This is a genomic window from Aeribacillus sp. FSL M8-0254, from assembly GCF_038008845.1.
Classification (GTDB): Bacteria; Bacillota; Bacilli; order Bacillales; family Aeribacillaceae; genus Aeribacillus; species Aeribacillus composti.
The window spans coordinates 2,835,661-2,951,003 of the sequence record NZ_JBBOZY010000001.1 but is presented as its reverse complement, the minus strand read 5'-3'; the positions used below and the strand labels follow the sequence as shown (position 1 = coordinate 2,951,003).

General features: G+C 39.1%; 101 protein-coding genes, 2 pseudogenes and 2 other annotated features (2 of these 105 only partly in view). Of the genes and pseudogenes, 82 read left to right on the top strand and 21 right to left on the bottom strand.

Going from position 1 to position 115,343, the window contains the following annotated elements:
• The 5 genes from serC to NSQ44_RS14255 form a co-directional block, all read right to left on the bottom strand.
• A protein-coding gene (gene serC, locus NSQ44_RS14275) for a 3-phosphoserine/phosphohydroxythreonine transaminase (protein WP_340788203.1) crosses the window boundary here: on the bottom strand, positions 1–349 show its start. Its footprint begins 731 nt before the window's first position; only the first 349 of its 1,080 coding nucleotides appear in the window; the start codon lies at positions 347–349; its stop codon lies beyond the left edge, outside the window.
• 130 nt (positions 350–479) lie between these two features.
• Positions 480–902 carry an HIT family protein gene (locus tag NSQ44_RS14270; RefSeq protein WP_063387316.1) on the bottom strand — a complete coding sequence of 141 codons (423 nt, stop codon included), beginning with the start codon at positions 900–902 and terminating at the stop codon, positions 480–482.
• Positions 903–1,561: 659 nt separating this feature from the next.
• On the bottom strand, positions 1,562–2,773 hold the full coding sequence (locus tag NSQ44_RS14265; RefSeq protein WP_340857387.1) for an ABC transporter permease: 1,212 nt from the start codon (positions 2,771–2,773) through the stop codon (positions 1,562–1,564).
• Entirely contained in the window at positions 2,757–3,506 is a 750-nt protein-coding gene (locus NSQ44_RS14260; RefSeq protein ID WP_063387318.1) for an ABC transporter ATP-binding protein, read from the bottom strand. Before NSQ44_RS14260 ends, NSQ44_RS14265 begins: the two co-directional genes overlap by 17 nt.
• Positions 3,507–3,616: 110 nt before the next feature.
• Positions 3,617–4,123 (bottom strand): antibiotic biosynthesis monooxygenase family protein, encoded by a 507-nt coding sequence (locus NSQ44_RS14255; RefSeq protein WP_063387319.1) that lies wholly within the window; start codon positions 4,121–4,123, stop codon positions 3,617–3,619.
• Between the two features lie 133 nt (positions 4,124–4,256).
• Here NSQ44_RS14255 and NSQ44_RS14250 point away from each other — a divergent pair, with 133 nt between their 5' ends.
• The 7 genes and pseudogenes from NSQ44_RS14250 to NSQ44_RS14220 all read left to right on the top strand — a co-directional run bounded on the left by NSQ44_RS14250 (position 4,257) and on the right by NSQ44_RS14220 (position 12,807).
• Complete coding sequence (locus NSQ44_RS14250; RefSeq protein ID WP_340858275.1) at positions 4,257–6,368, top strand: transglycosylase domain-containing protein; 2,112 nt, start codon at positions 4,257–4,259, stop codon at positions 6,366–6,368.
• A 127-nt stretch (positions 6,369–6,495) separates the two neighbouring features.
• Positions 6,496–7,536, top strand: coding sequence for a uroporphyrinogen decarboxylase (gene hemE, locus NSQ44_RS14245; RefSeq protein WP_340857386.1), 1,041 nt, complete (start codon positions 6,496–6,498; stop codon positions 7,534–7,536).
• Positions 7,537–7,577: 41 nt separating this feature from the next.
• Entirely contained in the window at positions 7,578–8,516 is a 939-nt protein-coding gene (gene hemH, locus NSQ44_RS14240; RefSeq protein ID WP_340857385.1) for a ferrochelatase, read from the top strand.
• Positions 8,517–8,528: 12 nt separating this feature from the next.
• Entirely contained in the window at positions 8,529–9,947 is a 1,419-nt protein-coding gene (gene hemY / locus NSQ44_RS14235) for a protoporphyrinogen oxidase (protein WP_340857384.1), read from the top strand.
• Positions 9,948–10,225: 278 nt separating this feature from the next.
• Positions 10,226–10,543, top strand: a pseudogene (locus NSQ44_RS14230) (LacI family DNA-binding transcriptional regulator); the annotation flags it as partial.
• Between the two features lie 245 nt (positions 10,544–10,788).
• Entirely contained in the window at positions 10,789–12,009 is a 1,221-nt protein-coding gene (locus tag NSQ44_RS14225; RefSeq protein ID WP_044899176.1) for an IS110 family transposase, read from the top strand.
• A 75-nt stretch (positions 12,010–12,084) separates the two neighbouring features.
• Complete coding sequence (locus NSQ44_RS14220) at positions 12,085–12,807, top strand: substrate-binding domain-containing protein (RefSeq protein ID WP_340857382.1); 723 nt, start codon at positions 12,085–12,087, stop codon at positions 12,805–12,807.
• A 61-nt stretch (positions 12,808–12,868) separates the two neighbouring features.
• Here NSQ44_RS14220 and yhfH read toward each other — a convergent pair whose 3' ends face one another.
• Positions 12,869–13,000, bottom strand: coding sequence for a protein YhfH (gene yhfH, locus NSQ44_RS14215; RefSeq protein ID WP_065095529.1), 132 nt, complete (start codon positions 12,998–13,000; stop codon positions 12,869–12,871).
• A gap of 103 nt (positions 13,001–13,103) precedes the next feature.
• Between yhfH and NSQ44_RS14210 the strand changes: the two genes are divergently transcribed.
• The 10 genes from NSQ44_RS14210 to murC all read left to right on the top strand — a co-directional run bounded on the left by NSQ44_RS14210 (position 13,104) and on the right by murC (position 24,040).
• Positions 13,104–13,841 (top strand): MBL fold metallo-hydrolase, encoded by a 738-nt coding sequence (locus tag NSQ44_RS14210; RefSeq protein WP_340857381.1) that lies wholly within the window; start codon positions 13,104–13,106, stop codon positions 13,839–13,841.
• Positions 13,842–14,105: 264 nt separating this feature from the next.
• Positions 14,106–15,068, top strand: a complete 963-nt coding sequence (locus tag NSQ44_RS14205; RefSeq protein WP_340858273.1) for an ABC transporter substrate-binding protein — start codon at positions 14,106–14,108, stop codon at positions 15,066–15,068.
• 17 nt (positions 15,069–15,085) lie between these two features.
• On the top strand, positions 15,086–16,054 hold the full coding sequence (locus NSQ44_RS14200; RefSeq protein WP_340857380.1) for an ABC transporter permease: 969 nt from the start codon (positions 15,086–15,088) through the stop codon (positions 16,052–16,054).
• A complete protein-coding gene (locus NSQ44_RS14195; RefSeq protein ID WP_094244635.1) occupies positions 16,029–16,817 on the top strand; it encodes an ABC transporter ATP-binding protein in 789 nt (262 codons plus the stop codon). Before NSQ44_RS14200 ends, NSQ44_RS14195 begins: the two co-directional genes overlap by 26 nt.
• A 105-nt stretch (positions 16,818–16,922) precedes the next feature.
• Positions 16,923–17,480: a helix-turn-helix domain-containing protein gene (locus tag NSQ44_RS14190; RefSeq protein ID WP_327863980.1), complete on the top strand. Its 558-nt coding sequence runs from the start codon at positions 16,923–16,925 to the stop codon at positions 17,478–17,480.
• An 18-nt stretch (positions 17,481–17,498) separates the two neighbouring features.
• Complete coding sequence (locus NSQ44_RS14185) at positions 17,499–18,218, top strand: AzlC family ABC transporter permease (RefSeq protein WP_094244637.1); 720 nt, start codon at positions 17,499–17,501, stop codon at positions 18,216–18,218.
• The gene (locus NSQ44_RS14180) at positions 18,211–18,516 is read left to right on the top strand and encodes an AzlD domain-containing protein (RefSeq protein ID WP_066248892.1); all 306 of its coding nucleotides are present in this window, start codon (positions 18,211–18,213) and stop codon (positions 18,514–18,516) included. The genes NSQ44_RS14185 and NSQ44_RS14180 overlap by 8 nt, the downstream gene beginning before the upstream one ends.
• Before the next feature lie 83 nt (positions 18,517–18,599).
• On the top strand, positions 18,600–19,859 hold the full coding sequence (locus NSQ44_RS14175) for a M48 family metallopeptidase (RefSeq protein WP_340788185.1): 1,260 nt from the start codon (positions 18,600–18,602) through the stop codon (positions 19,857–19,859).
• A gap of 153 nt (positions 19,860–20,012) precedes the next feature.
• Entirely contained in the window at positions 20,013–22,538 is a 2,526-nt protein-coding gene (locus tag NSQ44_RS14170; protein ID WP_340857378.1) for a DNA translocase FtsK, read from the top strand.
• Between the two features lie 203 nt (positions 22,539–22,741).
• Positions 22,742–24,040 carry a UDP-N-acetylmuramate--L-alanine ligase gene (gene murC / locus NSQ44_RS14165; protein WP_063387332.1) on the top strand — a complete coding sequence of 433 codons (1,299 nt, stop codon included), beginning with the start codon at positions 22,742–22,744 and terminating at the stop codon, positions 24,038–24,040.
• A gap of 59 nt (positions 24,041–24,099) precedes the next feature.
• Here the strand turns inward: murC and NSQ44_RS14160 are convergent, their stop codons facing one another.
• The gene (locus NSQ44_RS14160) at positions 24,100–25,215 is read right to left on the bottom strand and encodes an aminopeptidase (protein ID WP_340857377.1); all 1,116 of its coding nucleotides are present in this window, start codon (positions 25,213–25,215) and stop codon (positions 24,100–24,102) included.
• A gap of 196 nt (positions 25,216–25,411) precedes the next feature.
• Between NSQ44_RS14160 and NSQ44_RS14155 the strand changes: the two genes are divergently transcribed.
• Positions 25,412–25,843: a DUF948 domain-containing protein gene (locus tag NSQ44_RS14155; protein WP_340857376.1), complete on the top strand. Its 432-nt coding sequence runs from the start codon at positions 25,412–25,414 to the stop codon at positions 25,841–25,843.
• A 126-nt stretch (positions 25,844–25,969) separates the two neighbouring features.
• On the opposite strand, the gene NSQ44_RS14150 is transcribed toward NSQ44_RS14155, so the two are convergent.
• Positions 25,970–27,214 carry an IS110 family transposase gene (locus NSQ44_RS14150; RefSeq protein ID WP_445659536.1) on the bottom strand — a complete coding sequence of 415 codons (1,245 nt, stop codon included), beginning with the start codon at positions 27,212–27,214 and terminating at the stop codon, positions 25,970–25,972.
• A gap of 304 nt (positions 27,215–27,518) precedes the next feature.
• Between NSQ44_RS14150 and NSQ44_RS14145 the strand changes: the two genes are divergently transcribed.
• The 3 genes from NSQ44_RS14145 (at position 27,519) to ccpA (ending at position 30,762) form a co-directional block, all read left to right on the top strand.
• Complete coding sequence (locus NSQ44_RS14145; RefSeq protein ID WP_063387335.1) at positions 27,519–27,962, top strand: YtxH domain-containing protein; 444 nt, start codon at positions 27,519–27,521, stop codon at positions 27,960–27,962.
• 478 nt (positions 27,963–28,440) lie between these two features.
• Entirely contained in the window at positions 28,441–29,517 is a 1,077-nt protein-coding gene (locus NSQ44_RS14140) for a bifunctional 3-deoxy-7-phosphoheptulonate synthase/chorismate mutase (protein WP_063387336.1), read from the top strand.
• 240 nt (positions 29,518–29,757) lie between these two features.
• The gene (gene ccpA / locus NSQ44_RS14135; protein ID WP_066248881.1) at positions 29,758–30,762 is read left to right on the top strand and encodes a catabolite control protein A; all 1,005 of its coding nucleotides are present in this window, start codon (positions 29,758–29,760) and stop codon (positions 30,760–30,762) included.
• Between the two features lie 36 nt (positions 30,763–30,798).
• Here the strand turns inward: ccpA and NSQ44_RS14130 are convergent, their stop codons facing one another.
• Genes NSQ44_RS14130 through NSQ44_RS14120 form a run of 3 tightly spaced genes read right to left on the bottom strand, consistent with a single transcriptional unit; the run spans position 30,799 to position 33,305 of the window.
• Positions 30,799–31,995, bottom strand: coding sequence for an acetoin utilization protein AcuC (locus tag NSQ44_RS14130; protein WP_340857372.1), 1,197 nt, complete (start codon positions 31,993–31,995; stop codon positions 30,799–30,801).
• A 1-nt stretch (position 31,996) separates the two neighbouring features.
• Positions 31,997–32,638 carry an acetoin utilization AcuB family protein gene (locus NSQ44_RS14125; protein ID WP_094244646.1) on the bottom strand — a complete coding sequence of 214 codons (642 nt, stop codon included), beginning with the start codon at positions 32,636–32,638 and terminating at the stop codon, positions 31,997–31,999.
• Between the two features lie 34 nt (positions 32,639–32,672).
• Positions 32,673–33,305: a GNAT family N-acetyltransferase gene (locus tag NSQ44_RS14120; RefSeq protein WP_340857371.1), complete on the bottom strand. Its 633-nt coding sequence runs from the start codon at positions 33,303–33,305 to the stop codon at positions 32,673–32,675.
• 159 nt (positions 33,306–33,464) lie between these two features.
• Here NSQ44_RS14120 and acsA point away from each other — a divergent pair, with 159 nt between their 5' ends.
• Together acsA and NSQ44_RS14110 are read left to right on the top strand one after the other, a co-directional pair.
• On the top strand, positions 33,465–35,180 hold the full coding sequence (gene acsA, locus NSQ44_RS14115) for an acetate--CoA ligase (RefSeq protein WP_340857370.1): 1,716 nt from the start codon (positions 33,465–33,467) through the stop codon (positions 35,178–35,180).
• A 756-nt stretch (positions 35,181–35,936) separates the two neighbouring features.
• On the top strand, positions 35,937–36,383 hold the full coding sequence (locus tag NSQ44_RS14110; protein WP_340857368.1) for a GNAT family N-acetyltransferase: 447 nt from the start codon (positions 35,937–35,939) through the stop codon (positions 36,381–36,383).
• Between the two features lie 128 nt (positions 36,384–36,511).
• Here NSQ44_RS14110 and NSQ44_RS14105 read toward each other — a convergent pair whose 3' ends face one another.
• On the bottom strand, positions 36,512–39,301 hold the full coding sequence (locus NSQ44_RS14105) for a transglycosylase domain-containing protein (protein WP_340857367.1): 2,790 nt from the start codon (positions 39,299–39,301) through the stop codon (positions 36,512–36,514).
• A gap of 184 nt (positions 39,302–39,485) precedes the next feature.
• On the opposite strand from NSQ44_RS14105, the gene NSQ44_RS14100 reads away from it, so the two are divergent.
• The 6 genes and pseudogenes from NSQ44_RS14100 (at position 39,486) to NSQ44_RS14080 (ending at position 44,616) form a co-directional block, all read left to right on the top strand.
• Positions 39,486–40,844: a transposase family protein gene (locus tag NSQ44_RS14100; protein WP_094245205.1), complete on the top strand. Its 1,359-nt coding sequence runs from the start codon at positions 39,486–39,488 to the stop codon at positions 40,842–40,844.
• A gap of 282 nt (positions 40,845–41,126) precedes the next feature.
• Positions 41,127–41,342: a binding site (T-box leader), on the top strand.
• Positions 41,343–41,390: 48 nt separating this feature from the next.
• Entirely contained in the window at positions 41,391–42,653 is a 1,263-nt protein-coding gene (tyrS, locus tag NSQ44_RS14095) for a tyrosine--tRNA ligase (protein WP_066248876.1), read from the top strand.
• Between the two features lie 327 nt (positions 42,654–42,980).
• The gene (locus NSQ44_RS14090) at positions 42,981–43,490 is read left to right on the top strand and encodes a hypothetical protein (protein ID WP_340857365.1); all 510 of its coding nucleotides are present in this window, start codon (positions 42,981–42,983) and stop codon (positions 43,488–43,490) included.
• A gap of 235 nt (positions 43,491–43,725) precedes the next feature.
• Positions 43,726–43,815, top strand: a pseudogene (locus NSQ44_RS19065) (hypothetical protein); the annotation flags it as partial.
• 335 nt (positions 43,816–44,150) lie between these two features.
• On the top strand, positions 44,151–44,321 hold the full coding sequence (locus NSQ44_RS14085) for a hypothetical protein (RefSeq protein WP_340857363.1): 171 nt from the start codon (positions 44,151–44,153) through the stop codon (positions 44,319–44,321).
• Positions 44,293–44,616: a hypothetical protein gene (locus tag NSQ44_RS14080; protein ID WP_340857361.1), complete on the top strand. Its 324-nt coding sequence runs from the start codon at positions 44,293–44,295 to the stop codon at positions 44,614–44,616. Before NSQ44_RS14085 ends, NSQ44_RS14080 begins: the two co-directional genes overlap by 29 nt.
• A gap of 1,422 nt (positions 44,617–46,038) precedes the next feature.
• On the opposite strand, the gene rpsD is transcribed toward NSQ44_RS14080, so the two are convergent.
• Positions 46,039–46,641: a 30S ribosomal protein S4 gene (gene rpsD / locus NSQ44_RS14075; RefSeq protein ID WP_063387361.1), complete on the bottom strand. Its 603-nt coding sequence runs from the start codon at positions 46,639–46,641 to the stop codon at positions 46,039–46,041.
• Between the two features lie 385 nt (positions 46,642–47,026).
• Here rpsD and NSQ44_RS14070 point away from each other — a divergent pair, with 385 nt between their 5' ends.
• Entirely contained in the window at positions 47,027–48,832 is a 1,806-nt protein-coding gene (locus NSQ44_RS14070) for a sensor domain-containing diguanylate cyclase (protein WP_340857360.1), read from the top strand.
• A gap of 146 nt (positions 48,833–48,978) precedes the next feature.
• Here NSQ44_RS14070 and NSQ44_RS14065 read toward each other — a convergent pair whose 3' ends face one another.
• Positions 48,979–49,458 (bottom strand): GAF domain-containing protein, encoded by a 480-nt coding sequence (locus NSQ44_RS14065; RefSeq protein WP_144597835.1) that lies wholly within the window; start codon positions 49,456–49,458, stop codon positions 48,979–48,981.
• A gap of 124 nt (positions 49,459–49,582) precedes the next feature.
• Between NSQ44_RS14065 and refZ the strand changes: the two genes are divergently transcribed.
• Positions 49,583–50,218 (top strand): forespore capture DNA-binding protein RefZ, encoded by a 636-nt coding sequence (gene refZ / locus NSQ44_RS14060; RefSeq protein WP_340857358.1) that lies wholly within the window; start codon positions 49,583–49,585, stop codon positions 50,216–50,218.
• On the opposite strand, the gene hisJ is transcribed toward refZ, so the two are convergent.
• A complete protein-coding gene (gene hisJ / locus NSQ44_RS14055; RefSeq protein WP_340805715.1) occupies positions 50,215–51,012 on the bottom strand; it encodes a histidinol-phosphatase HisJ in 798 nt (265 codons plus the stop codon). The genes refZ and hisJ overlap by 4 nt on opposite strands.
• 184 nt (positions 51,013–51,196) lie before the next feature.
• On the opposite strand from hisJ, the gene ezrA reads away from it, so the two are divergent.
• The 9 genes from ezrA (at position 51,197) to NSQ44_RS14010 (ending at position 63,343) form a co-directional block, all read left to right on the top strand.
• Complete coding sequence (ezrA, locus tag NSQ44_RS14050) at positions 51,197–52,897, top strand: septation ring formation regulator EzrA (protein ID WP_340857356.1); 1,701 nt, start codon at positions 51,197–51,199, stop codon at positions 52,895–52,897.
• Between the two features lie 493 nt (positions 52,898–53,390).
• A complete protein-coding gene (locus NSQ44_RS14045) occupies positions 53,391–54,290 on the top strand; it encodes an aldo/keto reductase (protein WP_340858272.1) in 900 nt (299 codons plus the stop codon).
• A 210-nt stretch (positions 54,291–54,500) separates the two neighbouring features.
• Positions 54,501–55,178, top strand: a complete 678-nt coding sequence (locus tag NSQ44_RS14040; RefSeq protein ID WP_340857353.1) for a LexA family protein — start codon at positions 54,501–54,503, stop codon at positions 55,176–55,178.
• Positions 55,179–55,472: 294 nt separating this feature from the next.
• A complete protein-coding gene (locus tag NSQ44_RS14035; protein ID WP_340857350.1) occupies positions 55,473–57,545 on the top strand; it encodes an efflux RND transporter permease subunit in 2,073 nt (690 codons plus the stop codon).
• 29 nt (positions 57,546–57,574) lie between these two features.
• Entirely contained in the window at positions 57,575–59,080 is a 1,506-nt protein-coding gene (locus NSQ44_RS14030) for a hypothetical protein (protein WP_340857348.1), read from the top strand.
• Positions 59,081–59,128: 48 nt separating this feature from the next.
• Positions 59,129–59,902, top strand: a complete 774-nt coding sequence (locus NSQ44_RS14025) for a patatin-like phospholipase family protein (RefSeq protein ID WP_340857346.1) — start codon at positions 59,129–59,131, stop codon at positions 59,900–59,902.
• Positions 59,903–60,663: 761 nt separating this feature from the next.
• Positions 60,664–61,812 carry a cysteine desulfurase family protein gene (locus tag NSQ44_RS14020; protein ID WP_117017221.1) on the top strand — a complete coding sequence of 383 codons (1,149 nt, stop codon included), beginning with the start codon at positions 60,664–60,666 and terminating at the stop codon, positions 61,810–61,812.
• A 2-nt stretch (positions 61,813–61,814) separates the two neighbouring features.
• The gene (thiI, locus tag NSQ44_RS14015) at positions 61,815–63,032 is read left to right on the top strand and encodes a tRNA uracil 4-sulfurtransferase ThiI (RefSeq protein ID WP_340857344.1); all 1,218 of its coding nucleotides are present in this window, start codon (positions 61,815–61,817) and stop codon (positions 63,030–63,032) included.
• Positions 63,033–63,124: 92 nt separating this feature from the next.
• Positions 63,125–63,343 (top strand): alpha/beta-type small acid-soluble spore protein, encoded by a 219-nt coding sequence (locus tag NSQ44_RS14010; RefSeq protein ID WP_063387370.1) that lies wholly within the window; start codon positions 63,125–63,127, stop codon positions 63,341–63,343.
• Between the two features lie 53 nt (positions 63,344–63,396).
• Here NSQ44_RS14010 and NSQ44_RS14005 read toward each other — a convergent pair whose 3' ends face one another.
• A complete protein-coding gene (locus NSQ44_RS14005) occupies positions 63,397–64,197 on the bottom strand; it encodes an NAD kinase (protein WP_340857343.1) in 801 nt (266 codons plus the stop codon).
• Between the two features lie 136 nt (positions 64,198–64,333).
• Here NSQ44_RS14005 and sppA point away from each other — a divergent pair, with 136 nt between their 5' ends.
• The 9 genes from sppA to NSQ44_RS13960 all read left to right on the top strand — a co-directional run bounded on the left by sppA (position 64,334) and on the right by NSQ44_RS13960 (position 72,983).
• Positions 64,334–65,335 (top strand): signal peptide peptidase SppA, encoded by a 1,002-nt coding sequence (sppA, locus tag NSQ44_RS14000; protein ID WP_063387372.1) that lies wholly within the window; start codon positions 64,334–64,336, stop codon positions 65,333–65,335.
• An 11-nt stretch (positions 65,336–65,346) separates the two neighbouring features.
• Positions 65,347–65,832, top strand: a complete 486-nt coding sequence (locus NSQ44_RS13995) for an RDD family protein (RefSeq protein WP_340857341.1) — start codon at positions 65,347–65,349, stop codon at positions 65,830–65,832.
• Positions 65,833–65,900: 68 nt separating this feature from the next.
• The gene (locus tag NSQ44_RS13990; protein WP_340857340.1) at positions 65,901–66,605 is read left to right on the top strand and encodes a DUF2953 domain-containing protein; all 705 of its coding nucleotides are present in this window, start codon (positions 65,901–65,903) and stop codon (positions 66,603–66,605) included.
• A complete protein-coding gene (gene ytfJ / locus NSQ44_RS13985) occupies positions 66,602–67,069 on the top strand; it encodes a GerW family sporulation protein (RefSeq protein ID WP_327856525.1) in 468 nt (155 codons plus the stop codon). Before NSQ44_RS13990 ends, ytfJ begins: the two co-directional genes overlap by 4 nt.
• 101 nt (positions 67,070–67,170) lie before the next feature.
• Positions 67,171–67,671, top strand: coding sequence for a thiol peroxidase (gene tpx / locus NSQ44_RS13980; protein ID WP_063387376.1), 501 nt, complete (start codon positions 67,171–67,173; stop codon positions 67,669–67,671).
• 90 nt (positions 67,672–67,761) lie between these two features.
• The gene (locus NSQ44_RS13975; protein WP_063387377.1) at positions 67,762–68,751 is read left to right on the top strand and encodes a class I SAM-dependent methyltransferase; all 990 of its coding nucleotides are present in this window, start codon (positions 67,762–67,764) and stop codon (positions 68,749–68,751) included.
• A gap of 363 nt (positions 68,752–69,114) precedes the next feature.
• On the top strand, positions 69,115–70,305 hold the full coding sequence (locus NSQ44_RS13970; protein ID WP_066247835.1) for an acetate kinase: 1,191 nt from the start codon (positions 69,115–69,117) through the stop codon (positions 70,303–70,305).
• A gap of 326 nt (positions 70,306–70,631) precedes the next feature.
• A complete protein-coding gene (locus NSQ44_RS13965; protein WP_340857338.1) occupies positions 70,632–72,086 on the top strand; it encodes an alkaline phosphatase family protein in 1,455 nt (484 codons plus the stop codon).
• Positions 72,087–72,161: 75 nt separating this feature from the next.
• Entirely contained in the window at positions 72,162–72,983 is an 822-nt protein-coding gene (locus tag NSQ44_RS13960; RefSeq protein ID WP_340857337.1) for an EcsC family protein, read from the top strand.
• Between the two features lie 12 nt (positions 72,984–72,995).
• Here NSQ44_RS13960 and NSQ44_RS13955 read toward each other — a convergent pair whose 3' ends face one another.
• Positions 72,996–73,298, bottom strand: coding sequence for a hypothetical protein (locus NSQ44_RS13955; protein ID WP_066247832.1), 303 nt, complete (start codon positions 73,296–73,298; stop codon positions 72,996–72,998).
• A 166-nt stretch (positions 73,299–73,464) separates the two neighbouring features.
• Between NSQ44_RS13955 and NSQ44_RS13950 the strand changes: the two genes are divergently transcribed.
• From NSQ44_RS13950 to NSQ44_RS13930, 5 genes are all read left to right on the top strand, one after another.
• Complete coding sequence (locus tag NSQ44_RS13950) at positions 73,465–74,670, top strand: argininosuccinate synthase (RefSeq protein WP_063387384.1); 1,206 nt, start codon at positions 73,465–73,467, stop codon at positions 74,668–74,670.
• On the top strand, positions 74,667–76,037 hold the full coding sequence (gene argH / locus NSQ44_RS13945; protein ID WP_063387385.1) for an argininosuccinate lyase: 1,371 nt from the start codon (positions 74,667–74,669) through the stop codon (positions 76,035–76,037). The genes NSQ44_RS13950 and argH overlap by 4 nt, the downstream gene beginning before the upstream one ends.
• 229 nt (positions 76,038–76,266) lie before the next feature.
• Entirely contained in the window at positions 76,267–77,028 is a 762-nt protein-coding gene (locus tag NSQ44_RS13940) for an SDR family oxidoreductase (RefSeq protein ID WP_063387386.1), read from the top strand.
• A 69-nt stretch (positions 77,029–77,097) separates the two neighbouring features.
• Positions 77,098–77,778 carry a metal-dependent hydrolase gene (locus NSQ44_RS13935; protein WP_063387387.1) on the top strand — a complete coding sequence of 227 codons (681 nt, stop codon included), beginning with the start codon at positions 77,098–77,100 and terminating at the stop codon, positions 77,776–77,778.
• Positions 77,779–77,920: 142 nt separating this feature from the next.
• Positions 77,921–79,240: a CBS domain-containing protein gene (locus NSQ44_RS13930; protein WP_063387388.1), complete on the top strand. Its 1,320-nt coding sequence runs from the start codon at positions 77,921–77,923 to the stop codon at positions 79,238–79,240.
• A gap of 47 nt (positions 79,241–79,287) precedes the next feature.
• Here the strand turns inward: NSQ44_RS13930 and NSQ44_RS13925 are convergent, their stop codons facing one another.
• On the bottom strand, positions 79,288–79,587 hold the full coding sequence (locus NSQ44_RS13925) for a YtpI family protein (protein ID WP_063387389.1): 300 nt from the start codon (positions 79,585–79,587) through the stop codon (positions 79,288–79,290).
• 88 nt (positions 79,588–79,675) lie between these two features.
• On the opposite strand from NSQ44_RS13925, the gene NSQ44_RS13920 reads away from it, so the two are divergent.
• Positions 79,676–80,614, top strand: coding sequence for a DHH family phosphoesterase (locus NSQ44_RS13920; protein ID WP_340857335.1), 939 nt, complete (start codon positions 79,676–79,678; stop codon positions 80,612–80,614).
• Between the two features lie 46 nt (positions 80,615–80,660).
• On the opposite strand, the gene ytrI is transcribed toward NSQ44_RS13920, so the two are convergent.
• Both ytrI and NSQ44_RS13910 read right to left on the bottom strand, forming a co-directional pair.
• Positions 80,661–81,164 (bottom strand): sporulation membrane protein YtrI, encoded by a 504-nt coding sequence (gene ytrI, locus NSQ44_RS13915; RefSeq protein WP_066247820.1) that lies wholly within the window; start codon positions 81,162–81,164, stop codon positions 80,661–80,663.
• Complete coding sequence (locus tag NSQ44_RS13910; protein WP_063387392.1) at positions 81,161–81,499, bottom strand: YtrH family sporulation protein; 339 nt, start codon at positions 81,497–81,499, stop codon at positions 81,161–81,163. Before NSQ44_RS13910 ends, ytrI begins: the two co-directional genes overlap by 4 nt.
• Before the next feature lie 213 nt (positions 81,500–81,712).
• On the opposite strand from NSQ44_RS13910, the gene dnaE reads away from it, so the two are divergent.
• The 26 genes from dnaE (at position 81,713) to coaW (ending at position 114,677) form a co-directional block, all read left to right on the top strand.
• Positions 81,713–85,051, top strand: coding sequence for a DNA polymerase III subunit alpha (gene dnaE / locus NSQ44_RS13905; protein WP_340857334.1), 3,339 nt, complete (start codon positions 81,713–81,715; stop codon positions 85,049–85,051).
• 107 nt (positions 85,052–85,158) lie between these two features.
• On the top strand, positions 85,159–86,391 hold the full coding sequence (locus NSQ44_RS13900; RefSeq protein WP_340857331.1) for an NAD(P)-dependent malic enzyme: 1,233 nt from the start codon (positions 85,159–85,161) through the stop codon (positions 86,389–86,391).
• Positions 86,392–86,583: 192 nt separating this feature from the next.
• Positions 86,584–87,447 (top strand): acetyl-CoA carboxylase, carboxyltransferase subunit beta, encoded by an 864-nt coding sequence (accD, locus tag NSQ44_RS13895; RefSeq protein WP_063387395.1) that lies wholly within the window; start codon positions 86,584–86,586, stop codon positions 87,445–87,447.
• Positions 87,441–88,415 (top strand): acetyl-CoA carboxylase carboxyl transferase subunit alpha, encoded by a 975-nt coding sequence (gene accA / locus NSQ44_RS13890; protein ID WP_063387396.1) that lies wholly within the window; start codon positions 87,441–87,443, stop codon positions 88,413–88,415. Before accD ends, accA begins: the two co-directional genes overlap by 7 nt.
• 179 nt (positions 88,416–88,594) lie before the next feature.
• Positions 88,595–89,554 carry a 6-phosphofructokinase gene (gene pfkA / locus NSQ44_RS13885; protein WP_063387397.1) on the top strand — a complete coding sequence of 320 codons (960 nt, stop codon included), beginning with the start codon at positions 88,595–88,597 and terminating at the stop codon, positions 89,552–89,554.
• A 49-nt stretch (positions 89,555–89,603) separates the two neighbouring features.
• Positions 89,604–91,364 (top strand): pyruvate kinase, encoded by a 1,761-nt coding sequence (pyk, locus tag NSQ44_RS13880; protein WP_340857330.1) that lies wholly within the window; start codon positions 89,604–89,606, stop codon positions 91,362–91,364.
• Between the two features lie 136 nt (positions 91,365–91,500).
• A complete protein-coding gene (locus NSQ44_RS13875) occupies positions 91,501–91,890 on the top strand; it encodes an FxsA family protein (RefSeq protein WP_340788129.1) in 390 nt (129 codons plus the stop codon).
• Positions 91,891–92,192: 302 nt separating this feature from the next.
• Positions 92,193–93,311 carry a citrate synthase gene (gene citZ, locus NSQ44_RS13870; protein ID WP_340857329.1) on the top strand — a complete coding sequence of 373 codons (1,119 nt, stop codon included), beginning with the start codon at positions 92,193–92,195 and terminating at the stop codon, positions 93,309–93,311.
• A 96-nt stretch (positions 93,312–93,407) separates the two neighbouring features.
• Complete coding sequence (gene icd, locus NSQ44_RS13865; RefSeq protein ID WP_066247811.1) at positions 93,408–94,679, top strand: NADP-dependent isocitrate dehydrogenase; 1,272 nt, start codon at positions 93,408–93,410, stop codon at positions 94,677–94,679.
• Positions 94,680–94,774: 95 nt separating this feature from the next.
• Positions 94,775–95,713: a malate dehydrogenase gene (gene mdh, locus NSQ44_RS13860; RefSeq protein ID WP_094246539.1), complete on the top strand. Its 939-nt coding sequence runs from the start codon at positions 94,775–94,777 to the stop codon at positions 95,711–95,713.
• 243 nt (positions 95,714–95,956) lie between these two features.
• On the top strand, positions 95,957–96,679 hold the full coding sequence (locus NSQ44_RS13855) for a response regulator transcription factor (RefSeq protein ID WP_063387489.1): 723 nt from the start codon (positions 95,957–95,959) through the stop codon (positions 96,677–96,679).
• Positions 96,672–98,432: a two-component system histidine kinase PnpS gene (pnpS, locus tag NSQ44_RS13850; RefSeq protein ID WP_340857328.1), complete on the top strand. Its 1,761-nt coding sequence runs from the start codon at positions 96,672–96,674 to the stop codon at positions 98,430–98,432. The genes NSQ44_RS13855 and pnpS overlap by 8 nt, the downstream gene beginning before the upstream one ends.
• Positions 98,433–98,636: 204 nt before the next feature.
• A complete protein-coding gene (gene hflK, locus NSQ44_RS13845; protein WP_340857327.1) occupies positions 98,637–99,647 on the top strand; it encodes an FtsH protease activity modulator HflK in 1,011 nt (336 codons plus the stop codon).
• Positions 99,634–100,548: a protease modulator HflC gene (gene hflC, locus NSQ44_RS13840; RefSeq protein WP_063387405.1), complete on the top strand. Its 915-nt coding sequence runs from the start codon at positions 99,634–99,636 to the stop codon at positions 100,546–100,548. Before hflK ends, hflC begins: the two co-directional genes overlap by 14 nt.
• Before the next feature lie 89 nt (positions 100,549–100,637).
• Entirely contained in the window at positions 100,638–103,268 is a 2,631-nt protein-coding gene (polA, locus tag NSQ44_RS13835; protein WP_340857325.1) for a DNA polymerase I, read from the top strand.
• A 63-nt stretch (positions 103,269–103,331) separates the two neighbouring features.
• Positions 103,332–104,156 carry a DNA-formamidopyrimidine glycosylase gene (mutM, locus tag NSQ44_RS13830; RefSeq protein WP_340857323.1) on the top strand — a complete coding sequence of 275 codons (825 nt, stop codon included), beginning with the start codon at positions 103,332–103,334 and terminating at the stop codon, positions 104,154–104,156.
• Positions 104,113–104,895, top strand: a complete 783-nt coding sequence (gene ytaF, locus NSQ44_RS13825; protein ID WP_340857322.1) for a sporulation membrane protein YtaF — start codon at positions 104,113–104,115, stop codon at positions 104,893–104,895. Before mutM ends, ytaF begins: the two co-directional genes overlap by 44 nt.
• 20 nt (positions 104,896–104,915) lie before the next feature.
• Entirely contained in the window at positions 104,916–105,515 is a 600-nt protein-coding gene (gene coaE / locus NSQ44_RS13820; protein WP_063387409.1) for a dephospho-CoA kinase, read from the top strand.
• A gap of 152 nt (positions 105,516–105,667) precedes the next feature.
• Positions 105,668–106,693: a glyceraldehyde-3-phosphate dehydrogenase gene (locus NSQ44_RS13815; protein ID WP_063387490.1), complete on the top strand. Its 1,026-nt coding sequence runs from the start codon at positions 105,668–105,670 to the stop codon at positions 106,691–106,693.
• A gap of 261 nt (positions 106,694–106,954) precedes the next feature.
• Positions 106,955–107,335: an adenosylmethionine decarboxylase gene (gene speD / locus NSQ44_RS13810; protein WP_063387410.1), complete on the top strand. Its 381-nt coding sequence runs from the start codon at positions 106,955–106,957 to the stop codon at positions 107,333–107,335.
• Positions 107,336–107,765: 430 nt separating this feature from the next.
• Complete coding sequence (gene nrdR, locus NSQ44_RS13805; protein ID WP_340857320.1) at positions 107,766–108,227, top strand: transcriptional regulator NrdR; 462 nt, start codon at positions 107,766–107,768, stop codon at positions 108,225–108,227.
• Positions 108,228–108,272: 45 nt separating this feature from the next.
• Positions 108,273–109,667 carry a replication initiation and membrane attachment family protein gene (locus tag NSQ44_RS13800; protein WP_340857318.1) on the top strand — a complete coding sequence of 465 codons (1,395 nt, stop codon included), beginning with the start codon at positions 108,273–108,275 and terminating at the stop codon, positions 109,665–109,667.
• 18 nt (positions 109,668–109,685) lie between these two features.
• Positions 109,686–110,621 carry a primosomal protein DnaI gene (gene dnaI / locus NSQ44_RS13795; RefSeq protein WP_063387413.1) on the top strand — a complete coding sequence of 312 codons (936 nt, stop codon included), beginning with the start codon at positions 109,686–109,688 and terminating at the stop codon, positions 110,619–110,621.
• A gap of 86 nt (positions 110,622–110,707) precedes the next feature.
• A complete protein-coding gene (gene ytxC / locus NSQ44_RS13790) occupies positions 110,708–111,535 on the top strand; it encodes a putative sporulation protein YtxC (protein ID WP_063387414.1) in 828 nt (275 codons plus the stop codon).
• Between the two features lie 351 nt (positions 111,536–111,886).
• A complete protein-coding gene (thrS, locus tag NSQ44_RS13785; protein WP_340857316.1) occupies positions 111,887–113,818 on the top strand; it encodes a threonine--tRNA ligase in 1,932 nt (643 codons plus the stop codon).
• A gap of 55 nt (positions 113,819–113,873) precedes the next feature.
• Complete coding sequence (gene coaW / locus NSQ44_RS13780; RefSeq protein WP_144597650.1) at positions 113,874–114,677, top strand: type II pantothenate kinase; 804 nt, start codon at positions 113,874–113,876, stop codon at positions 114,675–114,677.
• A 20-nt stretch (positions 114,678–114,697) separates the two neighbouring features.
• On the opposite strand, the gene NSQ44_RS13775 is transcribed toward coaW, so the two are convergent.
• The gene (locus tag NSQ44_RS13775; RefSeq protein ID WP_094246321.1) at positions 114,698–114,877 is read right to left on the bottom strand and encodes an H-type small acid-soluble spore protein; all 180 of its coding nucleotides are present in this window, start codon (positions 114,875–114,877) and stop codon (positions 114,698–114,700) included.
• Between the two features lie 175 nt (positions 114,878–115,052).
• Positions 115,053–115,183 (top strand) — a sequence feature (ribosomal protein L20 leader region).
• A gap of 68 nt (positions 115,184–115,251) precedes the next feature.
• Here NSQ44_RS13775 and infC point away from each other — a divergent pair.
• On the top strand, positions 115,252–115,343 hold the 5' end (the start) of the coding sequence (gene infC / locus NSQ44_RS13770; RefSeq protein ID WP_222422773.1) for a translation initiation factor IF-3. The gene runs 430 nt beyond the window's last position; the window shows 92 of its 522 coding nt (coding positions 1–92); its start codon is at positions 115,252–115,254; the stop codon falls past the right edge of the window.

Sequence of the window (115,343 nt, the reverse complement as noted above, 5' to 3'; positions counted from 1 at the left end):
TTGTTTCACCAAATTTTTTTGCTTCGCTTAACGCTTTTTCAGACCATGCTCCGCTTAAAATATAATAGGCGATATTTTCATTATTCAAAAAATTCATCGGGATCATGGCAAATTGCAGACTTGCCCCGCCTTGTAAAAATAACACATCATACGAATCAGGGATATTAAGCAATTCTTTCAATAAGCTTTTGGCATTATTGTGAACCTCATCATACGCCTGGCTCCGATGGCTCAGCTCCATGACGGACATGCCTGTATGATTGAAATTCAACAGCTCGCCTTGAGCTTTTTGTAATACTTCGACTGGTATAGCTGCTGGTCCTGCATTAAAATTGTATACTCGATCCACGATTCGTCCTCCTTTTAACACATTTATAAAAACATCCTATCATGAAAAAAGGAGAGGGGAAATAAAAAATTTTGTGTCGGTTAGAAAACAGTAAGGATCCTGTTGTTAGGATCCTTTAGCCGTTTATTTTTTATTGCAATCCGCCTTTTATTGTTTCAGCAAGCTGTGCAAGGTCTTCTGGAGTATAATCATTTTGATGGGATTTCCATACTATGCCTAAACCATCTTCTTTTCCGTGTCGAGGAATTATGTGCATATGGTAATGAAACACTGTTTGGCCGGCTTCTTCGCCATTGTTATTGATTAAATTTAATCCTTTTGGATTCAATTGTTTTTTTACTGCCTTTGCGACCTTCGTAACAGCTTCAAAAAAGTTTCTTGAGATGTCAGGTGTAAGCTCGAAAACGTTTTCTTTATGTACTTTTGGGATGACGAGTGTATGTCCTTTCGTTACCTGCATAATATCCATAAAAGCTAAAACGTGTTCATCCTCGTATACTTTTGCACAAGGAATTTCTCCGTTAATAATTTTACAAAAAATGCAATCGCTCATAATGACACTCCCCGCAATTTTTTTCTTTATTTTACCACGCGTTGAAAATGAAAGAAAACATAAAAAGGAACGAACATAAGTCCGTTCCTTTGAAGAGGGGTTTCAATGCACATGTTAAAAAAGCGATTTAAAAGTGTCTTTCGTCAACACCCCATTTTCAAATAATGAATGGTATTCCTTTTTGACACTTTAAACTTTTGTTAGAACACGACATGAAAAAATTTTAATGACAAACATCTGTTTAAGTGTGTTGTCACCCTCTTCAGTCAATAGCATACCCACTAATTTATTTTTTATGTTGTGTAAAATAAAAAAATTGAGCGTTTTTTAATGATAAATATGAAAAGGCGTTTAACGCCTCGGGAAAAAAATTGGCGACATAAGCAAAAAGCGTTAAGTCAAAAAAACCGCTCGCTCTAAAAAAAACAATCCGGCGCCGTAAGAGAAAATTGGCTTTGTGAAATGTTTTTAGCATTCGCAGCCATCTGCCAAAACAGGTTGCTTGGAAAATGAACGCTTTTCCTCACGGTCCAAATGAAAAAGAGCTTCCTGTTGAAAATAAATTAGGACGCTTCCTTAAATGCCATAAAGTTTATTCAAACCGTCCATGAAAAACGATAAAAAACAGATGTCCAAGAAGATTCTTCCGTTCCATTCCTTTATCGTGCCAACAACTTTCCCGAAAAGTACATATAAACAAAAATATATGCAAATAACGCATTGATTGCCAGCTGGACGCCGACAAATAAAATATTCGTTTGCGTTAATAAAACAATGGTAAGAATGGCTAGCTCAATGAAAAGAATGGTAAAAAGAAGGCGTAAAAAGCTTTTTTTCTTTACATTTTGTGGAACTGGATATAAGTCAGCGATAAAAAGAGCATCATAATGCTTGTATAAGCTCGTTAATTGAATTCCGGTTAGGAATAGAACAGCTGCCGGCAAAATGATGCAAGATACAAGTGACAAAGGCAAAAAGATGCTGACAATAACGCCGATCATCAATAAGCGGATAAACAATCCGAAATAATCTCCTGAACGAATGAAGGATCTGGAAAACATATATAAAAATACATTTGATTGCTTGTAAGGGATGAAAGACAAAATCCAGTCCATCCATTTCCGTCTTTTTGCTTCAGCCTTTAGTTTCGGCACATCAGTAAACATATTGGCCAATCTATAAAATGATTGCAATTTGCGATTTTCCTGCAAAATTAAAAATTCCCACTGCAGCGTTTTGTTCCTCGTTATCTTGAAGAAATAAATGGTTACCAATGCCATCATGCCGTAAATAAACAGGGACAGCATGCTTTCCTTAACAGCCAAATAAATTACCGTGAAATTGACAGCATATCGGACAAACTTATCCATTATCTGGGATAACCGCTCCGGAAAATGCGTCATTTTCCATTGAATCCACAAATTCCAATATTTAATAACCGTAAGCTGGAAGATAAGGAATAAATAGTTGATGCCTTCACCTTCACCGCTTTGAAAATATAAAGGTGCAAGAATGATTAGGCATACGATCATTTGGACAGTCTGAAGGATATAGCTGTATATAAAAGCACGCTGAAAATAATGGTTTAATCCTTTTTCCATAGGCAGTAAAAAGATGATGTCAGGTTCTTTTAACAACGTGCGTACTTGCGAAAAAGTTACCGTTAATGCTAACAAGAGTGCCATTAAGAATGCTGATGGAAAATGAGGTGGGAGTTGATCAAGCCATTGCTGATACGCATAGGCTCCTCCGCCTAATAAAAACATAATCACTAAAAGCAGATGATCGTTCAGCATATAACGCAAGTATGTTTGTGTTTCTTTTATATGTGCTGCCAAACGGGCAGGCCAAATATCATTGATTGATCTCATCGTCTTGCTCCTTTGTCAGCCGAATATAAAGATCGTCCAATGTTGCACCAGGCATATTGAATTGCTCCTGCAGCTCAAGTTTAGTTCCTTGAGCCCGGACGGTTCCGTTGTGCAAAATCACAAAAGTGTCACAAAACCGTTCTGCATTTGCTAAAATGTGGGTTGACATTAAAATGCCAGCACCTTGTTTTTTCGCCTGATTCATGAGATCAAGCAGGGCGTGAATGGCTAACGGATCCAGCCCGACAAACGGTTCATCAATTATGTAAAGGGATGGCTGAACTAAAAAAGCGCACATAATCATGACCTTTTGTTTCATCCCTTTAGAAAAATGTGCCGGAAACCATTTCAACTGCTTTTCCATTCGAAATGTTTTTAAAAGAGGATCGAGCCGCTCGTTAAATGTCTCTTCACTGATCCCGTGCGCCATAGCCATCAATTGCAAATGCTCAAATAACGTCATTTCTTCGTATAAAATAGGGGTTTCAGGAACAAAACTAAATTGCTTTCGATATTGCACCGGATCTTCCTGAAATGTTTTGCCGTTAATTTTAATAGTCCCGTCACTTGGCTCCATCAAACCGATGATATGTTTGATCGTTGTGCTTTTCCCCGCACCGTTTAATCCAATTAAACCGACCATTTCATTTTCGTTTACAGTGAATGAAACATTTTTTAAAACAGGCTTATTTGTGTACCCGCCGGTAATCTGATCTACTGATAATAAAGTCATATTTCCGCCTCTCCCCTTTATTTTTTTAAAATTAAATGAGGCTTGATGTATTTAGCCGTTTCAACGATTTTTGCATGTTTTGATCCATTCTTCTCTCTTTCCATTTTAAATCATTCCTTCTCATCTTTTACAATATAATATTTCTTTACTCGGGGTGGAGAAGGAAAAATGAGTTTATCGCTCATCCCTAAAGCTTTTTTAAAGTGGTTAGCAAAAGCTTCGTTTTGATCCCATTTGTTAAAATCTTGTTCTGTCTCCCATAAAGTGAAAATGATATAAGTGTTTTTGAAAAGAGGGCGGAGAACTCTTAAGGCAACAAAGCCCGAATGGCTTTCAATGAATCGAGATAGCTCTTTAAATTGCTGTTCAAATAGAGGTTTTCCTTCATCTGTAACAGATATATAGGTAAACACGGCAAACCCTCCATCGCTGCAGATACTTCCTCTTTTATCAATAATTTCATATTTTTTGGGTTCTTTAAAAATTGTTGTTCCTTTTGTTTCATGCATAAGGACGGCGCTTTCACCGTCATGCATGAATAACATGCATTCTGCTAGATTATTTTTTTTGATTTTGCTTAAATATTCAATAGTGCCGAAAGCTATATAAACATTCATAACAGTCACCTCGCACGAAAATCACTTGACAATTTGCGAAAAAAGTTAAACATGTTACATACTGTATCCAAAATTATACAATACTAATTATGGGAGTTAAACAGAGGTGAAAACATTGTTGAAAAAAATAAAGATGATCTCGGGAATCGTTTTATCTGCTGCTGTGTTAAGTATTATCACATACTTTGCCATGATTTGGATAGGCGCTATCGTTGTGGATGAAAAAAAGCTTGTTTTGCATTCTGCGACCTCTTTGATCGATCAAGAAGGACGCCCCATTACGAAATTATATTTAGAAAACAGAGAGATCATCGATATTGATAAAGTTCCGAAGCATGTACAAAATGCTTTCATCGCTGTTGAAGATAAAAGGTTTTATGAGCATCACGGCATTGATTTTCGGGCAATTTCAAGGGCGCTGTTCAAGGACATTGCTGCTTTCAAAAAAGTAGAGGGCGGCAGTACAATCACCCAACAGCTCGCCAAAAATGTTTTTTTAACAAACGATAAAACGTTTTTGAGAAAAATGACAGAAGCTATCATTGCCATTTATCTTGAACAGAAATATAGCAAAAGAAAAATTTTAGAGATGTATTTGAATCAAATCTATTTTGGACATGGCGTATACGGCATCCAGTCTGCATCAAAATTTTTTTTCAATAAAGATGCCTCTGAACTGACTATTGAAGAAGGGGCGCTGCTAGCCGGCCTGCCGAAGGCTCCAGCAGCCTATTCTCCGATTTTGCACCCAGAAAAAAGCTTAGAAAGAAGAAATGCGATATTAACCTTAATGGAGCGCGAAAACTATATTTCTCCGGAGCAAGCTGTCAGAAGCCAGGGGAAAACATTAGGTCTGAATATTCATAAAACGGAAGATAAGCCTTGGCTGTCCGCCTATATTGACATGGTATTTGAGGAAGCGGAAAATAAGTATCATCTTTCAAATGAAGAACTCCTAAAAGGCGGATATAAAATTACCGTTCCGATCAATATCGATGTTCAGGAAAAAGCATTCAAAGTTTTTAAAGAAAAGGCTTATTTTCAAGGTACGAAAGATGATGCTCAAGGCGCTTTTATTTTATTAGATAATAAAACAGGCGGTGTGCTTGCTGCGATCGGCGGGCGAAATTATGTTTCCAAAGGATTTAATCGATTGACAGCGAAGCGCCAGCCGGGGTCAACGTTTAAGCCGATTGCTGTATATGCTCCGGCAATGGAGGAAGGACTTTTTCAGCCTTATTCTCTTCTAAAAGATGAGAAATTGGATTATAAAGGATACTCTCCAAGCAATTACGATGGACGTTATGATGGACATGTAACCATGTTTGATGCGCTCATTCATTCAAAAAATGCTCCTTCTGTATGGGTGCTCGATAAGCTTGGAATCGATAAAAGCAAAGAGTATTTAGAGAAAAACGGGATTTATATTGAGGATAAAGGACTGGCGATTGCTTTAGGAGGACTAAAGTACGGCGTGTCGCCGTTTGATTTGGCAAATGCATACAGAACTTTTGCCAATAATGGTCAATACAGCAAGCCGTATTTCATACAAAAAATTGTGAATGCCAACGGCGATGTAGTGGCAGAAGTAAAAAAACAAAAATATCAAGTTTTTTCTCCGCAAACCTCGTGGAATATGACGAGGATGCTGGAGCAGGTTGTTAAAGAAGGAACTGCCAAAGCGGGACAATATGAAGGAGCTTTAGCTGGAAAAACGGGTACGACATCATTTCCTGGAAAAAAGGGCGCCGTGATGGACGCATGGTTTGTCGGATATACTCCTGACGTGACGGGGGCAGTGTGGATCGGATATGACCGGACAGATGAAGAACATTTTTTAAAGGGTGGGAGCGATTATCCAACGAAAATGTTTAAAAATATTTTAAGCGGTTTGAAATTTGAGGAAAAAACATCCTTTACGATTCCGAAAAAAGTGAAAGATTTAGAAAAACCAATCAGGCTTTCACGAATCCCTTCGCTTTCCGCCACATATCAATTTCACGCACTTCAATTATTTAAAGTGACATTAAAATGGCCTGCTCAAGATGATGACCGGGTCGTATACCGAATTTATGAGCGAAGCGGAGAAAGCAAGAAATTGGTCGGATCTGTAAAGGGAAAAGGAGAATATGAAATACCGTATATTAACATTTTTTCAGAGCATTTTTATCAAGTTGTCCCTTATAATCCGCAAACCCATCAGGAAGGGGAAGGTACTGATTTTGTCAGCCCGCGCTGGGAATAACAAAATGCTGGAAAGATCTTTCGTCGATTTTATGACATTTCCCTTATATTCCTATACAATCGGGCAAGGGAAGAGGTATAGTTTAAAAAGAGTATTAGAAAGGAATCGTTTTTAAAGGGGGATTTACATGGATAGGAAGAAAAGCTTTAATGATACTTTTTTAAAAGCGTGCAGAGGCATAGCGGCGGACTATGTTCCTGTTTGGTATATGAGGCAAGCCGGGAGATCCCAGCCTGAATACCGGGCGTTAAAAGAAAAATATAGCTTATTTGAAATTACTCATCAACCAGAGCTTTGTGCATATGTCACTAGACTTCCTGTCGAACAGTACGGGGTTGATGCCGCAATTTTATATAAAGATATTATGACGCCGCTGCCTGCCCTTGGAGTTCAAGTTGAAATTAAAGCGGGAACAGGGCCTGTTATTGAAAATCCGATCAGGTCGCTGGAGGATGTAAAAAAACTTGGTGAAATTCATCCTGAGGAAGATGTTCCATATGTTTTAGATACGATTAAGCTTTTAGTCAATGAGCAGCTGAATGTTCCGTTGATTGGATTTGCCGGAGCACCATTTACTCTTGCCAGCTACATGATTGAGGGAGGCCCTTCCAAAAATTATAACAAAACAAAGGCATTCATGTATGCTGAACCAGAAGCTTGGTTTCTTTTAATGGAAAAGCTTGCCGATATGACCATTACATACGTGAAAGCGCAAATTGACGCAGGGGTTAAAGCGGTGCAAATTTTTGATTCATGGGTCGGAGCATTAAATGCTTCTGATTATCGATATTATATTAAGCCGGTGATGAACCGCATTTTTTCGGAATTAAAGGAAAAAGAGGCGCCGCTTATTATGTTTGGAGTGGGAGCAGGACATTTAGTAAAAGAATGGAATGATTTGCCTTTAGACGTGATCGGTTTAGATTGGCGTCTATCGATTTCTGCTGCCAGAGAAATGGGGATTTCCAAAACATTGCAGGGAAATCTTGATCCGGCAGTTTTGCTTGCGCCGTGGGAATTTGTGAAAGAACGGGTAAAGGCTATTTTAGAAGAAGGAATGAAACAGCCAGGTTTTATTTTTAACCTTGGACATGGCGTCTTTCCACAAGTAAAACCGGAAACCTTAAAAAAATTAACGGAATTTATTCATGATTATACGCAAAAATAGATCGAATAAAATGATCAACTTGAATTTTGGAGGTGCACGTAATGTCGAAGAAAAAAATGGGTTTGTTAGTGATGGCATATGGTACACCATATAAAGAAGAGGATATTGAACGCTATTACACCCACATTCGCCATGGAAGAAAGCCTGATCCAGAAAGTCTGGAAGATTTAAAAGAACGATACAAGGCGATTGGAGGCATTTCTCCTCTTGCTAAAATAACAGAGGAACAAGCGAAAGGCTTAGAAAAACATTTAAATCATATTCAAAATGAAATAGAATTCCATATGTATTTAGGATTAAAACATATTGAGCCGTTTATTGAAGATGCAGTTGAACAAATGAATAAAGATGGAATCACTGAGGCGGTCAGCATCGTTTTAGCTCCGCACTATTCGACTTTCAGCATTAAGTCGTACAACGGCAGGGCAAAGGAAATTGCAAAAAAACTCGGAGGGCCTTCCATCACTTCTATCGAAAGCTGGTATAAAGAACCGAAATTTATTGGATACTGGGCTAAACAAATAAAAGAAACGTACGCGAAAATGACTGAAGAAGAACGGAAAAAAGCTGTATTAATTGTTTCAGCACACAGTCTGCCGGAAAAAATTGTTCAATTAGGGGATCCTTACCCAGATCAATTACAAGAAACAGCTGAATTAATTGCAAAAGAAGCCGGAGTGCAGCATTTTGCTGTTGGCTGGCAAAGTGAAGGCAATACTCCGGAGCCGTGGCTCGGACCAGATGTTCAAGATTTAACAAGAGATCTGTTTGAACAAAAAGGATACCGGACGTTTGTTTATGCTCCAGTAGGTTTTGTGGCTGATCACTTGGAAGTTCTATACGATAACGATGTCGAGTGCAAGGCAGTAACAGACGAACTTGGAGCAGCTTATTATCGTCCAGAAATGCCGAATGCAAAACCTGAATTCATCGATTGTTTAGCTACAGTCGTGTTAAAACACTTAGGAATGTCAAAATAAGAAGGAGATTTTATGGGAAGAAAAAAAGTAGCAATTGTTGGCGGGGGAATAACTGGGCTTTCAGTTGCGTTCTACTTGCAGTCAGAAATTAAAAAAAATCATCTTCCAATAGATGTTGTGCTGATTGAAGCGAAGCCGCGATTAGGAGGAAAAATAGAAACGATAAAAAGGGACGGATTTATCATTGAAAGAGGTCCGGATTCCTTTTTGGAGCGAAAAAAAAGCGCTACTCAGCTTGCAAAGGACGTAGGGCTTGGAGATTATTTGGTGAACAATGACGTGGGGCAATCTTTTGTCCTTGTCGGCGACAAGCTCCATCCGATCCCGAAAGGAGCGGTTATGGGCGTGCCAACAAATATTGCTTCTTTCGCCACCTCCGGTTTGTTTTCGTTAACTGGCAAACTGCGGGCTTCGTTTGACCTTTTCCTGCCGAAGAAAAAAGTGGACGGAGATCAGTCATTAGGCGGATTTTTTGGCCGCAGGCTCGGCAGCGAAGTGGTTGAAAATTTGATTGAACCGCTTCTTTCCGGGATTTATGCAGGAGATATTTATAATTTAAGTTTATTAGCAATCTTTCCGCACTTTTATGAAATTGAACAAAAGCATCGCAGTTTAATTTTAGGAATGGCCAAGCAGGCGCAAAAGTCTAAACAAAAACAACAACAGGAGCAACATAAAGGGATTTTTCAAACCGTTTCAACTGGTTTGCAATCGATTGTTGAAGCAATAGAACGCCAATTGGATCATACGGTAGTGAAAAAAGGAATAAAAGTTTCGGAGATTAAAAAGGAAGATGATCTCTACCATTTGGAATTATCTGACGGAACTGTTGACAAGGCGGATGCGATAGTCATTACCGCTCAGCATGATGCTATTCCATCTATGTTTCCGAATGAGCAGCAAACACTCGCTTATTTCAAAAAAATGCCTTCAACATCTGTTGCAACCGTTGCAATGGCTTATCCGGAAGAAGCTGTTCAGCTGCCCGCAGATGGAACAGGGTTTGTTGTTTCGAGAAACAGCGGCTATACGATTACTGCTTGTACATGGACCAACAAAAAATGGCCGCATACTGCTCCGAAGGGCAAAACGCTGCTAAGAGCGTATGTTGGAAAAGCAGGAGATGAAGCGGTTGTTGACCAGACGGATGATGTGATCATTCAAACCGTTTTGGATGACTTAAATCGATTGATGCCGGTAAAAGGAGAACCGATTTTTTCTATTGTTACAAGATTGAGGGAAGCAATGCCTCAATACATTGTCGGACACCTTGACAACATAAGAAATATAAAAAGTATTATGGGGCAAAAATACCCCGGAATATATTTAACGGGTGCTTCTTTTGAAGGATTGGGGATCCCGGACTGCATTGATCAAGGTAAAAAAGCGGTGGAAGATGTTCTTCAATTTTTACATTTGGGACAAGCTTAAAAGGCAGGCTTGTCTCTTATTTTTTCAGAGGAGGCATCCATTTTAGCAAGTTTTGACGCTTCTGACTTCTGATCTTTAAAACGCCTTGGTTGGTTCCCATTGTTTAAAGTCCGACAATTCAAATTGAAGAAAATATATATTTGTTGAACAAGTTAGCATTTCTGTTTTTTTAGAAAAAGCGATCTGGAAAGATATAAAAAATTCATTGCACATCTGTTGACCATTGATCTATAATCAAAAGAAAATCAAGGGATCCCAAAGTTTTTGGAGGAATGAAAGTGGCTACAATTGAAGATGTGGCAAAACTGGCTGGTTTATCGAAAACGACAGTTTCAAGGGTGATAAATAATCAGCCTTACGTATCGGAGGAAAAAAAACAATTAGTGCTAGAAGCAATGAAGCGATTAGGGTATGTACCTAATTCTTCAGCTAGAAGTTTAAGAAATCAAAAAACTGAAATTATTGCTGTCATTATTCCTAGGGTTATGAACCCGTTTTTTGGACAATTTGTTGAATCGCTGGAAATCGTTGCGTCTCAATACCATTATCAATTGATTGTTTGTCAAACGTTATATTCAGCAAAAAAAGAATTAGACCCCCATGCCGAAAAAAATTCGGCACCATCGGAAGGATGAAAACGAATATTGTCGAAATAACTCCTTGCAGCTGGGGTCATGAGGTCGATGCATCTATGGTACGCAAGAGTCCGAAAGATAGACGGACCCCAGTAGCCTGGTGCACCACGGAATGTCGCTCCCGAGTTGGGAAGCACGCAGGATAGAATGCTTCGTCATAGGCTACTGCACCAGCTGAAGATGAAATGAAGCAGGGAGGGAAAGCGATGAAGGTATTATATGAACGTTGTTGTGGAGTAGACGTGCATAAAAAATCCATTACCGCTTGTACCATCACCCCTGAAGGAAAAGAAATACGAACATTCGGTACCATGACCGATGAATTGCTGGAGTTTGTGAACTGGTTGAAAGAAAAAGGGGTGACGCACGTGGCGATGGAATCGACAAGCGTGTACTGGAAACCGTTGTACAATTTGCTCGAACTCGAACAAATCGAAACGCTTGTCGTCAATGCCCGGCATATTAAAGCAGTTCCTGGACGGAAGACGGATATGAAGGATGCCGAGTGGATCGCCAACTTGCTTCGCCATGGATTGTTGAAAGGAAGTTATATTCCGGACCGAGCCCAACGAGAACTGCGAGAACTCGTTCGATATCGTCGCAGTTTGATCGAAGAAAGAGCGCGGGAATTGAATCGGATTCAAAAAGTATTGGAAGGAGCGAACATCAAGTTGTCGTCCGTTGTTTCCGATATCAATGGGGCATCGGCACGAAAAATGATTCGTGCGTTGATCGAAGGGAAAAACGATCCGATGGTCATCGCTCAGCTCGCAAAAGGGAAATTGAAACAAAAAGTGGAAGAACTCCAGCGCGCATTACACGGGGTAATCGGCCCTCATCAACGGATGATGTTAGCCGAACAATGGCGGCATGTGGAATACCTAGATGAAGCGATTGCGCGATTAGATCAGGAGATCGAGGAGAGAACGCGCCCTTTTGAAGAAGCGCTGGAGCTCTTAGATACGATTCCGGGAGTCGGGCGGAAAAGTGCGGAACAAATTTTGGCGGAAATCGGAACCGATATGAGTCGCTTTGCATCAGCGAGCCATCTGGCATCGTGGGCAGGCATGGCACCAGGAAACTACGAGAGTGCGGGGAAACGGTTATCAAGCCGAACGAGGAAAGGGAACAAGAAGCTGAGAGCGTGTTTAGTAGAATGTGCCCGTGCCGCCGCGAGAAAGAAGGATACGTATTTATCCGCGAAATATCACCGCATAGCCGCAAGAAGAGGGGCGAATCGAGCGAGTATGGCAGTTGGACGAACGATATTAGAAATCATCTATTACCTGTTAACTCGGAAGGAACCGTATAAAGAATTAGGGGCAGACTATTGGGATCGTCAACGGGAAGCAAAGATCGTGCGTCAAACGGTGAAGAAATTAGAGGGGTTAGGGTACGAAGTGAAGTTAGAAAAAGTGGGTGCATAAGGGAATTAAACCATATATAAACTTTAATACCTTCCTTTGGAAATTATATTCCAAAGGCTAGGTGGGGGTTGTTTTTTGCCAAATTTTGTTTTCAGGATAGACTATTTAAACTTGTTAAAAACGAAACAAGTAGATGGAGTGATTATGACGACATTGCTAAATGGTTGGGAGGCTGTTGAGCCGTTTTTAGAATACGGTCCGATTATTTTATGCAACGAATTCGATGAACAGGCAAATGTCCCGATGATTCATATGGATCAAAACTACGGAGGGTATGTTGCAACTAAGCATTTAATCGATCAAGGATACAATAAAATTGCTTTTTGCTGCGGAAATGTAAACAGTAATGTTTCGAGAGCTAGGGAAGAAGGTTTTCGAAAAGCCCTTCGTGAAGCCGGATTGTACCTTCCTGAGCAATATATTTTCCGAAATGTATTTACATTTGAAGACGGAAAAAATGTCTTGAGGAAAATGATGGAGATGGTTGAAGCTCCAACGGCAGTCTTCACAGGTTCTGATGAAGTGGCAGCCGGGATGATTTCTGAGTCAAAGAGACTTGGCGTCCGTGTCCCGGAAGAATTAGCGGTCGTCGGGTTTGACAATCAGGCTATAACTGAACTGATGGAGCCTATGATTACGACGGTTAATCAGCCGGTGAAAGAAATGGGTCATTTAGCAATGGAAGTGATGATGGAAAAAATAAAAACGAGACGGTATAAAGAGAGAGAGGTGCATCTTTTGCCTCTTACATTAATTGTAAGGGATTCTTCAAAGCTAGCCAATTACAATGTGTATTAGTACAGGTTAAGAGAAGAGAAAAAATATTCAGGCAATTCTTTTTAGAATTGCCTGAATAAATTTATTTTACATGTAAGCAATGATTGCATTTGTTCCCGTAGCATTCGTGCTGTTCTTCAATTTCTTTTCCGCATTCAATACATTTTTTTCTTGGTAAGTTTCTAAAAAATTCAGTGATTTTTTGTCCTAACATTTTTTATCCCCCCGTGCTGTTGTTATTAACATTGTATTATAACAGAATGGAAAATGTCAATACTGTTTTAAAACATTTTTTCTTATTGAGGAGGATAAGGGTGATGAAAGTAACAGTTGTAGGGTTCTGGGGAGGTTATCCAGAAGCGAATGAGGCTACATCAGGCTATTTATTTCAGGAAAAGGGGTTTAACCTGTTAGTTGATTGCGGAAGTGCTGTATTATCACAACTGCAAAATTTTGTATCACTTTCAGATTTAGATGCTGTGATCCTTTCTCATTATCATCATGATCACGTTGCAGATATTGGACCGCTGCAATATGCAAGACAAATTACCGGCATGCTGCAAAAATCAAACAAAATTTTGCCCATTTACGGACATAGCCTTGATACAAAAGAATTTGACAGACTCACACATTTGAATGTGACAAAAGGAATTTCATACGATCCTGATCAATCGATTTCGATCGGTCCGTTTACGATTACATTTTTAAAAACAGATCATCCAGTTGACTGTTTTGCCATGAGATTTACTTCAGGACATAAAACGGTTGTATACACGGCAGATTCAAGCTTTAAAAATGAATTCATTCCATTCAGCCAAAATGCGGACTTGCTTATATGCGAATGCAATATGTATGCGAATGAAGACGGCAAAAAGTTTGGGCATATGAATTCCCACGAAGCTGCGACAATTGCTAAGGATGCAAATGTAAAAGAGCTTTTGCTGACTCATTTGCCTCATAAAGGCAATCATGAAGAATTGATAGAAGAAGCTAAAACGATTTTTAATGGATCGATCAAGCTGGCGAAAACAGGGTTGTCGTTACATATTGATTAAAGAGAAATTATATTAGCAAAATTATGGGACAGCCTTTTGCCGAACATTTCATAAACTTAAAGCTGCTTGCAAACTTCATTTTGATAGAATAAGTGTTTCATTTTCTGTAAGGATGCAGTATGTTGGCATCCTTATTTTTTTGGAAAATTCGTCAGAAAATAATTGAAAATCAAAAATATATTGTTATAATTTAAAGCATAAAAGTAAAAAAGGGGGAAGAAAATTTTGAAAACTAGGATAGGAGCAATCGGAGGAATTTTTTTGATGGCGCTCCTCGTGCTGTCAGGTTGTGGAAGCAGCAAAGGGTCCAGCAGCGAAAGCAATAGTGAAGAAGGAAAGAAAGAAACATTTAAAATTGGTATCACTCAATTTGTAGCGCACCCGTCGCTGGATGAGGCATTGAAGGGATTTCAACAAGCAATTAAAGATAAAGGGTTAAATGTAGATTATGATATTCAAAACGCTCAAGGGGATCAATCGAATACCCAAACGATTGCGAATAACTTCGTCGGAGATAATGTCGATTTAATTTTTGCGAATGCAACGCCTAGTGCACTTGCTGCAGCAAATGCTACAAAGGATATTCCAATTGTATTTACATCCGTAACAGATCCTGTCGGCGCCGGGCTTGTGAAAGAGATGGAAAATCCAGGAGGGAATGTAACAGGAACAACTGATACCCATCCTGATGCCATACCGAAAACGGTGAAATTTATTGATCAATATTTAGACGGCAAAAGAATAGGAATGATCTATAATTCAGGCGAACAAAACTCTGTTGCGCAAATTGACCTTGTTAAAAAAGCGATAGAAGGAACGGATTTGAAAATTGTCGAAGCTTCTGTTTCTACTTCAGCTGAAGTGAAACAAGCTGCTGAATCTCTTGTTGGCAAAGTCGATTGTTTTTACATTATCACTGACAATACCGTTGTTTCTGCGCTTGATTCGGTCATTTCCGTTGCAAATGAAAACGATATCCCGCTGTTTGTCGGTGAATTAGATTCAGTCAAAAAAGGCGGTTTTGCTGCGTACGGATTTGAATATTATGACATTGGCTATGAAGCAGGAGAAATGGCTGCAAAAATTTTAACAGAAGGGAAAAAGCCGTCTGAACTGCCTGTTCAATATCCGCAAAACTTAAAGCTTCTCATTAATAAAAAAGCAGCTACTGAGATGAACGTTAAGATTTTAGACGAGTGGAGCAAAGAAGCAGAGTTTATTGAGTAATTTGGAAGGGTGTTTACATGCTGACAGCAGTATATGGCTCACTTGAGGCGGGACTTATTTACGCAATAATGGCTCTCGGAGTCTATTTATCTTTTAGAATATTAGATTTTCCAGATTTAACGGTTGACGGTAGCTTCGTTACTGGAGCTGCCGTCGCAGCCGTCATGATCATAGACGGAGCTCATCCTGTTATGGCGACGATTGCCGGAATGATTGTCGGCTTTCTAGCTGGGATCTTAACGGGAATTTTGCATTCGTATGGGAAAATTAATCCGTTGTTATCCGGTATATTAATGATGATCGCTCTTTATTCCATTAATTTGCGAATTATGGGAAAATCGAATGTTTCGCTTTTACAGGAGGAAACGCTTTTCTCAAAGCTGGCCGATGCGCTGGCACCGATCGATCAAGCCGTTAAGAGCGTCATTTCTTTTTCCCCGACCACATGGTCAGTCATCATTTCAATGGTGTTATTGGTCGCTTTTTTAAAGCTCATCCTTGATTACTTCTTAAAAACGGAAATCGGACTTGCTATAAGAGCTGTCGGAGATAACGAAGAAATGATTAAAAGTTTTTCGGCGAATACAAACTTTCTTAAAGTATTAGGATTAGGATTGTCAAATGGTTTGGTTGCTCTGTCAGGTGCGCTTGTCGCCCAATATAATGGCTTCAGCGATGCCAATATGGGAATTGGAATGATTGTGATCGGGCTTGCTTCCGTTATTATTGGAGAGGCAATTGTCGGCAACAAGACGATTGTTCGGGCTACCTTAGCTGTTATAATCGGTGCTGTCATTTATCGTTTCATAGTCGCCTTTGCATTTAGATTTAACTTTTTTGAAACAGGCGATATAAAATTAATTACAGCTTGTATCGTCATTTTGGCGTTAATCATCCCGCGATATTTAGAAAAACGGCGTGAGAAAAAAAGAAAATTGGCAAGAAAGCGGGGGGAACAAGTTGCTTCAGCTAAAACACATTCATAAAGTGTTTAACGAAGGGTCATTGGATGAAAAAATCGCCTTAGATGGAATTCATTTAGAGGTCGAAAAAGGCGATTTTATTACGATTATTGGCAGCAACGGCGCAGGGAAATCGACTTTGCTGAACATCATAGCTGGAAAGCTGTTTCCCGATGAGGGGGAAGTCTGGCTTGACGGCGTAAATATAACAACACTTCCTGAGCATAAACGATCAAAATATATCGGCAGAGTGTTTCAAAATCCGTTGTCAGGCACATCGCCGACGTTGACCATTGAAGAAAATTTGGCGATCGCTTACGGCCGTGTTCATAAACGAACTTTGGCCAGAGGTGTAACGAATAAGCGGAAAAATTATTTTAAGGAGCAGCTGTCGCTTTTGGGGCTTGGATTAGAAAACCGTTTAAATGCGAAAGTAGGATTGCTGTCAGGCGGGGAAAGACAGGCGTTGTCGCTTTTGATGGCAACATTTACGAAACCGAAAATATTATTGCTTGATGAGCATACAGCCGCATTAGATCCCGCACGCGCAGAGGTCGTCCTGTCGCTTACGAAAAAATTTATTGAAGAATATAATTTAACAACGATTATGATTACACATAATATGCAGCAGGCGATTGATCTAGGAAACAGATTGCTGATGATGAATCGCGGAAAAATCATTTTTGAGGCATCTGCTGAACAAAAAGTAAAACTGACCATTCCGAAATTAATGGACGAATTTGCCAAAATTCAAGATGCAGTATCTGACCGGGTGCTCTTAAGCTGATATTCACCTCTTTCCATTCAGGGGAGAGGTTTTTAAATGCAATTTTGTTCAATATATAAAACAAATGTATGATATAATAAACAAAACGTAAACAAGGAGGAAAACATGAAGCCGATTCAGCAAATTATTGGGGAAAATTTTTGTAAAATCCGAAAAAGGATGGCGCTAAGCCTCGACAAGGTGTCTGAAAAGACAGGCGTTTCCAAAGCGATTCTGGCACAAATTGAAAGGGGGGAAGCGAATCCGACTGTCTCCACGCTGTGGAAAATAGCGAACGGACTTCATGTATCATTTTCCGCTTTGATGAAGGAGGAGGCGCCAAGCGTTCAAAAAATATCTTTATCAAACATACCGGCTATATCTGATGATGATGAAAAGTATAAAGTATACCCGATGTTTACGTTTGAAATCGGCAAGCCGTTTGAGGTGTTTGAAGCACATTTAGAGCCTGGACATGTCCATCAATCGGATGAACATGCGCACGGGGTGCAAGAAATTTTGATCATTCAAAAGGGAGCTTTAGAAATTGTAATTGATGGATGTTCTTATGTTGTTCGCGAAGGGGAAGCGATCCGATTTGCAGCGGACAAAAAGCATGATTATAAAAATATAACGGATCAAAAAGTTAAATATTATGTGATCATTTATTATCCGGAAAACTAGAAATGGAGGTGATTCCGATTGCATTCGACAGCATTGGCAAAATATAAATCGGAATTAATCCAAGGCATTCAAGCAGGAATCAGCATTGCCATCGGCTATTTTCCCGTTGCCATCGCTTTCGGCCTTCTTGCTGAAAGAACGGGACTTTCGATTGCGGAAACGGTGATGATGAGCGCAATCGTTTTTGCAGGAGCGGCTCAATATATGTCATTAAGCCTAATTGCTGCGCATGTTGGTGCATGGGAAATTATTATGACAACTTTCATTGTAAACATCCGCCATTTCCTTATGTCAGCATCATTAAATGAGAAAGTGGAGAAAGACTCCATATGGATAAAAGCTCTGTACGGCTTTGGTGTAACAGATGAAACATATGCAGTTGCGGCTGTCAGACAGGAAATGGTCACAGCACCATATATGTTTGGACTATGCTTGATGGCATATAGCAGCTGGGTGATCAATTCTGGAATCGGTTATATAGTTGGAGAAAATTTGCCCGCTTTCTTACAGGAAAGCATGGGAATTGCTCTATATGCCCTATTCATCGGCTTATTGGTTCCTTCATTAAAAAAACATCGGAAAATTATCGTACTAGCTTTATTATCTGCAGTGATAAATTCCGTTTTATTGACGACCGGACGGCTGTCTATAGGCTGGTCTATTGCATTGTCGTCCTTATTTTCCTCCGTTGTTGTGGAATGTATCTTTAGAAAATTAGAGGTGCAGCAAGATGAATAGCCAAATATTTTGGTTGATTATCGGAATGGGCGTTGTGACATACATACCGCGAATGCTTCCTTTTGTTATTTTCAGTCAATTACATCTCCCTCCGTTTTGGCAAAATGTATTAAAAAATGTACCATATGCAACATTAGGTGCATTGATCGTGCCCTCGGTCTTTTTTATTCACGAGGATTTCCTGTTTGGAGCAGTCGGTGCATTTACAGCGTTCATTGCTGCTTATTTCGGAGCCAATGTCTTTTTTGTAGTTATGTGTTCAATTGCCGTTTTATCTTTTTACAGCTTCTTTTTCTAAATATTTTGGAAAAGCAGTTCTATTACGATGTTTTTTTATCTAAACTACTAAAGGAGGGAGTTAAGCTCAAGGGGGTATTCGGCTTGAAAAAGAGTCTTCTAACGATCATTTTATTATATGCAGTTTACGGTTTGGTTTTATACTTCTATTTATTCTTCTGGACGGGTTATGAGCTGCCGAAGGGAATTGAAGGTACTGCTGCTGATCCGAAAACGTTTTTAACGGCAGAGGAGCTGCAGCTGTCAGAAAATTATTCGCAATTGAAAAATTTGTTATTTTTCATATCCATTCCGTTAGAGTGGATCATCTTTTTTATTGTGCTAAGCTTTGGGATTTCAAAAACATTTCAGCAATGGGCGGAAACAGCATCCCGTTTCTTTATAGTCCAAACAGCTTTATACTATTTTTGGCTGTCATTGCTTGTCACTTTACTAACATTACCTGTCAGCTGGCTGAACTATAAGCTGTCAAAGGATTTTCAAATCTCGACCCAGACGTTGAACTCGTGGCTGAAGGATGAAGTGACCGATTTTCTTGTGAATTATGTTTTAATGGCGGTTGTCGTCACGTTTCTATACATCATTATTCGAAAATTTGAAAAGCGCTGGTGGCTTTGGGCATGGTTTGCATCGATACCATTCACATTGTTTATAATGTTTATTCAGCCGGTAATCATTGATCCGCTGTACAACGATTTTTACCCGTTGAAAAATAAAAAGCTGGAGGAAGAAATTTTACAGCTAGCTTCCAAAGCAGATATTCCCGCGGAGCATGTGTATGAAGTGGATATGTCCACCAAAACAAATGCGTTGAACGCCTATGTGACAGGAATAGGATCAAATTCGAGAATCGTTTTGTGGGATACGACGTTAAATAAATTAAGCGAAGATGAAATATTATTCATTATGGCTCATGAGATGGGACATTATGTGATGAAGCACATCTATATCGGAATAGCCGGGTATTTGCTTCTTTCCTTGGCAGGTTTATATATCATTCATCGGTTAATGATTTTTTGTACAAATCGATGGGGGAAAAGGCTGAACATTCAATCTATACGTGAATTGTCGTCGCTTCCTCTATTTCTTTTGCTGCTGGGGATGTTATCGTTCGCTTCAAGCCCTATATCCGGCATAGTATCAAGGTATCAAGAGAAACAGGCGGATTTATATGCAATTGAAATGACAAAAAACGAGGAAGCGGCTGTAAAAACATTTCAACATTTGGCGAAATTTAGCCGCAGCGAAATAAATCCGCCGAAAATAGTGAAATTTTTACGTTACGATCATCCGCCTCTGATTGAACGAATTATGTATATCGAAAATATAAAAAATAAAGAATAAACTCCTTGTTTATACAGGGAGTCTTATTTATTTTTAAATCTGTGATTTTAGCAATATAATATTAATGTTTGTCATTGCTTTTTAAACTTCCAAAAAGTATTTTTATTGATAAAATATAGGATGAGATTAGTATGAATGAAAGAGTGATCATAGATGAGCTGGTTGTCAAAACTGTTGCGGTTGTTTTTCGATAATCAGGAAGAGGAATATGAAAGAAAGATAGATAAAAACAATTCTACTGAAAAAATAAAAGATCAATCATTAACTGACGATAGATTAGAGATGCAAGCTAGAGTTACATATCAATATCCGAAAGGAAACTTTCGGTTTCCGCTAATATCCGATGATGAAACATTGCGAGAAACGAGACGCCCAGCGGATGCGGCAAAATCAAAAGCAAAAACATCTTCTGAACGCAAGCAGTCTCGACTGAATAGTGCACAAGGCGCACAAAAGGAAAGAAAATCTTTTCAGCCAACGGAAATCCCTTCACCGATTTTTGGATTTGGACCAAGGAATAGAGATGATTTATTTTTCAAAAAAATTGAAGAGCGATATCAGCAACAGACGGACATAGACGTACATGATATTTTCATCAATGATCTGGAAAAACAAAAAGAAGTGCAAAGGGAGTTTGCTGCAGCAGAAGAAATAGAAATAAATGAAATGATAGAATATGAAAACGATTATGAAAAAGAAATATCAAAAACACAAGATCACGAAGCTGAGGATTCATATTTTGAAATAACAGCACCGCCTTCGGAGGATAAACAGCGAGAAGCTGAGGAAGCACAATCGGTCGAGGCTTCAAAGCTGGAGATGGATTCAAAGCAAGAGACGAATCTAAAACAGCGGACGGATCTAAACCAGGAGATGGAATCAAAGCAAGAAACGAATCTAAAACAGTGGACGGATCTAAACCAGGAGACGGGATCAAAGCAAGAGACGAATCTAAAACAGTGGACAGGTCTAAATCAGGAGACGGATCTAAAACAAGAGACAGTTCTAAAGCAGGGGACGAATCTAAAACAGGAGACAGATCTAAAACAAGGAACAGATCTAAATCAGGAGGAAGGTCCAAAACAGGAGACGAGCCTAAAACAGGAAGCGGATCCAAAGCATTTAGAGAAAAAGTCCGATGACAGACGAAAGCCTGTTTCCAGAGGAAAGCTTTCAAATCAAAACGAAAAGACAATTATTCCATATAATGTCATTATGTTTGGGCAAGATAAACGAAAGCTTGAAGTAAAGGAAAAACGGCAAAATTATTTGTTTCCGCCGCTCACCCTCCTGAACGTTCAGCCGTTTGAGGAAGAAGCGGATGATCAGTGGATAGAAAAGCAAAAGAATTTGCTCGATCTTACGCTGCAAAATTTTCATGTCAATGCAAAAGTGGTCAATGTGTCACAAGGGCCTTCCGTCACGAGGTTTGAGGTTCATCCTGAACCCGGCGTAAAAGTGAGCAAGATAACTAACTTGATAGACGATATTAAATTAAGCTTATCTGCAAAAGACATCCGGATTGAGGCTCCGATACCGGGGAAAAACACAATCGGGATTGAGGTGCCAAACCGGAAAAGCAAAACGGTTTTTTTAAGAGAGATTTTACGGTCGAAAGCTTTTCAAGCCAACCGCTCTCCGTTAACGGTTGCTCTGGGCCTCAGCATTTCAGGGGAGCCGATTGTGACGGATTTGAAAAAAATGCCGCATGGTTTGATTGCGGGAGCTACAGGGTCAGGAAAAAGCGTTTGTATCAATACGATTTTAGTCAGCCTGCTCTATAAAGCAACTCCAAATGATGTGAAAATGCTCCTCATTGATCCAAAAATGGTGGAGCTTGCACCGTATAACCGCATACCTCATCTCGTAAGCCCTGTTATTACGGATGTAAAAGCAGCTACTGCTGCACTGAAATGGGCGGTAGATGAAATGGAAAGAAGGTATGAATTATTTGCCCATGTAGGCGTTCGAGATATCGAGAAATTTAATGAACGAGTCGGCGACAAGGAAAAGGAGAAACGATTGCCGTACATCGTGATTGTGATTGACGAGCTCGCTGATTTAATGATGGTTTCGCCGAACGATGTGGAGGAGGCGATTTGCCGGATTGCCCAAAAAGCGAGAGCTTGCGGCATCCATTTATTAATTGCCACACAAAGACCGTCTGTTGATGTTATAACCGGTTTAATAAAGGCGAATATTCCTACAAGAATAGCATTTTCCGTATCATCGCAAATAGATTCAAGAACGATTCTTGATACTTCCGGTGCAGAAAGACTCCTAGGAAGAGGAGACATGCTGTTTTTAGAAAACGGTTCTGCAAAACCGGTAAGAGTTCAAGGAACTTTTGTTTCTGATGATGAAATTGATCGCGTCGTTCACCATGTAAAAAACCAGATGGCGCCCAATTATTTGTTTAAACAAGAGGAATTGCTTGCGAAAACAAATTTTCAAACAGAAGAAGATGATCTTTTTTATGAAGCCTGCGAGTTTGTTGTAGAGCAGGGGCATGCTTCGGCTTCAAGCCTTCAACGCCGTTTTCGAATCGGTTATAATAGAGCGGCCAGATTGATTGATTTAATGGAGGAGCAGGGGATCATTTCCCCGCCGAAAGGGAGCAAGCCGAGAGACGTGCTAGTGTCAGAAGAACAATTGAAAACAATAAAAGAGAGTAGTTGAGATGTACTGAACATGATATTATTAAAATGTTGGGCTGATTTTGGCAATGCCGATTTAAAACGATATACGTTGCTTTCAATTAGGAAACACTAAAAGTATACAATATTGCGTTATGAAGCTTGCAGGAAATAAATATTATAGTTGCAAAACTAGTCATTCGTCATATATTATTTTACAGATAGACGATTGTTGGAGGTTCTTATATGACTGCTTATCATTTTGTTGGCATAAAAGGAACAGGGATGAGTGCTTTAGCTCAAATCCTTCATGATATGAATGAAAATGTACAAGGATCTGATATTGAAAAATATATTTTTACACAAAAAGGCTTGGAGGAACGGGGAATTCAAATATTTCCTTTTTCGAAAAATAACATTCACCCTGGTTTAACTGTAATAGCTGGTAATGCTTTTCCAGATACACATGAGGAGATTGAAGAAGCAAAGAGACTTCAATTGCCAGTTTACCGCTATCACAAATTTTTAGGGGAATTGATGAACAAATTCACAAGCATAGCGGTAACTGGCGTGCACGGTAAAACATCTACAACCGGTTTACTGTCTCATGTTATGCAAGGTGCTTTTCCTACCTCATACTTGATTGGAGACGGAACGGGAAAAGGAGTTCAAAACAGCAAATATTTTGTCTTTGAAGCATGTGAATACCGGCGCCATTTTCTATCCTATCATCCGGATTATGCGATTATGACGAACATTGATTTTGACCACCCTGATTATTATCGTGATCTGGATGATGTTTTTTCAGCCTTTCAGCAAATGGCTTTACAAGTGAAAAAAGGAATTATCGCTTGCGGAGATGATGAGCGTTTACAGGAAATACAAGCGAAAGTTCCGGTATTATATTACGGTTTTCATGAGGAAAACGATTTTCAAGCGAGAAATGTGGTGAAAAGCACAACGGGAACTGTATTTGATGTATATATTCGGAATACGTTTTACGGCACATTTGAAATTCCTGCATTCGGGGATCACAACGTTCTAAATGCGCTGGCGGTTATTACGTTATGCCAATACGAAAATATTGGAATTGATGTTATTCAGGAGCGCGTCAAAACGTTTAAAGGCGTAAAAAGAAGATTCAGCGCCAAAAATTTTGGAGGACAAGTGCTGATTGACGATTACGCCCATCATCCTACGGAAATAAAAGCAACAATTGAAGCTGCGCGGCAAAAATATCCTGACCGGGAAATTGTTGCTGTTTTTCAGCCTCATACCTTTTCAAGAACACAGTCATTTCTTAATGAGTTTGCGGATAGTTTAAAAAGCGCCGACAAAGTATACTTATGCGAAATTTTTGGCTCTGCCCGTGAAAACATAGGGAACCTAACGATTAAAGATTTGCAGGCGCAAATTGAACATTCAGAGTTAATCGATGAGACGAACATTAAAGTTTTGAAAAAGCATGAAAGCAGCGTTATTTTATTCATGGGTGCAGGAGATATTCAAAAATATCAAGATGCCTATGAAAAGCTGTGTGTTTAAAACAAAACGACTGTAACAAAAAATGTTACAGTCGTTTTGTTTTTATAGCGAAGAATGCACTATTTTAAATTCTCAGGATTTAGCTGCTCCAATTCCGGAATGACAAACAGTCCGTCTTTTCGGATTAATACGTCGTCAAAATAAATTTCTCCGCCTCCATATTCCGGACGCTGAATGGCGACCAAATCCCAGTGGATATTGGAATGGTTGCCATTATACGCTTCATCGTAGCATTGCCCTGGCGTAAAGTGGAAGCTTCCAGCGATTTTTTCGTCAAACAGAATGTCCTGCATCGGGTGAAGGATATATGGATTGACACCGATGGCGAATTCACCGATATATCTTGCTCCTTCATCTGTATCCAAAATGCTGTTTAATCGTTTTGTATCATTAGCTGACGCATCAATGATTTTTCCGTCTTTAAATGTTAACCGAACATTTTCAAATGTAAATCCTTGGTACGGAGAAGGCGTATTAAACGTAATGGTACCGTTCACAGAATTTTTAACAGGCGCTGTAAATACTTCACCGTCAGGAATATTCATGCGTCCTGCACATTTAATCGCAGGAATATCTTTGATTGAAAAAGTCAAATCAGTGCCAGGACCTTTAATATGTACTTTGTCAGTTTTGTTCATCAGTTCAACAAGCGCATCCATCGCTTTATCCATTTTTTCGTAATCAAGAGTGCAGACATTAAAATAAAAGTCTTCAAACGCTTCTGTGCTCATGTTTGCAAGCTGTGCCATGGATTCATTCGGGTATCTGAGAACCACCCATTTTGTTTTCGGAACGCGGATTTCACGATGCACCTTTTGCCCGATTGTTCTGCCTTCCAGCTTCATTTTTTCTTCTGGAACGTCAGCAAATTCATTAATGTTTTTGCCTGATCTGAGGCCTATGTATGCGTCCATTTCTTTCATGACATTTGCTTCGAAATCAGCCATCATTTCGAATTGTTCTTCTTGTCCTCCAAGCAATAAAGCTCGGTTTATTTGATGATCTTTAATGGAAACAAACGGATGCCCGCCAGCTTTGTAAGCCTCGCGGATGAGAGCAATCACAAGCTCCTTCTCAAGACCAAAGTTTTCAATAAGCACTTTTTCGCCTTTTTGCAGTTGGCATGAATAATGAATTAAAATTTTTGCCAATTTTTCGATTCTTGGATCTTTCAACTTGCCGGCCTCCTTTTTTTCGTTATACAATAATATTGTAGCGTTTTCTGATTGGATTTAAAACTTGTTCTATTTTTGATATGATCGAAAGGATTCAATTGACAAAATGTCGAATAGATAAATGATTGCAGATTTTATGTTTGCATTCCGAAAAATTAGGGAATTGCATTATTGGTTTTACTTGGAGGTGCAGCAGTTGGAATTCATATTATATGCAAGCATTGCGCTAGTAGCTGTAGCTTTTACAGTGTTAGTTGTTTATTTAGCCAAAACATTAAAATCTCTGCGCATTACACTCGATCAAGTAGCCGGGACGCTTGCGGGCCTTGAAAAGCAGGTGGAGGGTATTACAAAAGAAACAACAGATTTGCTTCATAAAACAAACCAATTGGCGGAAGACATTCAGAAAAAATCTGAGAAGGTCAACTCAGTGGTGGATGCAGTAAAAGAGATTGGAACATCCATTCAACAATTTAATCGGTCTATGAAAAAAGTTTCAGCGAGTGTAACTGGACAATTGGAAAAAAATGAAGAAAAAGTTGCTCAAGCCATCCAGTGGACAAATGCTGTGATGGAATTGATTGATAAAGTAAAGCAGAGAAAACGATCAAAGAAGCAAACTGATTAATTAATTTTACTTAAAAAACAGGAGGCGCAAGTCTGAAATATCTCTTACGGGCGACCACTGAAATAGAGGGCATAGTAAAATAAGCCATCGATCGATGACCTTGATGGAAATATTTGGATATAAAGGTTAGGTTGCAACAGTAATTATACGAAACCCTTGGGATTTAGCTAATAAAAGAGCTTGTTCTACCGTGATTTCACGGTTTACTGGAAGAACATCAGCTTTTTTATATAAATTCGGATTATATGGTTCTTTCTTTTTGAGAATGTTGTAGATAGCTGTTAAAAGCATACGTGCAATGGCAATAATTGCTCGTTTGTGACCCCTGCGCTTTTTGAGTTTCAAATAGCGGTTTCGAATTTCGGGATGTTTTTCACTTTTGACTACAGCGGTGGCACACTGTACCAAAAGAGGCTTGATGTAGCAGCCTGCTCTCGAAATTCTTACTGACTTTTTCTTGCCGGCACTCTCGTTATTTGTGGGTGTAAGTCCTGCCCAGGAACATAAATGCTTAGCTGTCGGAAACACGTCCATATTGACACCTATTTCTGAAACCACGGCAATGGCGGAAAAGATGTTCTTAAAGGACGGAACAGTTAAGATTAAGTTGATTTCTTCTGTGTAGGACTCGGCAAGAGAAAGGATAATTTTTTCAAGATCTGCTTTACGAGATTGAAGGTCTTCATAGTGCTGTTTCATCACCTTTAATTTTTCAGCCTGCTCCGGTGTAATAAATCCGTCAATGGCTAACTCCAATTCAGGCAGTTTACTCTTCATGGAGCCGTGGATTAAAGGTTCAATATCAAAAGAAGTGTCTAAAGGGTTCTTAAGGAGCTTTTCAATGATGTTCATAGAGCTTTTGCCGAAGGTATCTGAAACAACATTTCCAAGCTGGATGTTAGACACAGTTAAACTGTTTTGAAGACGGTTCTTCTCACTTGACATAAAATTAGTCAGTTTAAAACGATAGCGCATAAGGTCACGCAGCTGTCTAATCTCAAGTGGTGGCATAAAGCTTCCAGCCACAAGGTCATGCTTAAATAAATCAGCAATCCATTTGGCGTCTTTTTTATCTGTTTTCTTGCCACGGATCGCCTTGACGTACTTAGGGTGTGCAAGAGTGATGTTGCAGGAAGCTTCAAGTACATTAAACACAGGAATCCAGTATTTCCCGGTAGATTCCATACAGACATCCTTACAGTTATTTTCACAAAGCCATTGTGACAGCTCATTCAATCCTTTTGTATAGGTAGAAAAGCGATGGCGTTTGTAAGTTGTAACTCCTTTGATTGTTGAGGCAATACAGGCAACAACAAAGGTTTTGTGGACATCGATTCCACAACAGATAGGGTATACAATTTTTAAGGCCATAGGGAATGATCCTTTCAGAGAATTATAGGGATAGACAGCATTGACTGATTGCCCAGCAATAAACGAGTAGTTGTTTATACAAAGATAAGTCTGCGTGCTCGAAGTCACACTTATTTGTGCTTGGAAAGGCAATCTACACATATAAACATGCGGTCACCCTGCAACCAGAGTGGCCCACTCACCTCCGCGTGATTTGTAGTTGACTGTTATCCCTATGACTTTAGAATAATAAAAATAACGCCGGTGGCACAATTGTTTCATTACGTTTTGTGCCTTGAGCGAAGCGAAAGGAATGGGTATAAACATGTCAAAAAAAAGCACGAATAAAAAAGGGTTTATAATAGGTTCTATTATAGGCGCTGTTGTTGGGGCAGCTTCCGCATTATTGCTTACGCCAAAGTCAGGAAAAGAGCTGCGCGAAAATTTTAATGATCAGGCGGGAAAAGTGAAGGAAAAAACATCAAAAATTACAAGCGAAGCATATGAAAAAGGAGTACAGTTTATCAGCTTGGCAAAAGAAAAATCACAAAATATTCAACAGAAAATCCAAGAGCAGTCTGAGGGCTTGGTAAAAAAAATAAAGGAACGAAGCAATGAAAATGAAATTTCTGAAAAAGAAAATCCTTCAGATTCCGCTGACACCGAGCTTGACGACGAACAAAGTCAGAAAACAGAAAATTTGACTGACACTTCACAAGCCTCAGATGAAGAGCTTCAAAGCGAAAACAATAAAGAAACAAAGTCATAGGTTTGGCAAGACAATCATCATCGGCAAACAAGCCGATGATTTTCGTTTACAGGAAAATAGGCAGCGAATAGAGGAAAAGAGCGTGAAAATTTTCATGGGGAATATTTTTTCAAACAGTGTTACAAGTCCATCAGCCGGCAAGGTTTTCAAGAATTTTAAGCTTTTGCTGCTGATTGCCAAAGCCCTAATCATTTAGTTTACATGTACAAGAATTGTCCGATTTTCTAACTGAAACATAACATAAAATAAACATAAATCCCCCAAATAATGTATAATAATTTTATCTGGCATGATGATCTTTGGGAAATGACTTGTGAAGAACTAAAGAAAATATTTTGAAAAAAATAAACACTTTACCGCTTAAAAGCGTTTAATCGATAAAGAAATTTTTAGTGACATTTCAAGGAATATGGTTTATAATAAACCCTAATTAAAATCAAATGCTTAAAATTTTGACGGATGTGAAAGGGTGGAAAAAATGAGCAATACAGAATTAGAAGCGCTTAGGGAACGGGTTGATGAAATCAATTTGCAAATTTTAAAATTAATTAACGAGCGAGGCAAGCTTGTTCAAGAAATTGGGAAAGCGAAAGAAGCGCAAGGAGTTAACCGATATGATCCTGTCCGTGAACGAAAAATGCTCGATTTAATAAAAGAACATAATAATGGTCCATTTGAAGATTCCACTTTACAGCATATTTTTAAGGAAATATTTAAAGCGGCATTAGAGCTTCAAGAGGACGATCATCGCAAAGCATTGTTAGTATCAAGAAAGAAAAAGAAAGAGAATACAATCGTTGACGTCAAAGGCGAAAAAATCGGGGATGGCAGCCAATACTTTGTTGTCGGTCCTTGTGCGGTAGAAAGCTATGAGCAAGTAGCTGCTGTTGCGGAAGCAGCGAAGAAACAAGGCTTGAAGCTGCTAAGAGGCGGTGCATTTAAACCTAGAACATCACCATATGATTTCCAAGGTTTAGGTATTGAAGGCTTAAAAATTTTAAAAAGAATTGCTGATGAGTTTGATATGGCAGTTATTAGTGAAATTGTGTCGCCTCAAGATATTGATGTGGCCCTTGATTACATCGATGTCATCCAAATCGGGGCACGGAACATGCAAAACTTTGAATTGTTAAAAGCAGCAGGATCTGTTCGCAAGCCTGTATTGTTAAAACGCGGTCTTTCTGCAACGTTATCAGAATTTATGAATGCTGCGGAATACATTATTTCTCGAGGTAACGATCAAATCATTCTTTGTGAACGCGGAATTCGCACGTATGAACGCGCTACAAGAAACACGCTGGACATTACAGCAGTTCCGATTTTAAAACAGGAAACACATTTGCCTGTATTAGTTGATGTCACTCATTCAACAGGCCGGAAAGACCTTCTAATTCCTGCTGCAAAAGCTGCTCTTGCTATTGGGGCAGACGGTATTATGGCTGAAGTTCATCCGGATCCGGAAGTAGCTTTGTCAGATTCTGCGCAGCAAATGAATATTGAACAATTCAATCAGTTTATTTCTGAATTAAGACCATTAGCGAAAGTAAATGCCTAATTGAATATCGTCTATTTTTTAAAAAAGGAGCCTTTTAAGGTTCCTTTTTTTGCGTAGATCGTTTACATTATTTAATGAAGGATATACTTTAATGAACATATTTTTTTAACGAAAAAGGTAAAAATATAAGAAAACACGCCAAGCACATTGCGGACGAATGCTTTGTATCGTATGATAAGAGTTATACGGAAGAGACTGTTATTTATTTGATATAGATCATTTAGATGAGGAGTGTTGATCATGAATAATGTGACGATATATGATGTTGCACGTGAAGCGAACGTTTCAATGGCGACAGTTTCACGAGTTGTAAACGGCAACCCGAATGTAAAGCCGACAACTAGAAAGAAAGTATTGGAAGCGATTGAGCGTCTCGGCTATCGGCCAAATGCTGTCGCAAGAGGGCTTGCTAGCAAAAAGACGACGACTGTAGGTGTTGTTATACCGGATGTATCAAGCACATTTTATTCAGAATTGGCTCGCGGGATTGAAGACATCGCAACGATGTATAAATATAATATTATTTTAAGCAATTCTGACCAAAATAAAGAAAAAGAATTGCATTTGCTTAACACCCTTTTAGGGAAACAAGTGGATGGAATTGTATTTATGAGCGGCAATATTACAGAGGAGCATGTGGAAGAATTTAAACGTTCACCGGTTCCTATTGTGCTTGCATCAACTTTTGATGAGAACAATGAACTGCCTTCTGTTAATATCAATTATGAACAGGCAGCCTATGATGCGGTTAAGTTTTTAATCGATAAAGGACACAAACATATTGCTTATGTATCCGGGCCGATGGAAGAGCCTGTGAATAAAGTGAAAAAACTTAAAGGATACATACGTGCACTTGAAGAGGCAGGGATCAAATACGATGAACAATTTGTAGTAGAAGGAGATTATTCCTACGAATCCGGGATTGAAGCATTTGACAAAGTGTTGGAGCTGTCGCCAAAACCGACTGCAATCTTTGTTGGAACGGACGAAATGGCATTGGGCGTGATTCATGCCGCTCAAGATAAAGGCTATGAAATTCCGAAAGATTTTGATGTCATCGGCTTTGACAATACTCGTTTGGCGACTATGGTTCGTCCGCGATTAACAACCGTTGTCCAACCGTCTTACGATATCGGTGCGGTTGCGATGCGCCTGTTAACAAAATTGATGAACAAAGAGGAAGTAGATAATCATATTGTTGAACTCCCGCATCGTATTGAAATTCGGCAATCGACAAAATCATAATCTTTTTAAGCTGAAGAAAAAACGGCCAAGCTTTTTTTAAAAAGTTTGGCCGTTAACATTTTTTTTTGTATTATATTCCCTTTGCTGCCGGATGAATTGCAGAGCCAATTCAAGAGTGTGATTGTTTTTTTCTTCAATTTCTTTTTTCCTTGGAATCGGTTGATATAACGGATCGGGATCTTCCCATGTTGTGATTAATTCAACGGGAGATTTCTCCTGCCATTTTTCCAGCCATTCTTTCGGAAGAGCTCCTTGTGCTTTGTAGCTTAAATTTTTCATCTCCAGCCAAATGAGCGACCAAGCTCTTGGAACAACCCGCCAAATATCGTAGCCTCCTCCGCCGACAGCTATCCATTTTCCATCGCAGTAGCTGTGGGCAATTTCATGTGCAAGCTTCGGAATTTCCCGGTAAATATTGATGCTGGCGTGAAGATGAGTTAGTGGATCAAAATAGTGGGCATCAGCTCCGTTTTGAGTGACGATGACATCAGGCTTAAAGTACTCTGCAACTTCTGTAACGGCCTCTTTGTAAACTTTTAGCCATGATTCATCTTCGGTAAATGCATCTAACGGAATATTAAAGGCAAAACCGTATCCAGAACCTTGTCCCCGCTCATGAACTGTTCCTGTCCCAGGAAATAAATATCGACCAGTTTCATGAATAGATAGTGTGCAAACGTTTGGCTCATCATAAAACGACCATTGAACACCGTCTCCGTGATGCGCATCCGTGTCAATGTACAGCACCCTTGCCCCATATTTTTCGATAATATATTTAATCGCCACTGCGCTGTCATTATATATACAAAATCCAGACGCTTTCCCCCTGAAGCCGTGATGAAGACCTCCGCCTAAATTTAAAGCATGCTTCGATTTTTCCATCATGACATGATCAACTGCTGTTAATGTCGCGCCAACAATAAGAGAACTGGCCTGATGCATGTTTGGAAAAATGGGTGTATCTTCCGTACCAAGTCCGTAGTTTAAAGCTTCATGCTCAGACAGCTTTCCTTCCCCTGCCTGTTTTACTGCACGAATATAGCCGGCATCATGAATAAGCTCCAGCTCCTCATCTGTTGCAAATCTTGGTTCAACTATTTCATCATCTTCAAGCGCTTTCAATTTTTTTAGCAAATCAACTGTTAATTCTACTCGCAGCTGGTTGAATGGGTGCTTATTACTAAATTTATAATTTAAAAATAAAGGGGAATAAATAAACACGCTGTCTTTCATGTTATTCCCCCAACATATGAGGCCATACAACGGTATAACCTTTTTTCTCAAGCTCAGTAATAAGCCCCATTGGATTCATCGTCTGCACCCGAAAAACTAGTGTTTTGAATTTTTCGTTTTCTTCTGGATACACAAAAACGCTGGAAATGTTTACTTTTCCTTTATGAAATACTGTTGCGACTTCTGAAAGCATTCCGGTTATATTGGGAACTCTTACTTCAATTCGGGAGCTGGGCTGATGGGCTCCAGTCAACTTTACAAACGTATGCAAAAGATCTGTTTTGGTAATAATTCCGACAAGCTTTCCATTTGTAGTAATGGGGAGGCAGCTGATTTTATGCTCATAAAAAATCGTAGCAGCATCTTCAACAAAATCAAGAGGGTGTCCGGTTATGACATCGGTTTTCATAATGTTTTTAACTGGCTTGTTTAAAAGCGCATCCAATTTTTCATTTTTACTTAATATAGAGGGAGCAGCATCGCGAATATCTCTGTCTGATATAATGCCAATAAGGGTATTCTCTTCGCTGATGATCGGAATATGCTTGATTCTAGCTTTTTTAATTAAGTTTAAAGCATCTTGGATCGAGTGATCCGGAGAAAGCGTGAGTACGTTTTTTTGCATGATTTTTTCAATAATCATGTTATCCATCCCCTTTCCAAGAATAGCATGGCGATTAATACAAAAATCTGTTTGTAAACCTTAATTGGTCGAATTTCTGAATCGATTCGTTATCTACTCTTTTTCCAATACGAACCATTAAACAGTTTGCAGGATGAGAGCAAATTTCTGGATCATCTGTTGCATACCATTCAAGACCGCCTGCATTCATCATTTTTTCCATCATTTTTCTATACTCCCAAACATTTAAGCCAGTTCCCTTTAAATCCCAATGCCAATAATATTCCGTTGTAATAATGATGTAATCTTCCATTGCGTCATCCATCATCGAAACAATCAATAAATTTTTTCCAATTTCACATCCGCGAAATTCTGGAATCACTTCAATGGCTCCTAGCTCAATTAAATTTTCCATCTTTCCTTCAGACCATCGTTCTAGAGGATCAGGGTATAAAAATGTAACATACCCGATGATTGTTTCGCCTTTTCTGGCAATAATAATCCGTCCTTCAGGAAGCTTGGCAATTTCTACAAGCGCTTTGTGCTGGCTTGGTGCAGGACGGAAAGCTGTTAAATCCTCATGAAATTTATAGCCTGCCAGTTTATCGGGGGGAATTGGACCTTCGACAATTACCGTTCCATTTGGAGTTTCAATTTCTTTGGCATGATATGTTTTTTTATGTTCCATTCATTACACCGCCTACCAATCTAATAACCTATTCATATTATACAGGAATTGTCGAACATAATCGGATTTGTTTTGTAAAAAATTTTTACAAAATTGCGAAATGGAATAAAAAGTTATATAATGATAAACAAATATACTAATTTTTAGGGGGGTACTTCGATGAAAGTGGAAGCGCTACCAGCAATAAAAGGAAACCACAACTTAGCAAACTATGAGGAAGCATATAGAAGCTTTGACTGGAAAGAAGTAGAGGAGAATTTTTCATGGAGTAAAACTGGGAAAATCAATGCGGCTTATGAGGCGATTGACCGTCATGCAGATGGGGCCAAAAAAAATAAAGTCGCACTTTATTATCGCGATGCGAATCGTGACGAAAAGTATACGTTTGAAGAGATGAAAGAGCTCTCCAATAAAGCTGCGAATGTTTTAAAACAGCATACCGACCTTCAAAAAGGTGATCGGGTTTTCGTATTTATGCCTAGAAGTCCAGAGCTTTATTTTGTCATTTTGGGCGCAATTAAACTGGGAGCTATTGTAGGTCCTTTATTTGAAGCGTTTATGGAGAGCGCGGTAAAGGATCGTTTGGAAGATAGTGAAGCAAAAGTGATTGTAACAACAAAAGAGCTGCTGCCAAGAGTTCCAATTGATGAATTGCCTGCGCTCAAACATGTGGTGGTTGTTGGAGAAGATGTAAAAGAAGAAGGAAAAATAATCGATTTCTTTGCTCATTTTGAAAATGCAAGCAAAGATTTGGAAATTGAGTGGGTGGATCGGAGAGACGGACTTCTTTTGCATTATACTTCCGGATCAACAGGAAAACCGAAAGGCGTTCTCCATGTCCATAATGCGATGATTCAGCATTATCAAACAGCAAAATGGGTTCTTGACTTGAAGGAAGAAGATATTTATTGGTGTACGGCAGACCCTGGATGGGTGACCGGAACAGTTTACGGTATTTTTGGTCCGTGGCTTCTAGGTGTTACAAATGTTATTGTTGGAGGCAGATTCAGCCCTGATTATTGGTATGAAACAATCGAAAAATACGGTGTCACTGTCTGGTACAGCGCTCCAACAGCGTTTCGGATGCTGATGAGTGCAGGAGACGAATTGGTGAAAAAATATAATTTAAGCTCTCTGCGCCATATTTTAAGTATCGGAGAACCTTTAAATCCTGAAGTTATTCGCTGGGGAATGAAAGTATTTAATAAGCGTATTCATGATACTTGGTGGATGACGGAAACAGGCGGGCATCTTATTTGCAACTATCCGTGTATGGATATCCGTCCTGGATCAATGGGCAAGCCGATCCCCGGCGTAAAAGCAGCAATTATTGACGATCATGGAAATGAATTGCCTCCAAACCGAATGGGGAATCTAGCAATTAAAAAAGGCTGGCCTTCCATGATGCAAGCAATTTGGAATAATCCTGAAAAATATGAATCTTATTTTATCGGCGACTGGTATGTATCTGGAGACTCCGCTTATATGGATGAAGATGGATATTTTTGGTTCCAGGGACGGGTTGATGACGTCATTATGACTTCCGGCGAACGGGTCGGACCGTTCGAAGTAGAAAGCAAGCTTGTTGAACATCCCGCTGTAGCGGAAGCTGGAGTTATCGGCAAGCCGGACCCTGTTCGAGGAGAAATTATTAAAGCGTTCGTTGCATTGCGCAGCGGCTATGAAGCATCAGAAGATTTGAAAGAGGATATTCGCCAGTTTGTTAAAAAAGGGCTGGCAGCACATGCAGCGCCACGGGAAATAGAATTTTGCGAAAAACTGCCGAAAACTCGAAGCGGAAAAATTATGCGCCGCGTGTTGAAAGCATGGGAGCTTAACTTGCCAACAGGTGACTTGTCGACGTTGGAAGATTAAAAAATAATCGAAGCCGTAAGTCTAGTAAATAGGCTTGCGGCTTTGTTATGTGCGCCCGGCATGTACATGAACTATAGGGTGTAAGTCCCGAACCCCGAAGACAGAAGTAGAGGTTAGCTCAACGAAAGGGTGTCCGTGGTGACGCGGAATCTGAAGGAAGCTGGAGGCAAAACACCGGTCCGAGGAACACGAACCTCATATAAGGCTAGGTATGATTGAGTGAGTTTGCATAACAAAACAAAGCTCTTTCTGTCGAAGGTCATATCGAGTAAATGAGGCGGATAGATGGTGTGAAAGTGCATGTACTTACCCGGGGAGGTCTGGCGGATAGGTGAAGTACTCTTCATAACCTACTTAGTGATAAGTAGCTGAACCGTCAGAAGTCAGCAGAGGTCATAGTATTAGTTGGTCTAGAACAACTAAGAAGGACCGAACAATTAAGAGAGAATAGCCCTTGGCATTCAGTGAGTCATGATGAACACAGGAAACGTAGTACCTCACTTGAGGGAGGAAGCGGTGAATCCCGTGGGAGACCTCTTGGAGGGTGGAGTGACCACTGGCATAAAGAGAACAGCTATTCACGGAAGTTATAAAGACTTGCGTCAATTATCTTAATTGAACCGCCGTATACGGAAACGTACGTACGGTGGTGTGAGAGGACGGGAGTTAATCGCTCCCTCCTACTCGATTGGCGGTTCAGGCATTAATAATAGATTGATAAAATAAACGCTAAAAATGGAAATAGGAGAGAAGCTTATGAAATCATCCCTTTTATTGAAAGAATTGCGAACGAAAGAGGAAATTTTAGAAGGATTTTCAGTGATGAAACATTTGCGGACTCATCTTGATGAACAATCATTTCTTGAATTGGTGCTTGAAGCTAAACAAAAGGAAGGATATCAATTAGTTGCTCTTTACGATCATAATAAAATGGTTGCCATCATCGGATTTATGCCAATGATCACTTTATACTACGGGCGTTTCTTTTGGGTTTGTGATTTAGTGACATTGCCTGAAGAACGATCAAAAGGATACGGTGAAAAGCTTTTAACGTATGTTCATCAATATGCTGTAGAAAATGGCTATAATATTGTTTCTTTATCTTCCGGCTTGCAGCGCGTTGACGCACACCGCTTCTATGAAGAAAAAATGCGATACAATAAAGTAAGCTATGTTTTCTTAAAAAAGCTGCCGTCACACTAGCCAGTAAAAGATAAAAAGGACCACGTGCGGTCCTTTTTAAATATTTATTGGGTGAAAGCAAGTTTTGCTGGGCTGTTTTTTCTCTTTCGTCTACTTTATTGATCGTTTAATGCATCTTTTCCATTCGCCTATTGTCTTGCATTTGCCGTCTGCTTCGGTTTTTGCTGCGGCTCTGTTTTTCCAGATTGCGCCGTTTTTACAATGGCTGAAGGAGGAGACGCTTTTCCTGCCACATCAACTGCAACGACGTAATAGGAGGCAGGAGATTTTCCGACTGAGATGCTTAAGTTATTTTTTGCAGGTATGCTGGCAATTTTTTTGAAACTATTTGAATTAGATGGAGCTGCATAAACCCTGTACCCGATAACATCATATTCACCGCTTTTGCTCCAGGATAATGTTGTTCCGCTAAGCTTTACAGCGGGCACTTTAGAAGGAGCTTTGCCATTATCCTGAAGAACCCTATTGCCGGTCAACGTCAAAGCCTCTAAATTAACTCCGCTAGGAAGAAGTTTAGTCAATTGGGACACGTCTGAAATCCCAAGATTATTCAATACTTCTTTTTTCAGCAGAGGCCCTTCCTGGACGAATTCAGCCGGTGCATTTGCCGGCACTTGATAGGCTACGTTGTCTACTAAAACAAATTTGCCGTACGCCAAGCTTTTATCCACTTTATTCGGCAGAAATTTAGCGTTATACAAGTCAGTTTGAACGAGTCCAGCTTTCTTACATAATTCAGAAGGCAGATCCCCAGAGAGGGCGCAATACGATCTTGAAACAATTCCTTTAGGCATTTTAAAGGAAGTGTTAGGATCTATTAAGTCAGGTTTGACGCTGTATGCGGCGTTCATTAATTTTGTCCAAAGCAATATATTTCTATTGCTGTAGGTCAAACCTTTGTAGGTCGTTTCCAGCCTTTTCGGCGTGTCATAACCGATCCATGTGCCGAAGGATACATTAGGATTTACAGCAACAAACCATGCATCCCGATAATCCTGCCCAGTTCCTGTTTTTCCAGCCCAATCAGATTGAAATGATAGATACCTTTTTAAAGAGGAAGCCGTTCCGCTTTGAATGACATCCCGCATCATATCAATCATTAAATAGGCTGTTTGAGGGGAAAAGACCTTCTCTTTCTTGCTGTTATGTTGATATATAACTTTTCCGTCTTGTGTTTCAATTTTTTCAATCATGTAGGCGTCGACAAATTCACCGTTATTGGCAAATGTTGCGAAGGCGTTTACGTTTTCCTCCACGGTTACTCCGTAAGTCATTGCCCCAAGAGCGAGGGAGAATGAACTGTAATCTTCTTGAGCAAGTGAACTAAATCCCATTTTTTCTAAATAGGATACCGGATTTTGCGAAATAATTTTTGCATAGGTTTTTACCGCCGGAATGTTATATGAATGTTTCAATGCTGTTCGAATACTTGTTAATCCGTGATAGCCGCCTCCATAGTTTTTCGGCTGATATTTCCCGATTGAAAATGGAAGATCTGCCACAACAGTTCCCGGCTGGACGATGCCCATTTCCATCGCGGGTGCATAGACAGCGAGCGGTTTCATTGTTGAACCGTTTGGTCTTAATGCTCTTGTAGCATGGTTTGTCTGCTCCCTGTTATGATCACGGCCGCCAACAAAGGAGATTATTTTTCCAGTTTTGTTTTCGATTAAAACAGCGCCGACTTCAACCGGTTCCTCGATGGTTACGGTCTTGCCTGTTTCAGGATCTTTTTTCTTTTCAAGCTTTGGACTTCCGTAATACTCGTAGTTTTTGACAACCTCTTGCATTTTGTCATAAATTTTCTTGTTAATGGTCGTATGAATGTTGTAGCCGTTTTGTCTCATGTCTTGATCGGCCAGCGCCATGTATCGATTAAACAGCTCTTTATTATTTTTTCGGAGATCCTCCAGCTTGTGACCGTCTTTTTTCGCCAGCTGCTCAGCCAGTATATCCTTCACTCTTTTTTCAACTTCGTATATAATCCAAGGATATTGCTCAATATCAGGTTTTTTCTTTTTGGCTAAATGAGCCTTTAAATCAAACTTAAGTGCTTCTTCATATTCTTTTTTTGTAATATATCCTTCTGCAAACATTTTTCTTAGGACGGTTTTCATTCGGTTTATACCAGGCTGTAAATCTTCTTTTACTTCTCCGTCCTTTGTGAACGGTGTATAAGCAAAAGGATTTTGAGGGAGACCAGCGATAAAAGCTGCCTGCGGTATCGATAAGTCTTTCGCATCTATGCCAAAAATCCCCTGCGCTGCAGCCTGCACGCCTGCAATGTTTCTTCCGGAGCTGTTTCGTCCAAATGATGATACATTTAAATAGGCTTCTAATATTTGATCTTTCGTAAAATATTTTTCTAATCTCAATGCTAGCAGGATTTCTTTTGCTTTTCTTTCAAATGACACTTCGTTGGTCAATATTTGGTTTTTAATTAATTGCTGTGTGAGGGTGCTTCCGCCGGTTCTGACAGAAGAGTTTGAGAACTCCTGGAAAATCGCCCGCATGATCGCCTTTGGGACAATCCCTTTATGCTCGTAAAAATATTCGTCCTCCACTGCAACAATTGCATGTTTTAAATGCTCGGAAATTTGATCAATTTTGATTTTTTCACGTTCAAGATCTGTGCGAATTTTCCCTAAATAGACATTGTCTGCAAAGTACACTTTCGTTGTTTCAGAATAATCGTAAATGTCTTTTTCCAATTCTTTTTCGGAACGGATCGGCTCATCTTTTACAAGCGATGCAAAATAACCAGCTCCTAATCCTCCGATAAAGGAGAAGCCTATTAAACCGATAACCAATAGTAAAAGAAATAAGTTCCATGTTACGTTATAGGCAATGACCATTTTTTGCTGGTGCTTATGATAAAAGGAGCTTACCTTCCTAAAAAATTCGTACCATTTCTCCATTTTTCATCATCCCTCTACAAAATCTAGTTTATTATAGCATATTTTTTTCTCCGGTTGACGCCCTCTGTTCTCAGCCCTGAAGAGTAAAAATTCTTCGAGATAATTCCACCTAAACTTTGCCAAATATGTGATAATAAGGGTATGTAAAAAACCTAATATATTGGCATTTGGGGGGGATTTTTTTATGGTAACGAGGAAGGAAAAGCGTGAAAAGGAAAAAGAGGTAAATTATTTATTCGAGTTGCTAAAAACACAAAATCACTTTTTTAAAAATTTAAACAAATTGCTCAAAACTATTGATGATCCAAGGCACCAAAGCTATATTACCTATGACACGGAAGTCCTTTTGATGATGGTTATTTTGAAAAATGCATGCAACTTAAAAAGTATGCGCGAAATGACAAACGAATTTAATAAGGAAGAGTGCATTAAAAATTTGGGGAAATTGTTGGGGAATGAAGATTTGGAAGAACTGCCCCATTATGACACAATCAATGATTTTTTGGCACGAGTGAACCCGGCAGAACTTGAAAGGATCCGAATCGATATGATCAAGAAATTATTCAAAAAGAGGTGTTTTGAATCCTATCGTATCAATGGGAAATACTGGGGTATTGCCATAGATGGGACCGGTATTTTTACTTTTGACAAAAAACATTGTGAACACTGCCTGAAACGGGAGCGCAAATACATAGACAAGGAAACGGGTGAAGAAAAAATAAAGACCATCTACATGCATCATGTCTTGGAAGCCAAGTTAATTGTGGGAAATATGGTACTAAGTGTGGCCTCCGAGTTTATTGAAAATGAATCAGAGGACGTGGAAAAGCAAGATTGTGAGTTGAATGCTTTTTATCGACTGACTGCTAGACTGAAAGACACCTTTAAAAAACTGCCTATCTGTCTGATTGCCGATAGTCTTTATGCCTGCGAAAATGTATTTAAACAATGCAAGGCGAATAATTGGAACTACTTATTCCGTTTTAAGGAAGATCGTATTAAAAGCATCACCGATGAGTTTCAAGCGTTAAAAAATATGGAAGAGGAGGAAGGCAAGAAAGCCAATGTGGTAAAGATACGTGAAAGCGAACAGCGAGGGGAAATCACCTGGGTGAACGATATTGATTACAGAGGCTTTGGGGTGAATGTTTTCGAATGCGAATTAGAAGATGAAAAAAGAAAACAAAAATTTACCTTTATCACAGATATAAAAATCACAAAAAACAATGCAAAGAAACTGATGAACGCTGGCAGAAGCCGCTGGAGAATAGAGAATGAGGGGTTTAACAGACAAAAAAACCTGCGCTACCACATTGAACACGCAAGCAGCCAAGATTACAATGCCATGAAAAATCACTACCTATTAACCCAAATTACAGAGATTATCATGGTGTTACATGAGCATGGGTCAAAAATATTGAGAAGCATGAAGAAAACGATAAAAGAAATATCCTCGCGATTGTTAGAAGCCTTCCGTGGGCAAACACTAACAGACGAGGATATCGCACAACTGGGAAAACCTATGCAAATTAGGTTTACCTAGCGAATTAATTGTACCAAAGGATGTGATGTTTGGCAAAGAAAAAAAGTTATCCACAACAAACAAAAATAAGTTATCCACATTTTTTAAAAAAATAAGCAAAATTGGTTCTTTTTGACCCTTTTTGTAAATAAATTTAACTGGAAAATTTTACCAACTGTGGATAAGTCGTAATTGCATAATACTACCGAAAATTGATAAATTTACTCCTCATAGCTGCTCTGTTCTAATCTTAGTTGACAAAGGATGTCAATTATGCTAAAAATGTTTATTAATGAAAAAAATACTTGAGCGTTGATTGGAGAAAGTAGCAGGCATTTCCCTGTTTCAGAGAGCTGATGGCCGGTGCGAATCAGCACATAAATGCTTTGTGAATTACCTCCATGAGCATTCTTTGTGAAAGTGAAGTAGCAAAGGACGGTTTTAGCCGTTATCAGAATGAGTGAAGGACATGCAAATGTTCTTAAGCAGGGTGGTACCGCGTAATTATACGTCCCTTCATGAAGGGGCGTTTTTTATTTGGATAAAATTTGAAAAGGAGTGGGTTTGATGAATGCTTTGCTAGAAGATTTAAAATATCGCGGACTCATTAATCAAGTAACGGATGAAGAAGGATTAGATAAATTGTTGTCAGAGGAACAGGTGAAGCTGTACTGCGGTTTTGACCCGACGGCAGACAGCCTTCATATCGGGCATTTGCTGCCGATTTTAACGTTAAAAAGATTTCAAGAGGCAGGTCATCAACCGATTGCTCTTGTTGGCGGCGCAACAGGCTTGATCGGCGATCCAAGCGGAAAAAAACAGGAAAGAACATTAAATGAAAAAGAAACGGTGAAGCAGTGGTCAGAACGCATTAAGGAACAGCTTTCCCGCTTTTTGGATTTTGAAAAAGAAGGGAATCCGGCCATTTTGGCCAACAACTACGATTGGATCGGGCCATTGGATGTCATCACATTTTTGCGCGATATCGGCAAAAGCTTTGGCATAAACTATATGCTGGCGAAAGAAACCGTGCAGTCAAGAATTGAAACGGGCATTTCCTTTACGGAATTCAGCTACATGATTTTGCAATCGTACGATTTTTTAAAGCTGTACCAAACCTATGATTGCCGCTTGCAAATCGGCGGAAGCGACCAATGGGGAAATATTACGTCAGGACTTGAACTAATTCGAAAAACGGAAGAAAATGCGAAAGCATACGGTCTTACACTCCAGCTCGTCACGAAAGCCGACGGCACAAAATTCGGCAAAACGGAAGGAGGAGCCATCTGGCTCGATAAAGAAAAAACATCGCCTTACGAATTTTATCAATTTTGGATCAATACCGATGACCGGGATGTCATCAAATATTTAAAATATTTTACTTTCTTATCAAAAGAAGAAATTGAACAATTGGCAGAAGAAGTGAAAAATGCTCCTGAAAAACGGTCTGCGCAAAAAGCGTTAGCGGAAGAAGTGACAAAACTTGTCCATGGCGAAGAAGCACTCAAACAGGCAGTCAAAATTTCCGAAGCGCTGTTCAGCGGCAATATAAAAGCTTTAACAGCAGAAGAAATAAAACAAGGCTTTAAAGATGTGCCTTCGTATGAAACGACCGAAAATGAAATCGGATTAGTCGATTTATTGGTTCAAGCGAAAATTTCTCCATCGAAACGGCAGGCAAGAGAAGACATCGGAAACGGTGCGATTTACATTAACGGCGAACGGGTGCAGGAGCTTGATTATATTGTGTCTGAAAAAGACACCATCGAAGGTCAATTTGCTGTGATCCGCCGGGGCAAAAAGAAATATTTCTTAATTCATTTCAAATAATCATAAGTCTTTGCTCAAACTTTCAGGGGCCTATTAAAATCAATTGGAAAATATACGGGCGAGTGATTCTAAACGACCACCGCTCATACCCGTATTCTATTAAATAGGTCAAAAGCATCCCCCCTTCAATTGAATGGATTAATTTATTCATTGAAGGGGGGTTTTTTCGTACAAAAGAAGCGAAAATTATCTAAAAATACAGAATTTTGTATGTCAAAAAATGTACCTAAATCTAGTTTTTATAAAGTATAATCAATTTAACAAATTATTGAAAATGAGGGATTATATGAAAATTAGTCGTTTAAAAAATGGTTGATATGGGCAATTGTGAATCTGTTATTTTTCTCATCCGTTCCTTTAGACGTTTTCGCAGAAACCATTCATTCTAAAGACAACAACTCTACTGAAAGTCATTTACCGTCAAAAGTCCCGACCCCTAAAATTAACCTTAAACGAGGGGAAATCATTGAGGAACGGACAGAGAATACAAAAGTTTTTTACAATGGTGATGGCACATTTACCAAAAAGATTTATTTTGAGCCGATCCATATAAGGAAAAAGAAGGGGAAGCCATTTGAGGAAATTTCTCTAAATCTAACAGAAAGCACCGATCAGTCGAATTCTGTCGAAACAGAGAATACTATTATCGAGACAAACTTTCATAAAAAAATGGTCAAAGGAGAATATGCCACTTTCCATTATAATGGACATTCAATTTCCTTTTCCATTTTAGAAGCAGCCGGCAATGGTGTACAGCCAATAAAGGCGAAGTATGTTTCTGCTATTTATAAGAAAAAAGATAATAAAATTTTTCACAAAATATTTTTCCTTTTATAGATTTACAGAATATTACATTCAATCAAGCGACAAAAGAAGATTTAGTTCTTCACTCATTTACCGGTTATCATATATTTAAATTGAAGAATATATACGGAATCAAATACAGGATGATATAGTTACAGATCAAATAAGATAGATCCGTTCACGGGGAAAGAGATAAAAAGTAACCATTTGAGGGCTGCCGGAAGAGAAGTGAGGTTGGCGAACCTTTCATAATGTAAAAGGAAAGAATAGAGGTGCAGAAAGAGTAGTTATTAATCAGCATAATGGAAGGGTTTCTTACACAAAAAATCATTACAAAACGTTCAGAAGGATAAGATAGAATGAAAATGATAAGTTATCAGAATTTATTGGAAAACAGTAAAAGAACATTTTTTTGGCATATTCTATGGAGAGAATTCGCATGATTCAAAATACTGCAAATCTTAATGTAAAGATTTTGTATTTAGCAGGAAAAGGTTATATAGGTAATTATATGAAAATTAAAAATATTTGTTTGGTTTCATTGCACTTTTTTGTCCTTATTTTTATACGAGTTTTCCAGTAAATGCACAAAGTAATCTTCAGACAATTATCATCGCCTGTATATATGACGAATTGCCCTGTGATTTAATTGAAGATTTAGAAACAGTTCCGACTGCGGAGAAGGGGGAAGAGGTGATCTCTCGGCAAGATGGATTTGAAGTGAAAATTGACATAGACGATCAAGAAGCGGGCTCGGAGCTATCGGTTTCTGTCGATTCCCCAAACTTAGAGGATGATGGAGCACTTTTGTTTGTGAGAAGGAGTGTAGATGATTATGAATGTTATGGAACCAAGTGTTTATGAACCTACATATATATCCATCTTGTTGATCTTACTCGGTTTAGGTTATTTATTTTTAATAGGATTAGCTATTTCCAAATATCAATTTAAGATTTCCGGTAAAATTTTTTTGGTAATATCCATTGTAATTTATTTATTGGTCGGAGCTTATATGGTAGGAACAGGATATTATATCGATGAGGAGGCACCTGATGCGCTTGTTTTTCATAAATTTGGCTTTTTGGAATTAATCATCCTGTCCTATGCGTATATTTTTCTAGGACTTGCGGTAGGGTTTGGGAAAAGGGAAGACAATTGAATGTTAAATCTTGGATTTTTCAATATTCCACTTGTTTTTTCATAACACGGTTATGCAAAAAAGATTGGCCAAATTTTATGGTCAATCTTTGCATTTATCTATTCAAATACTTTTGTTGAAGAGGAAGATCTTATCGTTTTATTTTCTCTCCGCTTTTATTTCTTTTTTTAAGAAACCAGAACAGGACTGTAAGTGAAAATAATAAAATTGGTATATATCCAACTAACCGCCATGCGTTTAACGCACCGAGAAAATAATATGCAACTGGTAAAAATGTTACAGTACTAATAAGCATAAACAGCCAAGAACGATGGAGTAAACCAATTATAAATGTAATTATTGAAATAACAAATGAAGTTCTCCATAAGAATATAATCAAATTAAAATCATCCAATATATCGTCCACCCCCTGCGTGAAATACTGTAATATTTAAAGAAACTAGGAGCTGTCCAAAAGGTCAGGGTTAACTGAATTTTTCGAGCCCCTTCATTTTAGGGACTTATCGGGCAGACCATTTTTTCTATCTTTTTATATCCTTCAGAAGTCTTATGAAGGACTTTTCTTATGCTCCCTCTTTCTGAATTGGTTCTTCAAAAGTTTTCTGACGGACATTCAGCACATACAATTTCTTCTTGTTGGGTTCATTGCCTCTATGAAGGACATTTACAAATTTATTCAATTATTTTTGTCCTTCACTGTAGTATTTCTCCAAACTCCTTCATTTTAGGAACTCATCAGGCAGCCCCTTTAAAAAATTGATTTCTTACTCATCATCAACTTTTAATTTTAAATTTGAGTAAAGAACTAAATTCCTACCTCAAATTTTGCTTCGTCATCCGATGTATCAGCATCTATTTCATTAGAAGATCGTTAATCGATATTATTTCACCAGCTGTGAAAGCATTCGTTATTGGGATTTTACAAATAAATCTAATAGAATATTGCCGTATATAAATATTCTTCATTATGCACTCAATTCCTTTTTTGTTTTAAGAAGTGAGTCTTCAAGCTTTTTTCTGCAACGATATGGCATGCAGGCACAAAACTAAACAATTTAAATTCAATAGAGCAAATGTCCCGTGTATTTTATGTGAGTAAAAAGAATTAGTTAAAAATAGGGAAAATTTTAAGTTATAAAAACGTTTTACTATGCACATTCATTTTATGAATCGTGATAGATCTGAATGTACTGATACGATTTCAAGATTTCCACAGGCTCTAAATCTCATTTTGGTACTTTCGTGTATATAAAAATAATTCAGCATCTGTCCGCATTTTTATAAAAAGTAGCTCCAAAAGCTGCCCCACTTGCCCCAAAATAATACATTATGAAAATCTAAATTGAAACAAAAAAACCCTGAAATCCTTTCTTCTCAAGGGTTTCAGGGTTTTTAAATACTGAATTATACAATCTAATTTTATTAACGAGAGTAGAACTCAACGATGAGCGATTCGTTAATTTCCGCAGGCAATTCAGAGCGTTCAGGCAGACGAGTGTATGTTCCTTCAAGCTTTTCCGGATCAAATGTTAAATATTCAGGAACAAAGTTGTTTAATTCAACCGCTTCTTTAATGATTTGAAGGTTGCGGGATTTTTCACGGACAGAAATCGTTTGGCCTGGTTTTACTTGGTAAGACGGAATGTCCACGCGGCTTCCATCCACTAAAATATGGCCGTGGTTAACCAATTGGCGTGCTTGACGGCGAGTGCGAGCCAAGCCAAGACGATAAACAATGTTATCTAAACGAGACTCTAAAAGGATCATGAAGTTTTCACCGTGAATACCCGGCATTTTGCCCGCCTTTACGAAAGTATTGCGGAATTGACGTTCGTTAACTCCGTACATATGGCGAAGCTTTTGTTTTTCTTGCAATTGTAAGCCGTATTCAGAAAGTTTTTTCCGTTGGCCTGGACCATGCTGACCAGGTGCATACGGGCGTTTTTCAAGCTCTTTGCCTGTGCCGCTCAAAGAAATGCCTAAACGGCGGGAAATTTTCCATGTAGGACCTGTATAACGAGACATATTGCTCCTCCTTTTGTATTTTCGATTGTAAAATACAAACAGACTGATTCTCTCAATTATGCACATTTTGTTTTCATGTACCTTCGCTCCAGCAGCAGAGAGTTACACGGTACACCTCAGATTTGAGGAACAAAATGACATCATAATTGTCGAATCCTTAGGCTGCTATATTTTACACAACGATTATTATATGATTTTAAATGAGCGGTGTCAAGATTATTTCCTTTGCTGTCAGCGAAAAGGAATATTTAATCCGACGAACTTCACACATTCATTTCTATTTTTTGTGAAAAAAATACCAATTATTTCACAAAAAAAATGGTGCTTCATGTTATAATACTATTAAAGTCATAAGGTCTATTTTCCCGGTTATAGGTGGTGGAGTATGGATTGGGATCATTTTGAAAACTTATTTTTCCGATTACTTATGAATGATTCGGACAGACAGCATTTCGATGAATTTATTAATGAAATGTTTGCCATTTTAATCAAAGCATTTAATCTTCAAAATGTGTCGATTTGGAAAGAGATCGGTTCGAATCTTTTTTTATGCCAATACTCGAGCAATGACGATGTAAAAGGTGCTTCGAAATCATTTAGCTTCAAAGACGATGAACAATTTGTAGTTTACAAAGAAAAAGGACGATTGTTTTTGCAGTATTCGGCAGAATCCTCTCCAAAAATGCTGTTGGAATTCAGAGGAGGCCGTGTACTTCACAAACTTTCTAATCAACAACTAGAAAAAATTTCTAAAATATGTTTTGCCATGTTTTTTCACGGAAAAAAATTATATTTGCAAAAAACGCTTAAAGAAAAATATTATCAATTGTTTTTATTAACTGATGAACTTTATTCCATTATGAAAGAAGAAGAAGTGTTAAACAAGCTTTATAACACTTTGAGGCAAATGTATCCCGACCTATTATGCCATTTCATTTTGCCAATGGATTATTCATTAGGACATGAAATTCCTGTGAAAAATTTGGAGCAGGAAATAGATCAGTATGAGGAAGCTATGACAGCCTTTTTGAAAGGCGATATGGTCGTAAGAAGCTCGTCAAACGGGCTCTATATTTATGTCCCGATTGCAGGAAAACAGGGTGTTTATGGATTAATTGATGTACATATCCCACTTCATATTGAACAAATCGATGACGTAATCGATATGATCGAAAAAGTGGCAAAGGCCGGCGGCAAAGCGCTGGAAAATGCCAAGCTGTATGAACAGTCGAAGCAGCATGTAAACGATTTGCAGCTCATTAATGATACGGCTCGAAAAATTAATAAAAACTTGCGGATTTCAGATACGATGAAATACATGGTTAAAAGAATGCTTCGTTCATTTTCTGCAGATGAGGTCGCTTTTTTTATTTTTGATGAAAATAAAAAATGGAACATGCTTTCAGAAAGTACATCGTTTTTCCATTCAGATGAATCGAAGGCTTACGTTGATTGGGTTGCACAAAATATATTGGAGCAAAATAGTGTATTCACTGGCGATATTTCCAATTCCATTCTCGGGGAAGCCGTTTATAAATCAATAATGGCCGTTCCGATGATCGACAGTGAAAAAATCATCGGATTTGCTGTTGTGCTGCGTAAAGAACCGTATTCCTTCACGTTTGATATGTACAAATTAATGGAATCGCTTGTGTCTCATTCTACACTCGCCTTTACGAACTCCATGCTTCGGGAAAAGCTGGAATTGCTCGTGATCACAGATCCGCTTACAAATCTTTTTAATAGAAAATATTTTGACGAGGTTGTTCATCAATCGTTTAAAGAAGACCAAAGAGGCACATTAATTTTAATAGACGTAGACAATTTTAAACAAATCAATGATACGTATGGCCACCAAGTAGGCGATAAAGTGCTTATTCAAATTGCTAAAACGATAAGGAACAACATACGGGAGAAAGATGTAGGAGCTAGATGGGGTGGAGAAGAGCTGGCCATTTATCTTCCTAAAGTGGGTTTAAAAATCGGATGTGAAGTGGCAAACAGAATTGTTTCAGCTGTGCGGAAATCAACGAAACCGCCTGTAACAGTTTCATGCGGTGTTTCCTGTTGGCATGCAGCCCATAAAAATGATTCGCCTGCCCTTCTTTTTAAAAGAGCAGATGATGCCTTGTATCAGGCAAAGCGCAATGGAAAAAATCAAGTATCGGTTTTAGACCAAAAAAGAGCATAAAGGGTTCCTAGGTATTGCTTTGATTTGTTAAAATCGTTTGACAGATCGTAACTAGGGCCCCTTTTTTTATATCATTTGAAAGGGTTCAAAAGTTGAATGCTCATTTCCACCTGTTCACGACTTCCGGCGTTTGAAAAACAAGGCTATTAAAGGTATTCTGTAAGAATATTCGTGAATTTTTCTAAATATCTTTGGTCTATTTCATCAAATCGGTTTTTAATCGGGCTGTCAATATCTAACACACCGATTACCTCATCGTTCTTAATAAGCGGGACAACGATTTCCGATTGTGATCGCGCGTCGCAGGCGATGTGTCCAGGGAACTCATTTACATCAGCCACTCTCACCGTTCTTTTTTCGAAAGCAGCCGTTCCGCATACACCTTTGCCAATAGGAATTCGGACGCATGCCGGCAGCCCCTGAAAAGGTCCGAGAACAAGCTCATCTCCGTCTTTTACATAAAAACCAACCCAATTGATTTCTGACAAAAATTGATTCAACAAGGCGGATGCATTAGCTAAATTCGCTATGACATTTTGTTCCCCTTCAATCAATGCTGTAAGCTGTTTTAACACAAGCTCATAATTTTCTTCTTTTGTTCCATTATAGCTTTCGACGACAAACATGGAAATTCCTCACTTTCTTTTTCAAAATGACAAGTAAGCACGAACTTTGTCGAGAAATTATAGCAGGAAAATATCGTTGCGGGTAGAAAACTTCTAACAGCCATCAACAAAAGGAGTGATCCACTTGCAAACGAAAACGAACACTGTTACGAAAGAAAATATCGTTGATGCAGCAATTTTCCTTTTTAATACAAAAGGTTACACCGGAACATCGGTTAGGGAAATTGCCAAACGGGCCAATGCAAATATCGCCCATATTTCTTACTATTTTAAAGGAAAAAACGGATTATTGGAACATTTAGTGTCCAAGTTTTATGAAGGTTATTTAGACGTAATCGATCAATGCTATCAAAAATGTACAGAATCTCCAAAACTCTCTCTTATGGCAATCGTTGAAGAACTTCTCCGCTATCAATATGAAAACCGCCGGCTTGCCCGTTTTGTCCACCGAGAAGTAACGCTTGATTCGACTCTCATTCGCCAGGTGATGATGACTTATTTAGCGAAAGAAAAATATTATTTGCTTAACCTGCTTGAACGAGGGATGCGAGCGAACCAATTTAAACAAGTAGACATTCCCCATTTTTTAGTACAATTCAAAAGCTTAATAAATATGCCGTTTTTACAGTCTCAATACATGTATGAAGTTTTGCATATTAATCCGTACGAAGATTATTTTGTCAAGCAATATAGTAAACAGCTGGTTTCATGGCTGGAACAAATACTTTTTCAGAAAAACGAAAAACAATCAAATGACTAAACCATTTTTTCAAAAAGTGGAAAATCGCTGCCTACATCCTTCGCGCTATGGGCATCAGAACCATAAACGAGAGGGATGCTTTGTTTTTTGGCCGCTTGTATAATATCCTCTGGCGGGTAAATTTCTCCGCAAAAGGCTTTTCGTAAACCGGAAGTGTTGACGTCGAGTTCCATCCCCCTTTTGTTCATTTCAGCAAAAATCTGTTCAATATAAGGTTTTTCATCAAATGTGGCTTGGAAAAGCTTTTGAAATTTGTGTATTAGCGTAATATGTCCAAGCCGCTTCGGCTTATACTTTCCAAGATCTGAAACAACCCCTTTTAATACTGTCGCATAATATAATTCGTATAAATGATTGATGCCGCCTGAAAGCTCCGCCATTTTTTGAAACGTATGTTCATCAAAATCTACACAATAATATTGTCCATTTAATTTTAAAAAATGTACGGACAAAATGCTGTCATCAAGAAAAGGACCGTATTTGTCCAAAAATTGCGCTGTTTCTCTTTCAAAACCGTTAATATAGTCTACTTCTAAACCGATATGAATATCGATATCGCGTTTATATTGTTTTTTTAAGTCTAGCAAAATAGACAAGTAGCGGTCGATATCACTGAAGGGCATTGCGCTGTCCTTATCGGGAGTTGGATCAACAAACCCTTCCGGCAATGGAGCATGTTCTGTAAAGGTTATAGCAGAAAATCCTTTTTTTATGGCAGTTTCAATATACAATTCAAATGAATCGTCCGTACCGTGGGGACAAAAAGGGGTGTGAACATGTCCATCTTTTTTCATAGAAATCACCTCAAGTTTGTCGAGATTTATGTGAAAAAATTAAAAATTTTGCTCAAAAAATGTCGTTATCATGGTATCATAAATACATTGAGAACACATTATTTTCTTTTGAAAGTTTTTTCGACAACGTCGTTTAAAATATACATACCCTTTAAGAAAGTGAAACGGACCGAGGGGGCTCATAATGGAAGTTGTGATTGTATTAATTTTATTGATTTTCCTTCTATTTGGAATCGGTTATGGATTTCGAAAAAATATTTATAAAGAAGTAGACCGTCTTGAAGCTTGGAAAATAGACATTATGAATCAGTCCATAACAGATGAACTGTCCAAAGTAAAAGAATTAATCATGAGTGGAGAAACAGAAGAATTGTTTGAACGCTGGCGAAAAGATTGGGATGATATCGTCACTAGCAGGCTTCCGAATGTGGAAGAGCTTCTGTTTGAAGCGGAGGAATATGCTGAAAAATACCGCTTTAAAAAGTCAAAAGAAGTTTTATTACATATTGAATCGGTTTTAAAAGAAATAGAAGAACAAATAGCCGGCATTGTTCAGCACATTAACGATCTTGTTGCAACAGAAAGCAATAATAAGACAGAAGGTGAAGCAGTCAAACAACAGCTAAAAGAGTTGAAAAAAACACTGCTCTCCCATCGCCATACATTTGGAACTGCGTATGAACGGCTGGAAAAAGAGTTGTATGAAATATTACATACAATGGAAAAATTTGATGAGGAAATGAACTCAGGAAATTACGTAACAGCGAAGGAAATTTTGGATGAACAAAAGCAGAAGCTTGAAGCACTCCAATTAAAAGTAGAGGAGATTCCAAAGCTTTTAACTGAATGTCAAATGATTGTGCCGAACGAGATTTCCGAATTGAAAGAAGGGTATAAAAAACTGCTCGAGGATGGCTACAAGCTTGAGCATTTGGAAGTGGAAAAAGAAATTTCGCATATTGAGGAAAAAATGCAGGGCTTGAAAAAGAAGCTAAGTGAAGCAGAGACAGAAGACGTGAAAATGGGTCTTGATTCCATAAAAGAAACGATTGATAACATTTACGAAATGCTTGAGAAGGAAGTGTATGCGAGCCAATATGTAAGACAAGAAGCGGAAAAAACCGGGGAAAAGCTGCAATCTTTATTAGAGGAAAAAAATGATTTAAAAGAACAAGTCAGTCTTGTACAGCAGAGCTACCAGCTGTCAAATGATGATGTCGACAAGCTAAAAGAGTTGGATAAACTGATGAACCAACTGAAAAATCATTACAAGCATATTTTGGCAAGCATAGAGAACTCCAATATTGCGTATTCCGTTTTACAGGAGGAACTGGAAAGTTTTAATAAGCAAATTGATCAAGCAAAGGAAAAATACAACGAATGGCATTCGATGCTTCAGGCATTGAGAAAGGATGAATTAAACGCGCGCGACAAATTAGCAGAACTAAAGCGAATGATGGCTGAGATTAAACGGGCGATTCGAAAAAACAACATTCCCGGCCTTCCGGAAAGCTTCGTGGAGCAATTACAAACTGCTCAGCAATCGTTTGAAAAGGTCAGCAATGCGCTTGAAGAAATTCCGCTCGATATGGATCGAGTCCAAACGTATTTAAACGATGCTGTGAGCATCATCGAACAATTAAAAGAAAACACAGATGAGATCATTGCCCAAGTTTGTTTAGTCGAAAGATTAATACAATACGGTAATCGATACCGCAGCACGTATTCGGGCCTTGATAAAAAATTAAAAGAAGCTGAACAGTTGTTCAGAAATTATGAATACAGCAAATCTTTGGAGCAAGCGGCTGCTGCCATAGAGGAAATCGATTCGGAAGCGATGAAAAGAATACAGAAGCTTGTTGAAAATGAATTGAAAGATCTATGATTTATGCCTGTCTTCGTTTGAAAGACGGGCATTTTTATTGCCCATGCTCCCATATGGACTATAGTCAGTAAGCATTTTTATTTAACTATGAGGAGTTGAAGCAATAATTCTGTGCGAAATGTCGGTTTGGAGAGTATATTTTTCACTTAACATGAGAAAACCTATAAGAAATTGAAACTCCACTCGTACAAACATGAGCAATTGCAGAGCTTGTTATCTATAAGATAATGAAATTCCACAGCCGGATGATTTTGTGAATCGCCCTTTCCTTATTTTTATTTGTCCCATCTAGGCGCTTGCCGCTGTGAAGGGCTTTTTTATTGTAATTCATTGCCACATTTGTTATAAAGGTGTAAAAGGGAAACAATAGCAATTAAACAAACACTAAAAACAAGTTTCGAAAGCACGTACATATTTTTGAAGTCAAAAAGGTATGAAAGCGGAATTTTATAGAATGGGAAATTCACAATATAACGGAAAGGGTCGAGAGTGGATGGGATTATTGGACAGTAATAAAATCATGGAAATAAGAAGTCATGTTGAAAAACGAGTAGTGAAGCTGCCTGATGGCACGACTGTTCCATGTATAGGTCAAGGAACATGGTACATGGGAGATAAGCCACAGGAGAAAGCTAAAGAAATAAAAGCCTTACAACTTGGAATAGAATTGGGCATGAAAGTAATTGACACTGCTGAGATGTACGGAAATGGCGATTCTGAACGCTTAGTCGGCGAAGCAATCAAAGGGCGCAGAGATGATGTGTTTTTAGTCTCTAAAGTGTATCCGCATAATGCAGGACTAGACAAGATTTCCGCTGCATGTGAAAACAGTTTAAAACGGCTGGGGACGGACTATTTAGATTTATATCTTTTACATTGGCGAGGCCGCATTCCTTTAGAAGAAACAATCGAAGGTATGGAAAAGCTGCGAAAAGAAGGAAAAATATTAAGATGGGGAGTCTCCAATTTTGACACAGACGATATGGAAGAGCTATGGAACACGCTCAACGGATCAAACTGTGCGACAAACCAAGTGTTATACCATATAGGTTCGAGAGGAATTGATTTTGATCTGCTGCCTTGGCACCGGGAACATCATATACCGATTATGGCGTACAGCCCCCTTGCCCAAGGAGGTACATTAAGAAAGCAGTTGTTGACGGATCCAACTGTTAATGAAATTGCCAAAAAATACAATGTAAAACCATTACAAATTGCACTTGCTTGGACGATACGCACGGATGATGTCATTGCTATTCCAAAAGCTGGGCAAGAGCAGCATGTGCTGGAGAATGCTGAAGCTGCTGCTATTGAATTAACCCAAGAAGACTTGAACCGACTTGATGAGGCATTTCCAAAACCTCGTAAGAAGGTGCCTTTGGATATCATTTAACATTTTACCGAAGAAAAAGTCGGTTAACGAATGTAATGCGCTTGATGGTCTTGGATGAACCAAAAATTTCTTTATAGGGTTGGAAAGTGGAAAGATGTGCCGCTGAGTTAAATGTTGTCATGCGGCATTTTCAAGTTGACAAAAGTTTTTATTGGCCTTATAGTTAATAACGTAGTGTTTATTTTTTGGTTTTTTGGGTGGTGAGAATGAATGTTGTTAACTGAACGTCGGAAGCAATTTCTTCATAAGTTGATCGACTTATACCAAAAAACAAACGTGCCTGTTCATTATGAAACATTAGCGAAAGCACTAGGTGTTAGCAAATGGACGGCATACGACATGTTGAAAGAACTTGAAAAACTTGGCTATCTCACCCGCGATTACGCTGTGAATCCTGGCGAGACAGGACGTTCCCAAATTGTTTTTCTGCCGACCGCAAAAGCTACGAGCTTGTTTGAACAAAAACGTTCTGAAGTAATAAACCTAGAAGAGTGGCATAAAACAAAAGCGAAAATACTTGAATTTCTAAACAGTTTAAAAAATTGCAGTCTCAGTGCCGCTGTTCGAAAGGTTTTAGAGGAAATTCCGAAAGCGCAGATTCGCGTTGCCTTCTGTGCATACATCATCGGGCTTTTTCTTGTTTATCTTCGCAAGTTGGGCGGGAAAACCGAGGTGTTGATTAAAAAGCTCGTTCAGAACGCTCCAACTAATGAAATGCGGATGACAATGTTTGTTGGAACCGTCCTTGGCGGCATTATTCAAACGGTGAATCACGAAATTGGCGTAGAAGTAACTGAATTGGTTGGACGGTATTTGAAATCGATTGCCGACCTTTCCAATTTTGAAAAGGAAATGCTTTCCGATTTTCTCAATGAAGCATTAACATGATCGTGGTCAATGGTTTAAACCTTGACCATTTATTTGGTTTAGTTTTTGGGTCTTTTGTGTTATTTGTGTTTTTTGTAATAGATTTAGACAGAGCGGAATGTATCCTCATAAACAAAAGGGAGGTGGTAACAATGATGAACGATTTTCTCGAATTCTTAAAGAAAATCTTTGAAGCATTCAAAAATATTTTCACCAAAAATTAATGTCTGTTTGATCATTTACGTTACTTAAGTAACGGTCCATAAATTGCTTTGGCAGGTGATCGATGTGCTTGAATTATTTGGGAGATTTGTGGTGAAAAGTAGAATTGCTATCATCGTTTTATCAATCATACTAGTGATCCCCTCATTGTTCGGAATAGTCAAAACGCAAATCAATTATGACATTTTTGCTTACTTGCCGGAAAAGCTTCCTTCTGTGCAAGGGCAAAATATTATGAACAAAGTGTTTGGTTTCGGTGGAACAGGCATTCTGATGGTAAAAAATCAAACAGATGTTGAAGTAGAAAATTTAAAGCGAAAACTAGAGCAAGTGGATGGTGTTGAGACAGCCAATTGGATCACAGATATTGCTGATCTTGCAGTACCTCGCGAATTTCTTCCAGAAGAATTGGTGGACCAGTTTTACTCTGGAAACAGCACCGTCCTGCAAATTCAATTTGAAGAGGAAGCGGCATCAGAAAAAACTCATTATGCTGTACAAGAAATTAAAAACATTCTTGGGCCGAATACTTATTTTGCTGGAACTCCTCCAATGCTGTCGGAGCTGCGTCAGTTGCTTGAAAGTGAGAAGTTTGTCTATGCAGTGTCCGCAATTGGGTTTATTTTGTTACTTTTGGAATTAACGCTCCCATCGCTTTTCATTCCGTTCCTTATCCTGTTCTCAATAGGGGTTTCTATTATTTACAACTTAGGATTGGCTTACTATTTAAATGGTTCAATGTCGTATGTTACCGCTGCGATTGCGGGAGCTTTGCAGCTCGGCGTTACGATGGATTTTTCTATTTTCTTAGTGCATCGTTATGAAGAAGAACGAAAGACGAAAGAAAAGAACGAGGCTATGATCGCGGCCATCAAGCACACAGCGATGGCTATTTTAACCAGCTCGGCAACGGCAGTAGCCGGTTTTCTCGCGATGGTCACCATGTCGCTTGGACTTGGGGAAGACTTGGGGATGACGATGGCGCGAGGGATCATTCTTAGTGTGTTGATGATTTTGACGTTGTTGCCGTCGTTCATTCTGGTGTTTGACAAGTGGATTCGCGAATATCAGCACCGAGTGATGATCCCTAATTTTCATCTGTTAGCCAAATTTGTGACCAATCGCCACAAACTTGTTTCTGCAGTGTTCCTGCTTTTGTTTATTCCTGCCTTCATCGGTTTCAAAAATGTACATATTGTGTACGATTTGGAGCAACTTATGCCGAAGACGCTGCCTTCGATCCAAAATCTTGACGAAATCAAAAAAGAATTTACATCGACTGATTCGGCTTTTTTAGTCATGGATAGCAAGATTTCTGATCAGGAACGTCTCAAAATCAAGCAGCAGATTGAAGAAATAGATGGAATCAAGAAAGTAATTGGGTATGACACCTTTACAGATCCTGCGACTCCTTCAGAATTTGTTCCTGAAAACTTAAAAAATATGTTTATCAAGGATCAATACAATTACATGCTGGTGCAGATGGAATACGGGTCTTATGATGAACGCACGACACAAGCCATTCAACAAATCAACAAATTAACCGAGCCATATGAAGGGCATATGTACTTGACTGGTCAATCGGTTTTGCAAAACGATCTGACTACCACGGTACGGGACGACATGAAAAAAGTAGATTTGATTTCGGTTGTCGCCGTATTTTTGATCATTGCGCTTGCCTTCCGATCCGCGGCGTTGCCGATTATATTGGTTGGCGGAATTGAGTTGGCGATTTTGTTCAATCAAGGACTCGATTTCTATCTTGGCCGTTCCATGCCGTTTATTGGTACATTCGCCATTGGCGCTATCCAGCTCGGTAGCACGATCAACTATGCCATTTTACTTGTCACACGCTATAAGGAAGAGTTGATGAATTATCCGAAAGAGGAAGCGATGTATCGAGCCATAACAGCAAGCGGAGAAGCGATCTTGAGCAGTGCGCTTGCCTTGTTTGCCGCTGTCATTGGGATTTGGCTGTTTTCCGACATCACGTTGCTCAGAGATTTAACCTTTATGATTGCGCGAGGAGCGATTATTTCTCTTGCCGTCATCTTATTCCTGCTTCCGGCAGTGTTGCTCACATTAGAAGGTTTCATATCCAAAACGACATTCGGCTGGCCTAAGGCCGAATCCATGAAAGAAGATGAGGCACTTTTAAACCAATAAACGAACAATAAAAGGAGAGGAGAAGCACAATGAATGCGATGAAAACCACGATCCCCATTTTGACTGCTGCCACCCTTTTATTATCATCGGCAACTGGTACTTATGCAGCGGCTCCCGATCAAGTCGTTGATCGAGAAACGGTTTATACCCTTCTTAATCCCGATGGGACTGTGAAAAAATCGATCGTTGTGGATTGGCTGTATTTTAAAGGAAATGGAAATGTCACCGTGACAGATTACGGACAATTACAGCATATTCGCAATATAAGTGGATTGGAAAAACCAGTGGTGCAAAACGGACAAATCATTTGGGATGCGGGAGTGAAAGGAGAACAGTCGATTTATTATTCCGGCGAAACCAGCCAGCCTCTTCCGGTGGACGTTTCGATCAACTATTATCTGAATGGGAAAAAAGTGGGTGCTTCCTCATTGGCTGGGAAAAATGGCACAGTAAAAATCGAGATAAAATTAAAGAACCGGCTGAAACAAAAGAAAAACATTTCCTATTCCGGCTATAAGGGTGTCCATCATTCAGTGGAAAAAGAGCTGTACACCCCGATTTTATCGCTTGTTTCGCTCAACATTCCGACTGAACATTTCGCGGATATGAAACTCGGTGACGCAATGACGGTCATGTCGGGGAAAACGATGAGCGCGACTTGGATGGTTGTGCCCAATCCGGAAGAGACCATCACCCTTGAAATGAAAGGAACAAACATTGAGCTTGAACCGATCACGATTACTTTGATTCCGAAGCTTCCTCCAGTATCAGAAGTATCGGTCAAAGAACAATTGGAAAAACTGACAGATGGCATTCAGCAAATCTCTTCTGCACTGGATCAAATAGGAGATGGCGCAAATCAACTTGCCTCTGGCAATCGTCAAGTAAAAAACGGTTTAAACCAACTTTCTGAAGGACTTGGGCAGTTGAACCAAGTGAATCAAGCCCATGAGGGACTTGTGAAACAGTCGCTGGAGGTAAACCGGCAGCTTCTGGCGCTGGCTCAAAATCTGGCTGCTGAGAAACCGCAGGATGCGAATTTGCAGGCTCTCGTGCAGGGACTAAAAGGCCAGCAACAAATGCTGAAGATGCTAGCTGAAGGGGGAAATTTGCAGGGAAAACCATTTCCAGGCCTCGATAAGATGGAGGAAGGTTTAAAAAGCTCCAAATCCGGAGCTGACAAGTTAGCGGCTGCGGCGGGCCAGCTGGAAAAAGGTTCGTTGCAACTAAAAACTGGTATAGAGAAGTTATCCGGCGGAACGGTGGAAATGAAAAATGGGCTGGTTACCGGATTAAATAAACTGTATGAAGGGGAAGCTATTTTAAATCAATCGAAAAAAGCGGCGGAACAATACGATACATTTCTTGGCAAACCAAAAGGCGCGAAAGGTGAAGTTCGTTTTATTTTAAAAACAGATCCGATCGAGCCGGTGAAGGCGAAAGATTCAGCCGAACAAAAGTCAGACACGAACAGCGAGGAAGATAGCATTTCTTTCTTTGCAAAAGTAAAAAAATGGTTGAATGACTTATTTTAAGAAATGGAAAGTTCTAATACAACCTTGTAGTGGAAGGACAGAATATTCATGAAAGTAGGCTTAGCTTTAGGGGGTGGGGCGGTACGCGGATTAGCCCACATTGGAGTATTAAAAGTGCTAAAAAAACATCAAATACCGATTGATTTTATTGCTGGCACCAGTATGGGTGGTGCAATTGGAGGGTTAGTTGCCGCCGGTATTGACATCGAGGAAATTGAAGAATTTATCCTGACCACCCCATCTTACCGATTTGTGGACATTGGAATTTTAAAACGCGGTATTTTTGCTGGAAATAAAATATACACGATGCTTATTCAATTTTTAGAGCAAAAGGGGCTTGGCAATATTCGCATTGAGGATCTTAACATTCCTTTTCGGGCGGTATCGGTTGATTTGATTAAAGGAGAAGTTGTTGTCTTTGAAAAAGGAAGTCTTAGTTTAGCCATTCGGGCCACTACATCCGTTCCCGGCATTTTTTCGCCTGTTCATTATCAAGATAAAGTGCTGGTGGATGGGGGAATTTTAAATAACCTTCCGGCTGATTTGCTCCGTGAAGCAGGAATAGATGTCGTTATGGCTGTTGATGTCGAAAGAGAACATGAAGAAGAGGAACCGCGCAATATTTTTGACGTCGTCTATCGTTCTTTCACGATTATGATGACGAGGCAGCGCCGTACCAATCTTCAATATGCAGATGTGGTTTTTCGGCCGGAAGTCGGGCACATTTTGGCGTTCGACACAACGAGAATCCAGGAGTGCATTGAAGCAGGGGAACGAGAGGCTCAACAAAAAATTCAGGAAGCGTTATCCCTCATAAAATGAATAGAAACGAAGGTCGTCATGAAAACTTTTTTTCAAGGATTGGTGTTTTACTTAGGCAAGGAGCAAGCAAAAAGGGCAGCTAAAGGACATGATGAATGAACGGATTCAAGAAGCGAATCATCAGCGGCTTAAACTATTGCACCTGCTGGCAGCTGTGGCAGGATTCCGGCAGTCTTTTGGAACGACATTACGCTTTGCGCTATAGGCGTTTTATGAGCTGCTTAAAAAGTAATTCACGATAGTCCGGTTATTTTGAAAAATAGAAGCCGATGCTTTTATCAACTTTTTATGGCATAATGAACAGCGGCGAAAATCAGCTTTTTCTCGTTTCTCTAAAGCAAAATGCTAGAGGGGTAACGAGTTTTTTTTATTTCTTTACTCTGTGTTCTAAAAGTGATTGATAGGAATGAGAAAGAGATTGATCTCAAATTTTATTTGCGGTTCAAGAAATGGGGAACGACTGACGAAGAAAGGGGAAATCTTCCGTTTTGAGCGAGGTTAGTCGTGCTTGATGATGTCAGTTTTTAAGATTGAACGCGGAAGTTTTACACGCTGCTTGGGATCGGCGGATGCGGGAAGACGACGATGATCGAAGATGACGTTGTTGAATTCACAAAAAAAGCGGCTTACGTGCGTGGACAAAGGCTTTCGTCTGAATGAGCCCGTTTATGTTATGATCTTTTCTTTTTCATTTCAATTTACTTATGTTAATATTGCATTGCAAAGTGTTAGAAAATATAATTCAAAGGGGTATACAACCGATGCTTTACTTGGATAATAGTGCAACTACAAAGCCTTACCCTGATGTACTTGATACGTACCGGCAAGTGGCGGAAAAGTTTTTCGGGAACCCATCATCTCTTCATCATTTAGGTGTTCAAGCGGAAAGACTTTTAACAAAAGCAAGAGAACAAGTAGCCGATTTGCTAGGTGTAAGCGGACAGGAAATCATATTTACGTCTGGAGCAACGGAAGGAAATAATTTGGCAATTAAAGGCGCGGCTTTTGCACAAAGACATAAAGGAAAGCATTTGATTACGACTGTAATTGAACACCCTTCTGTCAGCGAAGCATTTGAACAGCTTGAAAAAGAATTCGGGTTTGAAGTGACGTGGATTCCTGTAAATGAAAATGGCATTGTGTCTCCAGCTGACATACAAAAGGCTGTACGTAACGATACAATCTTAGTGTCCGTTATGCATGTCAACAATGAAATCGGAGCGATTCAGCCAATTGAAGAGATTGGCGAAATACTTAAAAACTATCCGAACATCGTTTATCATGTCGATCACGTGCAAGGAGTCGGGAAGGTTCCTTTAAATATAAAAAAAGCGGGAATTGATTTATGTACAATATCTGGCCATAAATTTCATGCCCTAAACGGTACAGGAGTGTTGTACATTAGAAAAAATACACCAATTCTCACTCTTTTATCAGGGGGTGGCCAGGAAGCAAGCATTAGATCAGGCACCGAAAATTTAGCGGGCAGCGTGTCCCTAGCGAAAGGTTTAAGGCTGGCATTCAACGACTATGAAGAGAAGATCGATCGTCTGATTAATACGAAAAACTATCTTATAAATGAGCTTGAAAAAATAGATGGCATTATTATCAACACACCAAAGGAATCTTCCGCCCCTCATATTATCAACTTTTCTGTACCTGGTATAAAAGCGGAAGTTTTAGTTCATATGCTTGAAGAGGAGAATATTTATGTCTCCACTACTTCAGCTTGTTCTTCAAGGAAAAAGGGAGAAAGCAAAGTATTGAAGGCGATGGGCAAAAAAAGCAGCATCACCGAAAGCGCCATCCGCATAAGCCTTTCAATTGGGCAGACGATCGATGATGTCAAGCCGTTGATTGACGTCCTGCCATCATCTATACAAAAATTAAAAAATATAATGGGGTTATAAACATGCAATATGATCATATTTTAGTCAGATATGGTGAAATGTCTTTAAAGGGAAAAAATCGTAAACATTTTATTAACCATTTGAAAAACAATATAAAACTTGCATTGTCTTCCTTTTCGTCTTTAGAGTATACAGCAAACAGAGATCGTCTTTTCATCAAATTAAATGGAGAAGACGGGGAAAAGGTAGCGGAAAAATTGCAAACAGTTTTTGGCATACAGTCCTTCAGTTTGGCAATCAGAACGAAAAGCGACATCGAAGCCATAAAGGACACGGCTTTACAGGCAGTCAAGCAATTGTATAAAAACGGAGACACTTTTAAAGTGTCGGCCAAAAGAGCAGATAAATCGTTTCCGTTAACTTCAGACCAACTCAATTATGAAATTGGCCGGCATATACTTATTCATACTGACGGTTTGAAAGTAGATGTTCATCATCCGGACATAAACGTGCGCGTAGAAGTCCGTCCGCATGCCACATATATAATGTGCAAAGATTTTAAAGGGGCGGGAGGGCTTCCGGTTGGTTCAAGCGGAAAGGCGATGCTGATGCTTTCTGGAGGAATTGACAGCCCTGTCGCTGGGTATTTGTCAATGAAAAGAGGCTTGGAGATTGAAGCGATCCATTTCTTCAGCCCTCCTTATACGAATGAAAGAGCGAAGCAAAAGGTTATGGATCTCGTAGAAAAATTAACCGAATTTGGCGGCAAAATCGTGCTTCACATCGTTCCGTTTACAGAAATTCAAGTGATCATTCAGCAAAAAATATTAGAAAATTATACAATGACATCGACTAGAAGAATGATGTTAAAAATTGCCGATGAAATTCGGAAAAAACGAGGCGCCTTAGCCATTGTAACAGGCGAAAGTCTAGGGCAGGTAGCAAGCCAAACGCTTGAGAGCATGTATGCTATTAATGAAGTGACGACAACTCCTATACTGAGACCTTTAATTTCAATGGATAAAAATGAAATCATTGAAATTGCCGAAAAAATTGATACGTTTGAGATTTCAAACAGACCTTATGAAGACTGCTGTACTATTTTTACACCAGCTTCACCGAAAACGAAGCCGAAAAGGGAGAAAATATTAAAGCTTGAAAGCTATGTAGATTTTCAACCTCTCATTCAGAAGGCGATTGAGGAAACAGTAACAATTGAATTTCCAAGAAAACATGATATACAAGAAAAAATAGAAGAGGATTTTGAAAATTTACTATAATATTCCACAAGTTCAAAACAATTACCATTTCGTTTTATGCATGAAGCCATGTGTTTTTTCACATTCTATATCCACAAGGAGGTGAATGACACATGGCTCAAAACAGATCTAGCAACTCTAACCAAATTTTAGTTCCTGGTGCTGAACAAGCACTTGAGCAATTAAAAACTGAAATCGCATCAGAATTCGGTGTAAACTTAGGTCCTGATACTACATCCCGCGCGAACGGCTCCGTTGGAGGAGAAATTACAAAGCGGCTTGTATCTTTTGCTCAGCAGCAACTATCTGGCGGTGGCGGAACATTTCAATAAATGAATATTTTGGCTTTTGAGCGAAAAGGTGATCCTTTTCGCTCATTTTCATTTTATAAAAAGGTTCTTTTCACTTTATCCCAGAAAGAATTATCTTTTAATTTAACAGTTTTAATTTTTTTCTTTCCTAATTCAATATCCAGCTGGTTGACATGACGAATGCTTAGAGCTTCGTTGTCCATTCCGATAATCGGATAATCGTTGCCGTCCTGCACTACTTTTAACGTAAGCTTTCGATTTCCGCTTAAAATAAAAGAGGATCCTAACGTCCGATATAGATTATTGTTCAAAGATGCAAGTTCAGTTACTTGTAAACAGTCTATGAGCGGATCGACGACAGCTCCCTTCACAGATTTATTGTAGGCTGTGCTCCCTGTTGGAGTGGCAATAATCATTCCATCGCCTCGGAACGTTTCAAAATGCATATCATCAATAAATACATCCAGAACAAATGTTTTAATAATTGCTGATCTGACACTACATTCATTTAAGCAGGAAATCTTTACTTCATGGTCGACGGTGACATCGATGGTTGGATATCTTCTTACCTCGACCTTTTCCAGCTGAAAAGCTTCAACTAATTTGTCTTTTTGATCTATATGGAAATCACAATAAAAACTGATATGCCCTTCAGTTGCGATGCCTATGTACAGACAGTCGTCGCGAAATTGCGTTTTTCTAACCGCTTGCAAAAATGTTCCGTCCCCTCCGATTGCTACGATAATGTTCGCTTCTCTCCAATCTTCAACAGGACGAAAATCATACTGCTTCGCCAAGTCAATCAACGAAGCTATTTTCTGTTCAAGGTGATCGCTATGTTTGTAAAAGAAGTAGATATTTCGGCGTGGATCCATCAAAAAAACCTCCTCTTTTTGGAAGATTCTCCACAATTATATAAATAAATGTTAAAATACACTATGATATATAGTTTAACATTTTTATAATGGAACATGTCAAAAAAGGTGAAATTGAATCAAGGAGGTTAACATCTTGAGTGGAAAAAGATGGGCTGCGTTAGGAATTGCCGCAGCATTATTTGTTTTTTCGATGATCATTAGCTTTACTTCTATGGCTGTTTCAAATGCAGAAAAATTGTCTGAGAATTTTTTTGAATCGCAGTTTTCCGAGGAAGTCCTTGAAGAAGGAATGCCGGATGAAAAAATTGCGGTGCTGGAAGTAAATGGAGTGATTCAAGATACGGGAGAAGATGTTACATCGATTTTTGCCAGTGAAGGCTACAATCATAAAGAATTTTTGAAATTGATTGAAAAGGCCGGCGAGGATAAAAGCGTAAAAGGAATCATTTTGCGAGTCAACTCTCCTGGCGGGGGAGTAGTGGAAAGTGCAGAAATTCATAAAAAACTAATGGAAGTTAAAGAAAAGGCGAAAAAGCCGATTTATGTTTCGATGGGAACCATGGCAGCTTCAGGAGGATATTATATTTCAACTCCTGCCGATAAAATTATTGCAGCACCGGATACGATGACAGGCTCGCTAGGGGTCATTATGCAAGGAATAAATTACAGTGAATTGGCAAAAAACTTTGGGGTGAAAGTAGAAACGATCAAAAGCGGTCCATATAAAGACATTTTTTCTTCAACAAGAGATATGACAAAAGAGGAAAGAGAAATTCTTCAAAAAATGGTGAATAACGCTTATGAAGGCTTTGTAGACGTAATCTCGCAAGGAAGAAAGATGGATGAAGGGGAAGTGCGGAAAATTGCCGATGGACGAATTTATGACGGCCGGCAGGCGAAGCAGCTCCATTTAGTTGACGAGCTAGGCTATTTTGATGATGCGGTGGAAATGATGAAAAAAGACTTAGACTTATCAGATCCATATGTATTCAAATATAAATCGAGTTTTGGATTTGAATCGTTCCTTTCCATGATGGCTGGGAAGGTGATCTCTAAAGATCTAGAAATGCAGGGACTATACAAATTGTTTTCACAACCGAATTCTCCCCGCCTGATGTATTTATATTCGGAGTAGGAGGTGCCAACATGGATGGAACATTTGAAGAAATAAATCAAATTGAACAAAAGCGTGAGGTTCAAACAGACATCTCTTATCACTTTGCGGGATTTTGGATGCGGTTTTGGGCATACTTGCTTGACCTCATTGTTGTTTCAAGCGTCATCCGAATTGTTGCCAATCCGCTTTTTTTACTGATCGGACTGGAAAAAAGCGATTTTATTTTTTCACCTTATCGAATTTTAAGCGCCTTGTTTTTCTTTTCCTACTTTATTCTTATGACGAAGTTTTTAGGACAAACGCTCGGGAAAATGGTTTTTGGCCTGCGTGTTATATCTTTAAAAAATGATAAGCTTACATGGATCGATGTTTTCTTCAGGGAATGGATCGGACGGTACATCTCCAAGGTTACGTGGATTGGATATTTGATCGTTGCTTTTACAAAAAAGAAACAAGGACTGCACGATTTATTCAGCGATACAACAGTTATTCATGATGAAAGGTTTTCAAGATGACCTGCCGAAAAGGCAGGTTTATTTTTTTATAGAGAGGTGATAATGGTTCACTGAAAGGATGTGAAATCATGCCATTTTGGCTTGCAATGGTCTTTTTCCTATTTTTGATATTTGTGCTTCTAGTTGCAATGACAACATTAACGATTGTACTTTCATATAAACACGATAAATATGACGATCGGTTAAGAGTGACATTTCTATTGTTTTTTGGCCTTATTCGCTACACAATCAAAATCCCTTTTATAAAACTGGATCAAGAAGGTCCAAATATTGTTTATAAACAAGAAAAAGAAACGAAACATTCAACTCAAAAATCGTCCGAAAAAGTGACTCCTGAAGAGCTGTTTGAGATGCTGCAAAATTTTAAAGAAATATTGGAAAATGTTATCTACTTTTCCTTTATTATTCGGAAATTTTTGAAGAAGGTTCGGATTGTGAAATGGGAGTGGCGTACTGAAATCGGAACGGGAGAAGCTGCCTCAACAGGAATGTCGGCGGGTACACTATGGGGGATAAAAAGCTCTATTATTTATTTCGCTTCCCGATACTTTACATTAAAAGGTTATCCAGTTGTTTCAATCTTTCCTAATTTCAACCGAATGGTTTTGAAAACGACATTTGTATGTATGATGCAATTCCGACTTGGGAATGCTATCATAGCAGGATTGCGTCTCGTAAAATGGTCGAGATCAAAAACAGCATTATGGCGAAACTTACCGTTTGCCAAGAAAAACAAGAAGAATGAACATAGTTTAGAGGAGGCAAAAGTATGAGCGATCATCCGATTCAAGGGTTAATGAAAACGGCAATGGAAAACTTGCAGCAAATGATCGATGTCAATACCATAATTGGCGATCCAGTTGAAACTCCTGATGGGAGTGTTATACTAACCGTTTCAAAAGTGGGATTCGGATTTGCGGCAGGTGGCAGTGAATTTTACGGACCGACAGGTGAAAAACATTCAAGCAGTCCTTATGGAAGCAGCACTACAGGTGAAAAAGGAAAACTTCCTTTCGGCGGAGGAAGCGGAGGCGGTGTATCGATTACGCCAATTGCATTTCTTATTGTTGGAACAAATGGAGTCAAAATTCTTCATTTAGATGAAAATACCCATCTTTATGAAAAAATTTTAGATGCAACCCCTCAAACGGTAGAAAAAATTCAAGAACTGTTTCGAAAGAAAAAACATATACAAGACGATAACAATGAAAAAGAAAAAATTGATTTTGACATTTAAAGCTGCTTTGGCAGCTTTTTGAAATTTTCAAACACTTTTTCTTTGAAAAGTCTTCAAAAACAAGCTATAGTTAAACTATACATAGATTTGGAGGGGATAAAATGGCAAACGTAACATTTAAAGGGAATCCGGTAACTCTTTTAGGAAATGAAGTGAAGGTTGGAGATAAAGCGCCTGATTTCAAAGTGCTTGCGAATGATTTGTCGGAAGTTACTTTAGCTGATACAAAAGGGCAAGTCCGAATCATTTCTGTTGTTCCTTCGATCGATACTGGCGTATGTGATGCACAAACACGCCGCTTTAATGAAGAAGCTTCCAAGCTGGATAATGTTAAAATTTTAACAATCAGCATGGATCTTCCTTTTGCGCAAAAACGTTGGTGCGGTGCGAACGGAATTGAAAATGTACAATTGTTATCTGACCATCGCGACGCTTCTTTCGGACAGGCGTACGGAGTATTAATCAAAGAATTGCGTCTGCTTGCTCGCGCTGTTTTTGTTGTTGATTCAAACGATAATGTAACATATGTAGAATATGTCAGCGAGGCGACAAATCATCCAAACTATGAAGCGGCGATTGAAGCTGCAAAAGCAGCAAATTAAGGACCTGATGCAAGGTCCTTTTTTTCTTGCTTATAAAACAATGAAACGCTAAAATGAAAGGATGTGACGAGCTTAAAGGAGGAAGCCTTTATGCAAGGATTTTCAAATGTTGAAAAACTGTTTTCACTCATTAATGAGACGGCAGAAATCATTAAAAACGAAATGAATTGTACATACATTGAAGCGGTAGCGAATACAGGAGAAAACCTATTTCACGGAACTGCAGTTCAAGATTCCATTAGCGAAATTACAAGTAAAAAACTGAACAATATATACCGGACGTTTCATTTGGATCACTACTCAAATGAAGAAATTCGGAGAGCTTTTCAGCTCGCTGTTTTAAAAGGATTAAAGGAGGATAATCAGCAAATCCACCAAATGACTCCTGACAGTGTTTGCATATTGCTCGGCTATCTTGTGCAAAAATTTTTTCAAGATGAAAAAAATTTAATGATTTTAGACCCTGCTGTAGGTTCGGGTAATTTACTCTCGGCTGTCTTAAACCAACTGGAAGCAAAGCAAGTTGAAAGCATTGGAATCGATATAAATGATTTGTTAGTTAAAATCGCTTATGTGAATGCAAATTTGCAGAAGCATTCTATTGACTTTTATAATCAGGATAGCTTAAAAAACCTTTTTATCGACCCTGTGGATGCGGTGGTGTGCGACCTGCCAGTCGGCTATTATCCCGATCATGACGTCGCAAAGCATTTTGAATTGAAGGCTGATGAAGGCCATTCTTACGCCCATCATCTTTTTATTGAGCAGAGCATCCGCTATACAAAAGAAGGCGGTTATTTGTTTTTCCTTATACCAAACCATCTTTTTGAGACGCCTGAAGCTCCAAAATTGAATCGATATTTAAAAGAAAATACAGTGATTCAAGGCCTGTTGCAGCTCCCGCGCTCCATGTTTAAATCGGAAAATAGTCGAAAAAGCATCTTTATTTTGCAAAAAAAGGGAGAAGGAATTGTACCGCCCAAACGGGTTATGCTTGTTGATCTACCGAAATTTTCGAATAAAAAAGCTCTTGCTTCGATTATGGATCAAATTGATGAGTGGGTCCGGACAAATAAATGAAAAGATGAAGACACTAAAAGGTGACAGCATGTCGCCTTTTTTTTAGAATTCGGTTTATTTCTTCTATTTTTCATAAAAACTAAACTAGAGAAAAGAAATCTTCGGTTTTAGCGAATAGTGGCTTCCCGTTTCATTTAGGAAGTAGATGGAAGCGCTTTTTATTTTTAGAAATTTTTGTATACAGATAAACATTTATTTTTCACTTGAAATGTTGCTTTATCAATGTTTAAATGTATAGAGCGATCATCTCTCTTTTTAAAATTAGACAAGTCTGGTGTTTCACATATTTTGCTAATTTCTATGTCACATGCAGGAATTTTTAAAAAAGTTTCATCAACAAAAAGAAGGAGAGAATGAAAATACATGCCTAAGATTTTAGCTGTAAATGCTGGAAGCTCTTCATTAAAGTTTAAATTGTTTGAAATGCCGAATGAAGAAGTTTTAACAAAAGGGGTAGTTGAAAGGATTGGTTTGGACCAATCATTTTTCAAGATATATGTTAACGGAGAAGAAAAGAAAGAAAGTTGTCAAATTACCGATTTTTCAATAGCGGTACAGCTTGTGCTAAATAAATTAACAGAATATGGAATTATCCGGACGTTAAATGATATTGACGGAATCGGTCATAGGGTTGTACATGGAGGAGAGATCTTCAGTGACTCAGCGCTTATTACGGATGGAACTTTAAAGAAAATTGAAGAACTCTCTCATTTGGCGCCTTTGCATAATCCAGTCAATGTGCTTGGCATTCGAGCCTTCCAAAAGGTGCTTCCGGACGTTCCAGCGGTAGCGGTGTTCGATACTGCCTTTCACCAATCGATGCCGGAACAATCTTACTTATACAGTTTGCCATATGATTATTATGAAAAATACGGAATTCGCAAATACGGCTTCCATGGAACGTCTCATAAATATGTAACGGAACGGGCAGCTCAATTGCTTGAAAGACCTTTAAAGCATTTGCGGCTTATTTCCTGCCATCTAGGAAATGGTGCCAGCATTGCAGCAGTTGAAGGCGGAAAATCAATCGATACATCGATGGGATTTACGCCTCTTGAAGGTGTTGCGATGGGAACTCGTTCCGGAAGTATTGATCCAGCACTTATTCCATATATCATGGAAAAAACAGGTAAAACCGCTGATGAAGTTATTAATGTATTAAATAAAAAGAGCGGACTTTTAGGAATATCCGGTTTCTCAAGCGATTTGCGCGATATCGAAGATGCTGCAGCGAAGGGGAATGCTCGCGCCGAATTGGCATTGGCGGTTTTTGCTGACCGCATTCATAAATATATCGGATCTTATGCGGCGCGGATGTGCGGTGTGGATGCGATTATCTTTACCGCCGGCATTGGTGAAAACAGTGACATTGTCCGCGAACGAGTGCTGCGGGGATTGGAATTTATGGGCGTTTATTGGGATCCTGCCTTAAACAAAGTACGTGGAAAAGAAGCGTTTATTAACTATCCACACTCACCAGTAAAAGTTCTAGTTATACCGACAAATGAAGAAGTGATGATTGCAAGAGATGTAATGAGAATAGCGAATTTATAAGGTTTTGCCGAGGGATAACAGCAAAACCTGAACTCGTAACCAACGCAACCTTTTTTCATATTCCGAAATGGATATGAAAGGAGGTTGTTTTTTTTACCAATAAAAAGTGGAAATAATCTATTTATATGATGAACGATGCAGGGGAACTAAAATGATTCATTCCCTCCAACATTTCTTATTTCAAAAATAAAGTAGTGATGATTGAAGGGTGATGAGAATGATAATAGCGTTTAATATTGCTCCGGTTTAAAAAACCGGAGTTTTTTGCATGATTTTCACCTTCTAGACAAATTCTAATAGCAAATAAACGATGAGGATGGAACAAAATGGCTAAAAAAAATGTGATATTGTTGATTATCGATACTCTCATGCTCCCTTTTTTGAAAAAAGCAGTAGACAATAAAATGGCGCCGGCTTTCGCCTTTTTCATGAAGCATGGTACTGCTTCAGAAATTATCAGTCCTTTTCCGACGATGTCCGTCAATGTGGAAAGCAGTCTGCTTACCGGGCATTACTCAGATGTGCATCACGTTCCAGGATTAGTCTGGTTTCATGATGAAGAAAAGCGTCTTATTAATTATGGAACAAATGCATCTGAGCTTTTACAGCTGGGGCTCGCAACTTCATTAAAGGATCCGCTGTACAATATAAATCATGAGCATTTAAACAAAAAGGCCGCAACCATTTTTGAAGAACTGAGCAAAAAGGGGAAAAATTCCGCGTCTATTAATGGACTTCTCTATCGAGGAAGTCAGGAAAAAGTAATGCAGCTTCCGTTTTTATTATCTTTGCTGCCTACTTTTCATAGAAGCCTTACTGTTAAGGGACCGGATTTGTTAACTTACGGCTCCTTCATTAAACAGAACCCATTTGCAAAGTATGGACACTTCTGGCAAAGATTTGGCTTTAATAATCGATTTTCTGCTCAGGAGCTTATTTATCTTATTAAAAATCATTCTTTGCCTCCTTTTACAATGGTCTATTTTCCTGATATGGATCAAATTATACATAAAAAAGGAGTTGAGGATCTGTCAGGAATCGTAAAAACAGATCGTGAATTGCAAAAAGTGTTAGACAGCTTTCATTCATGGGAGGAAGCGCTGGAGAACAATGTTTGGATCATTATGGGCGATAACGGCCAAGCGGTTGTCCGCCCGAGAAATCAAAATCCTCTGATCCATTTAGAAAAGCTACTCAGCCCATATCGTATTACCAAGCTGTCAAAAGGTGTACGGAAGGATGATGATATCGTACTTGCGGTCAATCAACGCATGGCGTTCGTATATTTATTACAGCCGAACCATTCGCTTGAAGAAATTGCAAACATTTTGAAAACAGATGCACGCATCGATGTCATCGCTTGGCGGGAAGAGGAAAAAATAAAAGTTGTTTCAGGGCGGCGGGAAGGAATGCTCATGTTTAAAAAAGGAGGTCAATGGGAAGATCCGTATGGAAGTATGTGGACTTTAAACGGAGACATTGAAGTGTTGGATATTTTCACGGAAGGAAGCCGAATTCAGTACGGTGAATATCCGGATGCGCTGGCAAGATTACATGCAGCCGCTTTGTCACATAAAGGACAATTTCTTATGATTAGCGCTTATCCTGGCTTTGAATTCAAGTACGGGTCATCTCCAGTGCATGTGGGCGGTGCGAGTCATGGCGGTTTACACCAGCATGACTCTTTAGCAGCAATCATCGTTTCAGGGACAGAGCAATTGCCGAAGTATAATCGGATGATAGATGTAAAGGATTGGATTTTATCAATGCTCGACTCTTAAGAGTTATATCAATTCCGTGATATAATATCATTGTATATTTGCGAGCATTTGTTTAAAAAGAAAGGCGGTGCATTTTTGGGGGCCATTTTGGAAGAAAGCTGGGTAAATCAAATGAAATGCTGGGAGGAAGAGTTGGAAAAATGTGCATGTAAATGCACGCTTCCATTTGACAAATGGCTGGAAACAAGATTGAATGACCTTCCTGAGCATATTCAAAAAGAAATGTTTGAGAAGGTCGATTACGTTTTGTTTTATATGCATTCGATTTTGCAAAGCTCGATCTTCTATTCAGAAACACGGAAGCGGATCCTCTCATTTGCACGTGTTATTTCCGATCAAGTTCAAACGATCACTGATTTAAAAACGCTCCCTTTAGAAGAATGCTATCAATTGGCTGAGAAGGAAATGGCGAAGCAGCGGCTGTATTCCTTTATTCAAGGAGGAATCGCTTCTTCCGGTGGAGTTTTTTCGCTAAGTGCAGATATTGTGCTGCAAATGATTTTTCATATGCGGGCTGTGCAAACATTATCTCTTGCGTATGGTTATGAAGTTTCGTCACCTTATGAAATGATGCTGTCTCTAAAGGTTTTTCACGGCTCTTTAATGCCGAAACATTTAAAATTTGAAGCGTGGAATCAATTAAAAGAGGAATTACAAAATGGAGATGATGCTTATTTTTATGAGCAGAACGAACCATTTGTCAACCATCAAACTGTAAATCAAATCTTAAAATGCATTGCCGTGCAAACATTCAAATATAAAACAATTCGGGGAAAACCAATTTTAAGCTTAATGATCGGAGGCGGCATTCGCTATCGTTCAATGAAAGTGGCCATTGAGTTTGCCCATAAATTTTATCAATATAGACATCATTATGAAAGGATGAGCTTGAGATGAAAATATAACTTCTCAAGCTTCTGTTATATGCGGGTCAATCCGGTACCAAAGCCATAAATCATTAATGATGGAAGCAATCTCACTGATTTCTTCATTTAGTCTGCACGAAAGCTCAAAATCCTCTTCGTTATTCAACTGCTCTTGCTTTTTATTTATTATCGCTTCTAAATGTTTAATGCGGTCAGGAATTTGTCCACGTATACATTCCCAATCCGATAAAATTTGCTGTTGAACCTCATTTGGATATTCCTCCCAATGCTTGCTGAAAGCAGGAAGAGGAATCCCCAATCTTTCGTTATATTCAAACATTTCCATTCCTCCATTTTTTATTATGCAAATTATATCATAAACAAATAATGCTTTTTAAAAAAAACTATTGAAAAAAGTCAGCAAAACTGTTACATTTTTAATTAATGATTGCATTTTTATGAATAAAAAAGTATTTTTATTCATTTTGTATACATCGGAGAGGAGAATGAACATGTCAAAACCAAAAGTAGTATTGGCCTATTCTGGAGGTTTAGATACATCTGTCGCCATCAAGTGGCTGCAAGAAAAAGGATACGACGTCGTTGCCTGCTGTCTGGACGTTGGGGAAGGGAAGGATTTAGAGTTTATTAAAGAAAAAGCACTAAAAGTCGGTGCTGTACAATCTTATATTATAGATGCGAAAAAAGAGTTTGCGGAAGAATATGCGTTGATCGCCCTTCAGGCACACACCCTTTATGAAGGTAAATATCCTCTTGTTTCCGCTCTTTCAAGACCGCTCATTGCCAAAAAATTAGTGGAAATAGCGGAAAAGACCGGCGCTGTCGCAGTTGCTCACGGTTGTACCGGAAAAGGAAACGACCAAGTGCGCTTTGAAGTTTCCATAAAAGCGTTAAATCCTGAGCTGGAGGTTTTGGCACCTGTTCGGGAATGGAAATGGTCGCGTGAAGAGGAAATTGAATATGCGAAACAGCATGACATTCCAATTCCGATTGATCTGGACAGCCCATATTCCATCGATCAAAACTTATGGGGAAGAAGCAATGAATGCGGAGTTTTAGAAGATCCATGGGCTGCACCGCCTGAGGATGCCTATGAACTGACTTCTTCCATTGAAAATGCACCGGATGAAGCGGACATCATCGAAATTGAATTTGAACAAGGCGTACCGGTAGCAGTGAACGGTCAAAGAATGCAGTTAGATGAACTAATTTTGAAGCTGAATGCGCTCGCTGGAAAACATGGCGTCGGCAGAATCGATCATGTGGAAAACAGACTTGTCGGCATTAAATCGCGCGAAGTGTACGAATGCCCTGCGGCTATGACATTGATCAAAGCTCATAAAGAATTGGAAGATTTAACACAGGTTAAAGAAGTAGCGCATTTTAAACCGCTGATCGAACAAAAGCTTGCCGAGCTTATTTACAACGGTCTTTGGTTCTCTCCGCTGAAAAGCGCATTGGAAGCATTTTTGAAAGAAACTCAAAAATATGTAACAGGGACAGTGCGCGTAAAATTGTATAAAGGGCACGCAATTGTTGAAGGAAGAAAATCTCCGTACTCACTTTATGATGAAAAGCTGGCCACCTACACGCAAGAAGATTCATTTGATCATGAAGCAGCAGTCGGCTTTATTAAACTGTTCGGCCTTCCAACAGCGGTGAACAGCATCGTGAAAAACAAGAAGGTGACAATATGAAAAAACTTTGGGGCGGCCGTTTTCAAAAGACGCCCGAAGCATGGGTCGACGAATTCAATGCGTCGATCACGTTTGACAAACAGCTCGTAGAGGAAGACATTCAAGGGAGCCTCGCCCATGTTAAAATGCTTGCCAAGTGCGGCATTTTAACAAAAGAGGAAGGAGAAGCGATTGAAAAAGGGCTGCACCGTCTTTTGGAAAAAGCAAAAAATGGGGAGCTTGAATACTCCGTTCAATATGAAGATATTCATTTAAACATTGAAAAAATGTTAATAGATGAAATCGGACCGATCGGCGGAAAGCTGCATACATCAAGAAGCCGCAACGACCAAGTGGCGACCGATATGCATCTATACTTAAAAAAACATGTTGAAGCCATTGTGGAACTGATCAGAGAATTGCAAAAAGCGCTTGTAAACAAAGCTGAACAGCATATTGAGACGATTTTGCCGGGATATACACATTTGCAGCGGGCGCAGCCGGTTTCATTTGCCCATCATTTATTGGCTTATTTTTGGATGCTTGAGCGTGACAAATCTAGATTTACAGAATCTTTGAAACGGATTAATATCAGTCCGCTTGGTGCTGCCGCATTAGCTGGGACAACTTTTCCGATTGACCGGAAATATACGGCTGAGCTTTTAGGCTTCGATGAAGTTTATTTAAACAGCCTGGATGCGGTGAGCGACAGGGATTTTATTGTTGAATTTATGAGCAACAGCTCGCTGTTGATGATTCATCTCTCAAGATTTTGCGAAGAATTAATTTTATGGTGCTCGCAGGAATTCCAGTTCGTTGAAATGGATGACGCTTATTCGACCGGCAGCAGCATCATGCCACAAAAGAAAAATCCGGATATGGCGGAATTAATTCGAGGGAAGAGCGGTCGCGTCGTCGGCAACCTCGTCGGTTTGCTGACGGTTTTAAAAGGTCTCCCTCTTGCCTATAACAAAGACTTGCAGGAAGATAAAGAGGGCATGTTCGATACTGTGAAAACAGTAGAGGGCTGTTTGCAAATTATGACGGGAATGATCGAAACGCTGAAAGTAAATAAAGAGCAGATGGAAAAATCGGTGAAGCAGGATTTTTCAAACGCTACTGAACTCGCTGACTATTTGGCGAAAAAAGGTCTTCCTTTCCGCGAAGCTCATGAAGTAGTCGGAAAACTTGTATATAAATGCATTCAAAAAGGAATCTATTTACTTGACTTGCCATTAGAAGAGTATAAGGAAGCATCCTCTCTGTTTGAAAATGATGTATATGAAGTTCTGAACCCATACGAAGCGGTCAACAAACGAAACAGCTTAGGTGGAACTGGATTTAAGGAAGTAAAGGAGCAAATCAATAAAGCAAAGGCGATTATATAAATCCAACTCCATTTGTTTTAATTGAATAAAGACCTTCAATGAAAAATCAGTCTTCTGCGCATAAGCTGAAACAGGCGGGTACTCATTGTGCCCGCTTTTTTATATGGAAAGACCGCCTTGCACTTGCATTCCAACCTCTTGCTGATAAAAATCGTGGAAGCTATTCCGTTTTTGCATTTTAAAAAATTATTGTAAAATGATTGTAGTAAATAAAGGGAGGAATTGATGGGTGCGCCATGCAATTGTTACGGCAGGCTCAAGAGGTCTTGGAAGAAAGGTGACCGAATTATTTTTGGAAAAGGGGTACAGCGTGACGGTCAGTTATCACAATAATCAAACAGGAGTTGAACAACTGCAGGAAAAATATGCTTCTATGCGCGACCGTTTGCTGTTTATACGATGTGATGTGACGAAAAAGGAAGATTTAATTCGGCTGATTGATCAAACTTATCAGTGCTTTGGCCGTATTGACTGTTTAGTTAATAATGCGGGTCCGTATATATTTGAGAGGAAAAAGCTTGCTGATTATTCTGATCAGGAATGGTATGAAATGATTGAAGGAAATTTAAGCTCGGTGTTTCATTTAGTGAAACGAACAATCCCGATTATGAGGAAACAAAAGTACGGCCGAATCATTACCTACGGCTTCCAAGGTGCCGGGGATGCTTCAGGCTGGCTTCACCGCTCGGCGTTCAGCGCGGCTAAGACCGGACTAGTCTCTTTGACAAAAACGATTGCTATTGAAGAGGCGGAAAACGGCATCACAGCAAATATGGTTTGTCCAGGAAACATTACGGCGGAAATGAAAGAGGCGACCATTGAAGAAGCTAGAAAGCATATTGACGTGAACACGCCGATTGGAAGATCAGGTACAGGGGAAGATATCGCAAGAATTATAACCTTTTTGTGCGATGAACAGTCAGATTTTATTACAGGCGCCATAATTGAAGCGACGGGAGCCGCTAATGTCATTCATCGATTTCATCAATAACGATAAAACGTTTTCAAAAGCATAAGTTTCCAGTAAAATGAAAGTAGATTCGAAAAGGAGGGGTTTTTTATGAAGGTTTCCTTTCACGGTCATTCCATCGTTCAAATTGAAACAAATGGGAAAAACATTATCATTGATCCGTTCATTAATGGGAACGGGCAAACTGATTTGAAGGTTGAAGATGTGAAAGCAGATGTCATTTTGTTGACACACGGCCATAATGATCATGTAGGGGATACGGTTGAAATTGCAAAAAGAAATGATTCGTTAGTCGTGGCGATTGCAGAGCTGGCTACATACTTGAGCTGGAAAGGGATTAAAACCCATGGAATGAGCATCGGGGGAGCATACGAGTTTGAGTTTGGAAAAGTAAAGCTGACTCAGGCTTTCCATGGCTCCAGCTATACGGAAGATAACCAAAACATTGTGTATACTGGCATGCCAGCAGGAATTTTGTTGACAGCTGAGGACAAAACGATTTATCATGCAGGCGATACAGCATTGTTTTCTGATATGAAATTAATTGGAGAACGCAATGAAATTGATTTAGCCTTTTTGCCGATTGGCGATAATTATACAATGGGACCGGAGGATGCTCTTACAGCAGCAGAATGGATTCGAGCTAAAAAAGTCGTGCCGATTCATTACAACACGTTCCCAGTGATCCAGCAAAACCCTGAAGATTTTGTTTCCAAGCTTCCAGACGGTGTCGGTCTCCTATTGAAACCAGGAGAAACAATCGAACTGTGAGATTGTTGATGGACGGCTTTTAGCCGTTCATTTTACGTATTATGAGTTCAAAGCATTTGTTTGCTAAACAGTAAATTTTAGGAAAAAATAAGTAAATGTTTGAAGAATTCGCCAATCATGTAACTTAAAAGGAGGGAAGAAATTGGCGACAAAGCATGAACAAATTTTGAACTATATTGAGTCTCTGCCCGTCGGAGATAAAATTTCAGTCAGACAAATTGCCAAAGTTATGAATGTCAGTGAAGGAACTGCCTATCGTGCGATTAAAGATGCGGAAAATAAAGGCTTTGTCAGCACAATCGAAAGGGTCGGCACCATTCGAATTGAAAAAAAGAAAAAAGACAATATTGAAAAGCTAACATTTGCGGAGGTTGTCAATATTGTCGATGGACAAGTGTTAGGCGGCAGGGCCGGCCTTCATAAAACATTAAATAAATTCGTTATCGGCGCCATGAAATTGGAAGCGATGATGAGATATACAGGTGCTGGAAACTTGCTCATTGTCGGCAACAGAACAAAAGCTCAGCAGTCGGCTTTGGAAGCAGGAGCCGCCGTTTTAATAACCGGGGGATTTGACACAGATGATTATGTAAAAAAACTGGCGGATGAGCTCGAGCTCCCGATAATATCCACTAGCTACGATACTTTTACAGTGGCTACGATGATAAACAGAGCGATATATGACCAGCTGATCAAAAAGGAAATCGTGTTAGTGGAAGACATTTTGACCCCATTAGAAAAAACTGTCACGTTAACCCCGAATGATCCGATTGAACGCTGGTTTGAATACAACCGGCAAACTGGACACGGACGATTCCCGGTCATTGATCAAGGTTTGAAGGTTGTTGGAATTGTCACGGCAAAGGATATTATGACGTCAGATCGAAAAACATCCATTGAAAAAGTGATGACAAAAAGTCCGATAACCGTTACAGGAAAAACATCTGTCGCTTCAGCTGCGCAAATAATGGTTTGGGAAGGAATTGAAGTATTGCCTGTTGTGGACGGAAACGGCCGCCTATCAGGTATGATTTCCAGACAGGACGTTTTAAAGGCTCTCCATTCAATTGAACGGCAGCCGCACACAGGTGAAAAAATTGATGACATCATCACGAGGCAGATGATCAATCTTTCTGATGAAGCAAAAGAATCAAACATTTTTAAATGTGAAGTAACACCGCAAATGACAAACCAGTTCGGTACCATTTCATACGGTGCCTTCACAACTCTAGTTACAGAAGCGGCCAATTATCATTTGAGACAGAAAAAGAAAGGCGAGCTTGTCGTTGAGAATATGACGATTTATTTTTTGAAACCTGTTCAAATGGAAAGCATGATTGAAATTCATCCGAAAATATTAGACGTGGGTCGAAAATTCGGGAAAATTGATGTGGAAGTATTCCACGAAAACACTTTAGTCGGCAAAGCTATATTAATGGTGCAAATCATGGATCGTAATTAAAAAAAGACTGTCTGAAAAATAAGGACAGTCTCTCCCATATAATTTTCTTAGCGGGCATTTTCGCTTTCTTTGATTGCCAAAGGCAAATAATATTTGTAAGCTTTATATCCTGCCCAAATGCTCAGACAACCTGTTATAATAAAAACAACACCGACGATGAGCGCAACAGTGGATCGGTTTAAAAACATTTGGTTTAATCCGAAAAAGAAGACAAACAATCCTAGAGAAATGCTAGATTTAGATGAAATCCAGCTTCTTTCCATCGGACGTTTCGTGCGAAAATATTTGATTTTGTAAAAAACATAAAAAGATAAAGAAATGACCGTTAGGATAGCTAAAACAGGCATGATGTCAACCTCCATCTAAGTATCGATTATCATTTTACCATTAGTAAATGATGAAATAAAACATTTATGATGATAAAGGAGAGCTGAAATGAAACAACAGATTTTAAATGAAATAAAAGCATTCGATACGATTATTATACATAGACATGTCCGGCCGGATCCTGATGCATACGGTTCTCAGTGCGGGCTTGCGGAATTGTTAAAAGAATCGTTTCCTGAAAAAAACATATATGTAGTCGGCAACGATGAGCCTTCTTTAACGTTTTTATACAAAATGGATGAAATTCAAGATGACATTTATCAAGAAGCACTCGTCATCGTATGTGACACAGCTAACCAAGAACGAATTTGCGATCAAAGATATGATAAAGGGAAAAAATTGATCAAAATCGATCATCATCCAAATGAAGATCCTTATGGAGATATAGTCTGGGTAGACACATCTGCCAGCTCTGTCAGCGAAATGATTTATGAATTTTATCTATTTGGCAAAGATCAAGGCTTAACGTTATCGAAAAAAGCAGCCAGTCTCATTTATGCCGGAATTGTTGGGGATACAGGAAGATTTTTGTTTTCAAATACGACGAAAAAAACGTTCCAATATGCAAGCGAGATTATAGACTATGGGTTTTCATTTACGCAAATATACGACGAAATGTATAAAACGAAACTTAATGTGGCGAAGCTGAACGGTTACGTCCTGCAAAATTTCGTTTTGACTGATTCAGGGGCCGCTTATATAAAGCTTCCTAAAGAACTATTGGACGAATACCGCGTCACTCCTTCCGAAGCTTCACAGCTCGTCGGTGCTTTAGGAAATATTGAAGGGATCAAGGCGTGGGTGCTGTTTGTCGAGGAAAACAACGAAATTCGGGTCAGATTCCGCTCGAAGGGAATCGTGATCAATGAGCTTGCAAAACGCTTTAAAGGTGGAGGCCATCCGCTTGCGGCCGGAGCTACGATCAACAGCTGGGAAACTGCGGATCAAATCATTCAAGAGCTGGTCGCTTTATGTAAAGCATCTTAAGGAGGGCGCTTTTTCCCTCCTCATAATAGGAGAAAAGTTGCCATTATTATTTGCTCAATTTCAATTCAACTTCAACAATAATGGTCGGTGTAATGACAAGCTCCACGACAGTAGCGTTGTATTCTTTGTCATCTATTTTATATTTTCTATTTTCAATCGTTTTGGCAATTAAATGCCTTGTTTTCACAACACTGTCAATATCTTTTGCAATTAAATCAGCTAAATCGTTTTTGATCGTATTTTCAATCGAATATTTCATTAATTCATCCAGCTTATATTTTTCCGCATTTTTAATTTCGATTTTGACATCCTGTACAGTCAATAATTCTAAGTTTCTCTTATTTAGCTCTTTGTAATCCCTCTGCCAAATTTGAATGTCGTTTTTTAATTGTTCGATCGTTTCTTGCTGTGTTGAAATGATTTTTACTTGTTTTTCTTGGTAATAGCCAAAGGAATATAGAAAAAACCCCCAGCTAATAAGAGCTCCTACGGCAACTCCGGCAAAAAAACGCTGCCATGAAGGCTTTTTATAATAAGGCGGGATTCTCATTGCGAAACATGCTCCTGTGTGAACCAAGAGATTAAGAGCCAGCCTGTTTGAGAACCGCCCATGGCGGAAATGATTAACAAAATCTGTTTCACAATGTCCTTTGTCGCTCCTTCAAAAATCCCTCGTTCAAAGCTGTAAAACGCATCAAACGTCCCTCCAATAGCTGCAACAAGAGCCCAAATTTTCAATTTGTTTGCCATTCTGAAAATGGAGGTGAGAGGAGCATCGCCTGTAATATATGCGCCAATACCGCCGATTAACGAGCCGCCGAAAATGACTCCTAACGCAATAAAATACACTTTAATAAAGGTTGCAATAAAAGTATCTGTTTCCATTGAGCTTCCACCATCCTTTCTTCCGTTCATTGGGGAAATATGATTATAATAAACTTGCTAAATAGCCGGTTTCAGCAAGCAGTGAAAAGGCGTGTTTTATTCTCTTTCTTTATATGTATATGGATGGGAAGATAAAAGTATGAAGTTTGTCTTTCATTGAAAACAATGACTATAATTGTTTTAAGAAAACATTGAAAAAAGGTGGGGTCTTCATTGCCTTTTGTTCACCTACAAGTGAAGAGCGCCTATAGTTTGCTGACTAGTGCTGCGGGATTGGACAAGCTTGTCCGCTATGCGAAAAAAACTGGTCAAACAGCTCTAGCCTTGACAGACCATCATGTCATGTATGGAGCGCTCTCTTTTTATAAAATTTGTAAAGAACACGGGATTAAACCGATTTTCGGTTTAACTGCTACCGTTATCATAAAAAACGAACCGTATCCTTTTGTTTTGCTTGCTAAAAATAACAGCGGATACCGCAATTTGCTTAAATTAAGCAGTTTGCTGCAAACAAAGTTTCCGAAAGGACTTCCGCTTTCTTTTTTTAAACAATACAGCAGGGATCTTTTTGTGATCACACCTGGCAGACAAGGCTTGATTGAGCAGCTGCTTATAAACGGACAGATTGCAGAGGCAGGAAAAGCGGTGGAGTTTTTTCAAAGCATGCTCGATCCCAATTCTTTTTACATATCCGTACAAAATCACGGCTTGCCGGAAGAGCAGCAATTAAATAAAAAAATTGCGGAGCTGAGAGAAACGATCAAAGTTCCGATTGTCGCAACGAACGATGTTTTATATGTTGAAAAGGATGATGCATTTGCACACCGCTGTTTGCTGGCGATTAAAGACGGAACGACTGTAGAAGAACAAGACGCAGCGTTTGCTTGCGAATATTATTTAAAATCCCCGGCGGAAATGATAAACAATTTCGCGAACTTTCCTGATTCCATTGAGAATACTGTTCGGATCGCCTCCGAATGCCATGTTGAAATAGAATTAGGCAAAACAAAATTGCCTAAATACCCCTTTTCTGGAGGATTGAGCAGCGATGATTTTCTTGAACAGCTGTGCTTTGAAGGATTAAGAAAAAAAGTAACATCCCCTTCGGACGAGTATGTCAAAAGGCTTTCGTATGAGCTGTCTGTTATAAAAAAAATGAATTTTAGCGATTATTTTTTAATCGTTTGGGATTTTATGAAATACGCGCATGAAAAAGGTATTGTAACCGGTCCAGGCCGCGGTTCAGCAGCCGGCTCTTTAGTGGCATATGTACTAGATATTACGAATGTAGATCCAATTCGCTATAATCTATTGTTTGAGCGTTTTTTAAATCCTGAACGTGTTTCTATGCCAGATATCGATATTGATTTTCCGGATACAAGACGGGATGAAATGATTGAATATGTTGCGCGAAAATACGGAAAAGGGCATGTGGCTCAAATCATCACTTTCGGTACTTTTGCGGCCAAAGCTGCTATTCGAGATGTGGCAAAAGCGCTTGGAGCTTCGAATAAAGAGGTGGATGTGCTCGCAAAGCACATACCTTCAAAGCTCGGAATTACTTTAAGAGAAGCATTTGAACAATCGGCAGCATTTCGAAACATCCTTCATTCAATGGAAAAAGGAAAGGAAATTTTTGAAACGGCTTTAAAGCTGGAAGGCTTGCCGCGCCATGTATCGACGCATGCTGCGGGAGTGGTGCTAAGCGATCATCCGCTGACTGAAGTCATTCCGATTCAAAATGGTCATCACAATATATATTTAACACAATATTCAATGGATTTTTTAGAAGAAATCGGGCTGTTGAAAATCGATTTTTTAGGTCTGCGAAATTTAACGTTAATAGAAGATATCAAACGTTTAATTGAACGTTACGAGGGAACAAAGCTCTCTGTCCACTTTACAAATTATGATGATGAAAAAACGTTTTCCCTTTTATCGGAAGGAAATACGACAGGTGTGTTCCAATTTGAGTCAGAAGGAATGAGGAAAGTTTTACAAAAGCTAAAACCTACTAATTTGGAAGATTTGGTTGCGGTTAATGCTTTGTATCGTCCAGGACCGATGGAAAACATTCCTGTCTATATCGAACGGAAGCACGGCCGGATGCCGGTAGAATATTTGCATAAAGATTTGCAGCCTATTTTAGAAAAAACATACGGAGTCATTGTGTATCAAGAGCAAATAATGGAAATCGCAGCGAAAATGGCCGGTTTTTCGTTAGGGGAAGCAGACCTTTTGAGACGAGCCGTCGGCAAAAAAATTAAAACGATTTTGGATGAAAACAGAAATCGCTTTATTATAGGTAGTTTAAAAAAAGGATACGACGAAAAAACCGCGAATAAAGTATACGATCTCATTGTTAAATTTGCCAACTACGGTTTTAACCGCAGCCACGCTGTTGCCTACAGCATGATTGCCTATCAGCTTGCTTATTTAAAAGCCCACTATCCTTTATATTTTATGGCTGCGTTAATGTCGAGCATCGGAGGAAATCAAGAAAAATTAGCGCAATATGTTCGAGAAGCTTCAGAAATGGGAATTACAATCCTGCCGCCATCCATTCATAAAAGCGGTTTTTCTTTTTTAGTGGAAAACGGATCTATCCGATTCGGACTTGCCTCGATTAAAAATGTTGGCATTGCCGCTATGAAAGAAATTGCAAAAGAAAGAAAAAAGAAGCCTTTTGAAGATTTGTTTGATTTTTGTATCAGGATGTCTTCAAAGGCAGTCAATCGCCGAACAATAGAAGCGCTCATTTTTTCTGGTGCGATGGATGATTTTGGGCAAGATCGGGCAACGTTGCTTGCTAGTATTGATGTTGCGCTCGAACATGCAGAATTATTCAAAATGGATGAAAAAGAGCAAATCGTTTTTCCGCTTGACGATCTTGCTGCGATTAAACCAAAGTATGTGGAAGTGGAACCGTTCACCATTGAAGAAAAATTAAAATTCGAAAAGGAAACATTAGGATTTTATTTATCAAGCCATCCGATTCAGCCTTACGATTCGGTTTTGAAGCAGCTGGGGGCAGTTCGATTAATGGATTTATCGCAATGGATTGAAAAAAAAGTTCATGTGGGCGTGTATGTGACGAACGTAAAGGCAATTCGCACAAAAAGCGGCCAGGCGATGGCTTTTCTCAATATAAGCGATCAAAGCGGGGATGTAGAAGCGGTCTTGTTTCCTAATGAATACGCAAAGTTCAGCGGAAAAATAAAGAAAGGGAATGTTTATTTGTTGACCGGAAAACCGGAAATTAGAAATGAACATGTTCAATATATAATTCAAGACGTAAAAGACATCTCGGAATTTAAACGGCAGCGTGCTTTATTTTTAAAAATTTCAGATGAAGCATCAGAGAAACAAAAGCTTCTCGAAATAAAAAAAGTATTGCAGGATTATCCAGGCAGCATACCTGTATTTATTTACCATGAACGAAAAAAGAAAGCGGTCAAGCTTCCCGAAACATTTGGTGTACAACCGTCTGAACAATGTTTGAATCGATTGCGGGCATTGCTCGGAGAAAGGAATGTCGCCTTGAGAGAATAAACATGTCTTTTTCTTTACAACGGATTGCATGTATAATAATTTAGAAATATCTAAAAAGTGATCTTTCCATTTTGACGATTATCCATATTGTTAAGGAGTGATAAAGGTTGTCATTAAGAGAAGAAGCATTACATATTCATAGTGTTCAGAAGGGAAAACTTGAAACAAAATCAAAAATTCCGGTACGAAATGCAAAAGATTTAAGTTTAGCATACTCTCCTGGAGTGGCTGAGCCGTGCAAGGCAATTTATGATGATAAAAGCAAAGTGTATGAGTATACGATGAAGGGGAATATGGTGGCGGTTGTCTCTGATGGAACAGCCGTTTTAGGGCTTGGAAACATCGGACCGGAGGCAGCTCTCCCTGTCATGGAAGGAAAAGCTGTTTTATTTAAAAGCTTTGCAGGTGTCGATGCGTTTCCGATTTGTATAGATACGACAGATGTGGAAAAAATTATTGAGACAGTAAAGCTTCTTGAGCCGACTTTTGGCGGCATAAACTTGGAAGATATTGCCGCACCAAATTGCTTCGAAATTGAAGAGCGTTTAAAAAAGGAAACGAACATTCCGATTTTCCATGACGATCAACACGGAACCGCCATTGTAACTGTCGCTGGTTTATTAAATGCGTTGAAGCTGGTCGGCAAAGAGATGTCAAATATTAAAGTTGTCGCAAACGGAGCAGGAGCGGCTGGAATAGCTATTATAAAATTATTATATCGCTATGGTGTTCGTGACATTATTTTGTGCGATTCAAAAGGAGCCATTTTCGATGGACGTCCTTACGGAATGAACAGCATAAAAGCTGAAGTGGCTAAATATACAAATCATAATCGCTTAGAGGGCTCTTTGGACGATGTAATCGAAGGAGCGGATGTTTTTATCGGTGTGTCAGTCGCAGGAGCCCTAACAAAAGAAATGGTAAAATTAATGGCGGATAATCCGATCATTTTCGCTATGGCCAATCCTGATCCGGAAATTATGCCTGACGATGCGAAAGAAGCTGGAGCAAAAGTCATTGGAACAGGACGTTCAGATTTCCCTAACCAGGTGAATAACGTTTTAGCATTTCCGGGGATTTTCCGTGGAGCATTGGATGTAAGAGCAACACATATAAATGAACAGATGAAAATGGCTGCTGCTGAAGCGATTGCTTCTCTTATTAAGGAAGATGAGCTTCGTCCTGATTATGTTATTCCGGAGCCGTTTGATCCAAGGGTTGCACCATGTGTTGCTGCAGCTGTTGCGAAAACGGCAATGGAAACAGGTGTTGCACGCATAAAAGTAGATCCGGAAGAAGTTGCGGAAAAAACAAGAAAGCTTGCTATTATTGGAAAATAAAAGCGGCTACAAATGGCGAAAGAATGAGAAACCTCTCTTCTCTGCTGTTGGGAGAAAGAAAAATATGATATATTTATAATATTTGAATACCTCTCAAAAGATATAGGAAGAAGATCCGGAAGATTTAAGATTGATTGAAGGTGTCATCCCTTGCAATGAAGACATTATTCAGCCAAAAAGGGAGGTTCTATTTTGATAAAAAACATTTTTTCAAAAAAGAAAAAATATGCATCGATCCCTTTCGGACATGCAAAATATGATGTTCCTGAAGGTATTATGACAAAATGTCCAAAATGTAAAAAGATTATGTACTCAAAAGAAATTGAAAAAAATTTAAAAGTGTGCAACAACTGCGGCTACCATTTTCAAATGGGAGCGAGAGAAAGAATTGCCAGCCTTTTAGATCATGGCAGCTTTTTAGAATATGACAGCGATATGCGTTCTGGAAACCCTCTTAATTTTGAAGGGTATTTAGAAAAGCTAGAAAAAGACAAAGAGAAAACGAAGTTAAATGAAGCTGTCGTGACAGGCGAAGGAACAATCGGCGGATTTCCAGTAGTGATTGCCGTTATGGATGCGAGTTTTCGCATGGGGAGCATGGGTTCGGTAGTTGGAGAAAAAATTACAAGGGCAATTGAAAAAGCGAAGAAAAAAAACATCCCCTTTATTATTTTCACAGCTTCAGGCGGTGCTCGTATGCAAGAAGGCGTCCTCAGTTTAATGCAGATGGCGAAAACTAGCGCTGCTTTAAAATTATTCAGCGATGAAGGCGGACTCATTATTTCGGTTATGACCCATCCGACTACAGGGGGAGTATCGGCTAGCTTCGCTTCTTTAGGTGACTACAATTTTGCCGAGCCTGGTGCATTAATCGGTTTTGCAGGGCGCAGAATCATAGAACAAACGATCAGAGAAGAGCTTCCGGAAGATTTCCAAACTGCTGAATTTCTGCTGAAGCATGGGCAGCTTGATTCTGTATTGCACCGCCACCAACTGCGGGATACGTTAATCAACCTCTTGGATATACACCAAGCAAAGGGGGATGTAGATTGGTAGGAGAACTGGAATTTGAAAAGCCGATTATAGAATTAAAGAAAAAAATTCATGAATTAAAGGAATTTACAAAAACAGCGGATGTAGATTTGTCGGCTGAAATTGAAAAGCTGGAAACAAGACTAAAAAATTTAGAAAAGGAAATATATGATCACCTCTCCCCGTGGAATCGCGTCCAAATCGCACGCCATCCGAATCGCCCTACAACGCTTGATTATATTGAGCTGTTATTTGAAAATTTTTTCGAATGCCACGGAGACAGATATTTTGGTGATGACGAAGCGATTGTAGGAGGCGTTGCAAAATTTCATGGGATCCCTGTAACGGTAATCGGGCAGCAAAGAGGAAAAGATACGAAAGACAATATCCGAAGAAATTTTGGTATGCCGCATCCTGAAGGTTACCGTAAAGCATTGCGCCTTATGAAACAGGCGAACAAGTTTAACCGCCCTATTATTACATTTATCGATACAAAAGGAGCTTATCCAGGAAAAGCTGCAGAAGAGCGGGGACAAAGTGAAGCAATTGCCAGAAATTTGTTTGAAATGGCCGGTTTTTCTGTTCCAATTATATGTATTGTCATTGGAGAAGGGGGAAGCGGCGGCGCATTAGCATTAGGAGTAGGAAATCATATATATATGTTGGAAAATTCTACTTATTCAGTTATTTCTCCCGAAGGGGCTGCCGCCCTATTATGGAAGGATGCCGGCTTAGCTAAAAAAGCGGCAGAAACAATGAAGATCACTGCCCAAGATTTAAAAGAGCTTGGTGTTATTGATGATATCATTCCGGAAGTAAAAGGCGGGGCACATAGGGATGTCCAATTGCAAGCTAAACACATTGAACAGGCTTTAAAACGTTCATTAAAAGAATTGACCAATATGAGCGGAGAAGAGCTGATCAGGCATCGGTACGAAAAATTTAAAAGTATTGGGGCCGTTATTGACGAACAAGTGACAAATACTCAGTAACGTGCACTCCTTGATGGAGCCGCACGTTATTTTTTTATTTTTATCTTTCGCATCGCTTCTTTTTGTGTATAATAATAAAGAATTTAACTATTCTAAGCTTACTATGCTCAACGATTATCAGATAATATGATCATTATTTTATGTAAGCTTTGTTTGAGCAGTCCAAGAGAGGTGAAATTATGAAAAAAATCGGCGTTTTAACGAGCGGCGGCGATTCTCCTGGTATGAACGCTGCAATTCGTGCCGTTGTCCGCAAAGGAATTTTTCATGGATTAGAAGTTTATGGAATTTATAATGGTTACTCAGGTCTTATTTCGGGAAAAATTCAAAAGCTTGAACTTGGTTCAGTAGGTGACATCATTCATCGCGGTGGAACGATGCTCTATACGGCACGGTGTGAAGAATTTAAAACAATCGAAGGACAAAAAAAAGGAATTGAACAATTGAAGAAATTCGGGATTGAAGGACTTGTCGTTATTGGCGGAAACGGCTCCTACATGGGCGCCAAAAAGTTGACTGAACATGGATATCCATGCGTTGGGGTGCCGGGCACCATCGACAATGACATACCTGGAACTGACTATACGATCGGTTTTGATACAGCACTTAATACGGTGATACAAGCAATTGATAAAATTCGTGATACAGCTACCTCCCATGAGCGTACATACGTAATAGAAGTAATGGGTCGGGATGCCGGTGACATCGCTTTATGGTCCGGGCTTGCCGGAGGTGCGGAAACCATTTTAATTCCGGAAGCAGATTTCAAAATAGAGGAAATCATCGATCGATTAAAACGAGGCCATGAAAGAGGGAAAAAACATAGTATTATTATTGTCGCTGAAGGCGTGGGAAGCGGCGTCGAAATAGGCCAAAAGATCAAAGAGATGACAAACTTTGAAACGCGTGTTTCTGTATTAGGCCACATTCAACGCGGCGGATCGCCTACCGCATTTGATAGAGTATTGGCAAGCAGACTAGGCGCTTATGCGGTGGAACTGCTTCTTAATGGTAAAGGCGGACGATGTGTAGGCATCCAAAATAATCAGCTTGTGGATCATGACATTTTAGAAATTTTGGATCAGCCTCATACGGTTGATAAGTCAATGTACAAGCTTTCAAAAGAACTTTCTATATAAAGTATGAACATGGGATCGTTTTCATAATGTTTAGGAGGTATGCCAATTTATGCGAAAAACGAAAATTGTTTGTACAATAGGTCCTGCAAGCGAGAGCATCGAAATGTTGGAAAAACTAATTAAGGCCGGCATGAATGTGGCACGGCTCAATTTTTCGCATGGAGATCATGAGGAGCATAAAGCGAGAATTCAAAACATTCGGGAGGCAGCGGAGCGCTTGGGCAAAAGTGTTGCAATATTATTGGACACAAAAGGCCCTGAGATTCGAACGCATACAATGGAAAACGGGGAGATACAATTAGAAGCAGGATCCCGCCTTCTTATTTCAATGGAAGAGGTTGTCGGCACGAAAGAAAAAATTTCGGTTACATATAAAGGATTAATCAATGATGTTTCCGTTGGTTCTAAAATATTGCTTGATGACGGATTAATTGGTTTAGAAGTTACAAAGATTGATAAAGAAAAACAGGAAATTGAAACGAAGGTATTAAACAGCGGAATTTTGAAAAATAAAAAAGGAGTCAATGTTCCTGGAGTTAGTGTCAATCTTCCTGGAATTACGGAGAAAGATGCAAAAGATATTTTGTTTGGCATTGAGCAGGGAGTCGATTTTATCGCTGCATCATTTGTTCGCCGCGCTTCCGACGTATTGGAAATTCGTCAACTGTTGGAGGAGCACCAAGCTGGCGATATTCAAATTATCCCGAAAATAGAAAATCAAGAAGGCGTTGACAATATTGATCAAATTTTGGAAGTTTCCGACGGGCTAATGGTTGCTCGAGGAGATTTAGGAGTGGAAATTCCCGCTGAAGATGTTCCGCTTGTCCAAAAGGAACTGATTCGCAAATGCAATCAATTAGGAAAACCTGTTATCACTGCTACTCAAATGCTTGATTCGATGCAGCGAAACCCAAGACCTACCCGTGCGGAAGCCAGCGATGTAGCAAACGCTATTTTTGATGGAACCGATGCAATTATGCTTTCAGGCGAGACAGCTGCCGGTTTATATCCGGTAGAAGCAGTGGAGACGATGCATAAAATTGCTTCCCGCGTTGAACAAGCTTTAGATTATCGCCAAGCCTTAACGAAACATACGAAAGTTGCTGATTCAACGATCACAAATGCAATTGGACAATCAGTAGCTTATACGGCGATTAATTTGGACGTTTCGGCCATTATCACGCCAACAGTCAGCGGCTATACGGCCAAAATGATTTCGAAATATCGGCCAAAAGCGCCGATTATTGCAGTAACATCCAGCAGTAAAGTATGCCGTAAGCTTGCCCTTGTATGGGGTGTGCATCCAACAATAGGACAAATTGCTACAACAACAGATGAAATGCTTGACATAGCTGTGCGTGAATCTATAAACACTGGAATTATTACACATGGAGATCGAGTGATTATTACAGCCGGAGTACCTGTAGGAGAAACAGGTTCCACAAATCTGATGAAAGTCCATGTTGTTGGCGATGTTTTAGGAAAAGGTCAAGGGATTGGACGAGCATCGGCGTTTGGAAAGGTTATCGTTGCAAAGAATAGTAAAGAAGCTGTTGAGAAAATGGTGAAAGGTTCAATTCTCGTTACGAATGGGACCGACAAAGACATGATGGAAGCGATTGAAAAAGCAGCTGCACTTGTTACGGAAGAAGGCGGCTTAACGTGCCATGCGGCCGTAGTCGGTTTGAGCCTTGGCATTCCAGTCATTGTCGGGGTAGAAAATGCAACAGAAATTTTGAAGGATGGTATGGAAGTCACTGTGGATGCAATCCAAGGGATGATTTATAAAGGACATGCGAGCGTTCTATAATTTTGATTGAAAGGAGAAGGATTTCAGTTCCTTCTCTTTTTTTGTATAGTAAAGATTAAGAAACGAGTATTTTACATCTCTCTTTTGTATAGTAAAGAGTAGGGAATGGGTATTTTATATATGGAGGAGATAGCATATGCGAGCATTATTGATTTTTTTTATTGTTGCACCGGCTTGTGAAATAGGGGTTTTGCTTTTATCTGGAAAGACGATCGGGGTGCTTCCGACTGTGCTATTGATTATCTTAACAGGCTTTGTTGGGGCTTATTTGGCGAAAAAACAAGGAATTCAGGCTGTGCGAAATCTTCAAAAGGAAATTCAATATGGGCGCATTCCAAGCAATGCCATTTTGGATGCAATGGCTATTTTAGTCGGAGGAATCATGCTATTGACGCCGGGATTTATTTCGGATATCGTCGGTTTGTTTCTTTTATTTCCAATCACAAGAAATTGGGTAAAGCCTTTTCTTATTCAATTCATAAAAAAATGGATTGATAAACATACGATCCATATTATTCGGCCATAATTCAATAAAAGATTTATTATGCTGAAATAAGTAATTCTTATTCAATTCTATAAGATTTTTTTATTAAAAAAAAGAATTCCGTAAAAAATATCTTATTTATCTGATTCACAAAAGTCTGATAATTGTTTATAATAGAGGTGTATTTTTTAATTCATATGTTTGGTGATCATTTCACTGATAAAAAATATTTCACAAAAGAAATGAAAGCATTTTCTTTTTGTGAAAAAATGAAAGTTTTATGAATTTCGTTTATTTCTATTTGAATTGCAGTTGAAAATTTTTATGTAAAGGGGAGATAGGCCATGACAGCAACGCGTGGACTAGAGGGCGTGGTAGCCACAACTTCATCAATAAGTTCTATTATTGATGATACATTGACATATGTTGGTTACAATATTGACGATTTAGCTCAAAACGCAAGCTTTGAAGAAGTTGTTTACCTGCTTTGGCATCGAAAGCTTCCGAATAAGGAGCAATTAGAGGAATTAAGAAAGCAGCTTGCTGAGAATGCGTCGATACCGAATGAAATATTAGAACATTTTAAAACTTATCCGAATGATAAAGTACATCCGATGGCAGCTTTGAGAACAGCTGTATCTTTGCTTGGATTGTATGACGAAGAAGCGGACAACATGTCTGATGAGGCAAATTATCGAAAAGCAATTCGATTGCAGGCGAAAATTTCTACAATTGTCGCTGCTTTTGCCCGCATCCGCAAAGGATTGGAGCCTGTTCAACCGAGAACAGATTTAGGCTTTGCCGCTAATTTCTTATATATGTTAAAAGGTGAAGAACCTGATCAAACTTCCATTGAAGCCTTCAACAAAGCGCTCGTCCTTCATGCAGACCATGAATTGAATGCTTCGACATTTACTGCAAGAGTATGTGTGGCAACGCTTTCGGACATTTATTCCGGAATTACTGCGGCAATTGGAGCATTGAAAGGACCGTTGCATGGCGGTGCGAACGAACGCGTTATGCGAATGTTAACAGAAATTGGTGAACCTGAAAATGTAGAATCTTACATTCGCGAAAAATTAGCAAACAAAGAAAAAATTATGGGATTTGGTCATCGAGTTTATCGCAAAGGGGATCCTCGTGCCAAACATTTAAAAGAAATGTCCCGCAGACTAACAGAAATCACCGGTGAAACGAAATGGTATGAAATGTCAACTAAAATTGAGGAAATCGTAACATCTGAAAAATCTTTACCGCCGAATGTTGATTTTTATTCAGCGTCTGTATACCATTGCTTAGGTATTGATCATGATTTATTTACGCCGATTTTTGCAATAAGCCGCACATCTGGATGGTTAGCCCATATTTTAGAGCAATATGAAAACAATCGATTGATTCGTCCTCGTGCGGAATATACAGGACCAGAAAAACAAGTATTTATCCCTATCGAAAAGCGCAGCTAACAGGTAAAATAGAAAAGGGATTCCTTTTTCTTCCCTGTTAAGCATGGCCATGCTTTTATACACAAATAGAGAATACATATTTAGGAGGTAATGATTGTGGCAGAAGGTCAAAAAATTACAATGACAAATGGTACTTTAAACGTTCCAAATGATCCTATAATTCCGTTTATTGAAGGAGACGGCACTGGTCCTGATATTTGGAGAGCTGCGTCAAAAGTGCTGGAAGCAGCTGTAGAAAAAGCATACAATGGCGAAAAGAAAATCGTTTGGAAAGAAGTGCTTGCTGGTGAAAAAGCTTTTAAAGAGACTGGGGAATGGCTTCCTCAAGAAACGCTTGATGTGATACGCGAGTATATGATTGCGATCAAAGGTCCGTTAACAACTCCTGTAGGTGGAGGAATCCGTTCTTTAAACGTTGCTCTTCGCCAAGAGCTGGATTTATTTGTGTGCTTAAGACCTGTCCGTTATTTCAATGGAGTTCCTTCCCCTGTAAAACGTCCTCAAGATACAGACATGGTAATTTTCCGTGAAAATACCGAAGACATCTATGCCGGCATAGAGTATGCAAAAGGGACAGAAGAAGTAAAAAAAGTCATTGAATTTTTACAAAAAGAGCTGGGAGTAAACAAAATCCGTTTCCCTGAAACGTCCGGAATCGGCATTAAGCCTATTTCTGAAGAAGGAACGAAACGGCTTGTCCGGGCGGCCATTAACTATGCAATTGAACACGGAAGAAAATCTGTCACCCTTGTTCATAAAGGGAACATTATGAAATTTACAGAAGGCGCGTTTAAAAATTGGGGATATGAATTGGCTGAGCAAGAGTTTGGCGATAAAGTATTCACATGGGCTGAGTATGACCGCATTGTTGAAAAAGAAGGAAAAGAAGCGGCTAACAAAGCGCAAGAAGAAGCAGAAAAAGCTGGAAAAATTATTATTAAAGATGCAATTGCAGATATTTTCCTACAGCAAATTCTTACTCGTCCGCGCGAGTTTGATGTAGTAGCAACGATGAATTTAAATGGAGACTACATTTCGGATGCTTTGGCTGCACAAGTAGGCGGAATCGGTATTGCTCCAGGAGCAAACATTAACTACGAGACAGGGCATGCGATTTTTGAAGCAACACACGGTACAGCACCAAAATACGCCGGACTTGATAAAGTGAATCCATCTTCCGTAATTCTTTCTGGAGTGCTTATGCTTGAACATTTAGGATGGAAAGAAGCAGCTGATTTAATCATTCAAGCAATGGAAAAAACGATCGCTTCAAAAGTTGTCACCTATGACTTTGCACGTCTCATGGACGGAGCTACGGAAGTAAAATGCTCTGAATTCGGCAATGAATTGATTAAAAACATGGGTTAAACAAAGAACTGAGAGCTGCTTCTTTACGAAGTAGCTCTCCATTTAGATTCATTTTTGAAAAATCACTTACATAAAAGAGAGGATGGATGCTTGAAATGGCGATTAAAAGAAAGAAAATTTCTGTCATTGGTGCTGGATTTACTGGTGCGACAACAGCTTTTTTGCTGGCAAAAAAAGAGCTGGGAGATGTTGTGCTCGTTGACATTCCGCAAGCAGAGAATCCGACAAAAGGGAAAGCGTTGGACATGCTTGAATCAAGCCCTGTTCTTGGATTTGATGCGAACATTATCGGAACATCAAACTATGAGGAAACGGCTGATTCCGATATTGTTGTGATCACGGCAGGAATTGCAAGAAAACCTGGAATGAGTCGAGACGATTTAGTGCAGACCAACCAAAAAGTAATGAAAAGCGTCACAAAAGAAGTTGTAAAATATTCCCCAAACTCCATTATCATTGTGCTGACAAATCCGGTTGATGCAATGACTTACACTGTTTATAAAGAATCCGGATTTCCAAAACACCGTGTCATCGGTCAATCTGGAGTTTTAGATACCGCAAGATTCCGCACATTTGTTGCTCAAGAATTGAATTTATCAGTCAAAGACATTACAGGATTTGTGTTAGGCGGCCACGGAGATGACATGGTGCCATTAGTTCGCTATTCATACGCAGGGGGCATTCCGTTAGAAAAATTAATTCCGAAAGAGCGCTTGGATGCGATTGTTGAAAGAACTAGAAAAGGCGGGGGAGAAATTGTTAACCTGCTTGGAAACGGAAGCGCATACTACGCACCAGCCGCATCTCTTGTAGAAATGGTGGAAGCGATTGTTAAAGATCAGCGCCGCGTATTGCCTGCCATTGCATATTTAGAAGGAGAATACGGTTTTGAAGGTATTTATTTAGGCGTTCCAACAATTCTTGGAGGCAATGGCTTAGAGCAAATTATTGAGCTTGAACTGACGGATGAAGAAAAATCAGCTTTGGAAAAATCTGCAGAATCTGTAAGAAATGTTATGAAAGCATTAATATAGTGCATGATAGAAAAAGGAGGACATGTTATGTTCCTCCTTTTTCTTATAAAAGAAAAAAGAAAGTTTGCACAGAAAATTCGTCCGCTTTTTCAATTTCCGCTTCAAAACCGCTCCATCATGTTTCTATCAATTCTTTAAAATCTTCTGAAAGCAGCTTTTCTTGTATTGGTTCTTTCTGCTTCGTGGACTATAATAATAATAAAGAATAATAAGAACAGTAGGAGAAAATTATTGGAGGATTTTATGAGTAAAAAAATATTAGTAGTGGATGATGAACAATCGATTGTCACTCTTCTTCAGTATAATCTTGAACAAGCAGGCTATGAAGTCATTACTGCTCAGGATGGAAGCGAAGGATTTGAAAAAGCAATTACAGATGCGCCGGATTTAATTGTGCTTGATTTAATGCTCCCGAGTATAGATGGTATGGAAATTTGTAAACAGCTTAGACAGCGCAAAGTGATGACGCCCATTTTAATGCTTACGGCAAAAGATGATGAATTTGATAAGGTGCTTGGGCTTGAGTTAGGTGCGGACGATTACATGACAAAACCGTTTAGTCCAAGAGAAATTATCGCTCGGGTAAAAGCAATCCTGCGGCGTGTCAGATCAGAAGATGCTCACATGCATGTAAAAAAAGAAGCGGAAGAAAACAACATTATTATCGGTGATTTAAAAATTATGCCTGAACGATATGAAGCTTATTTTGAACAAGAAAGACTTGACTTTACACCGAAAGAGTTTGAACTGCTTCTTTATCTTGCGAAACATAAAGGCCGAGTTTTGACAAGGGATCAGTTATTAAGCGCTGTTTGGAATTATGATTTTGCCGGTGATACAAGAATTGTGGATGTTCATATCAGCCATCTAAGAGAAAAAATTGAACGGAATACGAAAAAGCCTGAATATATTAAAACGATCAGAGGTCTAGGCTACAAACTGGAGGATCCAAAGCTAAATGAATAAGTTCCGTTCAAAACTGCTTCTTGCGTTTACAGCATTAATTATTACTGTTCTGCTTGGTTTTGGATTTATTTTAGGACAATTATTTCAATCGTTTTACTTCATCAATTATGAGAAGCAATTTAAAAAAGAAGCCGAGTTGATCAAGCTGGTCATTGAGAATGAAAAGATCGGTTCTACCGAAATGAAGCATAAAATGGAGGAAATGAGCGAAAAGTTAAACTCACTCCTTCTTTTTATGGATATGGACGGAAACATCGTTTTTAAAACAGGTCCTAGCTTTCATCAAAGAGACGAAAGGTTATCAGAACTGATCTTGACCAACCACCGAAATGCAAAGGAAGGATTTCGCCTAGATCTCGATCAAGCTGATTTGTTATTTTACGGTATTCCCATCTTTCAACAAGATGAACGAAAGGGATTTTTAGTTTTCGGGACTTCCATCAAATATTTCGAAGCGATGAATAAAGAAATTTGGTTTTTCATTATAGGGAGTCTTATTGCGGCATTAACGATCATTTTAATTTTTGGCACCCGCATTATGAAGCAGTATACGAAACCGATCGAATCGGCGACAGAAGTGGCGATGGAGCTTGCAAAAGGAAATTACAAAGCGAGAACATATGAAAATTCATCAGGCGACGAAACGAGTATGTTGAGCAAATCCATCAACATTTTGGCACGCAACCTTCAAGACATGACAAGAACCCAGGAATTGCACCAGGAAAGGCTGCAAACATTGATTGAAAACATGGGAAGCGGTCTTCTTTTCATTGATGAACGTGGCTATATTAGCCTGATGAATAAAGCCTTTAAAGAAATTTTTCAAATTAATCAAGAGGATTATTTATATAAATCTTACCAAGAAGCGATCGCATATAAAGAAATTATTCAAATGGTCGAAGAAATTTTTTTGACGGAATCAAATATAAGAAAGCATATTATGCTTCCTGTTAACATCGAAAGAAAGCATTTTGAAGTTTACGGTGCTCCGATCATTGGAAAAAGCGAAGTATGGAAAGGCGTCGTTCTTGTTTTTCACGATATTACCGAATTGAAAAAGCTTGAACAAATACGAAAAGATTTTGTAGCAAATGTATCTCATGAATTAAAAACACCGATCACCTCCATCAAAGGGTTTTCTGAAACATTGCTGGATGGCGCCATGAAAGATGAACAAACATTGCATTTTTTTTTATCCATCATTTTAAAAGAAAGCGAACGAATGCAATCTTTAATTCAAGATTTATTAGATTTATCAAAAATCGAGCAGCAGGGCTTTCAGCTGGAGCTTAGAAAATGCAATGTAAACGAGTTTTTAAAAGAAATTCATCATTTGCTAGATAGAAAAGCGAAAGAAAAAAATATTGATTTTATATTGGATGTTCCAGACGAGCCTGTTTTTATTGAAGGCGATCCTCATCGGCTGAAGCAAATTTTTATAAACTTAGCCAGCAACGGAATTATGTATACGCCAGCTGGCGGGAAAGTGACCCTTTCTGTTAAGGCTGGACATGATGAAGTAGCCATTTCTGTTCAAGACACCGGAATTGGAATTAGAGAAGAGGAAATTCCTAGAATTTTTGAGCGTTTTTATAGAGTTGATAAAGCTAGAAGCAGAAACTCAGGTGGAACTGGTTTAGGGCTTGCGATCGTAAAACATTTAGTAGAAGCCCACCAAGCAAATTTGACAGTCAAAAGCACCGTTGGTGTTGGAACGACTTTTACTGTGACTTTTCAAAGATACAATGAATAGTTTAACATAAGATTTACATCCAATTTATGCTAAGTTAACATTTGATTGTTAAAATGGCATTCGAAAACCCCTTCATCCAAGGAGCCCATTTGCAGATGGAAACAATTACGTTTCCGTCTTTTTTTTATGGCTGCGTTTTTTAAATGAAACAAAATCGTACTTTTTTCGTATGAAATAATAAATAGAGAGAGATGGGGGGATATAATGGTAAGCATAAGAAGATTATTAACAATTATTGGATTTATTTTTCTGATCAGCATTCTCGGTCTTGCTGCGATTACTTCCTGGTATACTGTAGACGAGTCGGAACAAGCGGTTATTACTACATTTGGAAAAGTGGAAGAGGGTATAACTGAGCCTGGGCTTCATTTTAAATGGCCATGGCCGATTCAATCGGTAAAAAAACTATCCAAAGAAACATTCAGTTTACAATTTGGATATAAAGAAAAAGATGGAAAAGTTGAGTCTTTTCCAAAGGAAACAAAAATGATTACAGGCGATGAAAACATTGTGTTAGCAGATATGGTCGTTCAATGGAAAATAACGAATCCGGCAAAATATTTGTTCAATGCTGAAAATCCAAAGGAAATTTTGCGGGATGCAACATCTGCTTCGTTAAGAAGCATTATTGGAAGCACAAAAATTGACAATGCTTTAACGAGCGGAAAAGTGGAAATTGAAGCTCAAGTGCAAGAATTATTAAGCTCGTTGATGAAAAAGTATGATATTGGCATTTCAATCATTGCGGTCAAATTGCAGGATGTTGATTTGCCGAACGAAGAAGTTCGAAAGGCGTTTACAAACGTTACGGATGCAAGAGAAATGATGAATACGAAAATAAACGAAGCCAATAAATACAGGAATAAACGAACAAAAGAAGCAGAAGGTGAGCGCGATGCAATCATCTCCAAAGCTGAAGGGGACAGAGCGTCCAGAATTGAACAAGCGAAAGGGGAAGTCGCACTATTTAATTCTTTATACAATGAATACAAAGATTCAAAAGAAATCACAGAAAAACGTCTAATTTTAGAAACGATAGACAGCGTGCTGCCAAATGCGCAAATTTACATTATGAAGGATGATGGAAATACAATGAAGTATTTTCCTGTTCAGCCTATGCAGCAAGTGCTGCCTAATGATCAGCAAAGTCAGCAAAAAGCTGATCAATCGAGCGAGAACACGCAAAAAAGAGGTGAAAACAATGGACAAGAATGAAAAGAAAATTAATTTTGAATGGAAGAAATACATACGCCTAGGGTCTGTTATAGCCGGTTTATTTGCGTGTTTGCTATTTTTATTCAGCAACGTTTTTGTTGTGAAGGAAAATGAATATAAAGTCGTTCGCCAATTTGGCGAAGTTGTAAAAATTATAGAGAAGCCTGGCCTCCATTTAAAAATTCCTTTCATACAAACAGTTGAAAGTCTTCCAAAGCATCAATTAACGTATGATGTGGAGGAAGCGGAAATCAATACAAAGGATAAAAAACGAATATTAATTGACAACTATGCGGTTTGGAGAATCGAAGATCCGAAAGAAATGATCGCCAATGCAAGAACAGTTGTCAATGCAGAGGCAAAAATGTCGGAATTTATCTTTTCCACTGTGAGATCGGAGCTTGGAAAACTGAATTATGATGAAATTATTAATGATGAAAAGTCTTCCCGCGGGAGCCTCAATGACAAAATCACAAATATTGTTAATAACCTGCTTGAACAAAATCATTTCGGCATTAAGGTGGTTGATGTAAGAATTAAACGGACGGATTTGCCGGAAGCAAATGAAAAATCGGTATTTACTAGGATGATATCAGAGCGGGAATCAAAAGCCCAAGAATATTTATCGATGGGGGATGCAGAAAAAAATCGAATTGTTGCTGAAACGGACAGACAAGTAAAAGAAATGCTGGCAAAAGCTGAAGCTCAAGCTGAAACCATCCGCGGTCATGGAGAGGCGGAGGCGGCGAAGCTCTATAACCAGGCTTATTCAAAAGATCCTAAATTTTATGAATTATATAGAACACTTCAATCCTACAAGAAAACAATCGACGGTGAAACAGTCATCGTTCTCCCGTTCGATTCTCCATACGCCAAAATCTTAATGGGAGAAACAGAATAAAATCGATAAGCCATGTTTTTTCTTCTGCTGAAAGTAATGGTAGAATAGAAGGAAGGCATGGCTTTTTTAGTTGAAGGAGGCTAGTAGTAGTGACAAAGAAGCTAGTTTTAATTGATGGAAACAGTATTGCTTACAGAGCGTTTTTCGCTTTGCCGCTTTTAAATAATGATAAGGGGATTTATACGAATGCAATTTACGGCTTTACAAATATGCTGTTAAAAGTACTGGAGGAAGAAAAACCGACACATATTCTTGTTGCATTTGATGCAGGGAAAACAACGTTCCGGCATAAAACTTTTAAAGAATATAAAGGAACTCGGCAAAAAACCCCGCCTGAATTGTCGGAGCAGCTACCATTTATACGGGATTTGCTTGATGCCTACAAAATTACAACATATGAACTCGAAAATTATGAGGCTGATGATATTATTGGAACAGTTGCGAGACAAGCTGAGAAGCAAGATTTTGAAGTGAAAATTATTTCCGGAGATAAGGATTTAACACAGCTGGCAACTGAAAAAACGACCGTTTCCATCACGAAAAAAGGAATTACAGATGTTGAACCGCACACGCCTGAATCGATTCAAGAGAAGTATGGGCTAAGCCCGGCACAAATTATTGATTTGAAAGGATTGATGGGCGATCAATCAGATAATATCCCAGGTGTGCCCGGCGTTGGAGAGAAAACCGCGATTAAATTGCTGAAACAGTTTGAGACAGTCGAAAATATTTTAAATTCGATTGAAGAAGTAAATGGAAAAAAATTGAAGGAAAACTTACAAAACTATAAAGAGCAAGCATTAATGAGCAAACAGCTTGCGACAATTCATTGTGAAGCTCCTGTCGAAATAAAAATTCAAGACCTTGAGTATAAAGGCTATGACAAAGAAAAAGTAGTGAAAATTTTTAAGGAACTAGGCTTCCAATCGCTCCTAGACAAAATGGGAGAGCATGAGAATGAAGAAGCGGATGAAATGCCGACGATTAAGTTCGAAAAAGTTGAAAAGCTGTCAGACAAGGTTTTATCAGAGAAGGCAGCTCTTTTAGTGGAAATCATTGATGAAAATTATCATACTGGAGAAATCATCGGGTTTTCTATCGCAAACGAAAATGGATGTTTTTATATTCCAGCCGAAATTGCGATACATTCAAAAGAGTTCATAGAATGGGTGAAGGATGAAACAAAGCGGAAAGTGGTGTATGATGCGAAAAAATCAATTGTGGCGCTGCGCTGGCGAAACATTGATTTAGCAGGTATTGAGTTTGATGTTCTCATTGCCTCATACATTTTAAACCCGTCTGAAACGATTGACGACATAGCCGAGCTTGCAAAGGCAAAAAATAAACATTTAGTTCAAAAGGATGAAGTGATTTACGGAAAAGGCGCTAAACGTCATATCCCTGATGAAGACATTTTAGGCGAACATCTTGCCAGAAAAGCGTTAGCCATTTATGAGCTGGAAGAATTATTAATACAAGAATTAGAAGAAAATGAACAATTTCATTTATTCAGCGAATTGGAGCTTCCGCTGTCAGCCATTTTATCTGACATGGAAACAACAGGAGTAAAGATAGACGTCAACCGTCTGAAAGAAATGGGAAAAGAGCTTGATGAACAGCTGAAGCAATTAGAAAAGGATATTCATCGTCTAGCTGGAGTGTCATTTAACATTAATTCTCCGAAGCAGCTTGGGCCGATTTTATTTGAAAAGCTCAATCTACCGGTTTTGAAAAAGACCAAAACGGGGTATTCGACCTCTGCGGACGTTTTAGAAAAATTGAGAGGACAGCACGAAATTGTGGAGAAAATTTTGCATTACCGGCAGCTCGGAAAGCTTCAATCGACGTATATTGAAGGGTTGCTGAAGGTTGTCCATCGTGATACGCATAAAATCCACACCCGATTTAATCAAGCATTAACGCAAACCGGAAGATTAAGCTCCACAGACCCGAATTTGCAAAACATTCCGATTCGCCTTGAGGAAGGCCGCAAAATTCGTCAAGCATTTATCCCTTCTGAAAAAGATTGGGTCATTTTTGCAGCGGACTATTCCCAGATTGAACTGCGAGTGCTTGCGCATATATCTGGAGATGAAAAATTGATTGAAGCGTTTCAACAAGATCTTGATATTCATACAAAAACGGCGATCGATGTGTTCCATGTCGAAGAAGATAAAGTGACCTCCAACATGAGAAGACAGGCAAAAGCAGTTAATTTCGGGATTGTTTACGGAATCAGCGATTACGGATTGTCGCAAAACTTAGGAATTACCCGAAAAGAAGCTGGTGAATTTATTAAAAAATATTTTGAAATTTATAAAGGTGTTAAAGAATATATGGATGGCATAATCCAAGAGGCGAAGCAAAAAGGCTATGTAACGACACTAATGCAGCGTCGGAGATATATTCCGGAAATTACGAGCAGAAATTTCAATATCAGAAGTTTTGCCGAGCGAACAGCCATGAATACTCCGATTCAAGGAAGTGCAGCGGATATTATCAAAAAAGCGATGATCGATATGGCGCAAGAAATTGAAAAACGAAATTTGCAAACGAGGCTGCTGCTTCAAGTTCATGACGAATTGGTGTTTGAAGCGCCAAAGGATGAAATTGAAATTTTAGAAAAGCTTGTTCCGGAAGTAATGGAAAATGCCATTCAGCTAAAAGTACCGTTAAAGGTTGATTATTCTTACGGTTCTACGTGGTATGAAGCGAAATAATTTGAAAAAGGCGGAAAGGGAAGCTCCCCCGCCTTTTTCGAGTGTAGATAAGGGGTGAACATAATGCCTGAGCTTCCTGAAGTAGAAACGATTCGAAAAACATTAAGGGAGCTTGTCATAGGAAAAGTCATCGATGAAGTTATCGTATCATGGCCGAAAATCATCAAACGTCCCGAAGACAGAGAGCAGTTTTGCCGCGTTTTGAGAGGGGAAACAATCAATGAAATCGGAAGAAGAGGGAAATTTTTGAAATTTTATTTAGATCGATATGTTCTTGTATCACATTTACGAATGGAAGGAAGATATGGACTGTATCCAAAAATAAAGCCCATTGAACCACACACACATGTCATTTTTCGCTTTCAAGATGAAACGGAATTAAGATATCGGGATGTTCGCAAATTTGGCACTATGCATCTGTATCAAAAGGGCGAGGAGGAGAAGCATCCTCCTTTGTCCCAGTTAGGGATGGATCCTTTTTCGGAACAATTTACTGCTGAAAGACTTATGAGCAAGCTTCAGTCTACCTCTAGAAACATCAAGACGGTTTTGCTTGACCAAAAAATAGTGGCGGGATTAGGAAACATTTACGTTGATGAAGTATTGTTTCGATCAGGCATTCATCCGGAGCGGATGGCAAAAGATTTGACAGCGGAAAAAGTGAAAATATTGCATCGGGAAATTATTCAAACGCTGAAGGAAGCAGTTGAAAAAGGAGGAAGTACTGTCCGATCCTACGTCAATTCACAAGGGCAAATCGGGATGTTTCAACTGGACTTATTTGTCTATGCAAGAGAAAAAGAACAATGTAAAATTTGCGGAAGCCCTATCCAAAAAATAAAAATTGGGGGAAGAGGCACACATTTTTGTTCATCTTGCCAAGTGTAGAAAGATTTATGCCACCTTCTTTAAGCGAACACATTTTAGGCGGTTTTCATATTACTATGTTAGCAATAAAAGGAAAGAAGGGGCATTTGATAAAATGACGGAAATCGGATCGGTTTTAATATTGGCGTTGGCAGTCAGTCTTGATAGTTTTTCTGTTGGCTTAGCGTTCGGTTTGCGTAAAGTAAAAATTCCAATTAAATCGATTATCACTATTTCATGCTGTTCGGCGATTGTGTTGCTCGCTGCGATGATGGCCGGACAAATAGCTCAAAGTGTTCTTCCTCCCTATTTTACGGATAGGCTTGGCGGAGCTATTTTCATTTTGCTTGGCATGTTTGTGTTATATTCCTTTTTCCGCAACAATGAATCAGAGGATGAGAAAGATGAGGAAAAGAGTGAAAAAACGATTTTAAATATGGAATTAAAATCGTTAGGCATTGTCATTCATATATTGAAAAAGCCTGCTGCAGTTGATATGGATCGATCTGGCGAGATTACAGGCGTGGAAGCTTTGCTGCTTGGGATCGCTCTTTCGCTCGATTCATTCGGAGCAGGAATCGGTGCGGCTTTAGCAGGGTATGAACCTTTTTTAACAGCTATTTTCGTCACTTGTATGAGCACGATGTTTGTTTATATTGGAATGAAATCCGGCCGATATGCTTCATCCTATTCGTTTTTTGAAAAGTTTTCATTTATCCCGGGTTTATTATTAATAATGATCGGTGTTTGGGCCATGTAAGGATAAAGGAGAATGATGATATGACAATGATTATTGGATTAACTGGAGGCATAGCAAGCGGAAAAAGCACTGTGTCTGAAATGCTTAAAAAAAGAGGCATTCCAGTTATTGACGCAGATCTAATTGCAAGAGAAGTGGTAGAAGTCGGCAAAAAAGCATATACAGAGATCGTAAATGCTTTCGGAAAAGAAATATTAAACGAAGACTTAACGATCAACCGAGCTCGATTAGGCTCCATTGTATTTCAAAACGAAGATAAGCGGGAGAAGCTAAACAGTATTGTACATCCTGAGGTCAGGCTGGAAATGAAAAGGCGACAGGAACAATTGATCTCAGAAGGTGCGAAAGCAGTAGTTCTCGATATTCCCCTTCTATTTGAAAGCAATTTGAAGCATTTAGTGGATAAAGTGATTGTTGTTTATACGGGAGAAAAAAATCAACTGGAACGATTAATGAAAAGGAATAATTTTTCGAAGAAAGAAGCTTTATCACGCATCAATGCACAAATGCCTTTGAAAGAAAAAGTAAAATTTGCCGATGCAGTGATCAATAATGATGGAACATTAGAAGAAACGGAACAGCAATTGGAAAACATTCTCATGAATTGGGGAATTGGTTAATCCGCTCGTGAATAGAGCGGTTTTTTTTATTTTTAGTATATATTTTTTAAGAAACGATTAAAATAATTGTTTCGTTATTTTATAAATATGATATACTAATTAACAGAATAGGAGATAAAAAGTGTAACATAATGCCGGAAGGGGATATTCACATGAGTGCTAAGGTTGCCATTAACGGTTTCGGCCGAATTGGCCGAATGGTATTCAGAAAAGCAATTTTAGAAGGAGATTTGAATATCGTAGCAATCAATGCAAGCTATCCAGCAGAAACATTGGCTCATTTAATTAAATACGATACAAACCATGGGAAATTTGAAGGAGAAGTCATTCCAAAAGAAGATCATTTAATTGTAAATGGCCATAAAGTGCTTCTTTTGAACAATCGAAATCCTATTGAACTTCCCTGGAAAGATCTAGATGTGGACATAGTGATTGAAGCGACAGGAAAATTCAACTCCCGTGAAAAAGCGATGATGCATGTTGAGGCAGGGGCGAAGAAAGTTATTTTAACAGCACCTGGAAAAAATGAAGATGTAACGATTGTTATCGGTGTAAACGAAGAACAATATGATCCTGACAACCATGTCATTATTTCGAATGCTTCTTGTACAACAAACTGTCTAGCGCCTGTTGCAAAAGTTCTTGATGAACAGTTTGGCATTGAATATGGTTTAATGACCACTGTCCACGCATATACGAACGATCAAAGAAATATTGATAATCCGCATAAAGATTTAAGAAGAGCGCGAGCGTGCGCCCAATCAATCATTCCAACAACTACCGGTGCAGCAAAAGCGATCGGCTTAGTATTACCGCAATTAAAAGGGAAATTGCACGGTCTTGCATTAAGAGTGCCTACACCAAACGTCTCCCTCGTAGACTTTGTTGTAGATCTAAAACGCGATGTGACCGTTGAAGAGGTAAATGAAGCGTTTATCCAAGCTTCTCAAGGAAAGCTGAAGGGGATATTAGATTTTTCTTCAGAACCGCTCGTATCGGTTGACTACAACACAAACCCGCACTCTGCTATTGTCGACGGTTTAACGACAATGGTTATGGGAACAAGAAAGGTAAAAGTGCTTGCATGGTATGATAATGAATGGGGCTACTCTTGCCGCGTTGTGGATTTAGCAAAACTTGTAGCAAGCAAATTGAATAAATTGGCCGCAGCTGTATAAAATGATGGGAGGGTTGATCATTACAAAGATTGACCCTCTTCTTCTTTTTGTTTGGATACTTTTTTCAGCACAAAATTTTTGACAAAGTATGTTGCAAAAACAAATCAAACCATATATACTATTTTTCGTGAACTTCTTAAACGCAAGGTAATGTGGCTACTTAAAGGGTTAGGACCTCTTTGGACTAACTTTCCCCCGTGGTAGTTAAACATACCAGAGTGCGAAGAATTCATAAAAATTTATAAAGGGGGATCCATGGCTATGGAAACAATGGGACGTCACGTTATCTCTGAGCTGTGGGGATGCGACTTTGATAAGTTGAATGACTTGGAATTTATTGAAAAAACGTTTGTAAATGCAGCATTAAAATCAGGTGCTGAAATCCGGGAGGTTGCGTTTCATAAGTTTGCGCCTCAGGGTGTAAGCGGAGTTGTGATCATTTCAGAGTCACACCTAACAATTCATAGTTTTCCAGAGCATGGATATGCTAGCATTGATGTGTACACTTGCGGTGATTTAAATCCAAATATTGCAGCGGATTACATTTCTGAAGCTTTAGGTGCTCAAACGCGCGAAAATATTGAAATTCCTCGCGGTATGGGTCCTGTTCAAATCAAACAGGGTCAAGCAAAAGCACTTTAAAGTAAAAACAGAATAAAATTTGAATGGAAATGCAAAGAGGTGTCAGCTTTTTACTGCACCTCTTTTTATATTATAATTAAGAATAATATTTCATATTGAATGGTATTTAGAGGCATCTTATTTGCGGCCTCAAAGGACCGAGTTATTCTACCCCCTGCAAAGCCGTTATGAAAAAGAGGCTTTGATGTTTTTAAAATCATTCATGGTAGTGATGTAAAAATAAAAAAGCTTTTATTGGCATGGCTGCCATCACTGTTTGGCGGTTCGAACATCATTTGATTGGACCGGACTGACAGAAATCCATTTCATTCAGTCGAATTATCTATACCAAAAATACAAGAACTTGAAAGTTTCTTGTCTGATCCAATGCTATTTAATAAGATGTAGGTAGAGCTTTTTTGATTTAGTTAAAAAGATTGGAGCTGGTGATATGAAATGCCCTTCCTGCCACCATTTTGGAACACGTGTTTTAGATTCGCGTCCAGTCGATGAAGGGAGATCAATTCGGAGGCGAAGGGAATGTGAGGAATGTCAATATCGGTTCACAACGTTTGAAAAAGTGGAAGAAATTCCGCTCATCGTTGTGAAAAAGGAAGGAACACGTGAAGAGTTCAGCAGGGAAAAAGTTTTGCGCGGGATGATTAAAGCTTGTGAGAAAAGACCGGTTTCTTTAAAAAAATTGGAAGATGCTGCGCATGATATTGAAAAAGAACTAAGAAATCTAGGTACATCGGAAATATCAAGCGAAACGATCGGCGAAATGGTGATGGACAAACTAGCCGAAATTGATGAAGTCGCATACGTTCGATTTGCTTCTGTTTACAGGCAATTTAAAGATATAAATGTCTTTATTGAGGAATTGAAAGAACTGATCAAAAAAGAACGTTCATAAAGAGCTGCGAGATTATGACATGCTATTTGGGAAGGTTTTGAAAAAATGATTGGACATCATCACTGGAAAGAGCTGCTGCCTGTTGATCGCTACGTTGTGAAATGTACGAGCAGTTTGATTCATGAATTTGACCGAAAAGTTCTTACATTACTGTACCAGCCCTTAATCGGGCCAAGAACGTTAAACTTATACATGACGCTTTGGAGTGAGCTTGAACAAAACCGTCTTTGGGGGACGGAATCGACCCACCATTTTTTAATGGCTGTTACTCAATCCCCATTAAATGAAATTTATCATGACCGTTTGAAATTAGAAGGAATAGGTCTTTTAAAAACATACCTTGTCGATGAAAGCGAACCGAAAAAATATATTTATGAACTTCAACGACCTCTTTCCCCCAAACAATTTTTTTATGATGGAATGTTGAACATATATTTATACAACAGAGTTGGAAAAACGGTGTACCAAAGATTGAAAAGCTATTTTTCCGATAAATCGGTTGATAGCAACGCTAAAGATGTGACAAGATCATTTCATGAAGTATACCAATCGATCCACCCATCTGAGCTTTCAGCCAATATTGCAATGGAACCTGAGGAAAACGATCAGGAGCTTTTTGATCATGCGCCTGGAGAACCGATTTCGATTCAAAACCAGTCCTTTGATTTTCAATTGTTTTATGACGGTTTATCAGAGCATATTGTGCCCAAAAAAGCGATCACGCCTGCGGTTAAGGAAGCTGTTGAGAAATTAGCATATGTTTATGGAATTGATCCAATTGAAATGAAAAATCTGGTCATCCGTTCTTTGGATCATGATGAGCAAATTAATTTAGACGAGCTGCGAAAATGGGCGAGGGATTGGTATAAGCTGAATCACGGTAACCGTCTTCCAGAGCTTGTTGATAGGCTTCAGCCTTTGAATCAGCGGGTGAAAGACGAAGAAATTGAACAGTCAAAAGATAAGGAATTAATTCGACAGCTTGAATCCATCTCTCCAAGACAGTTTCTAAAAGATATTTCAGGCGGGATTGAACCGTCCGCAGCGGATTTGAAAATTATTGAAGATGTCATGTTTCAGCAAAAGCTGCTTCCCGGAGTTGTCAATGTTTTAATTTATTATGTCCTGCTAAAAACAAATATGAAATTGTCAAGAGCGTATGTTGAGAAAATTGCCAGCCACTGGGCTCGATTAGGAATTAAAACTGTGAAGGATGCAGTGGATGTGGCGAAAAAAGAACATAAGAAATATTTAACTTGGGCGGAAACAAAGGATAAGAAGACTGACAGCAAAAAAATCGTTCGAAAAGAAAAACTCCCTTCATGGCTTTTGGAAAACGAAAATCAACAGGTAGAAAACATCGATCCGGAAGCGTTTGAAAAAGAAAAACAAAAGCTGCAGGAGCGGATTAAAAAATATAAAAATAAACAGAAGGACTAGGTGAAAGGAGGGAGGAAGATGGAATCCCTGCAAAATCATTTAAAACAATTCATGAACAGCAAAGGGTTTCGGGAAACGTATTTGAACTTGAAACAGCAAATAAAATCGGACAAAGATGTCAGGTTATTTTTAGAAAAGCATAAAAATCAAATCGATGAACATATGATTGACCGCAGCTTAGGCAAACTGTATGAATTTGTAACGCAGAGCAAGTTTTGCCGTGAATGCCGAAATTTAGATGAGTGCAAAAATATTTTAAAAGGATATCACCCTACATTAATTATTGAAAGAAAAACAATCGACCTGAAATATGATAAATGCCCAAGAAAAGAAGCATATGATGCTCGAAAAAAACAAGAATCGCTCATTAAATGCATGTATGTACCAAAGGAAATCCTCAATGCACACCTTGAGGATATTGATTTAAACGAACCGAACCGTCTGAAGGCAGTGTCTCTCGTGCAAGATTTTGTTGAGCAATACGGTCAGAATGATCGGTTAAAAGGATTGTATTTATACGGTTCCTTCGGCGTGGGAAAGACATTTATTCTTGGAGCGATCGCGAATGAGCTGGCGGAAAAAGGCGTTCCTTCCATGCTTGTATATGTTCCGGAGTTTGTCAGGGAGTTAAAAAGCGCACTTCAAGATCATTCACTGAATGAAAAGATTGATGCGGTTAAAAAAATTCCGGTATTAATGCTTGATGATATTGGTGCTGAATCGATGTCGAGCTGGATGAGAGACGACATTTTAGGCTCGATTCTCCAATTCCGCATGCTTGAAAATTTACCGACCTTTTTTACATCCAACTTTAATTTTAGCGAATTGGAACACCACCTGACTTATTCACAAAAAGGCGAAATAGAACAGCTAAAGGCAAAAAGAATTATGGAAAGGATTCGTTTTTTGGCCATTCCCGTGGAATTGAAAGGAAAAAATCGCAGACAAGAATAACCGCTGGACAGCAAACACTTCTAAATAATGCCATCCCCCCATATATATAGAAACAGGACTTGCTATATAAAGGGGGGGATCTTTTTTTGCTGGAAATAACTTTTCAAACGGAAAAAGAAGCTTCTTATCTGCATCAATTGCTTAATACAGAGAAGGAAAACTTTGATTTCCAAGCAGCCTTGCTGAACGGCACAGTATTAACATGTGAAACAGATGATTGGGAAACATTTATATCTGATGTGCTCGTACCATCATTTGTTGACTTTTTTCTAAATGTGAAAGAGCCCCGTCTCCTTCTTTTTATAATTGAAAAACAATTTTATTTTGAGGATGAAGATGAAAAACAGCAAATTTTACATATTGCTCAATCGATCTTGGAAGGAGAGCGGGCGGAAATTCCAATGATCAAACATTTTGAGCCGAGAGAAAACTTAATTATTTCTGCTTTAACGAATTTCCTTCGGCCAAACCAATCTTTTTCTATAGAATCATTTATTCAATTCCGCTTGTCTGATTATTTATCAAGACTTTCGGAATATGTCGGTCTCTCCATTGAAGAGTATAAAATGGAGCAGGAATACCAAAATTTTATTCAAAGCTTGCGGGAATATGTTCTCAATAAAAAACCGAAATTATCAACGATTCATATTTTGCATGATACTTCCTTTCAAGTGTTTAATGAAAAGTTCATCGAAATAAAAGAGCTGGAATTGAAAAAGTGGATTGATCGGGAATTTATTTATCGCCACCCGATGTATATTGATTCCCATTTGCTGGCCCCGCTTGTATCCATTGCTCCTTTAGAAATTTATATATACTCCGATCAACAGGAGGAAGCAATGATTCAAACGATCCAAAACATCTTTCAGGAACGGGTTCGATTTTTTTCAAGGGCTAGCTTTCAAAAACGATAAGTTTCTTTCAGTACTCCTTGATTTTTGGTGGCGAATCAGTCTATAATACGGTTGAAATCATTCATCACGAAAAGGTTATGATGAGGACACGGGAGTATTATCACAGTTCAAAGAGAGGGAAGGCACAGGCTGAAACCTTCCTAACTCGTGTAATGCTCTTACCACCTCTAAACTTCAGCTGTGAACGGCTTTTGCCAAGTAATAGCTGGCGGATTGTTCCGTTATCAAAATGAGCCGCGCAAAGTTTTGAGCGGGAACTAGGGTGGAACCACGGGTTTTACATACAACACTCGTCCCTTCTTTTAGGGACGGGTGTTTATTTTTGCAAGAAAAAACAAAGGAGGAAAGAAGATGAAAGAAGCCATTAAAATTACTTTTCCAGACGGTTCTGTAAAAGAATTTCCGCACGGAACAACAACGGAAGAAATCGCTGCATCCATCAGCCCTGGATTAAAGAAAAAAGCCATTGCAGGTAAAATAAATGGAAAGCTTATTGATTTAAAAACCCCGATTGAACAAGACGGCCATATTGAAATTTTGACGCCTGATACAAAAGAAGCGTTAGAAATTTTACGACATAGTACAGCACATTTAATGGCGCAAGCGATTAAACGGCTTTACCCAAATGTAAAATTGGGAGTTGGGCCCGTCATTGAAAACGGTTTTTATTATGATATCGATATGGATGAAACGATCTCACACGAAGATTTGCCTAAAATCGAAAAAGAAATGAAAAAAATTGTCGGCGAAAATTTGCCGGTTATTCGTAAAGAAGTAAGCCGCGATGAAGCAAAAAAAATGTATGAGGAAATCGGCGACCATTTAAAGCTTGAGCTTATCGATGATATTCCGGAAGGCGAAATCATTTCCATATATGAGCAAGGAGAATTTTTCGATCTATGCCGAGGAATCCACGTTCCTTCTACCGGAAAAATAAAGGAATTTAAATTGCTCAGCGTAGCCGGCGCCTACTGGCGTGGAGACAGCAAAAACAAAATGCTTCAACGCATATACGGTACAGCATTTTTTACAAAAGAAGAGCTTAAAGAACATCTCCGCATGCTTGAAGAAGCGAAAGAGCGGGATCATCGCAAGCTTGGAAAAGAATTAAACCTGTTTACCACTTCTCAAAAGGTTGGACAAGGCTTGCCGCTTTGGCTGCCAAAAGGTGCAACTATCCGCCGGATTATCGAACGCTATATTGTTGATAAAGAAATTAAACTCGGATACCAGCATGTATACACACCTGTTCTCGGCAGCGTCGATCTTTATAAAGCTTCCGGCCATTGGGACCATTATCAAGATGATATGTTTCCGCCAATGAAGATGGATAACGAAGAGCTTGTATTGCGTCCGATGAACTGCCCGCATCATATGATGATTTACAAAAATGAAATTCACAGCTATCGGGAATTGCCGATCCGCATTGCAGAACTTGGAACAATGCACAGATACGAAATGTCAGGTGCATTGACAGGGCTGCAGCGTGTTCGCGGGATGACGTTGAACGATGCGCATATTTTCGTGCGGCCGGATCAAATTAAAGACGAATTCATCCGAGTTGTCCGTCTTATTGAAGAGGTATACGAGGATTTTGGTATAAAAGATTATTCGTTCCGATTATCTTACCGCGATCCTGAGGATAAAGAAAAATATTATGATGATGATGAAATGTGGGAAAAGGCCCAGTCGATGCTGAAAGCCGCAATGGACGAACTCGGGCTGGATTATTATGAAGCGGAAGGTGAAGCGGCATTTTACGGACCGAAATTGGATGTACAAGTGCGGACGGCTTTAGGAAAAGATGAAACATTATCGACTGTTCAGCTAGATTTTCTCCTTCCGGAACGGCTTGATTTAACATATGTTGGCGAAGACGGCAAACATCATCGACCAGTTGTTATTCACCGCGGAGTTGTTTCAACGATGGAACGGTTTGTTGCCTTCTTAATTGAGGAATATAAAGGCGCCTTCCCAACTTGGCTTGCGCCTGTGCAAGTGAAAGTCATCCCTGTTTCGCCGGAAGTGCATCTTGATTATGCCAAAACAGTAGAACAGCGTCTTCAGCAAGAAGGCTTGCGTGTTGAAGTCGATATTCGGGATGAAAAAATCGGCTATAAAATTCGTGAGGCACAAATGCAAAAAATCCCGTACATGGTCGTTGTCGGTGATCAAGAAGCAGAAAATGAGACGGTCAATGTCAGAAAGTATGGAGAACAAAAATCAGAATCCATGCCGCTGGAGACATTTGCTGTATCTGTTGGAAAAGAAGGGAGAAAATAAGGAAATCGGCGTTTGCTGATTTCCTTTTTTTGAAACATAAGCGAGGGGTGTACGGATGGAAATAGTAGGAATTGATGCAGGGGGAAGTTTATTAAAAATTGCTTATGTTGAACATGGGCGATATCGGTATAAATGGTTTCCAATTGATGAAATGGATCAAGCTCTTTCTTGGATGAAGAGATTGAAGCCGGCTGCCCGCTATAGAATAACAGGAGGCAGAGCTGCAAAAGTAAAAGAAAAATTGACCGGCGCTGATGTGACCTTTATTCCAGAATTTGATTCAGTTTGTATAGGAACAAGAGAGCTTTTAGTAAAAGAAGGAAAGGAGCCAAAGAGCGATTTTTTAATCGTCAGTATCGGAACGGGAACATCTTTTTTCCTTATGAAGGGCGAGCGTTATGAGCGTCTGCTTGGTAGCGGTATCGGCGGCGGTGTTATTTCCGGTTTAAGCCGGCTCATTTTGCAGGAGAGCAATTTTTATCAAATCGTTGATTTGGCGAAAAAAGGTGATCGAAGCCATGTTGATTTGTTGGTAAAAGATTTGTATGGAGAAGAGGCTCCACCAATTTTAGGAGATTTAACCGCTGCTAATTTTGGCAATCCGGATTTATCGAGAGCCCGGAAAAAAGATGCTGCTGCAGCGTTATTTCAATTGATTGGTGAAACGATCGTTCTTTTGGCAAAGCAATGTGCCGAGCTTCATCAAGTGGACACGTGTGTCTATGTTGGAGCTGCAATTTCGCAAAACCCTCCTTTACAACAAATCATCCAAAGCTTTGATTCCATGACAGGTCTGCAAAGCATATTTTTATCAAACGGTTCTTTTACCGGAGCATTGGGAGCTATTTTATATCAATAATGTTTAAAACAATGGAGGAATTATTTTTCTTCAAGCTCAGAAATATTTACAACCGTACGTTCTTTAAACGGACCTCTTACATGAACGGTTGCTGTTTTTCCATCTTCATTTAGCTGATCAATCCAAACGGAAGCTCCGTTATAGAGAACTTCAATATCAGCCGGCGAGGATAAAATTTGTTTTACGCGGTTTGCATCCATTTCGATCACTCCAATAGTTATATGATATATTGATTATCATGTCCACTCCATTCCGATTTATGTATGTTCAAATAGACTCTTGCATTTTCTGTTTGAATAGTTTAAAATGATATCGTTTTTGAAGAAATGTTGTTTTGACAAAGCTGCTTTGCCATGGTAGAATATTATAGTCAAGGAGAACAAGCAGAAGCACCCGCTTCTCACCTGATTGACGCACATCGTTGCTGTTGACAGGTTTATACATTGGACAAAAAGTTCGTGTATTCAACGTGTGGGTGCAGTGTGCGTCTACGCGTTTTTTATTTGCATAAACGAATGTATAAGCTCTGTCAAGGCGAACGTGCACTTTGTTTATAAAATCTTGGAGGTGGCTCATTATTAGCAAAGACATGTTAGTAAACGAGGGCATCCGCGCTCGTGAAGTTCGACTGGTCGATCAGAACGGTAATCAGTTAGGCATTAAATC

Bases quoted from the DNA above. Each gene is read 5' to 3' on its own strand.
- NSQ44_RS14120 (WP_340857371.1), bottom strand. From the start codon at position 33,305: ATGGAACATAAAAAAACATATCATGCCAAAGAAATTGAAACTCCAAAT.
- tyrS (WP_066248876.1), top strand. From the start codon at position 41,391: ATGAATGCTTTGCTAGAAGATTTAAAATATCGCGGACTCATTAATCAA.
- NSQ44_RS14180 (WP_066248892.1), top strand. From the start codon at position 18,211: ATGAATAGCCAAATATTTTGGTTGATTATCGGAATGGGCGTTGTGACA.
- NSQ44_RS14200 (WP_340857380.1), top strand. From the start codon at position 15,086: ATGCTGACAGCAGTATATGGCTCACTTGAGGCGGGACTTATTTACGCA.
- thiI (WP_340857344.1), top strand. From the start codon at position 61,815: ATGCAATATGATCATATTTTAGTCAGATATGGTGAAATGTCTTTAAAG.
- NSQ44_RS13970 (WP_066247835.1), top strand. From the start codon at position 69,115: ATGCCTAAGATTTTAGCTGTAAATGCTGGAAGCTCTTCATTAAAGTTT.
- coaW (WP_144597650.1), top strand. From the start codon at position 113,874: ATGGAAATAGTAGGAATTGATGCAGGGGGAAGTTTATTAAAAATTGCT.
- NSQ44_RS14010 (WP_063387370.1), top strand. From the start codon at position 63,125: ATGGCTCAAAACAGATCTAGCAACTCTAACCAAATTTTAGTTCCTGGT.
- ytfJ (WP_327856525.1), top strand. From the start codon at position 66,602: ATGAGCGATCATCCGATTCAAGGGTTAATGAAAACGGCAATGGAAAAC.
- yhfH (WP_065095529.1), bottom strand. From the start codon at position 13,000: ATGTTAGGACAAAAAATCACTGAATTTTTTAGAAACTTACCAAGAAAA.
- NSQ44_RS14255 (WP_063387319.1), bottom strand. From the start codon at position 4,123: ATGAATGTTTATATAGCTTTCGGCACTATTGAATATTTAAGCAAAATC.
- NSQ44_RS14110 (WP_340857368.1), top strand. From the start codon at position 35,937: ATGAAATCATCCCTTTTATTGAAAGAATTGCGAACGAAAGAGGAAATT.
- NSQ44_RS14005 (WP_340857343.1), bottom strand. From the start codon at position 64,197: ATGGATCCACGCCGAAATATCTACTTCTTTTACAAACATAGCGATCAC.
- acsA (WP_340857370.1), top strand. From the start codon at position 33,465: ATGAAAGTGGAAGCGCTACCAGCAATAAAAGGAAACCACAACTTAGCA.
- citZ (WP_340857329.1), top strand. From the start codon at position 92,193: ATGACAGCAACGCGTGGACTAGAGGGCGTGGTAGCCACAACTTCATCA.
- hemH (WP_340857385.1), top strand. From the start codon at position 7,578: ATGTCGAAGAAAAAAATGGGTTTGTTAGTGATGGCATATGGTACACCA.
- NSQ44_RS14065 (WP_144597835.1), bottom strand. From the start codon at position 49,458: ATGTTTGTCGTCGAAAGCTATAATGGAACAAAAGAAGAAAATTATGAG.
- hemY (WP_340857384.1), top strand. From the start codon at position 8,529: ATGGGAAGAAAAAAAGTAGCAATTGTTGGCGGGGGAATAACTGGGCTT.
- NSQ44_RS13875 (WP_340788129.1), top strand. From the start codon at position 91,501: ATGCGAGCATTATTGATTTTTTTTATTGTTGCACCGGCTTGTGAAATA.
- NSQ44_RS14190 (WP_327863980.1), top strand. From the start codon at position 16,923: ATGAAGCCGATTCAGCAAATTATTGGGGAAAATTTTTGTAAAATCCGA.
- NSQ44_RS13965 (WP_340857338.1), top strand. From the start codon at position 70,632: ATGGCTAAAAAAAATGTGATATTGTTGATTATCGATACTCTCATGCTC.
- NSQ44_RS13855 (WP_063387489.1), top strand. From the start codon at position 95,957: ATGAGTAAAAAAATATTAGTAGTGGATGATGAACAATCGATTGTCACT.
- NSQ44_RS14020 (WP_117017221.1), top strand. From the start codon at position 60,664: ATGCTTTACTTGGATAATAGTGCAACTACAAAGCCTTACCCTGATGTA.
- speD (WP_063387410.1), top strand. From the start codon at position 106,955: ATGGAAACAATGGGACGTCACGTTATCTCTGAGCTGTGGGGATGCGAC.
- thrS (WP_340857316.1), top strand. From the start codon at position 111,887: ATGAAAGAAGCCATTAAAATTACTTTTCCAGACGGTTCTGTAAAAGAA.
- murC (WP_063387332.1), top strand. From the start codon at position 22,742: ATGACTGCTTATCATTTTGTTGGCATAAAAGGAACAGGGATGAGTGCT.
- hemE (WP_340857386.1), top strand. From the start codon at position 6,496: ATGGATAGGAAGAAAAGCTTTAATGATACTTTTTTAAAAGCGTGCAGA.
- dnaI (WP_063387413.1), top strand. From the start codon at position 109,686: ATGGAATCCCTGCAAAATCATTTAAAACAATTCATGAACAGCAAAGGG.
- NSQ44_RS13950 (WP_063387384.1), top strand. From the start codon at position 73,465: ATGTCAAAACCAAAAGTAGTATTGGCCTATTCTGGAGGTTTAGATACA.
- NSQ44_RS13925 (WP_063387389.1), bottom strand. From the start codon at position 79,587: ATGCCTGTTTTAGCTATCCTAACGGTCATTTCTTTATCTTTTTATGTT.
- NSQ44_RS13990 (WP_340857340.1), top strand. From the start codon at position 65,901: ATGCCATTTTGGCTTGCAATGGTCTTTTTCCTATTTTTGATATTTGTG.
- NSQ44_RS14260 (WP_063387318.1), bottom strand. From the start codon at position 3,506: ATGACTTTATTATCAGTAGATCAGATTACCGGCGGGTACACAAATAAG.
- NSQ44_RS13815 (WP_063387490.1), top strand. From the start codon at position 105,668: ATGAGTGCTAAGGTTGCCATTAACGGTTTCGGCCGAATTGGCCGAATG.
- mdh (WP_094246539.1), top strand. From the start codon at position 94,775: ATGGCGATTAAAAGAAAGAAAATTTCTGTCATTGGTGCTGGATTTACT.
- ezrA (WP_340857356.1), top strand. From the start codon at position 51,197: ATGGAAGTTGTGATTGTATTAATTTTATTGATTTTCCTTCTATTTGGA.
- pyk (WP_340857330.1), top strand. From the start codon at position 89,604: ATGCGAAAAACGAAAATTGTTTGTACAATAGGTCCTGCAAGCGAGAGC.
- NSQ44_RS14150 (WP_445659536.1), bottom strand. From the start codon at position 27,214: ATGGCCTTAAAAATTGTATACCCTATCTGTTGTGGAATCGATGTCCAC.
- hflC (WP_063387405.1), top strand. From the start codon at position 99,634: ATGGACAAGAATGAAAAGAAAATTAATTTTGAATGGAAGAAATACATA.
- NSQ44_RS14040 (WP_340857353.1), top strand. From the start codon at position 54,501: ATGTTGTTAACTGAACGTCGGAAGCAATTTCTTCATAAGTTGATCGAC.
- NSQ44_RS14225 (WP_044899176.1), top strand. From the start codon at position 10,789: ATGAAGGTATTATATGAACGTTGTTGTGGAGTAGACGTGCATAAAAAA.
- NSQ44_RS14270 (WP_063387316.1), bottom strand. From the start codon at position 902: ATGAGCGATTGCATTTTTTGTAAAATTATTAACGGAGAAATTCCTTGT.
- NSQ44_RS13775 (WP_094246321.1), bottom strand. From the start codon at position 114,877: ATGGATGCAAACCGCGTAAAACAAATTTTATCCTCGCCGGCTGATATT.
- NSQ44_RS13910 (WP_063387392.1), bottom strand. From the start codon at position 81,499: ATGGAAACAGATACTTTTATTGCAACCTTTATTAAAGTGTATTTTATT.
- rpsD (WP_063387361.1), bottom strand. From the start codon at position 46,641: ATGTCTCGTTATACAGGTCCTACATGGAAAATTTCCCGCCGTTTAGGC.
- NSQ44_RS13955 (WP_066247832.1), bottom strand. From the start codon at position 73,298: ATGGAAATGTTTGAATATAACGAAAGATTGGGGATTCCTCTTCCTGCT.
- NSQ44_RS14205 (WP_340858273.1), top strand. From the start codon at position 14,106: ATGGCGCTCCTCGTGCTGTCAGGTTGTGGAAGCAGCAAAGGGTCCAGC.
- NSQ44_RS14045 (WP_340858272.1), top strand. From the start codon at position 53,391: ATGGGATTATTGGACAGTAATAAAATCATGGAAATAAGAAGTCATGTT.
- NSQ44_RS14070 (WP_340857360.1), top strand. From the start codon at position 47,027: ATGGATTGGGATCATTTTGAAAACTTATTTTTCCGATTACTTATGAAT.
- NSQ44_RS13935 (WP_063387387.1), top strand. From the start codon at position 77,098: ATGAAGGTTTCCTTTCACGGTCATTCCATCGTTCAAATTGAAACAAAT.
- NSQ44_RS14145 (WP_063387335.1), top strand. From the start codon at position 27,519: ATGTCAAAAAAAAGCACGAATAAAAAAGGGTTTATAATAGGTTCTATT.
- NSQ44_RS14105 (WP_340857367.1), bottom strand. From the start codon at position 39,301: ATGGAGAAATGGTACGAATTTTTTAGGAAGGTAAGCTCCTTTTATCAT.
- hisJ (WP_340805715.1), bottom strand. From the start codon at position 51,012: ATGAAAAAAGATGGACATGTTCACACCCCTTTTTGTCCCCACGGTACG.
- NSQ44_RS14080 (WP_340857361.1), top strand. From the start codon at position 44,293: ATGAATGTTATGGAACCAAGTGTTTATGAACCTACATATATATCCATC.
- NSQ44_RS13920 (WP_340857335.1), top strand. From the start codon at position 79,676: ATGAAACAACAGATTTTAAATGAAATAAAAGCATTCGATACGATTATT.
- NSQ44_RS14140 (WP_063387336.1), top strand. From the start codon at position 28,441: ATGAGCAATACAGAATTAGAAGCGCTTAGGGAACGGGTTGATGAAATC.
- NSQ44_RS14250 (WP_340858275.1), top strand. From the start codon at position 4,257: ATGATCTCGGGAATCGTTTTATCTGCTGCTGTGTTAAGTATTATCACA.
- NSQ44_RS14210 (WP_340857381.1), top strand. From the start codon at position 13,104: ATGAAAGTAACAGTTGTAGGGTTCTGGGGAGGTTATCCAGAAGCGAAT.
- NSQ44_RS14030 (WP_340857348.1), top strand. From the start codon at position 57,575: ATGAATGCGATGAAAACCACGATCCCCATTTTGACTGCTGCCACCCTT.
- NSQ44_RS13995 (WP_340857341.1), top strand. From the start codon at position 65,347: ATGGATGGAACATTTGAAGAAATAAATCAAATTGAACAAAAGCGTGAG.
- NSQ44_RS13800 (WP_340857318.1), top strand. From the start codon at position 108,273: ATGATTGGACATCATCACTGGAAAGAGCTGCTGCCTGTTGATCGCTAC.
- NSQ44_RS14170 (WP_340857378.1), top strand. From the start codon at position 20,013: ATGAGCTGGTTGTCAAAACTGTTGCGGTTGTTTTTCGATAATCAGGAA.
- NSQ44_RS13975 (WP_063387377.1), top strand. From the start codon at position 67,762: ATGCAAGGATTTTCAAATGTTGAAAAACTGTTTTCACTCATTAATGAG.
- NSQ44_RS14125 (WP_094244646.1), bottom strand. From the start codon at position 32,638: ATGATTATTGAAAAAATCATGCAAAAAAACGTACTCACGCTTTCTCCG.
- pfkA (WP_063387397.1), top strand. From the start codon at position 88,595: ATGAAAAAAATCGGCGTTTTAACGAGCGGCGGCGATTCTCCTGGTATG.
- nrdR (WP_340857320.1), top strand. From the start codon at position 107,766: ATGAAATGCCCTTCCTGCCACCATTTTGGAACACGTGTTTTAGATTCG.
- ytrI (WP_066247820.1), bottom strand. From the start codon at position 81,164: ATGAGAATCCCGCCTTATTATAAAAAGCCTTCATGGCAGCGTTTTTTT.
- argH (WP_063387385.1), top strand. From the start codon at position 74,667: ATGAAAAAACTTTGGGGCGGCCGTTTTCAAAAGACGCCCGAAGCATGG.
- NSQ44_RS14265 (WP_340857387.1), bottom strand. From the start codon at position 2,773: ATGAGATCAATCAATGATATTTGGCCTGCCCGTTTGGCAGCACATATA.
- NSQ44_RS14025 (WP_340857346.1), top strand. From the start codon at position 59,129: ATGAAAGTAGGCTTAGCTTTAGGGGGTGGGGCGGTACGCGGATTAGCC.
- NSQ44_RS14100 (WP_094245205.1), top strand. From the start codon at position 39,486: ATGGTAACGAGGAAGGAAAAGCGTGAAAAGGAAAAAGAGGTAAATTAT.
- coaE (WP_063387409.1), top strand. From the start codon at position 104,916: ATGACAATGATTATTGGATTAACTGGAGGCATAGCAAGCGGAAAAAGC.
- mutM (WP_340857323.1), top strand. From the start codon at position 103,332: ATGCCTGAGCTTCCTGAAGTAGAAACGATTCGAAAAACATTAAGGGAG.
- pnpS (WP_340857328.1), top strand. From the start codon at position 96,672: ATGAATAAGTTCCGTTCAAAACTGCTTCTTGCGTTTACAGCATTAATT.
- tpx (WP_063387376.1), top strand. From the start codon at position 67,171: ATGGCAAACGTAACATTTAAAGGGAATCCGGTAACTCTTTTAGGAAAT.
- NSQ44_RS14130 (WP_340857372.1), bottom strand. From the start codon at position 31,995: ATGAAAGACAGCGTGTTTATTTATTCCCCTTTATTTTTAAATTATAAA.
- hflK (WP_340857327.1), top strand. From the start codon at position 98,637: ATGGTAAGCATAAGAAGATTATTAACAATTATTGGATTTATTTTTCTG.
- ccpA (WP_066248881.1), top strand. From the start codon at position 29,758: ATGAATAATGTGACGATATATGATGTTGCACGTGAAGCGAACGTTTCA.